The following is a 115,343-nucleotide window of genomic DNA, read 5'->3' as shown; positions in this document are numbered from 1 at the left end:
CACTAAATGAGAGTATTCGCTCGAAACGACCATGGATGTTCAGGAGAGGACCCAACGCATGCCGAAGGCCGACTTCAACCAGGAGTTTCCGACCCGCGCCTCGCTGAGACGCGCGCGCCAGGAACAGCAGGAAGCCCAGCGCAAGAAGGCCGAAGTACTCAAAGGCATACCCGTTGGCGATGCGGCAAAAGACGTTTTTGATGCTATCCCCGAATCAAACCGCAACTCACCGGTGAAACCGGCGGCTCCTAGGACGGCTCCTGCCGGAAGCGGATCCAAGAGCGCCCCGAGCGCTAAATCTGCTCCGAAAGCTAACACTCCAGCTGACAAATCGCAGGCGAGCAAAAACCCGGTTACCTCAGCGAATCTAACAGTCGTCTCTGACACCAAAGCTGCACCCGCTGTTACAACTCCCAAAGCTCCATCAGCTGTCGCGCAACCGACGACTCAAAAGCCGACTGAAGCCAAAGCGCCAACCATGGTTTCTGCGCCTAAATCGGAAGTTACCCAGCAAGCCAAAAACAAAGTTGAGGGTGTTGCAGCCGCACCAGTTGCGCCAACATCAGTCACAAAACCTGCCCAGGCAAAGCAGTCACCTGCTGCCGTAGTCAAGCCAGTGGCTCCCGTCAACACCAAGTCGGAAGCTGCCAAGCCTGCCCCGGCTAAGCCTGAAGCTGCGAAGGCAGCTCCCGATACTAAGGCTGCCGCACTTAAAGCCATGCCAGCCGCCAAGGCCGAGGCACCCAAGGTAGTGCCAGCAGCCAAGATCGAAGCGCCCAAAGCAGTGCCAGTCACTAAACCAGCCCCGGCTAAGGCCGTGCCAGCTGCTAAGACAGAGGCGCCCAAGGCGGCACCGGCCACCAAGGCCGAGACGCCCAAGGCTGCACCAGTAGCAAACGCAGCAAATACCTCGCCAGTAGCTAAACCAGCACCTGCGGCACCTGCCGCGGAAAAGGCCTCCCCAGCACCTAAACCGGCAACGCCAAGCGACGTACCTACTATCAAAGCCGCAAAACCTGAACCTAAAAAGGACATCAGCCTTTCCACGGCGGAGGGACGCCGACAGGCATTCCGCGAACTGAACCCCAGCGCCGGGGAACGCGATACCTTCCTGCGGCCAGAAGACGAGACCTCATTCCGTGCCGAACGTGGATTCCGTGGTTTCCTCTCCCGCATGGGCTTCGCCATGGAACCTTCGGCCCAAGAAGTCGAAGAACGTAATTGGCGCCGTGCCGTTGGTAAACGCCTGAACGAACCAAAGACCATTTCGGTAGTCAACGGCAAGGGCGGGGCGAATAAGACCCCTACCGCAGTACTCCTGTCGGCGGTCTTTGGCCGCAATAGTGGTGACCCGGTTTTGGTCTGGGACAACAACGGCACCCGTGGCACCCTAGGCTGGCGAACACTCAAGGGGTCACACACCCGGCACTCAATGGATCTGCTGGACGCGGCCGATCAGCTCAAGGAAACCCGTGTCGGGGATCCAGCTGTCAACGACTTCGTGCATTACCAACCCGAAGACTGCTACAGCGTGCTACGCACCGATCCCACGTTGTTGGCCTCGGAGCAACACGTCAATGCAGCAGACTTCGATGTTCTGCATGAAATTGTTTCGCGCTTCTTCTCACTGACCATTGTTGACTCCGGTAACGATGAATCGGCAGAACGTTGGATGCGCATGATCGACCACACCGATCAATTGGTCATCGCCAGCACCACAGTTGAAGAGCATGCCGAGGCCGGTGCGCTCTTGCTCGAGGCGCTAGCTAAGCGTGGGGGACACTATGCAGATCTGGCGGAGAATGCGGTAGTGATCATTTCTCAGCATCAACCGCAGGGAAACGATGAACAGCTCAATCGCATCGCCCACGGTTTCCGCAGGCTTGCCCGCCAGGTGGTTACAGTTCCTTACGATGCGGCACTGGTCAAGGGACAGATCCGTTTTGATGGACTGCGTCCGGCAACCCGCCGGGCCTGGTTGCATGCAACGGCCGCGGTAGCAGGAGCCCTGCACAACTAACGTGGAACACCCAACGGCGAATCCGGAGCTATTGTGCCGGGGCATTAGTTTCGGCACACCGGATGATCAACCGGTGCTCGTCTTACGTGATACCCAAGAGAACTCCCACAACCTGATGTTGAGTTCGGGAAGCCCGATGGGTTTCAAGGTGCTACCCGGCCGTTGGTGCCTGGGGCATCAACTGGTGCACGATCGAACGCACCGCACCCATGTACCGTGCCCAAGCCAGAATCAAATCAGTCACGGCACCCAATGCGATGGTTGTGCCGCCGCAGATCAGACCCGCGCCATGCATGATTTTCACCGCTCGGGACGTGCAGGGGTCGGATTGCGTGACTACCTCATGCAGGAGCACTGGCTCTATATCGCATCATTTGCCAACGGAGCAACAAAGGTTGGCACCGCAGCGAATCCGAGTAAATGGCGCCGGCTCGCAGAGCAGGGAGCGATTTGCGCAAGTTATGTGGGCTGGGCCGCCGATGGAGCACAGATCCGCATCCTTGAAGACACAGTTACTCGTGAACTTGGCTTCACCCAACAGGTACGAGCCCAGGCAAAGGTGCGTGGACTACTTGAATCCCATACCAGTGCTACGGATCTAGCCGCGCTGACCGAAGCTAAGGCGGCAAGCGCCCGCAAACTTATTGCGGGGTTGCCGGGGCTCGGAGAATCAACTTTTAAAAGTATCACGGAAAACTGGCAGCCACCGCTTTTAGCCACGGAGCTGATTGCCGGGTGGAATACCAATGCCTTACAAAGCTACCCGGCAGACCTCAGCGCAGGAGAACACGGGTATGTCGTTGCATCGGTGCTCGGTCAAACCCTAGGCGTGAAGTTAGGAAGCGCAACGGAAGTCTTCGTTCTTGATGCAACAAAACTCAAAGGCCGCAAACTTCAACTTGGCAACTACAGCACCGATTCACCTGCCATCCAAGCCTCACTCTTTTAGATACCAAACTCGTACTTTGCAGAGCACATCACACCGAGCCATGCACAAGGCATAACTGAATTAGGATTGAATCATGACCAACACCCCCTGGGAAGCTTCTTCCGGACTCTATAGAAAACTTGCCTTCGGTTCGATGATCATCTCCGGAACCGGCATCATCTTGGCGATCATTGGAGCCAACATGAAAAACCCGGTGCTGATGTACACAGCAGTTGGCATCATCGGTGTCGGCCTGGTAACTCACGTCATCGGTTTGGTGATTCGAGCACGTGACGCCAAAGCGTGGCGTGTATCTCAGGGACTGATCCCTGCCGTGCGACCCAAACGTGAACGCAAGAAAAAGTCCTAGCCTTATGCGGGCGGGTCTTGCCGCACACGCACTTATAACACTCAATAACCGCCCAGGAGAGAATCATCTAATGAGCATCAACCCCGAGTTGGCAGGCCGTAGCTACCCCGCCCAGGACCCCTACGTGGTGGGTCGCGAAAAAATTCGCGAATTCGCTGCGGCAGTCAAAGCAACGCACCGTGCTCACTATGACGTAGCCGCAGCGGCAGAACTTGGCCACGCCGATCTGCTGGCCCCACCAACCTTCGCCATCATTGTTGCCCAGCGTGCCGATGCACAACTGATCAATGATCCGTCAAGCGGCATAGACTTCTCTCGAGTCGTGCATGCGGACCAGCGCTTTACCCACCACCGTCCCATCATTGCCGGTGACGAACTTCTTGCCGAACTACACGTAGATACCGTCCGTGCCATGGGCGGCGGAGCAATGATCTCCACACGCGCGGAAATCACCACGACGTCCGGCGACAAGGTTGCCACCACCATTTCTTCAATCTTGGTACGCGGAGAGGACCAGTAATGATCGAGTATGCAACCCTTGAAAAGGGCATGGACATCGGTTCAACTACCATCCATGTAAATCGTGCCGATCTGGTGCGTTATGCCGGTGCCTCCGGAGACTTTAACCCGATCCACTGGAACGAACGCTTCGCCACCGAGGTAGGACTGCCGGGGGTCATCGCCCACGGCATGTTCACCATGGGTGCCGCGGTGCAATTGGTCAGTAACTGGGCAGGTAATCCCGGCGCGGTCATCGATTATCAGACCCGCTTCACCAAGCCGGTCCCGGTGGCCGACCCGGCCGGAAGTAATCCGAGCGAGCACGAGGGCACCGCGGTTGAGATCAGCGGCGCGATCGGTGCGCTGGACGCCGACGCCCGCACAGCGCGCGTGGATTTGACCGTCACCTTCGAGGGCACCAAGGTCTTGGTCAAGGCGCAGGCACTGGTGCAATTCTGAGCACTAACCCCACTCGACCGGTAAAAGCAGTGGCAAACCCGCAGGTGCTGCCCTGGCGTAACGGAGTCATCGCCGCATACTTTGCCTCTGGACTTGTCATCTCCACGCTCGTGGCACGGCTTCCTTCGGTACGTGATGCCCTAGGCCTGAGCCATGGCGAGGTCGGGCTTTTGCTGCTCTGCATGACCGCTGGATCTTTCCTCTCGGTCTCCGCCTCCGGATTTATTGTGTTGCGCTTGGGATCCAAACGCACCATGATCGCTGGGGCAACTATTGCCTCGCTGGGTATGGCCCTAGTGGGTGCCTCGGCAGCGGGGCTCGGCTCCATCCCGCTCACTGGATTGGCCTTGGCCCTACAAGGGTTGGGAACCGCCAGCTGGAATGTTGCCTCAAATGTTCAGGGTGCGGCCATGGAACGAGCGCTGCGTAAAGGCATTATGCCGGCCCTGCACGGATTTTTCTCGGTGGGCACCGTGGTCGGTGCTGCTGCCGGGGCCGCAGGAGCGGCCCTTCACATCTCCATTGGCTGGCACTTTGGGCTCATGGCGCTGATAGTTGTTTCACTGGTTTATGGTGGCTCACGTACCTTCCAACCCGAAGCAACTGTCACCGGAACCGGACACTCGAATAAATCCTTGCTGGCCGCGGCCTGGCGTGAACCACGCACCCTCGTCTTAGGACTGCTGGTCTTGGGCATGGCCCTGGCCGAAGGTGCCGCGGGGGACTGGGTGGCACTAGCCCTCTCCGATGGGTACGGTTCGGCAAATACGGTGGGTGCCATTGGTTATGGAATATTCGTTTCCGCTATGACCGTTGCCCGCATGCTTGGCGGGCGGATTCTTGACCGTTTTGGTCGTGTTCTTGTCATGCGAGTTTCGGCAGCCAGTGCACTTGCGGGATTATTGCTCTTTGTTTACGGCCCATCGGTAGAAGTAGCGATGCTTGCCCTAGTGCTGTGGGGGTTGGGCGTTGCGCTGAGTTTCCCCATCGCTATGACTGCTGCCTCCGATGATCCGATGCGGGCAGCCGCCCGCGTCTCGGTAGTCTCAACCATTGGTTATGGTGCCTTCCTAGGTGGGCCACCGTTACTGGGTTTACTTGCCGACCGGATTGGATTGCTCAACGCACTGGCAACCGTTGGAGTACTTATAGTGATGTCTTTTGTGTTGGCCTCGGCCACGGCGCCGGTAACCAAGAATGCTGCGCAACCCGCCGCGGAGAAAACCCCTTAAAAATAGGCGCGCAGCGCTACTATCAAGATAAGTGGCCGTACCTCCTAACTTTCAGCTGACCTCACAGCGTCCGTCCACTTCCGCACCTCACCCATAAATAGCATTCCCGCAGACAGGCACGCACCATGAATTCCCCCTCGCTTTCACAGATGACCACCACCGGGGTTGGTGGACGCGCTAGAAACCTGCTGCGCGCCACCACCGAGGATCAAATCATTGCCGTGGTGCGCGATGCGGATGTGCGAGCCGATGATTTGCTGATCATTGCCGGTGGTTCAAACCTCCTGATTGACGATGCGGGATTTGCCGGTACCGTACTGCACCTTGACTCTCGCGGGGTCAGCATCGGTAAGGAACTCAGCGATGGGCGCATCAGGGTTGATGTTGCTGCCGGGCATCCCTGGGATGATGCGGTGGCGCAAACAGTTGCCGCGGGACTCAGCGGGCTCGAGGCGCTTTCCGGTATTCCCGGCTCCGCGGGTGCCACCCCGGTGCAAAACGTTGGTGCCTACGGCTCGGAGGTTGCCCACACCCTGCTGGAGGTGCGAGTCTTTGAACGACGTACCGGTCGCACCAGCTACTTCGGCAATGCGGGATTGGGCTTTGGATACCGCGATTCGCTGCTCAAACGCACCACCACCAATGGGTCACCGGACTTTGTAGTGCTCTCGGTAAGTTTTGCCTTGGAACGCAGCGAGGCCTCCGCCCCGGTGCGCTACAAGGAACTGGCCGCCAGCCTGGGGGTAGAAATTGGTGCACGTGCCAAGGCCACCGATGTGCGCGCCAAGGTTCTTGACCTGCGAGCTTCTAAAGGCATGGTCTTTGATCCAACGGACCGGGATACCTACTCAACCGGGTCATTTTTCACTAACCCGATCGTCGATGCCTCAATCCTAGAAACACTTCCTGACGATGCTCCCCACTATCCAGGTGGAGCCCCGGGAACCGTCAAACTTTCTGCGGCATGGCTTATTGACCGAGCCGGCTTTTCTAAGGGCTTCGGAGTGTCCGGTACTGACGGTGAATCCCTAGCCGGTGGCCGGGCCGCCCTTTCAACCAAGCACACCCTGGCCATTACCAACCGTGGTGGTGCAACAAGTGCAGATATTTTGGCCATTGCTCGGGCCGTACGAGCCGGGGTCAAGGAACGCTTCGGCATTGAACTGCACAATGAACCGCTCTTGATTGGGTGTTCCCTCTAAGGAATCATGGAGTGAATCATGAACCTTGCACCCGTGCACGCCAAACCCCAGCGCACCGTGTTGGCCCGTATGCGTCTGGCCGCCCAAGGATTGGTGCCCGGTGTTCCGATTGCCACGGCACCGACGGCTGCCAGCACCCCGGCCGACGTTGTAGCGACCATGGGAATGATGCAGGCCCAAGATCTTGCTCAAGCCTGCTGGGCGATTGGTGTGCGGCTTCCCGGTTCGCACTTGGAAACTATCCATGCGGCGTTGGCGCACGGGTCGGTGATTCGGTGCTGGGGCGCCCGGGGCACGCTCATGCTGATGTCCCCACAACTACATGCGGCTTTACTTTCGGTCACCGCTCCACGTATGGACGCCGCAATGGCAAGCATCCGCGCCCGAGAGAACATTACGGAAGCGGAAATTGGGAAACTAGCTGCGGTTGCAGCTGACCGGTGTGCTGACAGTGGCGCTACCCGAGCCGAATTGCTTGAGGCCTTCGAGAAGGCAGGCTCATCGGTTACCGGGCAGCGTGGGTATCACTTGATCGTTGCTGTCTCGCTGCGCGGAGTCATCGTCCAAGGCCCGATGGAGCCCGGAAGCACCACCCGTCAACTATTTATGGCTTCCACCCAATGGATCACGCAGAACGACGGTGATCCAGACCCGGAGGTATCCTTGCGCCTCTTGGTGGAGACCTATATCCGTTCCCATGGTCCGGCCACGGCTGCCGACTGTGCGTGGTGGTTGGGCATGCCGGTGCTCGCGGTACGGGCAGCACTCGAAGCCCAAGCACACGAATTGCCCAGCCGGATTCTGGGCGGAGAAACCTATTATTACGCGGTGGAGCATTCCGAGAGGTTTGGCGCGAACTACCGTGGGGGACATCCCGTCTTAGCGCTACCCGGATTTGATGAGCTGATCTTGGGTTATAAGGACCGTTGGCCAACACTCGATGCCGCGCATACGCAGGCCGTCACGCCGGGCAAGAACGGGATTTTCCTACGTACCATCGTTATCGCAGGTCACGTCGTTGGAACCTGGAAGGTGGAAGGTCGCGGTGCCACATTGCACGGAGTGTCTAATCTCTTCGAAGAACCACACAGTGCCACACGGCAATTGGAGATTTCCCGAGCCATCGAGCGCTACCTAAAATTTCGTGGTATTCATGACTCTGCTTAGAGTCGTGCCGCTTGACGAGGCACACGAGCATTCCTTCGCGCACGCCATGCACTACGTAGCGCTAGCCAGATCAATAAGAGAACTAACACTAGCCCGGAAAATAGCGCGACTGCCGCCGCTACCCATGAGGAACCTGAACTCGGTGCGACATCGTGAATTAGTAGTGCCCAGATGACTGCCGGGATAATCCCCGAGGCTAGGGACAACAATGACAGGCACGCGATCATGGCACGGGATGCACCAATATTTCCGGCTATGATCGCCGGAAATGTGCATAGAACCCACGGGATCCATGGGAATGCTAAGGGGAGCCAGAGCCCTTCTTCGTAGATGTTCCAAAGCGGTGCACCTGCAAGCAACGGATCAATGACTACCAGCAAGAGCAACATCAAAAGAGCAGCGAGTAATGGTAAGCACCGCCAGAAAATATTTGGTGCCAACTCGTGAGGGTTCAAGCTCTCATCCTTTGCAAATTGCGGAATTCTGAAACTCATCCTAGTTGGACAAGCCTGTAGAAATGCTGAAGGCTGTCGGCTCCGTACACATGACGGAGCCGACAGCCAACAGATCCCTAGAGGAAAAGAAGCCGCCGGTCGTTAGAGCGCCTAACGACCGGCTGTCATCGAGAACAGACTAGAGGCGGCCCTGCGCGATGGCCAGCATGCGGCGCAGTGGCTCGGCAGCGCCCCAGAGCAGCTGGTCGCCCACGGTGAATGCGGAAATGTAGTTAGGGCCCATTTCCAGCTTGCGGATGCGGCCCACCGGAATATCCAGCGTGCCGGAGGCAGCGACTGGGGTCAAGGCGTCGACGGTGGCTTCCTTGGTGTTCGGAACAACCTTGGCCCACTCGTTGTCCTCGGCCAAAAGCTTTTCAATCTCCGCGACCGAGAGATCCTCGGTGAGCTTGAGAGTCAGTGCCTGAGAGTGCGAGCGCATAGCGCCGATGCGCACGCAGAGTCCGTCCACGACTACCTTGTTTGCCTCGGTGTTGCCAAGGATCTTGTTGGTCTCAACCCCGGCCTTCCACTCTTCCTTGGACTGGCCGTTGCCAAGGTCAGAATCGATCCACGGGATCAGCGAGCCTGCCAGGGGGACGCCGAACTGGGTTGCATCCAGCCCGCCGCGCTGGGCAGCAAGTACCTTGCGGTCGATCTCAAGGATCGCGGAGGCCGGATCGTCGAGCTCGGAGGCAACATGGTTGTTGATGTCACCGAACTGGGTCAGCAGCTCGCGCATGTGGCGTGCCCCGCCACCGGATGCGGCCTGGTAGGTCATCGAAGTGCCCCACTCGACCAAGCCATTCTTGAAAAGACCGCCCAAGCCCATGAGCATGCAGGAGACGGTGCAGTTGCCGCCCACAAAGTCCTTGGTGCCCGAGGCTAGGGATTCGTCGATGACATTGCGGTTGATCGGGTCAAGCACGATGACCGAGTCATCGTTCATGCGCAGAGTCGATGCTGCATCGATCCACAGCCCATCCCAGCCGCGCTTGCGCAAGTCCCCGTGCACCGCCGAGGTGTAGTCTCCGCCCTGAGCGGTAACGATAATGGGCAGCTTGGCCAGGGTGTCTAGGTCATAGGCATCCTGCAGCGCCGGTGCACCCGCGGCGAAAGCCGGGGCGGCACCGCCGGCATTGGAGGTGGAGAAAAATACTGGGTCGAGGTTCGCGAAGTCGCCCTCGTCCTGCATGCGCTGCATCAGAACGGAGCCGACCATGCCGCGGTAACCGACAAAACCAACGGAAGAAGTCATATACCTAGCTTAACCGCTCTGGAGCAGCAAGCCTTATTTGGTTACGCTCTTCAGCAGTGGGGGGGCACCATTCCCTTAGCCGGGGGGCCTAGTGGTTTCTCCACTCCAGGTTAGGCTTGGGCAGTCCCCGAGCCCTGCGCAGCGCCCGTGCCCGATGTTCGGCGCGGCCCAGGTGCATAAAATACCAGCCGAGTGCGCCGAACATGGCCAGCACGAAGATCTGCCCAGTTAGTTCCCCGGCACTGGCTCCGGGGAGGAAGACCAGATAGGTCCCCAGGGCCAGGACGGTGAGCCAACATAGCATGCCGGCACAAAGCATTCCGACCCCACTGGAGATTTTGGCACCCGAACCACCGGTGATGAAACCGATTTCCTCGCGTTTGTAACTGAACAATTCGCCCTCAACGGTGCGCACTAGTCGTCGTGCCTCACCGCGTGCCACTGCCTCTTCATGGACGCGAGTGACCTCGGCATCGCGTTTGTCGCGTGCCGGATCGAACTGCCTGAAGATGCTTTGGGGCGTTGACGACGAATTGGTCATTTCTTGGGGCTGGTCTCGCCTTCGGTCAGTAACTTCTTGCGTGCGCCAACGGCCCACAGCGAGCCGAAGGCAAAGAGCTGGGTAAGGGTCAGTAGGAGAATCAACCCGATGATCTTGGAGCCAGTGAGGATCATAAAGAGACCCAACCCGGCAAAGATCAGTGCAAAAAGTGGGAAGAGCATGTAGCCGAGCACAAAGAGTGCCTCGGGATGCGTCCTCAGGGCCTTGATACTGTCTTTCACGCTGTGCGCTCCCATGCTTCAATACGGTATTTGGTGCCATTGGCCGAGGTGAGCCAGCCGGTATCTGGTTCACTCATTGACTTGTTCCAGCCCGGGGATAGCTCGGGGGAGCGAGTATCGCCCTCGGGGGTGGCATTGATAACCGTCATGACCACAAGGTTTGCCTGCTTGGCGAATGCCGCATAGATTTCTCCGCCGCCGATGACCCAAATTTCTTCGGCTCCGCTCGACGCGCGCGCAACCTTTAGGGCTTCCTCCGGGGAAACCACTGGTAATGCTCCTGCCGCGCTGAGCTCGGCATGAGAAGCTACATCGCGGGTAATGACGATGTTGGTACGCTCCGGTAGCGGACGGAACTTCTGCGGGAACGATTCCCAGGTTTTGCGGCCCATGATCACCGGGTGGCCAAGGGTGGTGCGCTTGAAGTGTGCCAGATCCTCGGGCAGGCTCCACGGCATGGCGCCGTTTTTGCCGATGATACGATCGGCTGCCTCTGCCCAGATCATGCCCAAGCGTTCTGGGCTGGTAGATGCTGCGCGGCGTCCTGCGCTTGAAGTTGTGTTGCTCATACGGCGATGGGGGCCTTAATCGTCGGGTGGTGTTGGTAGTCATCGATCACGAAGTCATCGAGTTCGTAGTCGAACATTGAATCGGGGGTACGCGTGATGCGTAGCTGCGGGTATGGGTACGGCTCACGGGTGAGCTGTTCGTTGACCTGCTCTAGGTGGTTGGTGTAAATGTGGGTATCTCCACCGGTCCAGACAAATTCTCCGGGTGCCAGACCCAGCTGGTCTGCCATCATGCGCGTCAGCAGCGCGTAAGAGGCGATGTTGAACGGAACGCCAAGGAACATATCCGCACTGCGCTGGTAGAGCTGGCAGGAAAGCTTGCCATCGGCAACGTAGAACTGGAAGAAGGCATGGCAGGGCGGCAACGCCATGTTCTCAAGCTCTGCAACATTCCAGGCCGAGACAATGTGTCGGCGGGAGTCTGGGTTTTCACGCAGCGAGTCAATGACCTGAGAAATCTGGTCGATGTGTCGGCCATCCGCGGTGGGCCAAGAACGCCACTGCACTCCATAGACCGGACCCAGCTCACCTTGTTCATCGGCCCATTCATCCCAGATTTTCACGCCATTTTCACGCAGGAAGGAGGTGTTTGAATCTCCACGCAGGAACCAGAGCAGTTCGACGGCAACTGACTTGAAATGCACACGTTTGGTGGTGATCAGTGGGAAGGAGTCGGCGAGGTCAAAGCGCATTTGGCGGCCAAATACGCTCAAGGTGCCGGTGCCTGTCCGGTCCCCCTTGGGGGTGCCATGGGCAAGCACTTCTTTGAGTAGGTCCTCATAAGGAGTTTGAATCGTCACCCCATTAGTCTAGACGGCTCGGGCCCATCAGCTGGAGAGAAGCAGCATAATGCTGGGAAATGCGCTCATGATCACCACGAAAGTAGTGGCAATGATCCGGCCCTTGGGGTTTCCCACGTTGATGGTGGTACCCGAACCGAGTCCCGAACGCTGCGGAACCATGATGGCCGGATCTTCGGGGTTGTTGTAGAGGAACCCCGCAACCCACAGGGAATCGTCCCCTGTTTCTTCCGCGCTGGGGGTGATGCCCAGCTCTGCGGCACGGCGTTTGGCCCACCGTGACCCCATCCAATACAACACTAGCGTGAGCGGCAGCAACAGTGAAGAACCAATCACGATGGGCCATACAGTGCCGGTGTTCTTCGCTTGCCACCCGGCAAAAACCATGGATGAGACGGCAACGGAGAGTCCTAGGGCAACGATTCCCATGAGCATGTTGGTGGCTCGGGCCATTGAAATGCGTTGCACTTTTTTCCAAGTGCTTAGCTCATTACCGCGCGGAATCACCGCCGAAAGTACTACCGAGACGAAGACCAAGAAGGCAAGGATCACGGCGCCGATGATCAGCGGCATGAACGCCGTGCCAGCGCTCTTTGGCGCAAAAACATCCGCTTCTCCGGCCGCGTCCCAATGTGTGGGCATGGGATCTGGCAGAGCGGCGTAGTTGTTGATGCCAAAAATGGTGGTGGCACCGAGCAGTACGGTCGCCGCGATAAAGAGCAGCCAGGGCAGGTGTTTGCCACGCAGTGACGGCAGGGCCGAGGCGGTGGGGTCGCTAAGAGTCATGCCCCAATTCTAATGATCGTATAGTTTTGGGCGAATCGGGGATTCTTACGCGTCGCTAGATACCGAAGGGCGGGTTTTTGCCGCGCGGCGTGAATAAGTAGTTGAGGCAGGCAAGAAGCACATGGCAATACCCAGCACCATGCAGGTGATCTGGAAACCATTCTGGCCACCCTCGCTCCGGGAAATCTCCAGAGCCATGAAGTCCTCATTGGCCAGAAGGCCTGCGGCGATCAACGACACCCCAGCCAGTAGGCGTGCCCCGCGGTGGGCAACAAGAACCCGGATCTCTAGATCCTCCCGAGCGCTGGCACCCTTGAGCACCGGACGGCGCGCAGCACAGCGGTAAAGTAGTACAGCCAATACCGCGGTGATCAGGATGGTTGCACCTACCCAGAGTATGGCGATGCGGTTCTGTTCGGCGGCGTAGATGACGAAATTGGTGCCCGCGGTGAACACCGTTGCCAGAGCACCACAGATCAGCACGACGAACCACGCTGGTAGTAAAGCGGTACGGGGTTCGGCCAACGGGGTGGTGCTACCCAAACGGCGCTGGATGATGAATGTGGCAAGTAATTGGACCAGTAGGTAGGCGACTGCCGCGCAAGCCAGCAGTCCGAGGTAAAGAGATAGTTCATCCAACCGGGCAGCCGCATCGAGCCTGGTCATCCAAGGTGATTCATCGCTCGGCAGCGGGCCGCTATCGGGGGATACCTCAACCGCTGAGCTCATGCTGAAGGTGTTACGGGTACCCAGCAGCCCGAAGATACTGAACAACACCGCCACGAACACGAGGCCCACGCCCTGAGTCAGGAGCAAGAAGTCGCGGGCGCGGATGTAGCCGATGGAAGGATATGCCGCACTGAGACGGTACCGGCTGGCAACATTGGTGAGTCGCGGTGGCTTCCAAGCGAGCAACGCGATAACCAGCAGGAGCATGAACAGGGTGCTGGAGCCGGTGAGTAGATTGGCCAGCGACTCTGCCTCGCGAGAAATCGCAAACCCTGTTTCAGGTGTTGAGTGTTCCCATTCGCTGCGGGCCCGGATTCCTTCGGCAACGTAGGCGAGGGACGCGGCACCGAATCCGGCGACGACAAAGGTGCCGGTGCGCAGTAGTCGGTTGATCCAGGTAGCGCGCAGGATCTTGTTATCTTCCTCGTCCAAGGACTGTAATGGAGGTCGCCGGATAATGATCGTCGCTGCGCTTGCGCAGGCAACCACCACAAGTGCCAGGCCGCCGAGCATCCACGGACCGACCTCGGAACCGGGCTTGGTGCCGGTAATCTCCGCTGCCGGTTCAAGTTCCTCCGGTGGCGTCCAATTTTCGGCGGCATCAACCTCATCTTGGCTCATGACATATCCCCATTCGTCGATGGGGTTTCCGTATTCGTCCCGGCTGCCGTCCCACGGTGCTGAAAGATCTGCCTGATCGACGCGGGCCCGGCTTGGAGCTCCTGGATCGTTCCACGCGGCGATGACCGCTACGGTGCTCAGTGCTACGCAGCCAAGGAGCACCGCGGCCAACGCTCTGGGAATGGCATCCTTGACGCTGCGCACCTCCAAGGACGCCTGGCGCACCGGTTGCAGGTGCCGGGGCCAGGTGAATTGTCCCAAGACATAAACAACACCAAGCCAGAGACCGGGGGACGCCGCATGCATGATCATGGCGGTCACATCCGCCGGGGCGGATGCCTGTGGGTCCGGATTGGCCCACAGATTTGCAAGTCCCGAGGTGCCGCTGGCGAAGAATGCAATCAGGGCCGTCCAAAAGGCGTGTTGTGAGACGGCTTCGATGACGTTGGCGGATTTCGGTGTGGCCACCACAAAGCGCAACAGCATGTAGAGCAGTGCCGCCGAAATCGCTAGGCCGATACCGATGGTGGTTGCTGCGCCGGTCATTCGGAACTCCTGGGGGTGTTTGTCGGTTTGGTAGAGGGTGGCTCTGGCACAGGCGGTTTAAGTGTGCCCATCCGTCCGCGTACCAAGGACAGCAGGGTTTCATCCGCGACGCCCGAGGCCCGAGACTGGTTGATCAGCTCATCAAGCATTGCTTCAAGCGGTGAAGCCGCGGTTTGCGTGGCCGAGCTGGATTTATGAGTCACCACGGTGCCCAGTCGGCGGCGGCTTTCGATGAGGCCAGCTGTTTCAAGTTCCTTGTAGGCGCGGGCCACGGTGCCGGTGGCCACGCCGAGGTCCGAGGCCAGCGCGCGTACCGTGGGCAGCCGGGCGCCGTCGGTCAGCTGTCCCACAGCGATCAGCGAAGCGACTTGGGCGCGGATCTGTTCGTATGGGGGAGTTGCATCACGTAGATCGACGGTGATCAGGGCGCTCATGTGTGCTGCCGGTCTGCTGGTTGCTGGCCGAAGCTAGCGGGAATCGTTGCGGTTGATGCCGGCAGGAAGCATAGGGTCAGACCGACAGTGATCAGGGCCACCTGCACACCAGAAGGACCCATGCTGTTGTAGGTGTCCATATAATCGGCGTAACGGTTGGGTGTCCAGAGATTACTGCTGGACATCATGGCAGCGACGAACAACGAGGTGCCAGCGAATATCCGGGCCCCACGGTGGGCAATGATGACGCGGATCTGGAAATCTTCGTAGGCACTAGCCCCCTTCAACGCTTCCCTGCGTGCCGCGGCGCGGTACAGCAACCAGGCCAGGAGGGCGGTTACTGCCAGGAGAGCCAGCGCCCAGTCTGCCGCTTGCTTGTTTTCGCTCGGTGCGCTGAGTAAGTACGAAGCAGTAAAGACAAGGCCGGTTCCCACCGCGAGTGCAACAACGATCAGGAACCAGCGCGGCAATAGGTTCTTGAAGGGAACATCGACCGGCGTCGAGTCGCCCAAGCGGCGTCTGATGACATAGTTGCCCAGCAAATGAAGGAGGAGATAGGCGCCGACCATTACCGCAAGAGTGAAGGTCGCCCCCGGAAGTTCATCGAGGAATTGTGGCCCGGAGGAGTGCACGAGTTCTTCAACGGTTTCCCCATCCACCTCGGTGACCTGCCAAACCTGTGAGGTCTCAGAGCTCGTGGTCGACCACGAGGGCATGACACCTGCAATGACGATCGCCACCAGGAGCGTTCCCTGAATCAGCAGCAGGAAATCGCGAGCCTTGGAATAGCTTGCCGAGTTCGGAGCATCGGTGCGCGGGGTGTCGGAAAGTTCGTGGGGAAGCCGCGGTGGTGCCCAAAAGGCCATGGCCAGCACGATGACTACCATCCACAGGCTCCCACTTCCCAGCAGCCAATTGACACTCAATCCAGAATCGGAAAACTGGTAGCTGGTATCCGGGTCTTGGGCAACGGCCCAGGTCGCACGATCGCTGGCGGCCTGACCCATATATTGCAGAGCCATGGAGCCGAACCCCGCGCTCACAATGATGGCGGTGCGCAGTAGCCGGTTGATCCAGATCCGCCGCAGGATGTCGTTTTCTTCGGTGCTCAAGGTTTGTAGGGGTGGGCGGTGTGCCACCGTGGCTGTGACGGCCACGACGCTGAGCATCATCAGCGCTAGGCCACCGGCAAGATATGGGCCGACCTGATCGCCCGGACGCGCCCCGTCGATGTTGGAAACATATTCTTGGTCTGCTTCGACGATGAGGTATCCGTCCTCATCGAAGCGGCTCGGGTCGATGGGATTGCCCTGTTCGTCGACGGGATTTCCAAAATCATCGGTTTCGTAGTCACTGATATAGCTGCTGGACTGGTCGATGCCGGTCCGATGTGCCGCCCCGGCATCGTTCCAGGCAAAGCCGATGGCCACCGAGCTCAGCAGGGTAACGATCAGCAGTAACCCGGCAAGGTATGTGGGGATCAGTGCCTTGGCGCTGCGTACCTCAAGAGAGGCCGAGCGGACCGGTTGTAGGTGCCTGGGCCAGGTGAATTGTCCGATGAGGTAGATGATGCCAAGCCAGAGGCCGGGGGCTGCCGCATGCATGACGCGGTTTTCCCAGTTGGATTCGCCGTACGTGGTGAAGCTAGGTAGCGCCCAGAGGTTGCTTAATCCGTTCACACCGCTGGCGAAGAAGGCGATGACGGCCGTCCAAAATGCATGGCTCGAGATATTCCGGGCCCGATTGTTCTGGTGCGAATTGCTAGAAAAGATGCGCAGCAGTAGGAAAATGAATCCCGCCGACAGCGCAACGCCCGTCATGGTCGAGGCGAAATAGGTCATCGAATAGTCCCCCTGGATTGAACTTTGTATCAATGTATCAACTCATTGAGACAAAGTTCAATCTAAAGGGTGCGTGCCGCGCGGTATTGCGTGGCGGAAAGCAGTCTTTTTAGCGCGTACTATCCGGCGAGCATCTCGTGGTATTCCGGGTAACGGCGCAGATAATCCTGCACGTAGGAGCATTCGGGGATGATCTTCACGTGCTTCTTTTGAAGATCCTCGAGCACCAATGTGACAAGTGCTCGGGCATACCCACGTCGGCCGTACTCCTCGTTAATGATGGTGTGTTGCAGCGTGGCAACATCCCCGTCGAGCTGGTAGCCCAAGAATCCCACATAGGTAGCACCATGCCACAGGCTGTAGCGGCCACGGTCGGAATCGTGATCAAGACGCAGTCCCTGATGAGCAATCTTTTGAACGACGGTGCCGTGATTATTCTCGACCATAATGCGCTCCTTGCATATCGCGAAGTACAGATTCAGCTGGCACTACTCAAGAAGTGATTTAGTACCTACTTCGAGCCTACCGCGAGTACCTCGCCAGTGGCAGAAGTTAGTCCTCAAAAGCGTCGTAAACTTCCACCGAGACGAGTTTTCCCTTGCCGGAGGCTGGTTGGTGAACAACTATGAGTGCACCGGGACGAAGATACGGGTCAGCATCGGGAAGAAACTTCACCAAAGAATCTCGAAGCCGCGCAGCCAATTCATCGATCATCAGCGGCAGCACCGGGCGATGCGTGCACACCGCCTGTGAGCGACGCTTATCAAGGAGCTTCGCCACTGCCTTACGCGCCTTTTGGGGATTGCGTGTTGCCTCATGTTCGGTAATCGCATTGATAAGTTTAAGCGTGAAGTGCTGCTGCTTCACATACGGGGTAATAGTCTGCACACAACGAGTCCACGGGCTCGAGGCAACCTTTGCCGGACGCCATGCGTCAAGAAGCCTCGCCACGGCGAGTGCTTGACGCTGCCCGGTGGCGGCAAGCGGCCGCTTACCTTCTTCACGGGTCCAATTCGAACGTGGCTTGGCCTTGGCATGACGCAACACCAAGAATGGCACCGTATCAAGCCGCCCTGCCGTGTGTTCCGCAACCAACGCCTGCAAGGGTTCAAGATCACCCGGATTTGAAATCCATTTGGCGGCCATCTTCGGCGAACACCAACGCACGGCATCGGTCTCTTTACCATCTGGAACCGCCGGTGTGCCAGGGGACTTGGCCGCCCAATAATAGACAACCTTCATCCCGGAACCGACTTGGTATGTCATAGCCGGAAGTGGGATACCCAACTCAATATCGAGTCCCACCTCTTCAAAGACCTCACGGGTTGCACACTCGGGCATCGTTTCACCGGTGTCGATTTTGCCCTTGGGCCAGGACCAATCGTTGTAACGTTCTCGGTGAATCATCAGCACCTCGAGTTCACCGGAGGTGATACGCCAAATAATGGCACCGGCGGCCTCAACGGCAAAGGAACCCTCACGAACCTCAACGGGATCGCTGGAGCGAAGCATGTGCACCTTTCTAGCGCCTCACTGCCGTACGCTGACGGGCCCGGGATTCAAGTAACCAAGATTGAATATCTTCAAGCGGTGCACCATTTTCATCCTTGTGGTGACGCGTCCAATCGCCATCCGAATCAAGATGCCAGCTTGCCGTTCCCGCATCCATATAACGGTCAAGAAGCGTCACCAGCTCCGCAATATCTTCATGGCTACTGAGCGAGACAAGGGCTTCAACACGGCGGTCAAGATTACGGTGCATCATATCCGCCGAACCAATGTACACAATCGGCGTACCGGCATTGGCAAACATGAACACGCGTGAGTGCTCAAGGAAACGGCCAAGCACCGAGCGAACCCGAATATTTTCACTCAGCCCGGCAATGCCCGGACGCAGCGCACAGATGCCACGCACGATCACATCGACCGAAACCCCGGCCTGGCTGGCACGATACAGTGCATCGATAATTGCCTCATCAACCATCGAGTTCACCTTGATGACCACGCGGGCGGCAAGACCTGCCTTGCGGTTAGCGATTTCCGCTTCGATCCGATCGATCAGCCCCGACCGCAGCGAACGCGGTGCCACCAACAGGCGTTTAAACGTTGAGCGTGGTGCGTAGCCGGAGAGCTGGTTGAACAGGTGGGAAAGATCCTCACCCACCTGGTCATCGCTGGTCAACAGGCCCAGATCCTCGTAGTAGCGGGCAGTGCGTGGATGATAATTGCCGGTGCCAATGTGGCAATAACGACGTAGCTTATCGCCCTCGCGACGGATCACCAAGGAGAGCTTGGAGTGGGTTTTGAGCCCGACGATCCCATAGACAACGTGCACGCCCGCCTGCTCGAGCTTCCGCGCCCAGGAGATATTTGCTTGCTCGTCGAATCTGGCTTTAATTTCCACCAGGGCGAGAACCTGTTTACCGGATTCGGCGGCATCAATCAGCGCATCGACGATCGGAGAATCGCCACTGGTGCGGTACAAGGTCTGCTTAATGGCCATGACCTTTGGATCGTTTGCCGCCTGCTCCAAGAACGCCTGAACGGAGGTGGAGAACGAATCGTAGGGGTGATGGAGCAAGATATCCCGGCGGCGCATTGCCGCAAAGACGTTTGCTGCCTTAGAGGTTTCCGACTCATTGAGGTAGCGGGACGTATGAGCCAGCTGCTTGGGGTAATGCAGGTCGGCGCGGTCAATATTGGCGATCACACCCAGCCCACGCAAATCCAGCGGTGAAGGCAGCGCAAATACCTCGTCTTCTTCAACCCCAAGTTCCCGTACCAGCAAGGCACGAATATTCGGGGCAATATCGTCTACTACCTCAAGTCGTACCGGGGGACCGAAACGACGACGCAGCAGTTCCTTCTCCAACGCCTGGAGTAGATTTTCCGCATCGTCTTCCTCAACCTCAAGGTCCTCATTGCGGGTGACCCGGAAGAAATGATGCTCAACAATTTCCATGCCGGCAAAGAGGTATTCGAGGTGTTGGGCGATGACATCTTCGAGGGTGACAAAGCGGGCGACGCGTCCAGCGGTATTTCCGGCACGCGGGCCATCGACGGAGATCAACCGGGGCATGGTGTCCGGGACCTTGAGTCGGGCAAAAAGTTCCTTGCCTGATACCGGGTTGCGCACCACCACGGCTAGGTTGAGCGACAGTCCGGAAATATAGGGGAAGGGGTGCGCCGGGTCCACCGCCAGCGGGGTCAGAATGGGGAAGACCTGGTTGATGAACCAACGATGCAGCTCGTTCTGGGCACGCTCGTCGAGCTCTTCCCAGCTGGTGAGCAAGATCTTTTCCGCTTCGAGGGCGGGGCGTACCTGCTCGGCGAAAACCTGTGCATGACGTAGCTGCAGGGCATGGGCATCGGCAAGGATCATTTCCAACTGATCTACCGGGTTCATGCCGGCCGCCGAGGGCACCGCAAGCCCGGTGGCGATGCGGCGTTTGAGTCCTGCGACGCGGACCATGAAGAACTCATCGAGATTTGAGGAGAAGATCGAGAGGAAATTTACCCGTTCGAGTAAGGCGAGCTCCGGGTCTTCGGCAAGTTCTAGCACGCGGGCGTTGAAGTGTAGCCAGCTCAGTTCGCGGTCAAGGAACCTATCATCGGCAAAATCACCGTCCGGAAGCGCCGCGGGTTCAAAGTCCGGTAGCTCAATGCGGTCTTGGGTGGCGCGTGCCGCTGGCACATCGGTTATTCCCAAGGAGGAGGTGGCTGGTTGCGGATCCATCAATATGCCCCTAGGTCGTTCGGGTGGTGGCGAGCTATCTGGTGCTGAAAATTAGTGCTGTGATGTTACGTGCCGGCGTAAGAAAAATGATCTTTCTGTCCGGATAACAGAAGCAAGCCGCGTATCTCGCGGAATTACCGACGGATACGCGGCTGTGCGTCGATAGTTCTACTCTACCGAATCAGTTCCGGTTGCTGGGGCGTACATGACATCGACATCCCACCTGGTGAAACCTAGCTTGCGGTAGAGCGAGACGGCGGCGGTGTTATCCGCATCCACATACAGCATCAACGCTTCTAGGCCCTTAGAGTTCAGATGCCTAATCCCGGCAAGCGTTAGCGCTTTCCCCAGACCGGTTCCCTGAGCTTGTGGAGTCACTCCCACCACGTAGATCTCACCCAATCCCAGGCCCGCACCGGAATCTGCCGAGGCAAGCGCCGGATGCACCTTGGTCCAGTGGAAGCCAAGAATCGTGTCTTGTTCATCGACAGCCAACAAGAATCCTTCTGGATCAAACCAATCCTCAGCCATGCGCGCCTGAAGATCGGCAAGGGTCAACGCGCCTTGTTCCTGATGATGGGCGAACGCCGCAGCATTTGCCGCAACCCACGCCGGGCCATCGGTGGCCGGGTTGAATGTGCGAATCCGGGTCCCGGAAGGCATCACCGGTGCCGGAATATCGTCGCCATGAACCAGCCGCATGCGCCAAAGTTCACGCACCGAGATGAAACCATGTTGTTCGGCCAACCGTGCCGCACCCTCATGATTGCCATGAGCCCACGCCCGCAAACCCGCTAGCTTGATCCGCGAGGCAAGGCTTTCCAAAAGGGCAGTTGCAATGCCATCTTCACGAAATGCCGGATGCACCGCCAGCTCCAGCGTGCCGGGTGTCCCGGCAGCACCCAAAACCGCAATTGCCGCACCCACGAGCTCGCCGGAGGCGTAGTCCTTGGCTTCCTGCAGGTAGGCATAGGCACCAAGGATCGCATCGGGATCGGACTCGGTACGTAACTGCAATAACGTTTGTTCGCTCAGGGGAGGATTGCCATCGGCTTCATGAGCGGCTGTGACAAGTGTGTGCACAGCAAGCTGGACCTCTGGCTCCGGGGAACCCTTGAGCAGATCGATGGAGACTTGGGGGTTTCGGACGGCGTTCATACACCTAAAGATAGCCCCGGAGCCGGCTAAGCGTCGATGACCTCGGTATTTTCGTGTCGTATTGGAGTGAAACGGTAGCCAACATTACGTACCGTGCCGATCAACTGCTCATGATCGGTTCCGAGTTTGGCGCGCAGCCGACGCACGTGGACATCAACGGTGCGGGTTCCCCCGTAGTAGTCATAACCCCACACCTCGTGGAGTAATTGTTCGCGGCTAAAGACGCGGCCCGGGTGCTGTACCAGGTATTTGAGCAGCTCAAATTCCTTGTAGGTCAGGTTCAGCGGGGAACCATGGACCTTGGCGGTGTAACTGGCTTCGTCAATCACAACACCTGCGGCACGAATCGGAACACTTTCCGGCTCCGCTGCGGGTGCTGTGCGCCCCATGGCCAGTCGAAACCTGGCCTCAATTTCGGCAGGTCCAGCACTTTCCAACAACACATCATCGACCTGCCACGACGCAGAGACCGCCGCCATGCCACCTTCGGTGAGTACCAAAACCACCGGGCATGATGTTCCGGTGGATCGCAGTAATTGGCATAGTGTGCGAGAAGCAACAAGATCGTTGCGTCCATCAACCAGGATCAGTGCGGCACCCTCTGCTTCGAGCAACGCAGCTGAGTGTGCCGGAAGCGTACGTACCTGGTGGGAGAGCAGCTCAAGTGCGGGCAATGCGGCAGGGGAGTGTGCCGGTGCATTGCTCAGCAGAAGGATGCTTGCCACGGTGTGCCCCTTTGGATTGGCGATAGCGGATCAGAATCCGGGCACTACGCTGGGCTCGGGTGCCTACAAGAAGTATAGGTTGCCGCGTGGCACCCACTTTTTCCTATTTCTTGGTTTCCTCAGGAGAAAACCCAGAGCTGGTGGGTGTGTCGGGAGTGCAAATACTGAACTTTTAGCGCGGCGCGACAGCGAAAAGGACTTGTCAAATAGCGGCCCGCAGGCTGAGATAAGGCAGGATGGAGATTGTGAGACTCAAAGTTTTGGCCACAGGTTCAATTGCCCTTGCCCTTATTATCGGTGCCAGCTATCTGCCGATTGCGGCGGGCTGGCCGGTATCGATAGTGCTCCTGGTGGTACTTGCGGTATTCGCCGCGGGCTGGCCACGGCTGCTCAAGGTCCCTTCACCTAACCCGGTGAGCCTGCTTATTTTCATCGGTTCTGCTGCAGCCACCATTTTGGCTTCGTTTCCCTTGAAACTAGACAGCGCCGGGATGCTATGGCTCGCACCAATTATTGGTGTGGGAGCCATATTTATGTTCCTCACACAGCTTTTTCGTGGCACCGATGCCAAGGCCCGACTCGAGTCGGTGGCCATCGGCATCAGCGGTCTAGTCATTGGCAGCCTGGGTTCCGGATGGGTGGCACTGGGAAGTAATACTCAGTGGCGCGCGGTGGCTCTGATCGCGGGGCTGAGCATCTTTGCAGCGGCGATTCCCGGAGTCTTACGTCTGCCCGACCGTATCGTCTTTCCCCTGGGTTTCCTCCTTGCGGTACTCGTAGGAGGTGCCGCGAGCATGTTCGATAACAATGTCAATGTAGTTCCCGGCCTGGTGCTCGGAGCCGCCTGCGGCCTGGTGATTGTCGGTGCACGAGCCATGTTGGTCTCCGCCAGGGGCCCGCGCAACACGCTGCAAATGCTTGCTGCTTCAAGCGCACCACTACTTCTCTGCGGTGCTGTGGTTTGGTACGTGCACTTGATCCGCCTCGAATTCGTCTTTTAATTCCAGCGGGCAAGGTTTCCAGACACGCGGCCCCACGTTCCGTGGTGGATGTGCGAAGAGGTAAAGCTTAGGACCTCATGACTAGTTATCGCCCGTTAAGTCATCAAATCCCAGACCGCACCCAAGAACCGGTTAGGATGGAGACATGACTGAAAACTACCTTGGCCTTGAGATCTTCTTCCTTTCCCTGCTTTCCCTTGCAGGCCTCGGCATGGCGGGCTTTGCTGCTCTCGTCGTGACCCGCCTCTTCAAGGGTCAGAAGTAATTTAGAAACACTGCAGGAAGCACACGCGTCATGGCAATTGAAATCCCTACCGATCTAACCCCCGAATTAGTGCCGCTCTCGTGGCTCCTAGGAACCTGGGAAGGCCTCGGCCGTCTAGGCGAGGGAGAAGACGGGGATGAACATTTTTGGCAGCGCATGAGCTTCACCCAGAACGGCCTGCCGTTCTTGGAATACCGATCCGAATCTTGGGTGACAGATGAGCAGGGCAATAAATTGCGTCCGCTCTCGGTTGAAACCGGATTCTGGTCACTGGAACGCCCCATGGTTGAAGGCGATCTTGGTCCGGGGATGACACCCGGAGATGTTGTACCTACCCTACGATCAGCGCAGGACGTCGAAGACCTGCGAAGCGACGACGGTGGATTCAAGATCCAAGCCAATATCTCTCACCCGGGGGCGATCTCCGAACTTTACTACGGGGTCATCAAAGGCCCACAGATCCAACTCGCGACCGACCTCGTCATGCGCGGCACCAATGCTAAATCCTATGCTTCGGCAACCCGCATCTACGGGCTTGTCAACGGCGATTTGTATTGGCGTTGGGACCTCTCCACCGGCGGCAATGACTTGCAGGCTCACGCCTCGGCCGCACTCAAGAAACAGGCATAAAAACCCATGGCTCTCTCGCCTTTGCTCTCCCGTCCAGCTGCTGTGGCAGGAACCGGTGTTGATCAGGGCGTGGCTGCCCACTACGGCGAACCAAATATTGAACAACGCCGCCTGCTTGCCGGCGAAGCCGTTGCCGATATGTCCCACTTTGATGTTGTGACGCTCGCCGGAGAAGACCGCCTGAGCTGGTTGAATACACTTTCCAGTCAGTTGCTTGAGAACTTGAATCCGGGTCAAAGCACCCAAACACTGCTGCTGACGGTTCAAGGCCGCATCGAATATGACATCCGCATCCTTGCCGATGAGGACAAGTTGTGGATGATTGTGGAACCCGGGCAGGGCGCACCGCTTGCCGCATGGTTGGATCGCATGCGGTTCATGTTGCGAGTTGAAGTAACCGATGTCAGCGATACGTATGGACTAATTGGTTCCTGCACCCGGCAAAGCACACTTGAGGCTTACCGGTGCTGGGTGGATTCGTGGCCAAATATTAGCCCCGGTGGCTATGCCTACTCGGCAGGTGAACACCCGGGGATTGAACGCCCATGGTTTGAATACATCGTGCCGCTGACCGAACTGGAAACCGCCGTTGGCGATCTAGCACTTTCCGGTATGTTGGCTGTTGAAGCCTTGCGCGTGGCGGCCTGGCGACCACGCTTCGGCATCGACACTGATGATAAGACAATCCCTCACGAACTTGACTTGATCCGTACCGCGGTACACCTGGACAAAGGTTGCTACAAGGGGCAAGAAACTGTCGCCCGGGTACACAATATTGGCCGACCGCCACGTCGGATTGTTTTCTTACAGCTCGATGGTTCGATGCACACACTTCCGGCGGTTGGCTCGGAAGTCCAGCTCAGCGGCAAGACCGTGGGTAAGGTGACCAGCATGGTAACTCATTTTGAGGCCGGCCCCATTGCGCTGGCTGTCGTGAAACGCAATATTGATCCAGACACTGACCTGCAAGTTATTGATGGGGAAGATTCTTATGCCGCGGCACAAGAAGTAATAGTTTCTCCCGATGCGGGTCAGACGGCGGGACGCTTTACCGGGTTCCTGCGCACCCCGCCCCAGTAATAAACCTCAACACCATCAGATGCGTGCGCCGCGTGAGAAGAACATTTTTCATGCGGCGCACGCATCAGCGTTTAATGGCTGTAACAGCATCTAGAGGGTACTTAGCGCCACCGACAAGCTATATACGAGGCGAGTTCTTCGGCAATCTCGGTGCTACTAAAGCCCATTGTGAAGTTTGATGTTTAGCAGGGAACCAACAAGCTCAAACCCCAATGAGGTTGCGAGGGCACTCGCTGCGTCTTGCCCGTCCTTGATGCGGGCCTGCGGGATCAGCCCCTCGGAGAGGGCGGCATCGACAACCAACGCCGCTGCGTACCGTCCCAGTCCATAGCCGCGCATCCGTGGCTCTGTGAGCACCGTGGTGTCTGCGAGTAATCCACTCGGAGCCCAATAACTTGCGGCTGCCACCGGCAGGTCCTGATCCTCGGGGAATAGCACAAAGCAGCTATCACAACCGGAGAGCATGGTGCTTGAGGCATCATCGCGAGGACTACGGTCGCGCAATTTCTCGAGATCGCTTAGGGCTGTGGAGACCACAACGCTATCGGATTCAACGATCTCAAATGGTGAATCAACGTAGGTCAGTGCATCAACGCCTAGCGAACGCACCGAGGGCGCCGAACCATCGGCATGCAGCAGTGCAACAAGTGCCCGGTCATCGAGGAAGACATCCTGGGGAGCTTGCCGCAACATTGGAAGCAACGCTTCGGGGGCTCGTACCACCTGATGGTCGCCTAAATGAAGTACCTGTACACCATCGGTGCCCATGGATGGGACAAAAAGTGCAACGGGCTCGCGGTCGGGCTGAAGCGCGGAGTCGGGGACACCGAGTTCACGGGACCAAGCAAGAGCAATAATGGCACGGGTGCCAAATTCAAGATTCACGTTTCGAGCCTAATGCATGAGACCCGCGTGTTGCGTACAAAAAATGGTGCACCACGCCAATTGGGAGGGGTGCACCATTGATGTTGTGCTAACAATTTTGCGTTGCCAGTAAAGTCACCTAGTAGCCAAAGATATTAGCCAAAGAGGATACTAGCCTCATCGTAACGTTCTTGGGGAACACGCTTGAGGTTATTTAGCGCCGCTTGGAACGGCACCCTGTTAATCTTGGTGCCACGCAACGCAACCATCGAACCCCAGGCTTCATCGGCCACCGAATCAACTGCTGCCATACCCAATCGGGTAGCAAGCACGCGGTCAAAGGCGCTTGGCACGCCGCCACGCTGGATATGCCCGAGTACCGTGGCACGAGTTTCAATGCCCGTAGCGGCCTCAATAAAGGGGGCCAGCTGCTCACCGATGCCGCCCAAACGTGGACGGCCAAAGGCGTCTAGCCCACGGTCGGAGAATGCCGCGTCGGCGCCCTCGGGGACAAAGCCCTCGGCAACGACCACCAGCGGGGCACGTCCTCGGTCATGTGCTTCACGAACCCATGTGTAGATCTGTTCCATGGTTGTTGACTGCTCGGGGATTAAGATGGCATGAGCGCCGGCAGCCATGCCCGCGTGCATGGCGATCCAGCCCACGTGGCGGCCCATGACCTCGGCAATCATGCACCGGTGGTGTGATTCGCCGGTGGTGCGCAACCGGTCGATGGCCTCAACAGCGATCTGGTTGGCGGTGTCAAAACCGAAGGTGTAATCGGTGGCGTCAAGATCATTGTCGATGGTCTTGGGCACTCCAACAATTTTGAGTCCGGCATCGGTAAGGCGCTTGGCTCCTGCCAATGTTCCCTCGCCACCAATGGCAATGATCGCATCAACACCCACCCTGGCCAGCGTGGCCTTGATGTTCTCAGGTCCGCTATTTTCGCCCTCAAACGCATTGGTGCGTGAGGTACCTATGATGGTGCCACCCTGTTTGGAGATGCCACGCACGGCGGTGCGGGGAAGCTCGATGAAATCCCCATCCTTGACACCGCGCCAGCCATCACGAAAACCAACAAATTCATGCCCGTAGGTCTTAATGCCGTTGAGAACCGCTCCGCGAATTACCGCGTTGAGTCCCGGGCAGTCTCCGCCACTTGTCATGATGCCAATGCGCATGCCAACTCAATTCTTCGTTTGTGCTCGTCTTTCGGCAGGTGAATGCCGAAGTGGGTGTTTCGGAGCGCGACGTTGAGCTCGCCGTGCTCCAGTCTAGCCAAGCCGGGGTAGTGATGACCAACACCGCACCAAAGTACTACGCGCCGAAGGCAACACCCGACGCCGTTTCCGCCCCCCATGAAGCAGCGCTTAAGGGGCAACAAAAAACCGGTGCAGAGGGATTTGTCGGTCATCTGCACCGGTCTAAGACCCGAAGCTATTTAAAGGAGCGAATGATTTTCTGCAGCGCAATCGAATCATCCTGGGCCGGAATCAGCAACCAGGCAACGATGTAGGCGCCAAGACCCAAGACGGGTAGCAGGAAGCTCAGGAGCACCGCGATGCGCACCAGCGTTACATCCCACCCGAATTTGTCTGAGATGCCACCGGCAATGCCGGCGACAAGGCGCTTGGGTCCACGGCGGAAGGGGATGGAACGGATCGAATTGAAGAAGGAGTCCATGTCGGCAAGTCTTTCATGTAGCGGACCCAATGTGGGACCTTTGCTGGGTAAAGATCGGAAATTCTTTGTCCCGGTGCCGGGACTAGCGGTTTCGACGGGCCGCGGTAATCCCGGAAATAATCAAGATCAAACCGGCACCGCCCAAAAGGGTGATGAAGAGCAGTGGGGCATTGAGCTGGAAGCCAAAGAGCAACCCGGCAAGCAGCAGAACACCAACTATCAGCAGGATCAGTCCAAAGACCAGGGTTCCGGTGGGGAACTTGGTTGCTGCTTCGGGGTTTGTTTCATGCTGTGAAGTGTGCTGGCTCACGGTGCCACCTCTGCTTTCTGGACGCTTACTTCAACCGAATTGAAGGCCCCGTCGAGGTCTAGGTAAAGAGTCGGCCCGGTGGCCGAGGGATTAATGCGAGTGTTTCCACCGCTGATCGAAGAGCTACTGCCATCGATTTTCAGCGAACTGAAGGCGCCATCGGACTGCAACATGACCGGGATATTATCCGGAACTATCATTTTCAGCGAGGTAAACACGTTGTCAACCGAGACCGTGGTGTCCTGCGTGATTGTTGAATAATGCAGCAAATCCATGGTTCCGGAATGAAAAACATTGGTTGTCCCGGAGTCATCAACGGTTGTCACACCATTACTGAACATGCTCAGATTTGGTCCGCGGAGTGCTCCACCACTAAAAATTAGTGAAAGTACAAGAGCTGCGATACCGAACCCGATCAGCGCTCCACCGGTCCGTTGATTCAACGCCGCACCGATGATGCCTAGCGCAATGATCACTAGCGTTGCGGCAAGCGCAATTGCCACGGCGCTGGTGGGAACCTCCAACATATTGAGCTGGTTTAGCCCCACGATGAGTGCAAAAACCACGACGGCCAGACCCATGATGATGGTTGCCGCATATCCGGGCAACGATTTGTTGTGTTGGCGCTTGACCGCTGTACCAGGTGCTGGTGGGGGAGTGAAGCCCGGGGTCGCAGAAGGACCTGGTTCACTGAAATTCGGATCCAACCGCGGCAGTGCAGAAGTAAGCGTCGGATCCTGAGGGGAATTCGTTGAGGTGTAGGGCATTGTGGGCTCCTGGTTTAGGGGCTGAAACCTTGCGGTGGGCTCCGACTCGGAATCCTCGGGCCCCTCCGATGTGTTTGGCAGCTCGACTGAATCCTGGTTGCCATCCTCGGCTTCTGGCAGGGCCATTGTTTCGTCATGAGCGGGCGTTGAATTGCTCGGCATACTAGCGTTGGAGCGCGCAAATTCGGCCGAGAACTGCAAGATCTCAGTTCCACTGTCCGTGAGGTTCGTATCGCTTGTGGTTTTCGCGGCAGCTTGCGGCGCTACGTTGCTGGTGTTTGCTTCATAGCCGCTCGCAGAACTCACGGAAGATGTAGCATGTGCGTTCTGGGCAGGCTCGGTGGGCTGCGCATAGCTTGCCTGATCCGGGGCTGTTGCTGGAGCTGACCAAGGATTGGGGTTCTGCTCGGCATTCCAAAAATTTCCAGCATTCTTCTCTTGCTCTCCGGCATTGGCAAAGCGGCCTCGGCGAGAGAAAAGTACGAAGATAATCGCGGCAATGACCAAGAACGTCCAGAACCCGCCATCCCACCAGCTAAAGAAGGCCGGGAATCCGATGCTACCGAAGACGAAAAAGACCAACGCGCCACTCATGCCGTTGCTCCAGCGCCCGGCGATTGCCTGCTGTGCGTGGATAGTTCCCCGCTCATCTGGCATCAGCGCCCAAGCGATGCCGTAGACAAGGAGCCCCAAGCCGGCGAGGCAGGTCAGCGCAACAAAAATACCGCGGATGAGAATTGGCGACAGATTAAAGCGCTGCGCAATTCCGCTGGCGACACCACCGATCCAATGATCTGTACCGCGGTACATCTTCAACTCTCTGACCCAACGGAAGAATCCGTTTTCGACTGGTGCATCATTCATACTTCAATCTTCGCCTGACTTGGTCTGTGCTGCCATGGGGGTCACCCCTGATTAAACCCTGAATCAAACCCCGAAGCCCCTTGCTTAGTACCCCGAGGAGGCTAGCAACGTGCTTGTATTGGTATATGAACACAATGCTTCAGCGCCCCGAACTCGCGCGCGGTCAATCCCGCGTGCTGGCAGGAGTCTGCTCCGGGTTAGCCGCGCACCTGTCCCTGCCCGTGCGCTGGGTGCGGTTGGGATTTGCTGTTGCCACGCTGATTGCGGGAGCCGGAATTGTCCTCTATGGGTGGCTGTGGATCTTCCTGCCCAGTTCCACCGATGTGCAACGGGAAGCCGAACGCCGTGAAGGCACCCGTCGTTTTGGTCTTGCCGAAGAACTCAAAAAGAGCGAAACACCCAAGGCCGACAGCGAAGAATCCGAACGCCACCAATCCCTCATGCGGCAGATCCTTGTGGGAGCTGGATTGATCCTTGTTGCAGGACTCTTTGCCGCCCAACTTCTGGGAGCCAGCCTACGCATTGAACTGCTCTGGCCGCTGCTTGTGGTCATTGCCGGTGCCATCCTCGCCTGGCTCCAATTAGATGATGAGGGTAAGGCAGGGTTGCGCCGCACTACCGGAACCCTGAGTACCGGAGCACTGATACGCCTGATTAGTGGCGTAGTTCTTGTCATCACCGGGTTGTTGCTCTTCCTCAGCGGGGTTGTGGGGATGCGCGAGTTACTTTCCGGGCTCGCCGTGGCCTTGGCCGTCATCGCCGGTTTGGTATTGGTGCTTTTACCGTGGGCCCTGCGGTTCTGGAGAAATTATGTCTCCGAACGTTCCAACCGGGTCCGTGCCGCAGAACGTGCAGATATCGCCGCCCACCTTCATGATTCAGTGCTCCAAACCCTGGCGCTGATCCAAAAACGCAGTACTGACCCTGCCCAGGTATTGACCCTGGCCAGGGCCCAAGAACGTGAACTACGCCAGTGGCTCTACCAGCAAGATACGCCCGAGGAAGGCGAAATTACCGAGGCCATCCGCAAGGCAGCCGCCGAGGTCGAAGAGCTTTACCTTGTCTCAATTAATGTTGTCACCGTCGGGGAATTCCTCGGGTTGAGCGGACATGAAGCCTTATTGCAGGCAACCCGGGAAGCCATGACCAATGCCGCAAAACACGCAGGAGGTACCATCTCCGTCTACGTGGAAGCTGGTGAGGATCGGGTGGAAATCTTTGTCCGAGATCGCGGAGCCGGATTTGACGTGCGACAAGTTTCCGATGACCGCCATGGTGTGCGCGAATCGATCATGGGCCGCATGGAACGCAATGCTGGAAGCGCCAAAATACGTAGTGACGAGGATGGCACCGAGGTGCACCTGATCATGACCCAAGAAAAGAAGGAAGAGCATGCCTGAGACATCGCCGACGCCCATTGAGGTAGTTGTGGTCGATGACCACGCAATATTCCGTTCCGGGCTCAAGGCAGACCTTGACTCCCGCATTCGCGTCGTGGCCGAGGCCGCAACCGTCGAAGAAGCAATCGCCGCAGTACACACTCATGCCCCGGCCGTTGTGCTACTCGATGTTCATTTGCCCGGCGGACGCGGTGGTGGTGGTGCCGAGGTGCTTGCCGGTTGTACTGAGATGTTTTCAACCGTGAAGTTCCTGGCATTGAGTGTCTCAGATGCCGCTGAGGATGTGGTGACGGTGATTCGTGCCGGTGCCCGAGGATATGTCACCAAATCCATTTCCGGTAAGGAAATTTCCGACGCCGTGGAGCGTGTAGCCGGGGGAGACGCAGTCTTTTCTCCACGCTTGGCCGGATTTGTTCTTGATGCCTTTGGCACCCAGGCCGCGATCAGCGCCGATGAAGAGCTAGATTTGCTGAGCGCCCGCGAACTAGAAGTCATGCGTCTCATTGCCCGCGGGTACAGCTACAAGGAAGTCGCCAAGGACCTGTTCATCTCGGTAAAGACAGTGGAAACCCATGTCTCGAGTGTGCTGCGCAAACTACAGCTTTCGAACCGCCACGAACTCACCCGGTGGGCAGTGGACCGTCGGATCCTCTGAACGCGAATAGCACAATAATATAGTGGTGGCCGGTCACCGCTTCCGTACGGAAAGGTTACCGGCCACCACTATATGTTCCGAAAGTTACTTGGCTTCGCCCAACAATGCTGCCATGCGGGCAACACCTTCTGCCAAGTCCTCATCACCAAGGGCATACGACATACGGATGTAGCCCGAAGGACCAAAAGCTTCGCCAGGAACTACAGCAACTTCTGCCTGCTCCAGGATTAGCGCCGCAAGTTCCGCCGATGTTGCAGGAATAATGCCACGAATTTCACGGCCCAAAAGTCCACGGACATCCGAATACGCGTAGAACGCGCCCTCAGGCGTCGGGCAGTGGATGCCATCTATGGCATTGAGTCCGGCAACCATTGCCTTGCGGCGGCGATCAAAGGCTTTACGCATATCGTTCACGGCATCAAGTGGGCCGGAGACGGCCGCAAGTGCTGCAATCTGCGAAACGTTTGAAACGTTCGATGTTGCGTGGGACTGCAGGTTTGTTGCCGCCTTGATGACATCGAGCGGACCGGCCATCCATCCCACGCGCCAACCGGTCATGGCGTAGGTCTTGGCAACACCGTTCAGAACGATGACCTTATCTCCAAGTTCGGGTGCCGCAGTGGCGATCGAGCTGAAGACGGCATCATCGTAGGTGAGGTGTTCGTAGATTTCATCGGTAATGACCCAGAGGTCCTTCGCTGCCGCCCAGCGGCCTACCTCTGCAACCTGTTCCGGGGTGTACACGGCACCCGTTGGGTTTGAGGGAGAGACGAAGAGCAGCACCTTGGTCTTCTCGGTGACCGCGGCCTCGAGCTGATCGATGGTGACCTTGTACCCCTGCTCGGGCCCGGCGAATACCTCAACCGGGACGCCGCCTGCCAAACGAATGGCCTCCGGGTAGGTGGTCCAGTACGGGGTGGGAAGAATTACTTCATCTCCCGGATCTAGCAGGGTGGCGAATGCGTTGTACACGGCCTGCTTACCACCGTTTGTCACCAAGACCTGGGACGCATCGATCGCATAGCCGGAATCACGCATTGTCTTTTCGGCGATTGCGCTGCGCAGTTCCGGAAGACCTGCTGCGGGGGAATAACGGTGGTACTTGGGATTGCGTGCCGCAGCGACTGCCGCTTCAACGATGTAATCGGGGGTGGCGAAGTCCGGTTCGCCGGCACCGAAGCCGATGACTGGGCGGCCTGCGGCCTTCAGCGCCTTGGCCTTTGCGTCTACTGCCAAAGTTGCGGATTCTGCGATGGACCCGATACGTCGGGAAATGCGTGACATGTCGTCGCTTCCTGGAAGGGGAGGGAAAGTGTGGATGTGTTTCAAGCTTAGTGCGAGAATCCACGTGAAAACGATTATCTTCCCTAATGAGTCACATTGTGGGTGCCTCTGGTGCGAGCAATGGCACGAGGTTGGCGGAAAGTCGTTCGCCAACAAACTCACGCTCCTTCGGCATTCGGGCAGGTAGCTTCCCCGATGACCGAGGCGTATTGGCCGAGGAGCCAAGCAAAGCATTGAGCACGTCGAGGTTCCACACCTTTGGTACCGCGTGGCACATTTCATGGTCACAGTGGATGAAGTGCTGGTGCACGTGGAAGCTGTGGGAACCAAAGGGGTGTGGGTGCCAGCGGACCTCGGCGAAAAGCATCGGTTAGGCAAGGCATCGACGAGCCCTTTCAAAGGGAACAGATGCCACGGGGCCAACATCGAAAAATATATAATGCCTAGAAAAATCTTCAGAAGCTTTAGGCAGCTTTACTGGTTCAGGGTTTCGTCTGCCACGATGATCCTGAAAATTGGCCAAACACCCATCCGGAGAGCACTCGGCAAGGTCTGCACTCGTTAAAGTCTGTAAAAAAGCCCGGAAATGCGGGAAAGCGCTGCTCAGTTCGACAACAGGCCCATTCCATGCGTAGACTTATTCCTCGGTGTTGGAAAACATCTAGAAGTTCTAAGTCCTCACGGATCTAGAGAATCAATAGAGTAGTAAACTCAAAGGGTAGTGGCGCAATTGGTAGCGCAGCGGTCTCCAAAACCGCAGGTTGCAGGTTCGAGTCCTGTCTGCCCTGCGCAGTAGCAGTCTTTAGAGGTTGCTCAGCGAGTATTCACGTCACGGTGTGTCATGGTCAATGCGACTGCGGCGCACCGTGATTGTTTCAATTGGCATAATCTGAAACGAGGAACCGGTGACTGAAACGACTGCGAGTCATTCGCATGGAGCAGGACACGGCAAGAAGCCTGCAAAGAGTGGTTTCTTTGCGGGAATTGCTCTGTTCTTCCGGCAGATGATTTCCGAACTGAAGAAGGTCGTTACACCGACCCGCAGCGAATTGGTGAACTACACACTCGTGGTCATCGGCTTCGTAGTGCTGATGATGTTGATCATTTCCGGTCTGGACTTTGTGTTCGGCAACGGAGCCATTTGGATCTTCACCAATCCGATCGAACAGTAAACCTGGACGAATCGCGCCATATTTTCTGGTGAACAAGTAACAGAAAGCAGGAACCGCAGTGTCCGAACAGGAACTCGAACCGCAGGCCATCGAAGAACTTGAAGGCCAAGGCGTTGAGGTTGATACCGAAGAGGTCTCGACCGATTCCGTCGTTTCCGAGGACGCCGTGCAGGCTCCTGAAGGTGAAGAGGCAGCCGAGGAAACTCCGGCAGTTGACCCCATCGAAGAATTCCGCACTAAGCTGCGTCGTCAGCCCGGTGACTGGTACGTCATTCACTCCTACGCAGGTTACGAAAACCGCGTCAAGGTAAACCTCGAGACCCGTATCCAGACTTTGGGTATGGATGAATTCATTTATGAAATTCAGGTCCCGATGGAAGAAGTAGTCGAGATCAAGAACACCACGCGCAAGATTGTGCGTCGCGTTCGTATCCCCGGCTACGTTTTGGTTCGCATGGAACTGACCGACGCCTCGTGGGGTGCTGTTCGTCACACCCCGGGTGTCACTGGCTTCGTTGGCAACGCCCACGATCCGGTCCCGCTGCGCCTCGAGGAAGTCTTCTCGATGCTTGAGCACACCATCGTTTCTGAAGAAGAAGCCGCGAACATGAAGCCGGGCCGCGCCCCGATCACTGAGGTCACAGTGGACTTTGAGGTTGGCGAATCGGTTATCGTCAACGACGGTCCATTCGAGACCCTGCCGGCAACTATCAGCGAGATCAAGCTCGAATCTTCCACCTTGGTGGTTCTGGTTTCGATCTTCGAACGCGAAACCCCGGTGACGCTCTCGTTCAGCCAGGTCACCAAGATCCAGTAACATTAGTCTTCGTGCCTATCCCGGTTTGCTTTACCGGGATATTGGCATGACTCGGCCGCCGCGCCACGGCGGTCAACCCCCCGAGGCACGCTCCTGTGCAGCGGGGCAACGCAAAAGAAGAAGGACCCGAAATGGCCCCCAAGAAAAAGGTCACCGGACTCATCAAGCTGCAGATCCAGGCAGGCGCCGCCAACCCGGCACCTCCGATCGGCCCGGCGCTTGGTCAGCACGGCGTCAACATCATGGAATTCTGCAAGGCGTACAACGCCGCTACAGAGTCGCAGCGCGGCAACGTAGTTCCGGTTGAAATTACTGTCTACGAAGACCGTTCCTTCACCTTCATTACCAAGACCCCGCCGGCCGCCGAGCTCATCAAAAAGGCTGCAGGCGTCGCCAAGGGTTCAGCTACCCCGCACACCGTCAAGGTTGCCAAGCTGACCCAGGCACAGGTTGAAGAGATCGCCACCACCAAGATGGAAGATCTCAACGCCAACGACATCAAGGCTGCTGCCCTGATCATCGCCGGTACCGCCCGCTCGATGGGCATCACCGTAGAAGGCTAAGTAAAGCCCTTTACACCCCCGCGCACCTGACTTTTCAGGAACGCACCCCCAAAACAAACAAGACGGTCAGGATTCTTCCACCACTTGGTGGACACCCGATCGCAAGTGGCAGGGTCGCGCGCGACCCAAAGATGACCACGACTGCATAAGGAGAAAAAGCAGATGGCAAAGCGCAGTAAAGCATTCGTAGCCGCCGCGGCTAAGATCGAAGAAGACAAGTTCTACGCACCGGTTGAAGCAATTGCTTTGGCTAAGGACATCGCCTTCTCGAAGGCCGACGAGACCGTTGAGGTTGCATTCCGCCTCGGTGTCGACCCGCGTAAGGCCGACCAGATGGTCCGTGGCACGGTTATCCTGCCACACGGCACTGGTAAGACCGCTCGCGTCCTCGTGTTCGCAAACGGTGACAAGGCTGAGGCAGCAATCGCAGCCGGCGCCGACTTCGTCGGCTCAGACGATCTGATCGCTAAGATCGCTGGCGGCTGGACCGACTTCGACGCAGCAGTTGCTACCCCGGACCTCATGGGCAAGGTTGGCCGTTTGGGTAAGGTTTTGGGTCCTCGTAACCTGATGCCGAACCCGAAGACCGGTACCGTCACCATGGACGTGGCCAAGGCTGTCAACGACATCAAGGGTGGCAAGATCGACTTCCGCGTCGACAAGCACTCGAACCTGCACTTCATCATCGGCAAGGTTTCCTTCGATGCACAGAAGCTTGCAGAGAACTACGCAGCAGCACTGGATGAGGTTCTTCGTTTGAAGCCTTCCTCTTCCAAGGGCCGCTACATCACCAAGGCAACCGTCGCAACCACCTTCGGCCCGGGCGTCCCGGTTGATTCGAACGTGACTCGCGTCCTCGGCGACGCATAATAACGTCGCATCGTTTAGTATTGCCCGTTTCCACTTCGGTGGGGGCGGGCAATACTGTTTTAAGTTCATCGCGAAGTTTCGACAAGTTATCAGCGCGAAGCCTAGAACAGGAAACGAAAGCCGGTAAATAGCAAACTCGAAGGTTAGAAATGCATGAGAATCGAGGGTGCTGCTTATCAAAAGTTATGTGCCCCGCGATCGGCCAAGGTCATCAACGGAAGCTGGGGCCTCCGCTAGCGATGACGATGTGGCACTCAAAGCTCGCCTCTGCGCGCTCCCCAGGCCTGTGAAACGTGTGGCTAAGAGGCGCACCCCGGACGCGGGAAGGCTAATACTGTTCGGCGTTAACAATTGCGAAAAGATCAGTCATGTGTGCGCTAATTGAAACCGCTCAAAGTCAAGGTTTTCTAGCCATTGAGTTAGATACGAGGAGCATATCCTAGTCAAGTGGCTAGTTTTCGGCATATGGTGCATCCATGAGCATAGGCCAGAGCATCCCGGGGACAGATTCAAGCGCAGCCGACGCACTTTTGAAGGTCGGTAAATTTTTCACACGATGGGAAACCACTGATGATAACCGGGCGGTTTTCCGAGAGGGCGGACGCAAGGGCGATGTTTTCTATCGCGATCGGTGGAGCCACGACAAGGTTGTTAGATCCACTCACGGGGTAAACTGTACGGGCTCTTGCTCATGGAAAGTGTATGTCAAGGACGGCATCATCACTTGGGAAGCGCAACAAACCGATTACCCATCGGTCGGCCCGGACCGGCCCGAATACGAACCCCGTGGTTGCCCGCGTGGTGCAGCATTTTCCTGGTACACCTATTCGCCAACCCGTGTTCGTTACCCCTATGCACGTGGTGTATTACTTGAGATGTACCGCGAAGCCAAGGCTCGCCTGGGCGATCCGGTACTCGCCTTCGACGAAATTTCTTCCAATCCCGAAACCCGTGCGCGCTATCAACAGGCCCGGGGCAAGGGCGGACTGGTGCGCACCAGCTGGAACGAAGCCATCGAAATTTCGGCCGCGGCACACGTAAATACCATCAAAAAATATGGTCCGGACCGGGTCTCTGGATTCTCCCCGATCCCTGCCATGTCAATGGTCAGTCACTGCGTTGGAACCCGCTTCATCCAGCTCATTGGCGGGGTGATGACAAGCTTTTACGACTGGTATGCCGACCTGCCGGTGGCCAGCCCACAGGTCTTTGGTGACCAGACAGACGTCCCCGAATCGGGGGACTGGTGGGATTCGACGTACCTGATGATGTGGGGTTCTAACGTCCCGGTCACCCGCACCCCCGACGCCCACTGGATGGCAGAAGCCCGCTACAAGGGCACCAAAGTTGTCACCATCAGCCCCGACTATGCGGATAACACCAAGTTTGCCGACGAATGGCTGCCCGCCCAAGCGGGAACCGATGCCGCACTGGCCATGGGCATGGGACACGTACTGCTCAAGGAATTCTTCATCGACCGAGAAGTTCCATTCTTCACCGACTACGTCAAGAGCTATACCGACCTGCCATTCCTGATTACCCTAAATCAACACCCCGACGGGCAGGGCCTAGTCCCTGGAAAGTTCCTGACCGCGGCGGATTTGGGTGATGAGCATGTTGGCGCGGCCGACCCAGAATTCAAAACGGTCCTCTGGGACACCACTACCCATAGCGCGCAGGTCCCCAACGGTTCGCTCGGCTTCAGGTACAACGACCAAGATACCGGTAAATGGAACCTCGATTTAGGTGACATCACCCCGGCCCTGAGCCTTGCAGAGATCCCCGATCAACAGCCGCAGGCTATCCGCCTGCCGGTCTTTGAAGATGCCGAAGGCATCGGCTCGATCCTTCACCGCGGTGTGCCAACCACCCGCGTCGCCGGCAAGCTTGTCACGACAGTTTTCGATTTGATGCTTGCCCAATACGGCATTGGTCGCGAGGGCATGCCGGGGGATTGGGCCAGCGGATATGACGATGTCAGCACGCCTTACACCCCGGCTTGGCAAGAAGAAATAACCAGTGTTCCCGCGGACGCATGTGCCCGCATTGCCCGAGAATTCGCACAAAATGCCGAAGACTCCGGCGGACGCTCAATGATCATCATGGGAGCTGGCATCTGCCAGTGGTTCCATGGAGATGCAACCTACCGCGCCATCCTCTCGCTGCTGCTGCTCACCGGTTCCATGGGCCGCAACGGTGGCGGTTGGGCACACTACGTGGGACAAGAAAAGTGCCGTCCCATCACCGGCTGGGTATCCCTAGCTAATGCCCTTGACTGGCAGCGCCCACCGCGCACCATGATCGGCACCGGCTACTGGTACATGCACACCGACCAGTGGCGGCAGGACGGGTACTCGGCAGATGCACTGAAATCTCCGCTCTCCGAAGGCTCACTGGATGGAATGCACACCGCCGACTCATTGGCGCAGTCAACCCGCATGGGCTGGATGCCGTTCTACCCACAATTCAATAAGAACCCACTCGAGGTTGCGGAGCAGGCCCAGGCCGCCGTGGATGCGGGGAATGCTCAGAACCCCGGGGACTATATTGCCGATGCGCTGCATACCGGCGAGCTAACCCACGCCATCGAAGACATCGATGCACCCGAAAACTGGCCGCGCACCCTCGTGCTGTGGCGCTCAAACCTCTTTGGTTCCTCGGCCAAGGGCAACGAATACTTCCTCAAACACCTTTTGGGTACGCACAACAACGTCATGGGGCAGGATAACCACGAAACCGAGACGCACCCCAAAGACGTGCGCTGGCATGAGAAGGCCCCAGAAGGAAAACTCGATCTGCTGATGAGCGCGGATTTCCGCATGACAAGTACCACGCTACTCTCGGACATCGTCTTCCCGGCCGCCACCTGGTACGAGAAACACGATCTGTCCTCCACCGATATGCACCCATTTGTGCACGCCTTTACCCCGGCCATCGACCCACCCTGGCAGTCCAAGACCGACTTTGAGACCTTCCATTTGCTGGCCCGGGAGCTCTCGCGCCAGGCCGAAACTCATTTGGGCACCCGCAAGGACCTGGTTTCGGTTCCCATGCAGCATGACACTCGTGGTCAACTGGCTCAGCCTGGGGGTCGGGTCAATGATTGGAAGGGTAGCGGGGCACCGGGTGTGCCGGGGAAGAACCTGCCAAACTTCTCGATCGTCGAGCGTGACTATACGGCTATCGCCGATAAGCTCTCGGCCGTTGGTCCACTTGCGGACACGCTTGGCTTCACCGTCAAAAATGTTACCTACAAGGTTGAGCACGAGACCAAGCGCCTTGGCGCATTGCATGGGGTGATGAGCCACGGTGCAGCCGCGGGCCGCCCCGCCATCGACACCGATGAGAAGATGGCCGAAGCCATCCTTGCCTTTTCCGGCACCACCAATGGTGAACTCGCGGTGCAAGGCTTCAAGGATCTTGAGGTACGCACCGGGAGGAAACTTGCGGATTTGGCCGAGGGATCGGCGGAAAAACGCATCACCTTTGCGATGACGCAGGCCGCCCCGCAACCGGTGATCACCTCGCCAGAATGGTCGGGTTCGGAGACCGGCGGTCGACGCTATGCACCTTTTACCGTCAATGTGGAACGGCTCAAGCCCTGGCACACGCTCACCGGGCGCATGCATTTCTTCCTCGATCATGACTGGATACGCGATACCGGCGAACAACTACCGATGTATCGTCCACCACTTGATATGCACCGGCTCTTTGGTGAGCCCAAGCTCGGAGCTGACGGTTCCAAGGAAATTACCGTCCGCTACCTCACGCCGCACTCCAAATGGTCGATTCACTCCGAATACCAGGACAACCTGTTCATGCTTTCGCTCTCCCGTGGTGGCCCCACGGTGTGGCTCAGTGTGCAGGACGCGGCCGCCATCGGAGTCAAGGACAACGAATGGGTTGAATGTGTCAACGCCAATGGCGTGCTGGTGGGCCGTTCGGTGGTTTCGCACCGCATGCCCGAGGGCGTTGCGTATGTGCACCACGCCCAGGAACGCACCATCGATGTCCCCAAGTCCGAGGCCACCGGACGGCGCGGTGGCATCCACAACTCGGTGACCAGGCTGCTGGTTAAACCCACGCACCTGATTGGCGGGTACGCGCAGCTCACCTACGCGTTCAACTACCTTGGCCCCACCGGCAACCAACGCGACGTGGTCTCCACCATCCGTCGCCGCAACCAGAAAGTTGTCTTCTAATGCGTGTCATGGCCCAAATGGGAATGGTAATGAACCTGGATAAGTGCATTGGTTGCCACACCTGCTCGGTGACCTGCAAACAGGCCTGGACCAACCGGGCCGGAACCGAATATGTGTGGTTCAACAACGTTGAAACGCGTCCCGGTCAGGGGTACCCGCGACGATACGAGGATCAGGAAACCTGGAAGGGTGGCTGGACACGCACCAAATCGGGCCGATTGAAACTCAAGGCCGGAGGCCGGGTCAAGAAGCTCTTCGGCATTTTCACCTCCCCAGTCCAGCCGGAGCTCAAGGACTACTACGAACCTTGGACCTACGACTACAAGACGTTGATCGATGCCCCGGCGGGCGATGATTTCCCGGTAGCTAGGCCAAAATCGTTGATTACCGGCAAGGATACGGACATCACCTGGAGTGCCAACTGGGATGATAACCTCGGCGGCGTGCACGAACTTGGCCACCTAGATCCCATCGTGGAGGCGGTGCGCCGCGAATCAAACGAGAAGATTAAATTTGAGTTTGAAAAAACCTTCATGTTCTACCTGCCACGCATTTGTGAGCATTGTTTGAACCCCTCATGTATGGCCTCGTGCCCCTCGGGAGCCATCTATAAACGCGTCGAAGACGGAATTGTGCTGGTGGATCAGGATAAATGCCGTGGTTGGCGCCAATGTATCACCGGCTGCCCGTACAAGAAGATCTACTTCAATCACAAGACCGGCAAAGCGGAGAAATGCACCATGTGCTACCCGCGCCTCGAGATTGGTTTGCCCACCGTCTGCTCGGAAACCTGTGTGGGACGCCTGCGTTACCTGGGGTTATTCCTCTACGATGCGGATCTTGTGGGAGCCGCGGCCGCCACCGAAAATGAGCAGGATCTCTACGAAAAGCAGCTCGAACTGATTCTTGACCCCAACGATCCAATGGTGATTGCCGAGGCCCGGAAGCAGGGCATCCCGGAGGACTGGCTCGATGCGGCAAAACGTTCACCTGTCTACGCGCTGGCCAAGATCTACAAGGTAGCGTTGCCGTTACACCCCGAGTATCGGACCATGCCCATGGTCTGGTATGTGCCGCCGTTGTCCCCGGTCGTTGACCTGTTGCGCGATCAGGGCCACGACGCCGAGGGTGCCGGAACCCTCTTTGGGGCCATCGAAGAATTACGTATTCCCGTCGAATATTTGGCGGAACTTTTCACCGCGGGGGATACCAGCAAGATCACCGAGGTGCTACGAAAACTTGCTGCCATGCGCTCCTACATGCGGGGTATCGCACTAGGTCAAGAGCCCGATGCCTCAATTCCCGCTGCTGTGGGCATGAGTGAGGAAGAACTTTACGAGATGTACCGGCTGATGGCCATCGCCAAGTATGAGGACCGCTACGTCATCCCACAGGCACACCGTGAACAGGCCCACGATCTGGAGGAGATGGGCTGTTCCCTTGACTTCGATGATGAGGTGGGGATGTATGAAAACTCGCCCTTCGGTGAGGCCAGCGGCACCCCAACCCCGGTGGCCATCGAGACGTTCAACGCCCTGCGGGATCGACAGACCTCGGGGGAAGCACCAAGTGCAGATTCCTTGCGCGGACGGGTGAACTTGCTGAACTGGGACGGAACCGGCGCGCCCGAGGGACTCTTTCCCACCAAGCACCAGCACCAGGGAGAGCCCAAATGAGTAACACCAGGCTTTTTCATCGGCTGATCTCCATAACCCTGTGTTATCCCGACGAGGAATTGTTGCATCAAATCCCCACATTGGGCCAGGCACTTGCCAACGTGCAACCGGAAAAGCCCGGGTTATTTGCGCGCAGTAGCAAAAATGAGAGGGCCGCAAAACAGGTCGAAGCCAAGGAACGCATTGGGCAGTTCCTCGAGTATCTCAAGACCACACCAACGGATGTGCTGGAGCTTAGTTACGTTCAGACCTTTGATTTGAGCCGCAAACATGCGCTCTATCTTTCCTATTGGACAGATGGTGATACCCGGCGCCGCGGCGAAGTGCTCGCAGCGTTTAAACAGGCCTACCGAACTAGTGACTTCTTGGTTGATACGCAGGGCGAGTTACCGGACTTCTTACCGATGGTTCTCGAATATGCGGCAATTGCCGATCCTGCCGGCGGGCTCAAACTCATGGGTGAATATCGTGCCAGCATCGAGCTACTTCGGCTGGCACTGGAAGAAGCCAAATCGCCCTACGCGTTGCTCTTGCAAGCGCTGAGCGCCACGCTTCCTGGCCCCAGTGTGCATGACAGGGACCAAGCAATGGCCCTAGCCGGGCACGGACCACCCACCGAATCGGTAGGGCTTGAGCCATTCAATCGCGAATTACTGCCAGTGAGGAGCCTGTAGCTATGCCAGCAGAAACCGTAGGTACCTGGGATGTCATCGTGTGGGGAGTTTTCCCCTATTTCATGCTGGCAATCCTGGTGGGCGGGTTGATTTGGCGGCACAAATATGACCAATTTGGTTGGACGACGCGCTCCAGCCAGCTTTATGAGTCCCGACTTCTGCGCATCGCCTCGCCACTATTCCACTTTGGAATCCTCGCGGTGATAGTGGGGCACGTGGTGGGGCTGATTATTCCCAAGGCATGGACCGATGCGGTGGGCGTGAGCCAAAACTTTTACCACTTCAATGCCTTGCTAGTTGGAGGTATTGCAGGAATTGGAACCTTGGGTGGCGCCGCATTGCTGATCTATCGACGACGCACCACCGGTCCGGTCTTCGCTGCAACCACTAAGAACGACAAGATGATGTACGTGGTGCTGGTAGGAGCCATTGTCTTTGGCCTGGCCACCACCGTCATTTCGGTGTTCGAAGCGGACCACACGCACAATTATCGCGAAACCGTCTCCCCGTGGTTCCGCTCCGTCTTCTTGCTCCAACCGGATATTGCCTCAATTGCTGCAGCGCCCCTGACGTTTAAGATTCACACGCTGGTGGGCATGGCCTTGTTTGTGATTTGGCCATTTACCAGGCTGGTCCACGCGCTCACGGCACCAATTCATTACCTTTTCCGTCCCTATATTGTTTACCGCGGTCGCGATAAGCAACCCGCTTCACCAACATCCGCGACCCAGCGGCGCGGATGGTCAGACGTTGGAACTAGCGACAACGCAAAGGACTAAACCATCATGAGCCAGCAGATCGACCCGAGAAAAGCTACATATAATCTGGTCCTGGCCACTTTGGCTTCGACAGTTGGCTTCTGGGGGTGGATGGTCATTTCTCCCTTGGGAGCCAGGTACACCGAAGACATGAATCTCAGTTCCACGGCGATTTCGGTGCTGGTAGCCATGCCAATCTTGGTTGGATCACTCGGCCGGATCGTCGTTGGTGCACTTACCGATCGACACGGTGGGCGCATCATGTTCACCGGGGTGCTAATAATTTCAGTCATCCCGGTGCTGGTAGTGAGCTGGGCCGGTGGAATCGCCTCATATTGGCTCATGCTAACAGCCGCTTTCTTCCTGGGCATTGCGGGCACCGTCTTTGCCATCGGTATTCCATTTGTTAGTGCTTGGTACAAGGCCTCACGGCGTGGTTTTGCCACGGGTGTCTTTGGTATGGGCATGGGGGGAACCGCACTTGCTGCGTTCTTGACTCCCCGGCTGACCGCCAGCATTGGTTATTTGCAAACCCATCTCTTGGTTGTTGGACTCATGATTCTGATGGCGACGCTTGTGTGGTTTACGATGAGCGATTCCCCGGCACGGGTAGCAGTTGTGGATCCTTTCATCCCCAAAATGATGGAAGCCGTGAGGCTCCCGGTCACCTGGCAGATGACTTTCTTGTACGCGGTGGTCTTCGGTGGATTTGTCAGTTTCTGTGCCTACCTGCCCACCTATCTTCGAGATATCTATGACATGTCGCCCACAGCGGCTGGTACGCGAACCGCTGGCTTTGCTCTGGCCGCCGTCATCGCCCGTCCCATCGGTGGAATTATCGCCGATAAAATTGGTGCCAAACCCGTTGTGATTCTCTCGCTCGTTGGGGTTTCGGCGCTGGCATTCGCTGTGATGGCCGAGCCGCAGACCGAAGTGGCAACGGGTGCAACATTTCTTTCCATGGCAGCGGCCCTCGGTCTAGGCACCGGTGGGGTATTTGCTTGGGTTGGGGTTCTAGCGCCCGCCAAGAGTGTCGGTTCGGTGACAGGTGTGGTTTCGGCCGGTGGTGGTTTGGGAGGCTATTTCCCGCCGATGGTCATGGGCGCCACCTATAACCCGGTGACTAACAGTTATGGCATTGGGCTTTCACTGTTGGCTATTACGGCGCTTGTAGCTCTAGTGGTTACCGTACTTTTGCAACGCAAGAAGAAAGCGGCAGAATCTTCGTCTGCACCTGTGAACGAAGCCGGGTAGTTGGTGGCAGCAAGCAAGAGATGTCAATCACTTATTTTAGATAATTTCTTATTCGCCTAGTTGCCACTTGATCAGGGGCCTTTGCTTCATGGCTGAGAGATATGACGAATAAAGTACACGCGGAGGGGCGAAGATCATGAATTTTCTTGACTTAGATCCTTGTGTCGCCGGGCAATACTGATAAGGTAAGAGCGTCGCATCTATTTGCGACCGGTGATTTATTCACCGATGTTTTTGGCAGAGACCCCAAGCCCTGCCATGAGCATTACGTGAGGCAATGTTTTCCCCCAAGTTACATTGCCTCATCCGCAGAACCCCGTTTTCCGTTATCCCCCAAGTTACGGAAAATGGGGTTCTGTACTTTAACTGCGTTGCACTTGCCTTGGGAAGCGGGCAGACTGCGCACTGCCGAAGTGCTGGGAGTCGACCCGAGGGTGCCATGCGTGGGCTCGGTGATAGGGAACACGAGCTCCCGATTTGTTTACGGGGTTTATGCACTGTTACGCTAGTGAGTACCGAAGACCGTCGGTCGAGTTTAGCTGCCTAGCAGTGAGGCTCCGAAAGTCCCAAAAGGACGACCTGCGCAGGTGAACGAAGTGTATTTTCCGCATATCTTTGTGCGTATTTTCCGCCCCGTGCATCCTGCATGGGGCGTTTTTTATGTCAGTACTCCTGACCGGGTCAGATCGACTGGTTTCAGATCTATACCCCGGAAGGAGTGTTATGGCAACGCCGACTAAGATTTCCGCAGTTGAGGAAATCACCGCCGACTTCAAGGAGTCGACCGCCGCTGTCCTGACCGAATACCGTGGGCTTACTGTTGCGCAGCTCAAGCAGCTTCGCCGCTCACTTGGTCAGGAGACCAAGTACGCGGTAGTGAAGAACACCTTGACTGGTATCGCAGCAAAGGAAGCCGGCATCGAAGCATTCGAAGGCCAGCTTGCTGGCCCGACTGCAATCGCCTTTATCAAGGGTGACGCAGTTGCTGCCGCTAAGAGCCTCACGGATTTTGCTAAGGATAACAAGCAGCTCATCATCAAGACCGGTGTCTTCGAGGGCAAGGCCCTTGACGCAGCCGGAGTTGCCGCTTTGGCAGCCCTTGAATCGCGTGAGTTCCAGCTGGCACGTGTTGCTGGTGTACTGCAGGCTCCGGCTTCTGCCGCAGTCCGCACCATCGAAGCACTGCGCGCAAAGCTCGAAGAAAACGGTGGCGCTACTGAAGCACCCGCCGAGGTTGAGGCACCTGCTGCCGAAGCCGCCACCGAAGAAGCCTAAGCTTTCTTCACCCCCTCACTCAAGTAACTTGCGGCACTCATGTGCCGCCGACGGAAAGGCTGCCCACCATGGCTAAGCTGTCCACCGAAGAGCTCTTGGAAGCCTTCAAGGAAATGACCATCATCGAACTCTCAGAGTTCGTAAAGACCTTCGAAGAGACCTTCGACGTCTCCGCAGCAGCTGTTGCAGTTGCTGGCCCGGCCGCAGGTGCCGTTGAAGCCGAAGAGCAGACCGAATTCGACGTAGTTCTCGAAGCTGCTGGCGACAAGAAGATCGCAGTTATCAAGGAAGTTCGTGCACTGACTTCCCTGGGTCTGAAGGAAGCCAAGGAGGTCGTTGACTCGGCTCCGAAGGCCGTCCTCGAAGGCGCAACCAAGGAAGCTGCTGAGAAGGCAAAGGAAGCCCTCGAGGCTGCCGGCGCAACCGTTACTGTCAAGTAACTCTTACGCACTTTTCACCGCGGGCTCGTGGAACCATTTGGTTCCACGAGCCCGCGGTTTTTAAGTCTCAAGCAGAAGTACTTGCTGTGTCTTTACTGGGAATCGCACCAAAACCTGCACTTTGATTCCACAACGCCCGACGAATTGCTACCGTATGTAACGGAAGTGTAACGACGGATGGTTGAAGGAGGTGCGGTTTGAGTCTCATGGAACGCGCTGTTCGGAGCGCGCCGCAGCCCCCTGCCACCGTGAAAGCCCCTGCAGAAAAGTTCAAGGCATCTCCGAGGCTAGCGCTTCTCGACGGATTGCGCTTTTTTGCGGCAATCATGGTGCTGCTTTATCACTACACCGCGTGGCATCATGGATTCTGGGGCACCTCAACGGCGCAAGAAACATGGCCGACACTTTCAAAAGTCAGCATGTTCGGCAATTTAGGAGTGCAGCTCTTTTTTATCATCAGTGGCTTCGTCATCATGCTCTCCGCATATGGCAAAAGCGCCAGCAGATTCATCGGATCACGAATATCGCGGCTATATCCGGCGTATTGGGTTGCTGTGTTTGCCACCGGAATTCTTGTCATCAAAATCTGGCCTCAGATGGGGGATGGACGCACCTTTAAAGACTTGTTGGCCAACCTCAGCATGTTCCACCCTGCCATGGGCGTCCGCCATATTGACGGTGTGTACTGGACGCTTTGGGTAGAAATGAAGTTTTACATCTTAATCCTGGTGCTCATGCTCTTGGGGGTCATGACCAAACGCGCCATAACGATCTTGGCAGTAGCCTGGCCACTGCTTGGCGTAGCCGATCACCTCTTCAATAACGGTGCTCAAGCAACCCTGTTGATGAGCCAGTACTCCGCGCTATTTGCCGGGGGAATCATGCTTTTCATGATCTACAAATTTGGCCACAGTGCTCTACGATGGATCATTTTGGCGATGAATGTGGTGATTGCTGCCTACTTCACCGGAATCACTGCCTCGGCCGAAGCAGAAGAGCTCACCAACTATTCGGTCGAACCATGGACGTACTGGATTATTGTGGGCAGTCTCTATGCGCTGCTCGCACTGCTAACACTTACGCCCCTCCGACGGATTCAATTCAAGAGTCTCGCTATCGCGGGAGCCCTGACCTACCCGGTGTATTTGCTTCATCAGGTATGGGGATGGTGGCTGATTAGCAAGCTCACCGGTGTGTTTGGTCAGCTCCCGGGTGGGAAGTATCTGACCCTTGCAATAGTTATTGCCACAGTCCTAGGGGCGGCATATCTCGTTCATAGATTTGTTGAACGCTCTATGGCGAAGCCTTTAGGCACTGCTGTCACGCGCCTCATCGACGGCGCCGTTTCAAAAGTCGGTAAAAAGCTTAGTGCTCTGCTTCCACTTCGCTGATATCTGCGACTGTCGCCCGTAATGCAGCAATCATTTGAGTCGAATCCATAGAGGCTGAATAGCCGTGAGCGCCAGCACCAAGTATCACCCTGCCAGCCGAAATACTAGCATCTACGAATACCGGCCACGGAGTTGTCGAACCAAAGGGAGTTATGGTTCCCCGTTCGTATCCGGTTGCCGCCAGGGCAACCTCGGGTCGTGGCAAGGAAAGTTTATTCACGCCAAGCAAAGCGCGAAGTTTGGGCCAAGAAATGGTGCGTCCACCGGGGATCAAGGCAAAGAAAAATGAGCCATCCTTGTGCCTAACGACCAAGGATTTGATGACCTCACGAATTTCGACCCCCATGAGGGATGCTGCCTCGGGCAGGCTACCAGCCGGCTGGCGGGAGATGACTGCAACCTCTATTCCACGGTTAAGAGCGTCAGACTTCATGCGTTCAAGGCCGTTGGCCGGCAGCTGCTCATTCATCTATCGATTCTAAGCTTCACGTACCAACGGTAAAGAATCGCCCTGACCTCCGCCAGCACAAATGCTTACTGCTGACGGCCTTGACGTCCCAACCAATGCCAGCGGCTATGGAACTTTGGCGGGCAGGGCTTTGCCCACAACCGGCCTGAACGTCGTCGGCATCAATCCTTGCACGTTCGAATGCACCATGAATAGCGATGGTGCCGAGTTTAACGGCGCTGAGGGTGGAGAGTTGCCTGTTAAGACGTCCACAAGGCCTGCGAGCGCCGGCAACGATTACGGCGTCAGGAGGTGGGGACGTGATGAGGCGCGCTTTCGAATCAAACCGTGAGGACTGCTACCTCTAGATCGACCCTCCGTGCGTTACTCCACATTGCTGCGGAGCGGAAGTGGCGGATCTCTCATTAAGCATGCGCTCTGCGGCCCGGGTTTGCGGGTTCGGCACTAGACATGGTAGGTCAACTGGTGTAACGTGGAGATTTGCGTCTTCTCTTTTCATCTCCGGCCTTCATATAGCGGTGGGCCTGCTCAACGGTGCTGTGTCGAGTAAAACTCGAGCAGAGAGACGGCGTCGGAAACCTGACGGTCTGTGGAAGGATCCATCTTGGTCGCCTCGAGCACCTCTAACAATCAAACCGCTAGTTCGGCCCGCGCAGCAGAATATGCTGGCCGACTTTCTTTTGCAAAGATTCACGAACCACTAGACGTTCCTAATCTTTTGGCACTTCAGACCGAAAGCTTTGACTGGCTTATCGGTAACGAACGCTGGAAGAACCGTCTGGCATACGCCCAGACCATTGGTGACACCAGTGTAGCCAACGTCTCAGGCCTTGCCGAGATCTTCGAAGAGATCTCCCCGATTGAAGACTTCCAGGAGACTATGTCCCTGAGCTTCTCGGAGCCTGAGTTCGCCGATCCGAAGTACACCATGGCCGAGTGCAAGGACCGCGACGCAACGTACGCGGCCCCTTTGTACGTTAAGGCCGAGTTCATGAACAACAACACGGGCGAAATTAAGCAGCAGACCGTGTTTATGGGCGACTTCCCGCTGATGACGGACAAGGGTACCTTCATCATCAACGGCACCGAGCGTGTCGTAGTCTCCCAGCTTGTTCGTTCCCCGGGAGCCTACTTCGAGCGCACCCCGGACAAGACCAGCGATAAGGACATCTTCACCGCGAAGATCATCCCGTCACGTGGTGCTTGGTTCGAACTCGAAATTGACAAGCGCGACCAGGTCGGCGTCCGTCTCGACCGCAAGCGCAAGCAGTCGGTTACCGTGCTGCTTAAGGCTCTTGGCTGGACCGAAGGCCGCATCCTTGAAGAATTCGGTCAGTACGACTCGATTCGCGCCACCCTGGAAAAGGACACTACCGATACCCAGGAAGAAGCACTCCTGGATATCTACCGTAAGCTTCGCCCGGGCGAGCCGCCGACGGTTGATGCCGCGCAGGCATTGCTGAAGAACCTGTACTTCGAGCCAAAGCGCTACGACCTGGCCAAGGTTGGTCGTTACAAGATCAACCGCAAGCTCGGCGTAGAAACCCCGCTGAACTCCCCGGAAGCCTCGGTACTGAACATTGACGACATCGTCGCAATGATCAAGTTCCTGGTTGCCCTGCACGCAGGCGAGAAGACCACCCCGGGTATCCGCGATGGCAAGCCTGTTGACCTGATGGTTTCCATCGATGACATCGACCACTTCGGTAACCGTCGCATTCGCGCCGTTGGCGAATTGATTGAAAACCAGATTCGTACGGGTCTTTCCCGTATGGAGCGTGTTGTGCGCGAGCGCATGACCACCCAAGACGTCGAGGCAATCACCCCGCAGACGCTGATCAACATCCGCCCGGTTGTTGCAGCGATCAAGGAGTTCTTCGGAACCTCCCAGCTCTCGCAGTTCATGGACCAGAACAACCCGCTAGCCGGTCTGACGCACAAGCGTCGTCTTTCCGCGCTGGGCCCGGGTGGTCTCTCCCGTGACCGTGCAGGCATGGAAGTTCGAGACGTTCACCCGTCTCACTACGGTCGTATGTGCCCCATCGAAACCCCCGAAGGCCCGAACATTGGTCTGATCGGTTCGTTGGCTACCTACGGTCGCATCAACGCCTTCGGCTTCATCGAAACCCCATACCGCAAGGTTGTTGGTGGCCAAGTTACCGACCAGATCGATTACCTGACCGCCGACGACGAGCTGGAAAACTTCATCGCACAGGCCAACGCGCCGCTCGATGCAGAAAACCGCTTCGTTGAAGATGCAGTCATGGTTCGCGAACGCGGCGGTGGCGGCGAGCCCGTCATCGTTGATGCAGACGAAGTTCAGTACATGGACGTTTCCCCGCGCCAGATGGTGTCCGTGGCAACCGCCCTGATTCCATTCCTCGAGCACGACGATGCTAACCGCGCACTCATGGGTGCCAACATGCAGCGTCAGGCTGTGCCGCTACTTGCCTCCGAGTCCCCACTGGTGGGTACCGGCATGGAGAAGTTCGCCGCAGTTGACGCCGGCGACTCGGTAGTTGCAACCACCGGAGGCGTTGTCTCCGAGGTTTCGGCCGACCTGGTCACCGTCATGAACGACGATGGCACCGAAGCTGCCTACCCGATCATGAAGTTTGCACGCTCTAACCAGGGCAACGCATACAACCAGCGCGTGATGGTTTCCGAAGGCGATCGTGTTGATTACAACTCGATCATCGCCGACGGCCCGTCCACTGATAAGGGCGAGCTCGCCCTGGGCAAGAACCTGCTGGTTGCCTTCATGTCCTGGGAAGGTCACAACTTCGAGGATGCCATCATCCTCTCCCAGCGCATGGTCTCCGACGACGTGCTCACCTCGATTCACATCGAAGAGCACGAAGTTGATGCCCGCGACACCAAGCTTGGTGCCGAAGAAGTTACCCGCGACATCCCGAACGTCTCCGAAGAGATCTTGGCGCAGCTCGACGAGCGCGGCATCATCCACATCGGTGCAGAGGTTGAAGCAGGCGACATCCTCGTTGGCCGTGTCACCCCCAAGGGTGAAACCGAGCTGACCCCAGAAGAGCGCCTGCTGCGCGCCATCTTCGGTGAGAAGTCCCGCGAAGTTCGCGATACCTCGCTGAAGGTTCCGCACGGTGAATCCGGTGTTGTCATCGGTGTGCGTATCTTTGATCGCGACAACGACGATGATCTGCCTCCGGGCGTCAACCAGTTGGTCCGCGTGTACGTGGCGCAGAAGCGTAAGATCACCAACGGTGACAAGCTTGCTGGTCGTCACGGTAACAAGGGCGTTATTTCCAAGATCCTTCCGATCGAAGATATGCCGTTCCTTGAAGACGGAACCCCGGTTGATGTAGTGCTAAACCCACTGGGTGTACCGGGTCGTATGAACGTCGGCCAGGTACTGGAAATCCACCTCGGTTGGGCTGCCAAGCAGGGTTGGAAGATCGAGGGCGAGCCGGAGTGGGTCAAGAACCTCCCGGATCTGCCACGTGAAGTTGCTTCGGCAACGGTTTCCACCCCGGTGTTCGATGGTGCGTCGGAAGACGAAATCCGCGGCATCCTGGATCACACCAACGTCACCCGTGATGGTGTGCGATTGATCGGCAACTCCGGTAAGGCACGTCTGTTTGACGGCCGCTCCGGTCAGCCGTTCCCGGATCCAGTAGCCGTTGGTTACATGTACATCTTGAAGCTTCACCACCTGGTGGACGACAAGATTCACGCTCGTTCCACCGGTCCGTACTCTATGATCACCCAGCAGCCGCTGGGTGGTAAGGCACAGTTCGGTGGCCAGCGCTTTGGTGAGATGGAAGTGTGGGCCCTGGAGGCCTACGGCGCCGCATACACCCTGCAGGAACTGCTCACGATCAAGTCTGATGATATTCACGGTCGCGTGAAGGTCTACGAAGCGATCGTTAAGGGCGAGAACATCCCAGAACCTGGTGTTCCGGAATCGTTCAAGGTCCTGATCAAGGAAATGCAGTCGTTGTGCTTGAACGTTGAGGTTCTTGGAACCGACGGTCAGACCATCGAAATGCGAGACTCGGATGAAGAAGTCTTCCGGGCCGCGGAAGAACTCGGCATCGACCTTTCCCGGTCGGAACCGAACTCCGTCGAAGAAGTTTAGTTCAAGTATTCGGTGACTCAATGTTGTGAGGGGAGCGGTAGGACGGCATAGCTGCCCTCCGCCCCCAACAACAAAACACCACTACTTGGCTGAATAACTTTCAGACCCACGGTGAGCGGCGCCCCACGCGGGGCACCGAACGCCTCACCACATTAGACTTCAGAGAACTTAGAAGAGAGATAAGGACCATATGTCCAGCGAATCCTCATTCGGCCTCATGCGCATCGGCCTGGCAACTGCGGAAGAGATCCGCGGGTGGAGCTACGGCGAGGTTAAGAAGCCCGAAACCATCAACTACCGCACCCTCAAGCCGGAAAAGGACGGTCTTTTCTGCGAAAAGATCTTCGGTCCTTCCCGCGACTGGGAGTGCTACTGCGGCAAGTACAAGCGCGTGCGCTTCAAGGGCATCATCTGCGAACGCTGTGGAGTTGAAGTAACCCGCGCCAAGGTACGCCGCGAACGCATGGGTCACATCGAGCTTGCAGCTCCGGTAACCCACATCTGGTACTTCAAGGGCGTCCCCTCGCGCTTGGGCTACCTGCTTGACCTGGCACCGAAGGATCTTGAGAAGATCATTTACTTCGCTGCCTACATGGTCACCGCCGTTGACGAAGAGCGTCGTCACGCAGAACTGCCAAACCTTCAGGCTCAGCATGACCTGGAGCGCAAGCAGCTCGTTGACAACCGCGACTCCGACATCGCAGCCATCGCACGCGATCTGGAAGAGCAGATGGCAACCCTCGAAGCCGAGGGTGCTAAGGCTGCCGAGAAGAAGAAGGCCCGCGACCTTGCGGACAAGACCATGGCCCAGGTGCGTAAGCGCGCCGACGCGGACATCGAACGTCTTGACCAGGTCTGGGACCGCTTCAAGAACCTGAAGGTCGCTGACCTTGAGGGTGATGAAGGCCTGTTCCGTTCGCTGCGCGAACGCTACGGACTGTACTTCGAGGGCTCCATGGGCGCCGAAGCCATCAAGAAGCGTCTCGAGTCCTTCGATATGCCTGCCGAAGCGGAAATTCTTCGCGACATCATCGAAAACGGCAAGGGACAGCGTAAGACCCGTGCCCTGAAGCGCCTCAAGGTCGTCAATGCGTTCCTGACTACCACCAACTCCCCGTTGGGCATGGTTCTTGACGCCGTTCCGGTGATCCCACCAGAGCTTCGCCCGATGGTACAGCTGGACGGTGGCCGCTTTGCGACCTCCGACCTCAACGACCTGTACCGCCGCGTGATCAACCGCAACAACCGCCTCAAGCGTTTGTTGGACCTCGGTGCGCCGGAAATCATCGTCAACAACGAAAAGCGCATGCTGCAGGAAGCTGTTGACTCGCTCTTCGATAACGGTCGTCGTGGCCGCCCGGTAACGGGTCCAGGCAACCGTCCGCTGAAGTCGCTTTCCGACATGCTCAAGGGCAAGCAGGGACGCTTCCGTCAGAACCTTTTGGGTAAGCGTGTTGACTACTCGGGCCGTTCGGTCATCGTTGTTGGTCCGCAGCTGAAGCTGCACCAGTGTGGTCTGCCTAAGCAGATGGCCCTGGAGCTCTTCAAGCCGTTCGTGATGAAGCGCCTGGTTGACCTCAACCACGCACAGAACATCAAGAGCGCCAAGCGTATGGTTGAGCGTTACCGTCCGCAGGTTTGGGACGTTCTCGAAGAGATCATCACCGAGCACCCGGTACTGCTGAACCGTGCACCTACCCTGCACCGCTTGGGCATCCAGGCGTTCGAACCGCAGCTGGTTGAAGGTAAGGCCCTTCAGCTTCACCCGCTGGTTTGTGCAGCGTTCAACGCCGACTTCGACGGTGATCAGATGGCAGTTCACCTGCCGCTGAGCCCCGAAGCCCAGGCCGAAGCACGCATCTTGATGTTGTCCTCGAACAACATTTTGAAGCCGTCCGATGGTCGCCCGGTTGCACTTCCTTCACAGGATATGATCATCGGTCTGCACCACTTGACCACCAAGCGTCTTGACGAGGTTGGCGCCGGTCGTGCGTTCGCTTCCCCGGCCGAGGCCATCATGGCCCTTGACCGCGGCGAACTGCACCTGAACTCACCGGTTCAGATTCGTGTTCCGGGCTTTGTTCCTTCGGACGAGCAGCCAGCACCAGAGGGTTGGGAAGCCGGTCAGCCGGCCCTCATCAACACCTCGCTGGGTCAGGTTCTCTTCAATGAGACCCTTCCAGCTGACTACCCATGGGTAGAACAGGTTGCAGGTAAGGATGCACTCTCGGACATCGTCAACGACTTGGCCGAGCGATACCCGAAGGTTGTTACCGCGGCAACGCTGGATAACCTCAAGGATGCCGGCTTCAAGTGGGCAACCCGCTCGGGTATCACCGTCGCGATCTCGGACATCACCTCGAACATGGACAAGGCAACCATCCTTGCTCCGTACGAGGAGAAGGCGCGCCGCGTGCAGTCGCAGTACGACAAGGGTCTGATTGCTGATAACGAGCGTCGTAGCGACCTAATCGACATCTGGACCAAGGCCACCGATGAGGTAGCCGCGGCCATGCAGGCCGGTATGGAAGAGCTGAACACCATTAACCGTATGGTGACCTCCAAGGCTCGTGGTAACTGGCTGCAGCTGCGCCAGATTGCCGGTATCCGTGGTCTGGTATCTAACCCTAAGGGTGAGATCATCCCGCGTCCGATCAAGTCTTCATACCGTGAAGGCCTGTCGGTTCTCGAGTACTTCATCGCTACCCACGGTGCCCGTAAGGGTCTTGCCGATACCGCGTTGAAGACCGCTAACTCCGGTTACCTGACCCGTCGACTCGTTGACGTGTCGCAGGATGTCATCGTGCGCGAAATGGACTGCGGTACTTCCCGTGGCCTGAACGTGCCGATCGCCTACACCGACGAAATCGGTACCGTGCGTATGCACGAAACCGTGGAGAACTCCGCCTACACCCGTACCCTCGCCACCGACGTCGTTGACGCCACCGGCAAGGTACTGGCCCAGGGTGGAGCCGACGTGGGCGACGTGCTCATCGACGAACTCTTCGCTGCCGGTGTCACCGACATCAAGGTCCGCTCCGTGCTGACCTGTGAGTCGGCCGTTGGAACCTGTGCACTGTGCTACGGTCGCTCGCTGGCCAGCGGCAAGACCGTTGACATCGGTGAGGCTGTTGGCATTATTGCCGCACAGTCCATTGGCGAACCAGGTACCCAGCTGACCATGCGTACCTTCCACACCGGTGGCGCTGCCTCCGCGGAAGATATCACCCAGGGTCTGCCACGTATCCAGGAGCTCTTCGAGGCACGTACACCTAAGGGTGTTGCCCCGATCTCCGAGGTTGCCGGACGGGTGACCATCGAGGACTCCGAGAAGCAGCTGCGCATCGTGATCACCCCGGACAACGGCGACGAAGAAATCGCTTACCCGGTGCTGCGTCGTGCACGTCTGCTGGTCGCCGATGGCGATTCGGTCACCGTTGGTCAGCAGCTTGTTGCTGGTGCCATCGATCCGAAGCAGGTTCTGCGTGTTCTTGGCCCGCGTGAGGCACAGAAGTTCCTCGTCCGCGAAGTCCAGGAGGTCTACCAGTCCCAGGGCGTAGGCATCCACGATAAGCACGTGGAAGTCATCGTTCGCCAGATGCTGCGTCGCATTACCGTCATCGAGTCGGGCGAAACCGACTTGCTGCCGGGCGAGCTTGCTGACCGCGCACGCTTCACCTCGGAAAACCGCAAGGCTGTTTCCGAAGGCAAGAAGCCGGCATCGGGTCGTGACGAGCTGATGGGTATTACCAAGGCTTCCTTGGCTACCGATTCATGGCTCTCGGCCGCATCCTTCCAGGAGACCACCCGTGTCCTGACCCAGGCTGCAATGGAAGGCAAGTCCGATCCATTGCTCGGCCTGAAGGAAAACGTCATCATCGGTAAGCTGATCCCGGCCGGTACCGGCCTTGATCGCTACACCCAGGTGAACGTGGAACCGACCGATGAAGCCAAGGCTTCCTTGTTCACCGGTCAGTCCGCATTCTCCACCGGGATGGATTACGACGGTTTGGAGCCGGGCCTGAGCCCGGAATTCCACGCCATCGCCATGGATGACTACGATCTCGGTAACGATTTCCGCTAAGACATGAGCAAGGGTGTCCCGCAGCTAAATGCGGGACACCGCTGATGTAACACACCTTGTGGCCGGCAGGCCTTCCGAAAGGAAGACTGCCGGCCACAGGCGTATCTACACACTTTTCCAAAGTTTCTTGTGCTGATTAACCCCCGTTATGCACCGTAGACCTAGCTTTCGGCCAGGTTCTGGGTTCGGGCGTACCTAGCAAAAACTAGAAGCACGTACTTAGTAAACCTTGAGGTTAGTTTTGCAATACTCATGGGTTGCAAAGATTCTAGAAGAACAGCATGTCGGATAGTGAAGCTGAGCAAGACCAAAATGAAAAAGCGTGAAAACCAAAAGACTCACCTGTCGCGTTTGTGGTTTTGAGCTCCGGATGGACACAACTTCATGCCTAATGGCGTGAAAACCCCGGTGTTTACGACTGTTAGTGCGGTACCTACCGGTATCTTAATCTCTCGATCTAGCTGAGTTTTTCCTCGTACAGGATCTCTAATGCAGAAATCTTTGGTGGTCAGAACGCAGTAGGGTGATTGGTTTTATTGCGCCTACAAAAGCATCGAGCAGGTTAATGCTCGAGTGCTTACTTGAGGGCATGGAAAAGCGGCCCAGCAGCGAAATCGCGAAGCAGTTTCGGCTCTGGGCCGCCAAATGGTTATTGAAGAATGAGATGTTAGTTCCTTCTCCCACGCCCCCGCTAAGCGTGCGTTCAGGGTCAGGCGACCGAGAGATACAACGGGTGCTTGAGTGCGCTTAGATAGTTGCGGCTTCGGGATGGTAGAACCAGTTCCGTCTGAGCTTCTGTTCCGGGTCTAAGGCCCTGTTTTGAAGTACATAGGGGATAGCCCCAACGAAGATGATCTTTAGATGTTCGGCATGGAATGAAGCGTGACATGTTGGGCATAGTAGCGCACCATTGCATAGGTCGGTCTTACCGCCCAAATACCAGGGCTGGATATGGTTGGCCTCACAACGATAAGCCGGCATAGAACACCCCGGGTTGATGCAGCCCTTATCTCGTAGGGCCATGGCACGTCGTTGAGCGCGGCTGAAAAAGCGTTGGGTTCGGCCTAGGTCCAGTGGTTCAGATTGGGTACCCAGAACTACTGGAATGATATTTGCCGAGCACGCCATTCTTCGTGCAGAACCGGCGGAAATCAGTTGATTGTTTCCGGTAATACCCGGGTCGTTGAGCTTGCCAACAAGTGAATCCCAGGAGATCGTCACCAACATGTCGATATTTGGTTTCATGGGAAGCTCCGGGGAGCGTTCTCGATCATCGGAGGCCATGAAGCGGATGGAATCTAGGACGAATTGAAGTAAGCCGCGGGCTTTGATGCGTTCTCGGGCTGCTTCCAGACTCTCACCGGGTAGTAACTCAACGAATGGGCCATCGTCTGACGAAGGATCGGTGCCACCGACGTCAAGGAATTCTGCGCGCGGACGTTGTTGCTCGGGCATGTCCGGGTCTGCAGCCCAATCGGGTAGTTGTGCTGCTTCTGGGCTCGTTGCTGCTTCTTTTTCTGCGTTCCCAAAGCCGGGTAGCTCTGGCTGTCTGGGCTTTGCTGCTTCTTTTGAGTCGTTGGAAGAAATACCTGTTTGCGTATCTGTTTCTTGACCAAAACGTGAACGTGGATTGGCCACAAGTGCGGCCACCGTGGTGAGCAGTTCATGACCTTGGAGGTCAGTACAAATTTCCCACACGTATCCGCGAACGTGTCTGCCCTTGCAACGTAGCCCTACGTAAGGCTCAAGTTTTTCTTCGGCTTGTTCCAGAGCAGTAGCGTCAAGATGCGCGGTGAAATGCTTGAAAAGTTGTCCGGTACCCCCCGGGTTGCGACCGACGAGGGAATCGGCCAGCACATTTTCGATGTGTTCGGCGGTGGCCTGAGGATCTTTTTGGGCGTCGATACCCGGTTGTAAGGCCACGAGCTTACGGGCGGCCAACGCAATTTGGGTGGGGTCAGCTTTACCTCCGTCGAGCACGTCGCCCAGGACCTTGAACCGGGGAGGAACCTGCCGGCCGTTGAAGCCAGTGTGGGGAAGTAATAGTTCGCATGAGATTAGCCGATGTGTGGCTTGTGCTTTGGAAAGATGCATTTGGGCCTTGCAGAACTCTGCGGTGTCCTTGTACAGCATCTTGGTACCCGTAGGGTTGCAGGCGTCTTGTGGCAATTGAACTGAACCGTCGATGAATTTTTCAAGGTGTTCATGGACTTCGTTCAAGGCGATGAGTGGTTCTTCTTGAAGCGTGTGTGCGGCGGAGTCCTCGAGTTTTCCGGCGGCTACCAGTTGGACGCGTGTCATGGTTTTGACGAGGTCTTCGGTGAGTAACGCCAGCTCGGTGGCCCGGGTTGGTGAATCACAAATATTCTTGGCAGTATCCTCGGTAAGTTTTCTGAGGATCAAGTTCAGTAGGGCGAGCAGGCGCAACTGTTGATCCGCGGAACTCGATACTGGTGCATCGAGCTCTTCCGTGGATGGAGGCAGGAGCTGTGTGAGATCAGCTATCCCGGCATCTGTGAGTCTTGCTACCGTGCTCATGTCCTCCACTCTGAAGCATATGAGTAAAGATTCGTTGTGGGGTTAGCGAATCTGTGGATAACTTTCGGTGGACGGCAATAAAGAGGTGCATGAGTAGCTGATGAATTTTTCCCGGTAGTAATTCTTTTGAGATCGTCTTGTTTCAGGGTGTTTGCTCGGCGCGTGGGCATGGAAGAAAATAATTGTTTTACGGTAGCTGGGGAGGACTATGAAGAGTGAGTGTGAGATAGCTTTCTCTGGCTAAGGCGTCAGGGACGAAATGAATACCGAGTTCCCGGGGTTTTTGCTCTGCGGGTGTCAACTCCCGCTTGTTTAAAGGGATCCGTAGCCGGTGCTGCGAGCGACCCCATGTCATGAGCGCTGTCGATCCCGTGCTAAGCTGAAGCTAATTGTTTTTTATGTGTGGCAAATGGACACGGTCCGGGTTGCGGGTAGGTTGCGCAACAGATGCCACACTTTCGCACGCCTAGGGGTCAACCCTGAACACGCTGTGATGAAACGACTATAAACGCAGCGTCTCCAAGCAGTTTTTTGTGGGCGGCGCCGCAGAACAAAGAAACCGGAGGACACGAAAGTGCCTACTATTCAGCAGCTGGTCCGTAAGGGCCGCTCGCCGAAGGTCAAGAAGACCAAGGCCCCCGCCCTCAAGGGCAACCCAATGCGTCGTGGCGTATGCACCCGTGTGTACACCACCACCCCGAAGAAGCCGAACTCCGCACTTCGTAAGGTCGCACGTGTGCGTCTTGCCGGTGGCGTAGAAGTTACAGCTTACATTCCGGGCGTTGGCCACAACCTACAGGAACACTCCATCGTGCTCGTTCGCGGTGGTCGTGTGAAGGACCTTCCGGGTGTGCGCTACAAGATCGTACGTGGTGCGCTCGATACCCAGGGTGTTAAGAACCGTAAGCAGGCTCGTTCCCGCTACGGTGCCAAGAAGGAAGGTAAGTAATGCCTCGTAAGGGCCCGGCGCCAGCGCGCCCCCTAGTCTCGGATCCGGTCTACGGTTCCCCGCTTGTTACTCAGCTGATCAACAAGGTTTTGGTCGATGGTAAGAAGTCAACCGCAGAGCGTATCGTTTACGGTGCACTCGAAGGTGCAGCGGCCAAGAACGGTGCTGACCCGGTTGTAACCCTCAAGAAGGCAATGGATAACATCCGTCCGGCCCTCGAAGTTCGTTCACGCCGCGTTGGTGGCGCCACCTACCAGGTACCAGTTGAGGTCAAGCCAGGTCGTTCGACCGCGCTTGCACTGCGCTGGTTGGTTGGCTACTCCAAGGCTCGCCGCGAGAAGACGATGATTGAGCGTCTCATGAACGAGATCCTGGATGCATCGAACGGTCTGGGCGCCGCTGTCAAGCGTCGCGAAGACACTCACAAGATGGCAGAGTCCAACAAGGCCTTCGCCCACTACCGCTGGTAAAAAGCGTTCTATTCTTATGGCGGGACTGATCACAAATCGGTTCCGCCACAAGAATCGATACCAACTTAGGGAGACATCGTGGCACAGGACGTGCTTACCGACCTGAACAAGGTCCGCAACATCGGCATCATGGCCCACATCGATGCCGGTAAGACCACTACAACGGAACGCATCCTGTTCTACACGGGTGTGAACCACAAGCTCGGCGAGACCCACGACGGTGGCGCAACGACCGACTGGATGGAGCAGGAAAAGGAACGCGGCATTACGATTACGTCTGCCGCCGTAACCTGCTTCTGGAACAACAACCAGATCAACATCATTGATACCCCGGGTCACGTTGACTTCACCGTTGAGGTAGAGCGCTCACTGCGCGTCCTCGATGGTGCAGTTGCCGTATTCGATGGCAAGGAAGGCGTGGAGCCACAGTCTGAGACTGTTTGGCGCCAGGCTGACAAGTACAACGTTCCGCGTATCTGCTTCGTCAACAAGATGGATAAGCTCGGTGCTGACTTCTACTACACCGTAGATACCATCATCAAGCGTCTTGGTGCCAAGCCGCTGGTTATGCAGCTGCCGATCGGCTCGGAATCCGAGTTCACCGGCGTTGTCGACCTGATGACCATGAAGGCTTTCGTCTGGGAAGGCGACTCCAAGGGCGACGTCACCATGGGTGCCGCTTACGAAGTTCGCGAGATCCCGGCCGACCTCCAGGAAAAGGCCGAAGAATACCGCGCCAAGATGGTCGAAGACGTCGCCGAGGGCTCTGACGAGCTCATGGAGAAGTTCCTCGAAGGCGAAGAGATCAGCATTGCTGAACTCAAGGCCGGCATCCGCAAGATGGTTGTTACCTCGGCTCTCTACCCGGTCTTCTGTGGCTCTGCCTTCAAGAACCGTGGCGTTCAGCCGATGCTCGATGCTGTCATCGATTACCTGCCTTCGCCGCTCGACGTTGAGGCCATGGTTGGTCACGACCCGAAGAACGAAGAAATCGAACTGGTTCGCAAGCCGTCCGAAGACGAGCCGTTCTCGGCTCTTGCCTTCAAGATTGCTGCACACCCGTTCTTTGGTCAGCTCAACTTCATTCGCGTGTACTCCGGCAAGGCTGTCTCAGGCACCCAGCTGCTGAACTCGACGAAGCAGAAGAAGGAGCGCATTGGCAAGCTCTTCCAGATGCACGCCAATAAGGAAATGCCGGTAGACGAGATCCACGCGGGTCACATCTACGCAGTGATCGGACTCAAGGACACCACCACCGGTGATACCTTGTGCGATCCGGCACACCCGATCGTTCTCGAATCGATGTCCTTCCCTGATCCAGTGATCTTCGTTGCCATTGAGCCGAAGACCAAGGGTGACCAGGAGAAGCTCTCGACTGCAATCCAGAAGCTTTCGGCTGAGGACCCGACGTTCACCGTCTCCCTCAACGAAGACACCGGCCAGACCGAAATCGGCGGCATGGGCGAGCTCCACTTGGACATCCTGGTGGACCGTATGCGTCGCGAATTCCGCGTTGAAGCCAACGTTGGCAAGCCGCAGGTTGCATACCGCGAAACCATCAAGAAGGCTGTGGAGAAGGTCGACTTCACCCACAAGAAGCAGACCGGTGGTTCGGGTCAGTTCGCAAAGGTCCAGGTCTCGTTCGAGCCCCTGGAAGTTGTCGACGGTGTCATCTACGAATTCAAGAACGCCGTCACCGGTGGCCGTATTCCTCGCGAATACATCCCGTCGGTTGACGCAGGTATCCAGGATGCCATGCAGTTCGGTATCTTGGCAGGTTACCCGATGGTGGGCGTCAAGGCGACCCTCCTCGACGGTGCCTACCACGACGTTGACTCCTCGGAAATGGCGTTCAAGATCGCCGGTTCCCAGGTGTTCAAGGAAGGCGCACGCCGCGCCAACCCGATCATCCTCGAGCCGGTTATGGACGTAGAAGTTCGTACCCCGGAAGAGTACATGGGCGACGTCATTGGCGACTTGAACTCCCGCCGTGGATCCATCGCTTCGATGGAAGACGCAGCAGGCGTGAAGGTTATCCGTGCAACGGTTCCGCTGTCTGAAATGTTCGGTTACATTGGTGACCTGCGTTCAAAGACTCAGGGTCGTGCAGTGTACTCGATGACCTTCTCGAGCTACGCCGAGGTCCCGAAGGCAGTTGCCGACGAGATCATCCAGAAGTCCCGCGGCGAGTAATCTCGCTCAGGATCTAAAATTGGCCGTGACCCCGGACTTCGGGTGAATGGCTTTCCGGTGGGGCCGGGGCGGAGAAATCCAACCCGGCCCACACCAGGCGAACCGACGGATTCTTTGCCGAATCTTGACGGCAGCCGTAATTTAAACAATTCACCAAGCCCCCAGTAGACTTATATAAGTTTCGCCCGCGATCCGAGTGGGCGAGGTACGTCTTCTGTAAACGTTTCTAGGAGGAACCTGTGGCAAAGGCAAAGTTCGAGCGGAACAAGCCGCACGTCAACATCGGCACCATTGGTCACGTTGACCACGGTAAGACCACGTTGACCGCCGCCATTTCCAAGGTACTTGCTGACAAGTACCCGGATCTGAACGAGCAGCGCGATTTCGCTAATATCGACTCGGCACCGGAAGAGCGCCAGCGCGGTATTACCATCAACATCTCGCACGTCGAGTACCAGACCGAGCTGCGCCACTACGCGCACGTTGATGCTCCAGGTCACGCCGACTACATCAAGAACATGATCACCGGTGCTGCTCAGATGGACGGCGCGATCCTCGTGGTTGCCGCTACCGATGGCCCGATGGCTCAGACCCGCGAGCACGTTCTGCTTGCTCGCCAGGTTGGCGTTCCGTACCTGCTCGTCGCACTGAACAAGTCCGACATGGTAGACGACGAAGAGCTCCTCGACCTCGTGGAAATGGAAGTTCGCGAACTTCTTTCCTCACAGGGCTTCGATGGCGACGAGGCACCGGTTATGCGTGTTTCGGGCCTGAAGGCTCTGGAAGGCGACCCGGTTTGGGTCAAGTCCGTTGAGGACCTGATGGACGCAGTCGACACTCACGTTCCGACCCCGGTTCGTGACCGCGACAAGCCGTTCCTGATGCCGGTTGAAGACGTCTTCACCATCACCGGTCGTGGCACCGTTGTAACCGGTCGCGCCGAGCGTGGCACCCTTGCCATCAACTCGGAAGTTGAAATCGTTGGCATCCGCCCGGTTCAGAAGACTACCGTTACCGGTATCGAGATGTTCCACAAGCAGCTCGACGAAGCTTGGGCTGGCGAGAACTGTGGTCTGCTGCTTCGCGGTATCAAGCGCGAAGACGTAGAGCGTGGCCAGGTCATCGTCAAGCCGGGTTCCATCACCCCGCACACCGAGTTCGAGGCAAACGTCTACATCCTGTCCAAGGATGAAGGCGGACGTCACAACCCGTTCTACTCGAACTACCGCCCGCAGTTCTACTTCCGTACCACGGACGTAACCGGCGTAATCACCCTGCCGGAAGGCACGGAAATGGTTATGCCTGGCGACAACACCGAAATGTCTGTCGTGCTGATCCAGCCGATCGCCATGGAAGAGGGCCTCGGCTTCGCAATTCGCGAAGGCGGCCGCACCGTTGGTTCGGGCAAGGTCACCAAGATCACCGCGTAAGTTCACTTCGCAGATCTTGACCTAAGGGTCTAAAAGAGGAAGGTCTCCGCTGTTTCGACAGTTGGGGGCCTTCCTCTTTGCATGCCCAAAAGCACTTCTCCGCACGGCGCGAACACATAAGTAAAACGATTAGCCTGAATGGGGTACGCTTGAACGCGACCTGCATCCGCATTCCTTCGTGCCACGTTAAGTGGACAATGATCCCTCTTCTGGCGAAAGGCGTGAGACCTCCCCATGTCATCGTTCCTGACCTTCCTGATTGTCTTTTTCGGTGGTTTTTTCATTGGCGGTTATGTAGCCAAGCGGAAGGCCAAGAAGAGCACTCATATATCGGAAACTGGCCTGGCAAATGCATGGCAAGAAGGTTTTGAGGCCGCGCAGCGCACCAACAGTACGGCTCCAGGTATAGTAACTGTGCCCACTGCTCTTGCCGAAGGTGCGGGAACTGGTCAGCCGTTACCCAGGGAATCTTCACCACCGGTCAAACAGCAGCCAGAGCAACACCTTCAGGCCACCGCGATACCCGCGAAAGCGCCGGGGGAGAACCGCACACCGGAATCGCGGCCAGCGTTCGCTAGCCAAACTGAAGGGGTGCCGCCTCGACAAAAAGTCTTTGAGGTCATACGCCCGGCAGCGGCTGGTGATCAAGCTCCCGAGAGGCCCGCGCCGTGGGTGCCTGTTGTGGTTGATCCGCAAGTTCGAGCGCTACGCAACATCAATATCACGCTGTATATTGCCGCACTCTTGCTGGTCGCCGCAGCATCGCTATTCATCTCCTTGGCTTTGAATCCAGCGGCCAAAGTTGTGGGACTGGCTCTGGTTACCGCGGGTTTCTACGCTGGCGGGTTGATTACTCACAAGCGCAGCGAGCGTTTACGCCCCGCAGCTGTCGCCTTTGCTTCCACGGGCCTGGCATTGCTGCCCATGACGGGCCTTGCATATTTTATCCTGCTGCCCGCAAGTGCGGGAAGCGTCTGGCTGATTACCTCAATCATTGGCACCGCGGCATTTGTGTATGCGGCAGGAAAGCTGCGCTCGAGGGTAATTGCCGCACTTAGCACTACCTTTATGGTGTCTACCGCATACGCCGGCGGTGCGGTACTTAACCGTGGACTAGTCTTCTACTTCCTTTTCAGCATGTTACTTGCCACAGGAATCACTCTTGCCACGATATTCAAGCCTCGCTGGCTGAATAATCTTTACCTGCAATCTTTTACGGCAGCTCACAAATATCTGGTTCCAGCAACTATTTTGGCTGCGCTACTTTCGTTGCCGCTACTCAATGCCTTGGATTACACCTGGCTGTTTGCTGCTGCGTGCGCATACTACGCAATCGCTGGTGTTGTCGCTCCAACACGTGAGCGCTATTGGGACCAACTTGCCGGACGTCTAGCAATAATGCTCGCGTTGCTTTCGTTGATGATCCATCTTGAGGCAAGTAGCAGCACCATCGCACGGGTATTAAGTGTGCTCTTCGTGGCCCAGGCTGTGGCTTTGAGCTACAGAGTGCTCTGGTATTCACGCAAGGTAGCACCCAAACCTGCACTTGTCAGGATTGAGCTGTGGAGCCTACTCTCGCTAGGTGCTTTGACTTCGGTGGCGACTATCGCATCCGACGCACTTAGTTCATCGCGGTATCAATTGAATGCGAACTATGACTGGTCGTTACCAGTAGTCCTGATTGCTTCAATACTTATCGCAGTGCGCGTGCGTGGAACATTCTTGCTTACCCCGCTGGTCATTGGACTGCTGAGTCTCTGCTCGTTCGGACCGTTAGCCCCCGGATTCCAATCAATAGTTCTTGGCTCAGCGTGGATCGCTACCTGGTGGTTAGTCAGGGAACGCCATTCAAAGGTTGCCCAATTGACCAAGCTGGCGTGGCGATTGACTCTCCCGCTGCTCGTTGCCAGGATCTTTGTTTTTGCTGCCGCAGGTTGGCAACTTTCCACCCGTGCCATTTCAGATGTTGGGCTCGAGGATTTGCCAGTCTTGCCCAGCACACTGCGGACCCAACGGACTATTGTCGAATTTGCCGGCATGACGGGATTCGTTCTCGGAGTGCTGTGCCTGGTGGCGTGGTCAATCTGGCGCCTATGGGTCTCGGGCACTGAGACATCGCTGAAGCAGAAGCGTCAGGCCTCTACAAAAGCCAAGCGATTTGAGACCGAAGAGATTCTCGCGGGATTCTTCGCTGGTGGACTACTGCTGGTCTTCATCTTGACTGCCTGGCTGCAATTTAGGCGGGCATCACGGGGCAGCCGTACGTTTAGCGGAACAAGCTGGAGCGATGAATTTTGGTTGAACCAAGATCTGAGCCAACCTCTCATGTGGGTGATATTGGCGCTGGGCCTGATCAGTGCCAGCGTATTGCTTGGTACTCCAAGGCTTGGCTCCCTGGTTAGGGCATCAAACAATACGTCAATGCAGCATTCGATGCCCGGTCTGATTACCGGAAACTCGGTGCGACGGCTGATTCATGGGGGAGCCGCAATAAGTCTTGGCGGTGCCTTATGGCTCGGTGCTTTCTTGGAACCAGCGTGGTTGAGCGAAATCGTGGCGCTGCTCGGGTTGACCTATGTGCTCCTGCGACTCGTATCTAAAGATGCTGCAGTACCCGGATACTTTTATGCCTTGGCCGCTCAAATTCTCTTTTCAGCGACAGCATGGCATATTGCCGATCGGTTCAGCATGGATGCGCATGGACAGTTTGCCTTGTTCGCGCTGACCACCACTGTGGCGCAAAGCGCGCGACTACTCGTGGGTGCTCGCGTGGCAATGCTGGGTTCTGCCACAACACAAAAGGCTTTCAACCTCGGAACACTTGGTGTGTTGATGCTGCCGACCTTCAGTTATGTGGGGTGGGCAGCGGGGGAAATTGATCAAGCAGGATTGCTGATCCAGCTGATCTGTCTACTGGTCTTCATCGGGTCCTTGTTGTACACACCGAAATCTCTGCCGGAGACGTGGGAACGCTGGGGAGAATATGGTTTGTGGGCTTTAGGCGCTTTCACCCTCATGGCCTTCATCCTTGTTCCGGCCCAATGGGTCATGCTTCGTGATGGAGGCTGGCTACCAGTTGGGTTGTGGGGCACAAAGACCGCTGCAACAATCTTGATGCTGCTAGTCGTGGCAGTGGTGCTCAGTGAAAAGCTGGGGATCGGTGAAGCACGCTATCGGGTAGTTCGTGCCTTGCTTGCCGCAATCTTCTTGCTAGGTGTTTTGGGTATCTGTAGTGAGCTGTCCACTGGATGGCAGTTGGTTGCTGCGGTCTTGGCAGGTGTCGCCACGATTGTTTTTGCTGCCGGCCTGGGAATACCGTTGGTGCTCATCGGCACCGTGGTGTTCCTCCTGATTGCGCTAGAAAACGCCTTAGAGCTGTTCCGTGTCGCAGCGCTACTGGCACCTGCTCATCCACGCGACGATATGCTCCTGCTGGCAGGAGCCAGCTTGATCCTCTTGATTGGTTCGATCTTTGCCGGACGTTTTAATAGTCCAAGCGTGCCGTTTAGTTCAATCTTGCAACGCCACGAGGGGTTTGCCCCGGCCCACGCCCGGGTCATCTTTACCTCCACGCTTATTCTTGTGGGGGTAGCAGGTCTTACCGGACTGATAAGTTCACAGCGTGCCTACGTGTATCTCGGTGCAGGACTCTTCATGATCGGCGCTCTTGCCGCAGCGGCCCTGGAATTCCCGCGGCACTTGCGCGAAGCCGCCTATGAAATCAGCTTCGTGTTGGCCGCGGCAGTGTTGCAACGGTGTTTGATAGCCGCAGGCATTGGCTTTGAGTTCTTTGGATTCTTCTATTACTGGGTCATCGTCATAGCGCTCCTAGCTGCCTACGAGTTTTTCCGTCAACGAGAAATGCGCGCAGTGGTTACGCTCTTACTTGCCGCCGGGCTTCTCTCACTGCTGGGACTTGGAACCATCGTTGACTCGACGTTGAGCGAACAATTGGTGGTGTTGTTGACCTTTGCCGGATTACTGGTCTTCGGGCTGCTTTCCAACCGGCGGATGTTCACACTCTGGGCAGCCATTGGTATTGGTGTAGCGGTGCTGTGGTTCCTGCGTGGCTACACCTTTGCACTGTTGCTGATCTTGGCAGCCCTGCTGATTGCGCTGGCGCTGTGGCGGTTGGGGAAAATGAACCAAGACTCGACGCGCAAGAACGCAAGCTCAAGATCTATAGATGAGGAATCGGCAACCGAGCAGGGAAGAGAACTACGGTAGTAGTCAGCGCCAGCGAGGTACAAGTTTGTCGTGAGTTCTCGGACGGAGCATTCTGAGGTGGATGGCGAACCTCTTTGACCCTCCGTCGAACATCGACAGATCGCGATTCTCGAACTACTTGTGCCCTGGTTTGCAAGGAAATACCGCATGCTACGGAACGTGGCATGCGGTATTTGCCCAAATGCCACGAAGCGTCGCACCCGATAAGGCACCGCTTGAGGGATTAGACGGTGCAGATTTACTAGTCTTGAAGAAACGTCGCAGCCGCCCAGCATTCAGATAGCGACAAAACACGTTAAGAGAGGTACCGAAGATGACACTCGGAGAAAAAATCGCAGCAGCCCGCAAACAAGCAGGACTGTCTCAAGCCGAGCTCGCCGAAAAAATCTTCGTGTCTCGACAGGCGGTTTCGAAGTGGGAAAATGATCGTGGATTACCCGACATTGAAAATATTAAGGCCTTATCGGGCGTGTTCGGGGTAAGTCTCGACTACTTAGTGGGAATGAGCGAGCACACCCCAGCACCGGTGGTAATTGAGCCGATTGATATTACGCAGTACCAAAAATCTGGCAAGGCTCGAGATAAGTACGATGCTGCGGTCAGGGGTAAATATCCAAACGCTCAGATAATCTACCCCTTGATTCGACGGAAGAAACTCGGCCGCTGGGAATCAATCATCGATTTCATCGTGCAACCGGGCATCTTCCAAACCGCAGATGCCCTGAGCAATATCCGCGGCTGCTATGTAGTGGATATGGGAAGCCATCATCTTTTGGTCAATGTCTCGAAAAGCTCGATAGAAAGCCGAGAACTACCGAACAAGTTTGTGGGCCGCAAAAAGATTATTGGTGAGAGCATATTCGTCAAGGCACCGTACACGTTGTAACGAGGTACGTCCCCTGATCCATTCGGATTGCCGAGCCGCACAGAATTATTGATATTCGCAGAACGCCAAGCCGGGCTGATCTCGACCTACATTCAGCACGCCAGCCTGCGTATGCTGAAAGGCATGAAGTTTCTTATAGCCCTTGTGGTGATCATCGTCGTAGTCATGGCCCTGCTATGGATCCGGAAGACCTTCTCCAAGGAGATCGATTGGGCAAAGTCCATTCGACGTGCCCAGGGCAAAGACGATCGAAATAGCCGATAGTCCCGAACTTTCCCGTAAGCCTTCGCCTCCGGTGAGCTTTGTCACGCGGTTTGCGAGTGCTTCGGCGCGTCGGAAATCGGCTGTTTCCCTGCCGGGCCGAAAAGAAAATACCGGAATTTCGGTGCTGTAGACCCCTCCGCCTAAAAACGACACGCCCGAGCGCGGGGGTCGATGAGAAGTCGCAGCTAAGGCGATGAATCGATTGATGGATTTTGAAGGAGCCTTCGAGTTGGTGTTTTGCCCGTGCGTCTGCCAAACTAGACAAGTTGTTCATGAAGTTTTCCGTGCTCCATGTCCGCTGATCGGTTTACCGAGATCGGGGCAATGGGGTTTCGACCGAGATTGTGTCTCACCCGGGATAATGCCCGGGGTTGGGGAGCAATACAACTGAATTGAATGGAAGCTTGAACATCACCCCCACGCATTTATTGCGGGTTAGTATCGCTCGAAAGCGCGACACGCCCGAGCGCGGGGGTCGGGCTTCGGCGGATTGAGGAACCCGGGTTTTATACCCGGATTCAGTTCGATGCGAGGCGTGCCGGTCCCTTAAAAGACCCGTAGGGCACAGTAACTGTACAGAGAGTGCTAATTAGAAAGAGGCATGACGCCATGGCGGGACAAAAAATCCGCATCCGGCTGAAGTCGTATGACCACGAGGTCATTGACGTTTCTGCCCGGAAGATCGTTGAGACGGTCACGCGCGCAGGCGCAACCGTAGTCGGCCCAGTGCCGCTCCCAACGGAGAAGAACGTTTACTGCGTAATTCGTTCACCACACAAGTACAAAGACAGCCGTGAGCACTTTGAAATGCGCACGCACAAGCGTCTGATCGACATCATCGATCCGACCCCGAAGGCAGTAGATTCGCTGATGCGTCTTGACCTGCCGGCGGATGTCAACATCGAAATCAAGCTCTAGGGGAGGTGGCGAGAAAACTATGACCGCAACCCGTAATGTAAAGGGCCTGCTGGGCACGAAGCTCGGCATGACCCAGGTTTGGGACGAGAACAACAACCTCATCCCGGTAACCGTTGTACAGGCTGACAGCAACGTTGTCACCCAGCTGCGTAACGCCGAGCGTGATGGCTACGTAGCTGTTCAGATCGGCTACGGCCAGATCGATCCGCGCAAGGTCACCCAGCCATTGGCTGGTCACTTCGAGGCTGCTGGGGTTACCCCGCGTCGCCACGTCGTTGAGCTGCGCACCGCTGACGCTGATTCCTACGCCACCGGCCAGGAACTCACCGTCGAAATCTTCGCCGCCGGCCAGAAGGTCGACGTCGTAGGTACCTCCAAGGGCAAGGGCTTCGCTGGCGTTATGAAGCGCCACGGCTTCCACGGTGCAGCTGCATCGCACGGTGCTCACAAGAACCACCGTAAGCCTGGCTCCATCGGTGGCGCTTCGACTCCGGGCCGCGTGTTCCAGGGTCAGAAGATGGCCGGACGCATGGGTGCCGAGCGCGTTACCACGCAGAACCTCACGGTTCACGCTGTTGACGCCGAGAAGAACCTGCTACTCATCAAGGGTGCCGTTCCAGGCGCTCGCGGCCGCGTCGTTCTCGTACGCACCGCTGTGAAGGGAGCATAACTAAATGTCTAACGTACTTAAGGTTGAACTCCCTTCGGAGATCTTCGACGTACAGACCAACGTCCCGCTGCTGCACCAGGTCGTTGTGGCCCAGCTTGCAGCTGCTCGTCAGGGTACTCACAAGACCAAGGACCGCTCGGAAGTTTCCGGCGCAGGTCGCAAGCCGTTCAAGCAGAAGGGCACCGGCCGCGCCCGTCAGGGTTCAATCCGTGCTCCTCACATGACCGGTGGCGGCATCGTGCACGGCCCGACTCCTCGCGATTACAGCCAGCGCACCCCCAAGAAGATGAAGGCTGCTGCACTGCGCGGCGCCCTGTCTGACCGCGCTCGTAACAACCGCGTTCACGTCATTGAATCCCTGGTTGCCGGCACCACGCCGAACACCAAGGAAGCACTGGCTACCCTTCGCGCCGTTTCTGAGCGCAAGAACCTACTCGTAGTCATCGAACGCACCAATGATGTAGCAGCACTCTCGTGCCGCAACCTTGTTGAGACGCACGTTCTCTACGTAGACCAGCTCAACACCTACGATGTTCTGGTTTCCGATGACATCATCTTCACCAAGGCAGCTTTTGAAGCCCTGGTCCAGAAGGAGGAAGCCAAATGAGCACCTTCTCAAAGTCCCCGCACGACGTGGTCATCGCACCCGTTGTCTCGGAAAAGAGCTACGGTCTGATCGATGAAGGTAAGTACACCTTCCTCGTTGACCCGCGTTCAAACAAGACGGAAATCAAGAACGCCGTAGAAGCTATCTTCTCGGTCAAGGTTGACTCCGTAAACACCCTTAATCGTGCCGGCAAGCGTAAGCGCACCAAATTCGGATGGGGGGCGCGCAAGGCTACCAAGCGTGCGATTGTCTCCCTGAAGGAAGGCTCGATTGACATCTTCGGCGGTCCGCTTTCCTAAGCGGAGACCACTTTAACGAGGAATTAAACTATGGGAATCCGTAAGTACAAGCCGACAACCCCGGGCCTTCGTGGCTCGAGCGTTGCCGACTTCGCAGAAATCACCCGATCGACTCCGGAAAAGTCGTTGCTTCGCCCGTTGCACAAGACTGGCGGCCGTAACAACACCGGTAAGATCACCACCCGTCACAAGGGTGGCGGACACAAGCGCCAGTACCGTCTGATCGACTTCCGTCGTCACGACAAGGACGGCGTACCGGCAAAGGTCGCTCACATCGAGTACGACCCGAACCGTACAGCACGCATCGCGCTTCTTCACTACATTGATGGAACCAAGCGTTACATCATTGCACCGAACAAGCTCGCGCAGGGCGATACCGTTGAGGCCGGCCCAGAAGCCGACATCAAGCCAGGTAACAACCTCCCGCTTCGCAACATCCCGGTGGGTACTGTTATCCACGCTGTGGAACTGCGTCCGGGCGGCGGTGCCAAGATGGCTCGCTCCGCAGGTGCATCCGTTCAGCTCGTGGCCCGTGAGGGTCGCTACGCTCAGCTGCGTTTGCCTTCGGGCGAAATCCGCAACGTTGACGTGCGCTGCCGCGCAACCGTCGGCGAAGTTGGCAACGCCGAGCAGTCGAACATCAACTGGGGTAAGGCCGGCCGTATGCGCTGGAAGGGCGTACGCCCGACCGTCCGTGGCGTTGCCATGAACCCTGTTGATCACCCGCACGGTGGTGGCGAAGGTAAGACGTCCGGTGGACGTCACCCAGTCAACCCGAACGGTCAGCGTGAAGGACGCACACGTCGTCCGAACAAGGAAAGCGACAAGCTCATTGTGCGTCGCCGTCGTACCGGCAAGAACAAGCGATAGGAGCCTGGAAACATGCCACGCAGCCTGAAGAAAGGCCCCTTCGTCGATCAGCACCTGTTCCTTAAGGTAGCTGCTGAGAACGAAAAGGGCACCAAAAACGTCATCAAGACGTGGTCCCGCCGTTCGATGATCGTCCCCGACATGCTCGGTCACACGATTGCCGTACACGATGGACGTAAGCACATTCCCGTGTTTGTTACCGAGTCGATGGTCGGGCACAAGCTCGGCGAATTCAGCCCGACCCGGACGTTCCGCAGCCACGTGAAGGACGACAAGAAGGGCAAGCGCCGCTAACCCGCGAGGGTTAGTGAGTGCTTAGCACTTCTTCGAGAGACGAGAGAAGGAAAGCAATGGAAGCCAAGGCAATTGCGCGCCATATTCGCGTGACGCCTATGAAGGCCCGGCGCGTCGTCAACCTGGTTCGTGGCAAGCAGACGAACGAAGCACTGGCGATTTTGAAGTTTGCCCCACAGGCAGCTTCAGAACCGGTGTTCAAGGTTGTTGCATCGGCAGTGGCTAACGCCCGTGCCGCTGCTGACCGCGAGGGAATCGCGTTCAATGAAGACGAGCTGATCATCAGCGAAGCGTTTGTTGACGAGGGTCCGACCATGAAGCGGTTCCAGCCGCGTGCTCAGGGTCGCGCATACCAGATCAAGAAGCGCACGAGCCACATCACTGTGGTCGTCGCAACCCCTAAGAAGGGTGGGGAAAAGTAAATGGGACAGAAGGTTAACCCGCACGGGTTCCGCCTCGGAATCACCACGGACCACGTTTCGCACTGGTTCGCTGATTCGTCCAAGGCCGGCCAGCGATACAAGGACTTCGTCAAAGAAGATATCCGTATCCGCGAACTGATGACCACCGGTATGGAGCGCGCAGGCATCGCACGCGTGGAGATCGAGCGCACCCGCGATCGTGTACGTGTGGATATCCACACCGCACGCCCGGGTATCGTTATCGGTCGCCGCGGCGCCGAAGCCGACCGCATCCGTGGCGAGCTCGAAAAGCTCACCGCCAAGCAGGTTCAGCTGAACATCCTCGAGGTCAAGAACCCCGAGATCGAAGCTCAGCTTGTTGCACAGGGCATCGCCGAGCAGCTTGCTTCACGTGTGGCTTTCCGCCGCGCCATGAAGAAGGCCATGCAGTCGGCAATGCGCGCAGGTGCCAAGGGCATCCGCGTACAGTGCTCCGGTCGTCTGGGTGGGGCAGAAATGTCCCGCAAGGAGTTCTACCGCGAAGGCCGTGTGCCGCTGCACACCCTGCGTGCGAACATCGACTACGGCATGTTCGAAGCCAAGACCACCTTCGGCCGCATCGGCGTGAAGGTTTGGATCTACAAGGGCGACGTAACCTCGAAGGAACTGGCAGCTCAGGCTGCAGCAGCTCCTGCTCGTGGCCGCGGCGACCGTCCGGGTGGACGTCCGGGTGGACGTCCAGAAGGTGGCGAACGCCGTCGTCGTAACGACCGCAACACTGCACCGGAAGCAACAGCACCAGCTGTTGAAGCTCCGGCAGCAGGCGCAGAAGGAGGACAGGCTTAAATGCTTATCCCACGCCGCGTCAAGTACCGCAAGCAGCACCACCCCAACCGGAGTGGCGCAGCATCGGGTGGTACGACCGTAGCTTTTGGCGAATACGGTATCCAGGCCCTTACACCGGCCTACGTTACCAACCGTCAGATTGAAGCTGCACGTATCGCCATGACCCGCCACATCAAGCGTGGCGGTAAGGTCTGGATCAACATTTACCCGGACCGTCCGCTAACCAAGAAGCCAGCCGAAACCCGCATGGGTTCCGGTAAGGGTTCGCCGGAATGGTGGGTCGCAAACGTAAAGCCGGGACGAGTTCTCTTCGAACTCTCCGGTGTCAGTGAAGAGGTAGCTCGCGAGGCATTGCGCCTGGCAATCCACAAGCTGCCGTTGAAGGCACGCATTGTGCGTCGCGAAGGTGGTGAATAAGGAATGGCAATCGGATCCAAGGATCTAGCAACCGAAGCACTGGACGGCTTTGATAACGCCCGTCTGGTCGAGGAGCTTAAGAAGGCCAAGGAGGAGTTGTTCAACCTCCGTTTCCAGTCGGCCACCGGTCAGCTCGAATCGCACGGCAACCTCAAGACTGTCAAGCGCGATATCGCACGTATCTACACGGTACTTCGCGAACGCGAGTTGGGCATTCGTGCAGAAGTTGTTGTCCCAGTAGAAGAAGCTAAGAAGGCCAAGAAGGCTTCGAAGAAGGCTGACGCTGCGGAAGCAACTGAGGAAACCAAGTAATGAGCGAGAAGGAGAACGTAGTGGCTGCATCAGCAGAGCGCGGCGACCGCAAGACCCTCCGCGGGTACGTGGTTTCCGATAAAATGCAGAAGACCATCGTCGTTGATGTAGAGGACCGTGTTAAGCACGCCCTTTACGGCAAGGTCATGCGTCGCAACAAGAACGTGAAGGCTCACGACGAAGAGAACAGCGCCGGCATCGGCGACCTCGTACTCATCGCCGAGACCCGCCCGCTGTCTGCCGACAAGCGCTGGCGTCTCGTGGAGATCATCGAAAAGGCTAAGTAGTCTTTCGCTTTTCTTCACTAACACGTGAATGAAGTAAAGCACCCCGAGAGAAACTGGATTCATCCAGCATTCTCCCGGGGTGCTTTCTTTTTAGTCTGCGAGCATCGGCAGATGACCAGACCACAGACAGATCCCGGGAACAGGGTGCCAAAACAACAAATTTTCAAACGACTCCGGTACACGCTCGTCTATGTACCGTTTGCCGTATTTCTTATCGTGTTGCCGCATCTTAGTGCCGGGGGATCGCAGATAATCGCGGTACTCCAGGCAGTTTTACCGCTGCTTTGCCTAGCAACTGTCGCGGCAGCAATGATTGTGCTGGTACGCGGCAAACGGTTTCTCGCGTTGCTGCTGGGAATCTCGACAATGGCGTCCTTAGGGCCGGGGTATCTTTCTCACTATGACTCCGGTATTCAACGAACGAGTGCAGACAAGAGCGCCTGTGAACCCGGGCCAGAATTGTCGGTACTTTCACTGAACGTTGGCCGGGGGAGGGCCTCAATCGCCGAACTTGGATCCTATATTCAACGTGAAGCTCCGGATGTGCTGGTTCTGCTGGAAACCAACGAGGCAATGATCCTGGGCCTTCAAGCAAGTGTCAGCGGCTGGGACTACACCCATAGGACTTCACCGGTGATCCATGGCGGAAGCGTGGATAGCGTGATTCTTTCTAGAGCTCCGCTGCGTCAAGAAACCAATGCGGTATCCCAATCCGCGCGGGTGCTTTTTGATCTTCCAGTAGCTAGGATCGATGATCCACGGCTCGGTAGCCTTCGCGTAGTAGCGGTACATCCAATGCCACCCACTCACGACCCAGTGATGTGGGCCCATACCCTCGAGAACTTGCGACTGTGGCACGAAACTCAGGGTGATATGCCGTTAATCATGGCAGGTGACTTTAACGCGACGCATGCGCATCGGGAATTTCGGGATGTGAGTCAAGGGTTGTCCGATGTTTCGCCTCGTATTGGTCCACTACAGCTTCCGTCATGGCCGGCCGATGCATCACTTCCAGCCTTTGCCGCAATTGACCATGTCCTTGTCAGAGAACTCTTAGAGGTGAATTCCGAAAGATTCTCGGTGGACGGTACCGATCATCACGGGATCTTTACTCGGCTTGCACGCTGCGAGTAGATGCCTTGCCGGCCGGAATCGATCATTGGCTGCCTCGGCGTCAGGAGCTAACATGTGATGAAGAACCCGTATTTACCCCTTATCACAAGGTTTCAATAACCGGCATCCTTACTGTAGACTTTTTATTCTGTGCGCGTTGTATTTGCAGACTATCCACCTCAGACACCACGCATAGTGCTTTCCCATAGGGCGTTTACGGGCTCTAGAAGATTGTGCGGCATAGCTCTCGGCTAACGCCTCGGCCCTGCTTCCCCAGCATTTTCACGCAATACCGCTTAGCGGTGTGTCGTGATGTGTATGGAGGTGGGGGTAAGCGGAAGCTGGGATGGACCATATCCGTTCCGCAAGGCTCCCTAGGAGAACCAGCGAGACGACAGGAGTAATAAGTGATTCAGCAGGAATCGCGACTAAAGGTTGCCGATAACACCGGTGCTAAGGAAATCCTTACCATTCGTGTTCTCGGTGGCTCTGGCCGTCGCTACGCAGGTATTGGCGACATCATCGTCGCCACCGTCAAGGATGCAATCCCGGGCGGAAACGTAAAGAAGGGTGACGTCGTTAAGGCTGTCATCGTTCGCACCAAGAAGGAGCGCCGTCGTATCGACGGTTCCTACATCAAGTTCGACGAGAACGCAGCTGTCATCCTCAAGGCTGACGGCGAGCCCCGCGGTACCCGTATTTTCGGTCCAGTGGGTCGTGAGCTTCGCGATAAGAAGTTCATGAAGATCGTTTCCCTGGCTCCGGAGGTGCTCTAACCATGGGTGCAAAGATTAAGAAGGGTGACCTGGTTCAGGTCATCAGTGGTTCCGACCGCAACAAGCAGGGCAAGGTGCTCAAGGTTTTCCCTGAGGCACAGCGCGTGATTGTTGAAGGCGTTAACCGCGTTACCAAGCACACCAAGGCCGGACAGACCGAGCGCGGCACGCAGACCGGTGGTATCGAGGTTATTGAAGCCCCGATGCACGTCTCAAACGTTGCAATCGTTGACCCGGAAACCAAGAAGCCGACCCGCGTTGGCTTCCGCGAGGAAACCGTAGAGAAGAACGGCGTGTCCAAGACCGTCCGTGTTCGCTACGCCAAGTCTTCCGGGAAGGCACTGTAATGACTGAAGCAGCTGTGAAGATCCAGCCACGCCTGAAGGCCAAGTACGCCGCCGAAATCCGCGAAGTCCTGACCCAGGAATTCAGCTACGCCAACCCGATGCAGGTTCCGGGCTTGGTCAAGGTTGTAGTCAACATGGGTGTCGGTGAAGCCGCTAAGGATTCCAAGCTCATTGAAGGCGCAGTTCGCGACCTCACCGCCATCACCGGCCAGAAGCCGTTGGTTACCAAGGCACGCAAGTCGATCGCACAGTTCAAACTGCGCGAAGGCATGCCGATTGGTACCCACGCAACGCTTCGCGGCGATCGCATGTGGGAATTCGTAGACCGCTTGGTTACGTTGGCACTGCCACGTATCCGTGACTTCCGTGGCCTGAGCCCGAAGCAGTTCGACGGTAACGGAAACTACACCTTCGGTCTCACGGAGCAGTCAATGTTCCACGAAATCGATGTTGATTCCATCGACCGCGTTCGCGGTATGGACATCACCGTAGTGACCACCGCGAAGACCGACGACGAAGGTCGTGCCTTGCTCAAGGCTCTGGGCTTCCCGTTCAAGACCGCCAACTAGATCAACTACGTTGCAGGTCCGCGCTTGCGCGGAAACCGTAGCGAGGAAGGGCAGAAGCCCAAATGACAATGACAGATCCTGTCGCAGATATGCTGACTCGTCTGCGTAACGCCAACTCGGCTTACCACGACACGGTTTCCATGCCGTCGTCGAAGCTCAAGGTTCGCGTTGCAACGATCCTCAAGGAACAGGGCTACATCGCCTCGTTCGTTGAAGAAGCAGCAGAGGTTGGCAAGAAGCTGACCATCACCCTGAAGTTCGGCCCGAGCCGCGAGCGTTCAATCGCTGGCGTTCGCCGTATTTCGAAGCCGGGCCTGCGTGTATACGCAAAGTCCACCAACTTGCCGCACGTCCTTGGTGGCCTCGGCATCGCAATCCTGTCCACGTCCTCCGGTCTGCTTACCGACCGCCAGGCAGCCAAGAAGGGTGTAGGTGGGGAAGTCCTCGCCTACGTCTGGTAACGGGAAAGGGAGAGAAAAACAATGTCACGTATTGGACGTCTTCCGATCACTGTTCCCGCCGGCGTTGAGCTCAAGATTGATGGCGACGTAGTCTCCGTCAAGGGCGCCAAGGGCGAACTGACTCACATCATTGCTAGCCCGATCGCTGCTGTTCTCGAAGAGAACGTAGTGACCGTGTCACGCCCGAACGACGAGCGCGATTCGCGTTCGCTGCACGGTCTGACCCGCACCCTGATCGAAAACATGATCATCGGTGTGACAGCTGGCTACGAAAAGAAGCTGGAAATCCACGGTACCGGTTACCGCGTTGCACTGAAGGGCCAGAGCCTCGAGTTCGCCCTCGGTTTCTCGCACCCGGTTGTTCTCGAAGCACCAGAAGGTATCACCTTCGCTGTTGAGGGCAACACCAAGATCACCGTTTCCGGTATCAACAAGCAGCAGGTTGGCGAAATTTCCGCCAACATCCGCAAGCTCCGCAAGCCCGACCCGTACAAGGGTAAGGGAGTTCGCTACGCTGGCGAAATCATCCGCCGCAAGGTCGGAAAGGCTGGTAAGTAAACCATGGCTATCGGAATCAAGGGTAAGAGCAAGGCTGCCGCACGCGGCCGCCGCCACCTGCGCGTTCGTAAGCGCATCACCGGCACCGAGCTGCGTCCGCGTCTGGTCGTTAACCGCTCGGCACGCCACATGTTCGTTCAGATCGTTGACGACAGCAAGGGTATTACCGTTGCTTACGCGTCGACTCTCGAAGCTGACCTGCGCGCACTCGACGGTGACAAGACCGCCAAGGCCAAGCGCGTTGGCGAGCTCGTAGCCGAGCGCGCCAAGGCCGCTGGCATCGAATCCGTGGTCTTCGACCGCGGCGGCAACAAGTACCACGGTCGCGTGGCAGCTGTTGCTGACGGTGCACGTGAAGGTGGGCTGGCACTGTGAGCGAAGCAACTAACAAGAAGGAAACTCAGGTGTCTGAAGCTACTGAGGCAGTCGAGACTGCAGCCGCTCCCGCCACGGACAACGCTGGCGCTCGTCGCGGCGAAGGTCGTGGACGTGGCGGCGAAGGTCGTGGACGTGGCGAGGGCCGTGGCCGTGGCCGCGATTCGAAGGATAGCCGCAACGAAGACAAGGACAAGTTCCTTGAGCGCGTTGTAGCAATCAACCGCGTATCCAAGGTCGTCAAGGGTGGTCGTCGCTTCAGCTTCACCGCACTTGTTGTTGTTGGCGATGGCAACGGTCTCGTTGGCGTCGGCTACGGCAAGGCCAAGGAAGTTCCGGCGGCAATCGCTAAGGGTGTAGAAGAAGCCAAGAAGTCCTTCTTCCGCGTCCCACGCATCGGCACCACCATCCCGCACCTGGTGCAGGGTGAAGCCGCTGCCGGCGTTGTACTGTTGCGTCCGGCCGCTCCGGGTACCGGCGTTATCGCCGGTGGTCCGGTCCGCGCCGTACTGGAATGCGCAGGCATCCACGACGTGCTGTCCAAGTCCATGGGTTCGACCAACCAGATCAACATCGTGCGTGGCACCATTGCAGCACTGAAGGCTCTTGAAGAGCCTCAGGCAGTTGCAGCCCGCCGTGGTCTGCCATTGGACGAAGTTGTTTCGGAGCAGATGCTGCGTAACATCCAAGCGCAGAAGGCAGGTGCGTAAGCAAATGGCAAAGAACATTGTCCCAAGCGACGCAACTCTGATCATCACCCAGATTAAGTCCACCATTGGTGGCAAGCAGAACCAGCGCGACACCCTACGCTCGCTCGGTCTCAAGCGCATCGGTCACACCGTGACCCGTACCGCTGACGCCGTCACCGTAGGCATGGTCAACACGGTTCCGCACCTCGTAAAGGTTGAGGAGGCGAAGTAATCATGGCTGAAAAAGACAACGCATTGAAGGTTCACCACCTGCGTCCAGCCGAAGGTGCCAAGAAGGCCAAGACCCGTGTGGGTCGTGGTGAGGCATCCAAGGGTAAGACCGCTGGTCGCGGTACCAAGGGCACCAAGGCACGCTACCAGGTCAAGGCCGGCTTCGCCGGCGGCCAGCTGCCGTTGCACATGCGCCTTCCGAAGCTTCGCGGCTTCAAGAACCCGTTCCGCGTCGAGTACCAGGTTGTAAACCTGGACAAGATCTCGGAACTGTTCCCGGAAGGTGGCGAGGTCACCGTAGAGGCACTGATCGCGAAGGGCGCCGTTCGTAAGAACGAGCCAGTCAAGGTCCTTGGCTCGGGAGAGCTCACCGTCAAGGTTGACGTGAAGGTTAACGCTTTCTCGTCCTCCGCAGCAGAGAAGATCGCTGCTGCCGGCGGTTCGGCTGTAGAGCTCTAAGCTAAAGGTCATCTGATCACATAGCTAAAGTCAGAGGGGTTTCGGGGGATTCGGTAACGAATTCCTTGAGACCCCTCTTTCTTGTACTTACACACATATTTCCCCAACTTTGCATTGCACCACCACAAATTGTGGGAATAATGCGTGAATTCGAACCGAAAATATCGATCGGTTCGTCTTTCAGAGAACTTTTTACCGCGGCGTATTTGGTTAGTAACGCTAGTCACCCGGTAGAATCGATAGGTCATCTCCGGGTATCCCGGCCATCACCATTCAGGAGGACGCTTGTTCAGCGCCATAGCCCGGGTATTCCGGACGCCTGACCTGCGACGCAAGTTGTTGTTCACGCTCGCCATTATCGCGATCTACCGCGTAGGTGTTTACATTCCTGCACCCGGAGTGGATTACACGAACGTTCAGCAGTGTCTTGCCGCCGGCAACACAAGCGGCGGTCTCTACCAATTCGTAAACCTCTTCAGTGGCGGTGCCTTGCTGCAGGTTTCGATCTTTGCCATGGGTATCATGCCCTACATTACTGCCTCGATTATTGTGCAGTTGCTACGTGTAGTTATTCCACGCTTTGAGGAACTGCATAAGGAAGGCCAAGCTGGCCAGGCAATCCTGACGCAGTACACCCGCTATCTCACCATCGCACTGGGTCTGCTCCAAGCAACAACGCTTGTCTCGTTGGCTCGCAGCGGAATGCTCTTCCCCTCGTGTCAGCTACCAATCGTCCCGGACCAATCGATCATGGTCATCTTGCTGATGATCATCACACTGACGGCCGGCACCGGTCTGATCATGTGGATGGGCGAACTGGCCACCGAACGCGGCATCGGCAACGGTATGTCACTGCTGATCTTCGTTTCGATCGCTTCGGGCTTCCCGGTATCCATGGGAGCCATCCTGCGCTCCCAGGGTTGGGGAACTTTCCTCGGGGTGATCCTGGTGGGCCTCGCCGTTATTGCCCTGGTGGTCTTCGTTGAGCAGTCTCAGCGCCGTATCCCGGTGCAGTACGCCAAGCGTATGGTGGGACGACGTACCGTCGGCGGAACCTCCACCTATATCCCGATCAAGGTCAACATGGCCGGTGTGATCCCGGTGATCTTCGCATCCTCGATGCTGGCGCTGCCAAGCATGCTGGTGCAGTTCAACACCCGCCAGGACGGAACACTTCCGGGTTGGGCGCTGTGGATCTCCACTAACTTCTCCGGTTCGTCACCGTTGTACATGGCCGTGTACACGCTGCTGATCATCGGCTTCACCTACTTCTACGTTGCTATCACGTTCAACCCAACAGAGGTTGCAGACAACATGAAGCAGTACGGTGGCTTCATCCCGGGTATCCGTGCAGGACGCCCAACGGTTCAGTACCTTGAATACGTACTGAGCCGCATCACATTCCCCGGTGCCCTCTATCTGGCATTCGTGGCCCTGATCCCGTTGATCGCCTTTGTGCTCTTCAACGCCGATCAGAACTTCCCGTTTGGTGGAACCTCGATCCTCATCATGGTTGGTGTGGGTCTTGAAACCGTCAAGCAAATCAACGCGCAAATGCAGCAGCGACACTACGAAGGACTTCTGCGATGACAAGACTGTTGATCATTGGACCACCCGGCGCCGGTAAAGGCACCCAGGCGGTACGCATCTCCGAGCGCCTCAATGTTGTGGCCATCTCCACCGGTGATATCTTCCGTGCAAACGTCAAGGGTGGAACGCCCCTTGGTGTTGAGGCCAAGAAGTACATCGATGCTGGCAACTTCGTTCCGGACTCGGTCACCAACTCCATGGTGCGCGACCGCCTGGCTCAGCAGGACGTCGCTGACGGCTTCCTGCTCGATGGCTACCCGCGCACCAGCGCACAGGTCGATGAGTTGGATTCAATCCTGGCCGATGCCGGAGTGCAGCTTGATGCTGTACTGCAGCTGACCGCCGACGACGAAGAGCTGGTTGTACGCCTGCTCAAGCGCGCCGAAATCGAAGGCCGTGCCGATGACACAGAAGAGGTCATCCGCCACCGTCTGAGCCTGTACCACCAGGAAACCGCAATCGTTGTCAACCGCTTCCAGGAGCGCGGCATCGTGCGTCTGGTGGACGGAATTGGTGGAATCGATGAGGTCACCGATCGTGTACTTGCGGCGCTAGGCCAGAACGTCTAGAGCAATCTCACACGCTTAAAGCCGTGGGGTACAGCGCATAATGCGCAGTACCCCACGGTTTTTGCGATAATAGGGGTAATCAGTCTTCGGAAGGGACAATTCACCATGGCGTTCGGCCAACCCAAAATTGAATACAAGACAAATTCGCAGATCCTCAAGATGCGTGAAGCAGGCTTGGTTCTTGCCGAAGCACTTGACGAGGCGGTAGCTGCAGCGCAGATCGGTGCCACCACCGCACACGTTGATTCGGTGTTTGCCGCGGTGCTTGAACGTCACGGTGCCAAATCCAACTTCAAGGGATATCACGGCTTCCCCGCAACCATCTGTGCCTCGGTGAATGAAGAAGTTGTTCACGGCTTCCCCAGCGACTATGTCTTAAAGGACGGGGACGTGCTGAAGATTGATGGTGGTGCAATTGTTGATGGCTGGCATGCCGACTCGGCGCGCACCGTCATCATGGGCACCGCGGACCCCGAAGACCAGCGTCTGTCCGATGTCACCCAGGAAGCCATGTGGCGCGGGATCGCTGCGCTGGCCAACGCACGTTTCGTCGGGCAGATCGGTGAAGCCATCGATGATTTTGTTTCTTCGGTTCCCGGTGCACCGCTGGGCATCTTGGAAGACTACGTGGGTCACGGCATTGGTTCGGAAATGCACCAGGCACCCGACGTGTTGAACTACCGCACCTCACACCGTGGTCCGCGCGTGAAGCCGGGCCTGTGTCTGGCCATCGAGCCGATGCTGGTGCGTGGAGACCTTGAAACCCGCATTCTGGAAGATGACTGGACAGTTGTCACTGTTGATGGCCAGCACGCCTCGCAGTGGGAGCATAGCGTTGCGGTTCACATGGGTGGCATTTGGGTTCTTACCGCCCACGATGGAGGAGTCGCTGGTCTTGCACCATTTGGTGTGACTCCATCTCCCATCCTGGCGTAGGCCCAGCGTCCATAGCTCGGGGGAGCCGGGTCGGCTTGGAAATATCTTCCAGCCGACCCGGCTCCCTTGTGTGTGCGGCAGCAAAGCCGTGAGCCGAGGATCCTGCATTCCAGAATCTATGGTGGGTGCAAAACCTCGTGTGGACTGTGCGTTCTAGCACAACGACTCGGCGGCCTACCGGCACCCCGATTGCGCCGTGTTGCTGCATCGTGGGTAGCAGGGGCTGGGCCAATGAGAGTTAAAACCGCCAGCACCCGCGGATCTCGCCCATGAGCTGTCGAAAGTATGTGGGGAAGGTTACTAAAATTCCCGCTCCAAGGGATTTCCTTTTATGCCCGGCACCGCGTAGGCTTGACTGTTGGTTGTCTATTCCATGGTGCCCAAAAGCGTTCGCCTAGGTCAGTTATGTTGAAGAGCAGCCAGTACCATAAACCTGTTGGTGATAAATGTTGCCAACAACAAAAGTTAGCGGAGGATATGGCCAAGAAAGAGGGTGTCATCGAGGTAGAAGGCACCGTATCAGAGGCGCTGCCCAACGCGATGTTCCGTGTTGAGCTGCCCAATGGACACGTTGTGCTTGCAACTATCTCGGGAAAGATGCGTCAGCACTACATTCGAATCCTCCCGGAGGATCGCGTAGTGGTGGAACTCAGCCCGTACGACCTCAACCGCGGCCGTATCGTCTACCGCTACAAGTAAACACTTTTTACAGTCGGGTATCCCTTTGGGGGTAGCGGGCGACGAAGGTAATTACGCTCCACTGAAACAGCAACCGCAAAAGGAGTAAGCCTTGAAGGTTAACCCTAGCGTGAAGCCGATCTGCGATAAGTGCAAGGTGATCCGCCGTAATGGTGTGGTCATGGTGATCTGCGAAAACCCACGCCACAAGCAGCGTCAGGGCTAATTTCCCTTCTTTGGGAAATGCTCTGCGCGTAGTAACGAAATCGGTAGTACAGCATCACAACGCGCGATGCATACCCTCGGCACGGAGGCCGGGGACTGGGAAACCAGGATGTACTGCTTAAGACCTCCGAACATCGAAAGGTAGACAAAGCATATGGCTCGTCTAGCTGGCGTAGACATCCCACGCGAAAAGCGTGTGATCATTGCGCTCACCTACATCTACGGCGTGGGCAAGACCCGTGCAGAACAGACCATTGCCGGAACCGGGATTAACCCGGAAACCCGTGTCAAGGATCTGACCGACGCTGAGCTGGTTCAGCTGCGTGACTTCATTGAAGGCAGCTTCAAGGTTGAGGGTGACCTCCGCCGTGAAGTGGCAGCTGATATTCGCCGCAAGGTTGAAATTGGCTCCTACGAAGGTATCCGCCACCGCAAGGGCCTGCCGGTCCGCGGTCAGCGCACCAAGACCAACGCTCGCACCCGCAAGGGCCCGAAGCGCACAGTCGCCGGTAAGAAGAAGACCCGCTAAATCTAGCGGTCGTCACTAAGCCAAATTTCTCGTAGGAGTAAGAATGCCCCCCAAGACTCGTGGAGCGGTGCGTAAGCCGCGTCGCAAGGACAAAAAGAATATCGCGCTAGGCCAGGCGCACATCAAGAGCACCTTTAACAACACCATCGTTTCCATCACGGATCCGAGCGGTGCTGTCATCTCGTGGGCCTCGGCCGGCGAGGTTGGCTTCAAGGGCTCACGTAAGTCGACCCCGTACGCTGCACAGATGGCTGCTGAAGCCGCTGCAAAGCGCGCACAGGAGCACGGCTTGCGCAAGGTTGACGTTTTCGTCAAGGGCCCAGGCTCGGGACGCGAAACCGCGATCCGTTCGCTGCAGGCTGCTGGCCTTGAGGTTGGGTCCATCCAGGACGTTTCCCCAAGCGCACACAACGGTTGCCGCCCGCCAAAGCGTCGCCGCGTCTAATTGACTGTCTGGCTTTCCTGCCGCCGTGTTTCATTACCGCTTAGGTTTTGACACGGCGGCAGGATCGCCACGGCAAGCCAGACCGAACCAGACGAACGCCGACGAGGCTTACGTCGTTTCCACCCCCTGTGTTGCGTCATATAGCGGACGCTCGCTGAAAGGAAATGTAAGTGCTTATTGCACAGCGCCCCACCCTGACCGAAGAAGTCGTAGCGGAGAACCGCTCCCGTTTCGTAATTGAACCGTTGGAGCCTGGCTTCGGCTACACCCTTGGTAACTCACTTCGCCGTACCCTGCTCTCCTCGATCCCTGGTGCAGCTGTCACCAGCGTACGAATTGACGGAGTACTGCACGAGTTCACCACCGTAGCCGGCGTGAAGGAAGACGTCACCGAGCTGATTCTTAACATTAAGAGCCTCTCGGTCTCCTCCGAACATGACGAGCCGGTTGTCGCCTACCTGCGCAAGCAGGGCCCGGGCGTCGTTACCGCAGCCGACATCACCCCGCCAGCTGGCGTTGAATTCCACAACCCGGACCTGCACATCGCGACATTGAACGCGAAGGGCAAGTTCGACATGGAACTGACCATCGAACGTGGCCGTGGCTATGTTTCTGCAGCGCAGAACAAGAACGCGGACGCCGAAATTGGTCGTATCCCTGTGGATTCGATTTACTCGCCGGTAATGAAGGTGACCTTCCGCGTGGAGGCCACCCGTGTTGAACAGCGCACCGACTTTGACAAGCTCATCGTTGATGTTGAAACCAAGGATTCGATTGCCCCGCGCGATGCAGTAGCATCCGCTGGCACCACCTTGGTTGAACTGTTTGGCCTGGCACGCGAGCTGAACACTGCCGCTGAAGGCATCGAGATTGGCCCGTCCCCGACGGATGCCGCTCTCGCCGCCGATATGGCACTGCCGATCGAAGACCTCGAATTGACAGTTCGTTCGTACAACTGCCTCAAGCGTGAGGGCATCCACTCCGTGGGTGAACTCGTTGCACGCTCCGAGGCTGACCTGATGGACATCCGCAACTTTGGTGCGAAGTCCATCGATGAGGTCAAGGCGAAGCTGATCGATCTGGGTCTGGCCCTGAAGGATTCCCCTCCGGGCTTTGATCTGGCAGCCCGTGCTGCAGCCATTGGCGACGATGAAGTCTACGGTGACGAAGAAGTCTAAAGACTTCTAAACACCCGCTACAGAACTTAAACCCTTGCGCCCGGAAAACCCCTTTCCGGAACCGGGCGCAAAGGGCCACCATATTAGGAGAACACTATGCCTACCCCGCCAAAGGGTCCGCGTCTCGGCGGCAGCGCAGCTCACGAGCGTTTGATGCTCGCGAACCTGTCCGCGCAGCTGTTCGAGAACAAGTCCATCACCACCACGCTGACCAAGGCCAAGCGCCTTCGTCCGCATGCTGAGCGTCTGATCACCTTCGCAAAGCGTGGAGATCTGGCCTCACGTCGCCGCGTTCAGGCAGTCATTGCCTCACGTAGCCGCACCAACAAGTCGATCGTTCACGAACTGTTCGAGAACATCGCACCAGTTATGGCCGAGCGCCAGGGTGGTTACACCCGCATCACCAAGATCGGCAACCGTAAGGGCGACAACGCTCCGATGGCTGTTATCGAATTGGTTATGGAACCGGTTTCCCCGAAGCAGGCAGTTGTGAAGGAAGCCGAAAAGGCTGCCGCAGTTGCTGCTCCGGTTGAAGAGGTCGTTGAGACCGAAGCAACCGAAACCGCTGAGGTTGTAGAGACCGAAGCTGCAGAGGAGAACAAGGCCTAGTCCTTGTTTACCCCTCAGCAATAGCTGATACTTTGGCCCGGTGCATTTATGCACCGGGCCAAAGTTTTAACAATCACCTGCCTCCAACTAGAAATAGGTTCCCACCGCGGACGCACCTCTAGATTGAGGAGACGTTTCCCCTCCGTGGCTCTCAGCACGGATAAAGCACCAATCTGGATAGGGTCAATGAATTTCTCCGAGCTAAGTCACCTAAACCCGGCACTGGCACCAAGCGATGCACAGACCGAACCCGCATTGGTTCGTATGTGTCTACGCCTTGGCTATGACGGCAGCAGCTATAACGGGTGGGCACTGCAACCAGGACTGCCGACAATTCAGGGAGTGCTTGAGGCAGCGCTGGAGATGCTGATTCGTCGCCCCATTCGCACCACTGTTGCCGGACGTACCGACGCCGGAGTGCATGCTCGGCACCAGATGGTGCATTTTGATCTGACCGAAGCGGAATTTGCTAGCCTAAACCGTGGGGCAGATCTTGACCCGGGCTATGCACTAGTTCGTCGACTACGCGGAGTGCTGGGAAGAGAAGAAGGGCGCGTCCTCGTTCACGAGGCTTACCTGGCGCCTACCGGATTTGATGCTAGATTCTCCGCGCTTTGGCGCCGCTACGCTTACCGGATTGCCGATGGGCCGGCGCGTTTTGATCCGCTCACCCGGGCGTTTACTATGTGGCACAAAAAAGACCTGAATCTCGAACTGCTCAATGCCGAAGCCCAATCGCTGCTAGGGCGGCACGACTTTCTTTCTTTCTGCAAACCGCGTGAGCGAGCAACGACTATTCGCACGCTTACAGAATTCACGTTTGAACGTGATGAGGCCGGTATTATTGTCGCTCATCTAAAGGCCGATGCCTTTTGCCACAATATGGTCCGGGCCATGATCGGAGCCTGTATCGCGGTGGGGGACGGAAGCCAGAAACCTGGTTGGGTGGCCGAGCGGTTAGAAATGGCTGTACGTGATTCAAAGAACATGCTTGCCGACCCGCGGGCCTTGGTACTAGAAGAAGTCGCCTATCCACAAGATCAAGCCGAAATTGCCTGGCGGGCTCAAGCCACACGGCAACGGCGGGTGCTTGACCAGCAGTAGAAACGTTCCTCCCAGTCTTCCGTGAAAATGCTAGCTGACATGTGTTTTCATAACGACGTTTGAGTATTAGCGGGTTGGCGTTGTCCCCTAAGCGGTGCTAAATTCAAGCGGGGATTACTGCGGCTAGTTCAAGTTAGGACTCCCAGAATATTTCGCTGTGGGATGGGCCCTAGCGACTTTTTGCATCTAGTGGGGGCACTACGCTTGGGACGTATTCGCAGTGAGATGGCTGAAGAAGTATTGCTGGAGCTCGGTAGCGACCGACTCGTAATTCTTGAGGGCCCCGTAGGATCCGGAAAATCTCGACTACTCTCCACCGTTGCTGCCCGGTCAAATTATGGCGCCGTACGACGAATCTTCCCAGATCCTAGCGAGAAGAGTCACCGCTATGCTGCCTTGGCACACCTGATTACTAGTTCTGCTCGTGCGCATATTGATCTGATAGAGCTCGCCAACGAACATGGTTCGCTGCTTATTGTTGTAGATGATTTCCAGCATTTAGATGAAGGATCCGCACGTCTGCTTCTATGGGGTATCCAAAATGCTCCGATCACTCTGGTGGTTTCCTGCGCGAGTATGGATTCGATTCCCTTGTTGGCTGAAGCCAAATTCGAGAACCACGTAAGACATTTGGAATTGCCGTTGCTGGACTTTGCGCAGATCAAGAACCTGCTTGAAGAACTATGGAACCGTTCGGTCAAGACCTGGGAAGTTGTAGCGGTCACTCGATTTGCTGGAGCGAATATGGCGGCCGTACGGACCTTTGCCGGATTCGTCGATGAAAATTTTCCCCATGAGCGTGGCCCCAATGCATGGCATCGGCATATCCAGGACGTGGGGAAATTCTCGCATACAACGTTATATGCGCATGTTCGTTCCCTCAAAGAGAACCATGAACCAGAAATTTTTGATGCGCTACAGATTCTTGCCGTCGTTGGACCTTGTAGCTTAGCTCAGGCATTGCAATGGATTCCTTCAGCTAGGCTGCAGGAGATGGACGTCCGCGGACTCATTTCCCAAGAAAGCCCGAAATCCCCGATTCAGCTGGCAAATGGTCTATTGGATTTGAGTCTGCGATTGAGCATGGAGACCGATCTAGCTCGAACGATCTATGAATCACGAGTGTCTCCGGTATTCCCCAAAAACACCATGTCACCACCGCCGGAACACATCTTTTGGTGGCAGTCCCTGGGCATCGAGATTCCGCGCGAATTGGTTCTGGCCGGTGCACGCTCGGCCTTGCTTGCTGCGCAGCCCGCCTCGGCTCTCTTACTTTTGGAAAACGATAGTAGCCATGAAGCTGCTTGGCTCGCGGCCGAGGCCCATGTTTTGACCGGGAATTCGTCCGGGGTCATTAGCAACCTAGAAGCCGCGTTATCCGATTCTCTTGCCCCTGAACAACTCGGGGCAAGAGAAGCTCTGGTCTGTCTGGCAGCTGGTTACTGGCCCAAGTATGCCGGACGTTTTGTTCATGTAAACGGCCTTGAAGCCGCGGCCAAAGGCGTGTATTTAAGCTCCATCCGCGAGTACGAAAAATGTATCGCCTTGGCAGTATCCCTTGATCGAGGGGTTGATGAGCAAATGTGGCAGAACGTTCAGGCATTCGCTGCGCTCGGTGAAGTTATGGCGGGAAATTCGCGAGCAGCCTTGGAACGTATTGCTCGTGTGGGTGTCGTTGCGACCGAGGCTTCATCGATTACGGCACATAACGTTGCAGAAACCAAACAGGCTGTGCAATTCCTTGCGGGGGAGTGGAACGGTCTTCGAGCAGCCAACTTGGGCGAATATGGGTTACATGCACTATTGGATCGCTCGGGTTTAAGTACAGATATCGGAAGACTGCTGGGGGAGCCCTCGGGAGCTACCGCTGACCCCATTAACTATGATGCACCAGCACCCTTTGGCTATGCGCAAATTCGCGAATTAGCGCGCATTGTTGTCGAACGGCCAACGGCCGATGCATTGGTTGACCTGCAATCCTACAATCAGCGTTATGCACGAGAATTTCCAAAAGGGCTGCGCCTCTTGGGACTGGGATGGGAACTAAAACTGCGACTAGAGAACGGGAATCAGCCGGAGACCACGTTCTTGAAAGAGCTTGAAACGCTAGCTCAAAGCTGTGATGGAACGATTGCACAACTCATCTCCATGCTCAGCGTAGGAATACGAGAAAAATCAGGAAACAAACTAGAAGCAGCAATATCTCTTGCGCAGCGTCAGGGCCTTGGATCGTGGATTCCTCCGAATCTAAAAGCCCAAATATCAACAAGTACGCCGCTGAGTCCTCGTGAACTTGAGATCGCTAACTGGGCAGCGGATGGAAGCAGTAGCGTCGATATTGCAATGGAGCTAGATCTCTCTGTTCGCACCGTTGAGAAACATTTGGAAAACACGTACAAGAAATTGGAAATTTCTGGCCGTGACGAACTTACATCGATCCTTGGATCTCAGGTCGGTGCCCGTTGAGAGAAACGAACGCAATTCTAAAGCAGGTAGTCAACCCGGCTGATATTTTCTCAGAGCGTTCCATTAGTGGGACCCTTGGCTGGATTTTGTGCGAGACTGTTGGCCAATCACTGCGCTTCTGGAGCCAAGAGCTCGAACGTAGCGGAGCTTTGCAACTCATCGGCGAAGTACGTGGAGTCAAGTGGCAGGGCCATGGGGAATATCTTGCCCTTGATCCATTGATCGCGCAATTACGCGGACGTACGGCTGAAGATCCAGCCGAACCTTACGCACCGGCAAATAGCTTCGCTGAGGAACCGGGTTTTGGCTATTTCCGTACGTTACGTGCCTTAGTGCGTAAAAACGTTCAGGGAACGCAGTCCATAATCCTTGTGCGCGATCCAGACGAACTCGACGCCGGAAGCTGTGATGTACTGACCCGTCTGGCCCTGAATGATGACATTAGACTGTTCATTCACACCGGCGCAGTATCTAGCTTGCCGCGCCAATGGCGCACCATGTACGAATCTGGGAATATTTCCACGTGCCCAGAAGGCAGAGTGGATGTTCACCAAGCAGTCAACGTGATTTCACAAGCCCTCGGATACAGGGTTCCTTGGCTTGGCGCCTTCGCTTTGCACCATGCCGCACATGGTTCTGCCGGTCAGCTCGACCTCATGCTAGAAAACGTTGACCCAAGTGTTTTAAGAGCTGTCCTGCTATCGGGCGGCACTGGTCTGCTTCCCGTAATCGCTAAAGCAACGATGCTACTTCAAGTACGTCGCAAGGCACTCGCCCCCGAAGCACAAAAGCTGCTGAGCCTATGCGCGATCCTTGGCCATGTTCCATTGGACGCCGCCCATCAAATGGTGGGCCGAGAGACCGTAGATGTGGTGCTCAACTCCGGAATGGGTAGGAGACATAGTTGCGGTGATACTCAAACTATCACCATGGCTTCGCCCATTCTGGAACGTCACTGGCAGCAGAGTTTGACGGGTTTTGAACTTCTTGAACTCGAAAACGAAGCCCTTAAAATCGAGAAATGCTGCATGGCGGGTCTTCCACATACGGTCTCTTCAGCGTTGGCACGGGATGAAGAACACCAAGTTGAAGCGGTGGTTGAGGCATTGAACGTGGCCTCGGAATCCCAGAACCCCTCTCAAGGCGAAGCCGCGGCGCTATTCGTACGACAATCATTGCCACAGATTAAAAATTCACGCCACGGGATTTGCGCTGCAGTAGCCTTGGCCCGGTATAGCTATGTAAGACACGGTTCGCATGCCGCCCTGAGAGAACTTAAACGCGGTTCGGCGCAGCATGCTGGTCTGTGGAATAGTGCCGAAACCGCTCAATTACTTGTTCAAATTTGCCTAGAAACTGGGCGTTTGCTGCCAACGCTTCAACGAGTTGCCACACTGCGAGGACTCGAAGCACCGCTAACACGCGATGATCCAGCGATATTGGAGCTGCTGCCGCAGGACTCGCTGAGCAGGAAGTTGAAAGCTGCACTCGAAGCATCTAAGAATGCTAACATGCGCACCGCAGCCATCCACATGGTCTCGGGTCTTCGAATGTGTTCGGGCGGTGAGCCCTCAAATAACGCTGTGGCATTACGTGGCACACTGCTTAGCGCCACTGGAATTTACTTAGCAATGGGCGGATACGCTCAAGGACTGCGCATGCTCAGCGAATATCTACATCGTCACCCCAGCCCGTGGCATGCTCGAAGCATTGCAGCGCTCGAGCTGTCACAGGGGCTACGTGAACTACAGCAGGGCAAACTTTTTGATGGCGCCCAGTCTCTAGAACTTGCCGCACAAAGTGCCATTTTGATTGATGCAGAGTCGGTACACTGCTCAATCCAAGACATCGATCAGGTAGTAACTCGTTTTAGCGATTTCCCTGCCCTCGAGAAAAGCGGTGTGAAATCCGGGGTAGCTATGAGCCTTGTCTTCGAGGGGCGACATGGCATTGAAGATATAGCAACGGCCGGATTATTGCGTGACCCGGCAACTCAAAGATTACTTCTTGAACATCTCAGCAGTCTTTCTGATCCGCGTGCTCAGGGCTTAAAGATTCGCGCGCGGAGTCAGTTAGGTCTTTGTGACCCGATAGTAGCAATTGATACGTTGCTCTTGCTCGATCAAGGTTTTGACGCCGCCTGGGTTGCCGACGGTGTGATCATGAGTCACGTGTTTGAACATTGCGGACCGGAAAAGGTTGCTGAAGTCCACAGCCTGCACCCGTTGGAACCCATGGAAATCGTGCGAACACTGCTAACACCATTGGGAACAAAACCTGTTCCCGGGGTAAGTCGCGAACTACTGAACCGGTTGAGTATGTTTGAAAGTCAGACGCTACCGAGCCTCCCGTTTCTGGCTCACGAGCTTCGCGCTCGTACGCTGACCCCACGCGAAGAGGAAATCTCGAAGCTCGCACGTGCCGGCATGAACAATCGTCAGATAGCACGGGAACTGACGCTGTCGATCCGTACGATCGAAGGGCACATCGCTGCGGCATTGGGAAAGCTGTCTCTTGACCGCAGAGAGGAACTCTTGCTGGAAACCGGTGCACTCGACCTCGTCTAGCGGCAACACATATCACTACAACGCATCGTTGGATCACCCACAGGTTCTTGCCTCGGGTGATCCAACGATGCGTTGCTTTGTTTAACGCCGTCCCGGATTCCGGCCCAGGTTATTTGAAAGCAATTATCAGTCCGTCGATCAAACTACGTAGTGTTCAACAGCAACTCACGTAGTCACTGCGTAATGCGAGGCTCGCACCCCCGTCAATAGTGTGTTGTCTGTGTTCGAAAGCCCCACTGATCTGGGGAAACAAGCACGTCAACCAGATAATGTACCGGAGCCTAGCGGCTATCGGCCAAAGGGGGAATACCATGCGACGATTCACTCGTGTGCTCGGCGGGGCGTTGGCCCTAACCGTTGCTGCGGGGGCAATGACCATGGGCTTCGCAGGAGGAAGCGCGGGTCTGCCAGCCGCCTATGCAGCTGCCGATACTGCAGAAGTTAAAGTCAAAGTGGCCTCCAAACGCACAGGTAGTGGGAACAGCGACTTTTCGCCTAGAGCTGGAACTACGCTCAAGCTAGTCAACTCCGACGGGACCAACTTCACCGCTGCTTCCTGGGGCACCTGTCGTTCTGATAGCGCCGGGATCTGTACTTTTACGGTTCCGGAAACTGGCAAGAGCCAGACTAATCGAGATAAACGGCCTTACATTCAAGAGAGCAATCCAGCATCGGGAGATTTCACGCTCCCTAAACTGAATCTCACAAGGAACCTAGATAATTCTCAAGGCAACGAATCCGGCCGGATTCAACTACCACGTGAAATGCTCAGAGCCGGAAAAAGTACGCTGCTACCAGCGACCGGAAATGCGAGTTCCTCATTTTGGGCCACCGGATTAAAGAACCCGCAAGTTGTTGCTCCCAAATGTGGTCTGCGTATCGGGATGCTCGTGGATCTATCTGCCTCCCTCAAAGACAGCCAGAAAGCACTACGTACCGCTGCAACAACATTTGTTGATGGGCTCGAAGGCACCCCAACCCAGATTGCGATGTGGACCTTCGCCGGTGGGGCACCCGCGAAAAACAATGCAAATCTTCCACTTACTTCGGTAGCTAGCGCGGCGGATGCCACGATAGTCCGCGACAAGGCAAAATCGCTCACTGTAGTATCCACCGGCTCCTGGGAACAAGGGACAAACTGGGATGCAGGACTTTGGCAGGTGGCTAATGCCCCGGCCGGTGAGAATGTTGATGTGCTGCTGATGCTGACCGATGGGGACCCGACCAGATCCACAATTACCGCCAGCAAACCGGACGGTCCAGGTAATTCGACCTACCGTCGCGAGGTGGAGCGTGCAGTATTCTCGGCCAATGCTGTAAAGGCACGTGGCACTCGAATCGTTGCGGTGGGTATCGGCAGCGGGGTCTCATCGTCCAAAGGAAACTTGGCAGCAATCTCGGGGAACAACGCAGGAACTGACTACACCACGGTCAGCGACTATACAGCGCTCGGAAGCTACCTAAAGTCCCTGGCAGCAGGCTACTGCGATTCAACGGTCAACGTCATTAAACAAGTGACCAATGATGCAGGTGATCTTGCCACGGCACAGCCCTCAGCGGGATGGCGATTCAATGCCGAGGGAAAAAAGATATCTCCGACTAACGGAGTCACCGATGAATCCGGTGCCGTGAGTTTTAAAGCGTCGGACCTATCAGCTGCCGGAACTACCCCAGTGACCATCACGGAGACGGACCCCCAAGACCACACCTTGGTACAGGTGAAGGGCAAGAACGCGGTATGCACCAAGGATGCAGGACAAACGAATGTGCCGGTCACCAACCAGGGCACTCACGGATTCACCGTGGATGCAGTTGGCGGCTCGGTAGTGACCTGCCATGTCTACAACCAACCGCCGACACCTAAAGCTAGCCTGAGTGTCAGTAAATCATGGGTCATCAATGGCAAAAAATACGCCGACGGCAGCCAGCCAAAGGGATTCGAAGCCAATTTGCTAATCGATGAGAAATCCAAGCGCTTCGCCACCGAATACGACGGCTATGAAGCCGGATACAAGGTGAAGATCGATGAAACCACAAAGGTTCCCAACGCTGAACGCTGCACCATCGGGACAACCCAGGGAGATCTTGGAACTAAGACCCTTGCCACGGGACTAAACAAGTTCTCGCTGACCAATGTGGTCGACTGCACCAGTGAAGTCGTGCTCAAGAAGATTGTCATGAACGGCCAGAGTGGAACTGCCATCCCCAATGAGTGGACATTGACCCTCACCCCATCGGGCAGTACCACAGCGGAGGTGAGCACGCCCGGATCCACCAAGGGCAGTACGCACAAGATCACGCCTGAGACCGCATACAAGCTCAGTGAAAAGGGCGATCGTGCGGGATACACGCTGGCCTCGCTACAGTGCTCCACCGGTATAGACGGCGCGATGCAACCGCTCGAAGGCACCTTGAGCGTTGCCCACGGTGCTTCGGTGACATGCGAATTCACCAATGTATGGCAAGAACTAACGGTCAAGAAGCAAGGTTGGAAACTTACCAGCTTGGCATCAGGAAAACTGCCGACAGCAGAACATGAAATTCCATCTGGATCACCTGCCCCGAGCGGAACCATGAGCTGGAGCTACACCGTAACCAACCGTGGAGCCATGCCCGTAAACGGGATCACAGTCAGGGATGACAAGTTGGCAAAAGATGCGGTGAGTTGCCCAGCGACGCAACTAGCACCAGGTAAATCCATGATTTGTACGGCTAGTGGCCCCATCGGTATGGAATAACCCCAGCCAAACCGGTTTCTGGCACATCCGTTGAATCCAGAAACTTGCTCGGGGTACCACCACCGGTGCCCCGAGCCCCATATTTCCGTTCCCATCTCCCAAGTAGCACACAAGAGTAATTCGATTTTGTCCTTCGTCGCACCCATCTCAAGGCTGCGGCAGCAACACACCCATCCAACGGTCTACAAGCCGTCAGAACTAAGGAGTCATCATGAACAAAGCAACCAAGGGAATCATCGCAGGTGCACTAGGCCTCGGACTGCTCGCGGGCGGGGCAACCTTCGCAAAATGGGAGGATAGCGTGACCGTTCCCGGAGGCATCATCACCGCCGGTAACCTCGACATCTCGGTAGTCCCTGAGAAGACCACCTGGCAGGACGTCAGCGATGATATCGAAGGCAACCCACGCTCCATTGACCCGGCTACTTTCCTGATGGTCCCCGGAGATACGGTTCGGATGACCGACCAGGTCAAAATCAACCTCGCCGGTGACAACATCAGCGCCGCACTAACGGTTGATGCCCCGGTGTTGACCGGCGATCTCGCCGCTGCGTCCGACGGTGTGAGCGGAACAGTGACTCTGCTTGACGCCGCAGGAACTCCAGTGGGTCCCACCGCAGATCTGGGTGACCCGATCGTGTTGAACAGCGCAAACTTCACTGCAAGCGACAACGACACGACGTTTACGGTCGCTGTTGATCTTGATTTCGACATTGATACCCCTGACCAGGTTCGCGTCAACGCAGCTGCAACACTTGAGGGGCTGACATTCGATCTGAAGCAGACCCGCTAAAGATCAGGATTCAACATACTCGCGTATCTATGGCTAACCGCCTGAAATTACGGTATCCGCGCACCTAAAACGGACCGAGAGATGTTTCCGTGGTGGACCCCAGTCGCCGCGGAAACATCTCTCGTAGTTAGAACATCGGTCGCACCTCGCGTTTGCGTTTCCATTTCTGTGAACCGCATTAGCGCCCCCACACTTTGTGCCGACGACCTGTTTCCGGCACCACACAGCACGGCTCCCATCGCACCGTCCCCAGCACGTAGGGGCCAGTATTGGATCCCCTTCGAAAGGCTTGCATTATGAAAACCATTCCTGCCGCAGCACTGGCCCTGAGCCTTGGGGCAGTGCTTGGCGTAGGCGCCATGGCGACCTACGCATCCTGGGAAGCCCAAACTGGCCTGAAAGCTTCGGTGAAATCGGGGGCAATTCATTTTGCCGTTGATGACCCCAAACCTGATTCAGGGGTACTCCAAGCGATTCAGCTCGCTGGTGATTCCTTGTCGTGGAAGCTTCCAGCCGGTGAAGTGGATAGACCTTTGGGTACGGACGGCCAGCTGGCTGATATTTTGGGAAAGCTGAGCCCCGCAAAACCACAAAGTGCGGTAATTCGCATTGACGGTCAATCACAAGGAAACCGCGGGCTGGCATACTCATTAGCCAATGTCAGGATTAGTGGGGATCCAACGCTGGCCGAGCGCACCAGCATAAAAATTGGCAAGGTCGCTGAACCCTCGGATTGTTCCCCCAATAATGTGGGAACACCTTTGTACACGGGGTCGCTTTTCGAAGCCAAGATCGCACCGCGCGAATTAGTATCAGCAGCATATTCGACCGAAAGCTGGAATAAGCCGGTCACCGAGTATCTATGTCTTGGGTTTTCGCTGAGTGCCGACGACCTTAGCTACACCAATATCGCCACGGTAACAGGAACTGCTGACGGCGGCCTCGAAGCAGACACCGAGCTTAGCGCGAGCGATTCTTGGAGTGCTTTGATCGAGCCCACGCAGGCAGCCCGCCAGGCTGGCGTCGACTTCACCTTCACTCACCAGACCTACCGTCCTGGCAGTGAGCCGTGAGCGAGATGCTGAATATTGAATCGATGAGACATGGCTCCACAACTAATCAGCTCGGTGCCGAGCCTCGTGTCCACATGCGACGAAGTCCGCTGAAACTAATGTTCACCTTACTGGGCTGGATATTAGTTGGCGCGTTGGTGGCACTGCTATTGGGCTCAAGTGTGCTGCCCCGAGTGATCGGGGCGGTTCCACTCGCGGTTCTAAGCGGTTCAATGGAACCGAGGTTTTCCGCCGGTGATCTAGTGATTAGCCAGCCAGTGGACCCCGCCCAAATCAGCATCGGTGACATCGTGACTTTCCAACCCGAAGCGAATAACCCTGCCCTGGTGACTCACCGAGTGGTGTCCAAATTCGTGGGTGAGGGAGGCGCCATCGGGTTCACGACAAGAGGTGATGCCAACGGCGTTGACGATGAGCCCATCATCGGCGCACAGGTTCGCGGGAAGGTGCTGTATACCTTGCCCTGGGTAGGACATGTGGTTAATGCCTTGAACCCGAAGCTGCGAACTGGCCTGCTTCAGGGGGCCGGGGCCCTATTGCTGGTTGGGGCAGTGGTTTCCTTGGCTCGACCGGCGAAAAAAAGTAGAACCAATAATCCACTCACGGGGGAGCAGAAGTGAAGAAGCGAATCCGCATAGGCTTAGCAGCAGCGCTCATTTTGGCGTTTGCCGGTAATGCGGCACCGGCCAAGGCCGAGAAGGTTGAACCACATCAGATCGCGGTAAAATGGGATGGTGAAACGGAATGGTCAACCACTATTCATGTGCCTGGTTTTCCAGGACCACGGATTGTTCCGGGGGATTCAGGCGCGCGGGTGTTAGAAGTACGTAATGACGGCCCCACCGCAGGAACGCTCAAAGCCTGGATCGTCAACGTCAAGCTTGACACCGATCCCAAAGACGATTTCTATAAGGATCTAACGCTTAACGGGTTGCCTTTCGTCGATTATTTTGAGCACCGGACCGAAGTGGCAGTCGAGCGTTTGGAACCAGGGCAGAGCACGCAACTGCCACTGGACTACGATTTCCCGTTCGAATCCGTCAGTGGAAACTACCAAGACCTAACGCGGTTGCGTGCCGCATTCGATGTTGAACTGCGTATTGGTGGTGAGTTGCCACCGGTTCCTACGCCGGACCCAACGCCGAGCCCGGACCCAACGCCGAGCCCGGAGCCCACACTAGATCCGAGCCCAGACCCTACCCCGGGCCCAACACTCGACCCATCGACCGAGCCGCCCTCCGATTCGGACGAAACACCAGAGCCCTCGGTTCCACCCACAGCTACCGATACAGTGAAAAAGCTCGCGCAGACAGGTTCTACGACTCTTTTCGTAGGCTTCATCGCACTGCTGGTGGGAGGACTAGGAGCAGCATTCTTAGTTCTTTCCAAGCGGCGCAAGCATCAGTAACGATCGAAATATACCCGCGGCGAGCAAGCCCCCCTCTTGTTCGCCGCGCTTCGAATCACGTGCGTGCTTCTTCAACGCTTCCTTGTAGCCGTTCCTTCCATGGACGTAGCTCGCCTAGGAAAAGTTGAAGTGCACGCACGTTTTCGCATTTATGCCTCAAAGGGCCAGGACACCTAGCTGGAGCAAATCTCGTAAGTTGTCAGCGTCACGTGGCGTGCTTTGGTGCATGCGCGTTTAATCCGATAGACTATTGGCTGTTGTGCGTGTCCTTTGTTCGACACAACCTTCTCCGCGTGACGGCTCAGTTGCAGAGCCACTGGTCTGCGGGGATTGCGAACATTCATGGACGGCCGGTCTTTTCAGTCCTCACCTGGCGAACTGGTTACAGCGCATCTAAACACAGCACATTTACGAATGGTGGATCTCACAGCCGCCTTTCAAGAGTGCGCTTGACCAGTAACCAATAAACAAAGGCAATTACAGTGCGTACGTTCACTCCAAAGCCGGCCGATCAGACCCGTCAGTGGCACATCATTGATGCCTCCGACGTTGTTCTCGGTCGCCTCGCCGTCCAGGCCGCAACCCTGCTGCGTGGCAAGCACAAGGCTACCTTCGCCCCCCACATGGACATGGGCGATCACGTCATCATCATCAACGCCGAGAAGGTTGCCCTCACCGGTGCCAAGCTCGAAAACAAGCGCGCTTACCGCCACTCGGGTTTCCCGGGCGGCCTGAAGTCCGTGACCTACGCCGAACTTCTTGAGAAGAACCCGGTTCAGGCTGTGGAGAAGGCCATCAAGGGCATGCTCCCGAAGAACTCACTGGCCGCAGATCAGCTGTCCAAGTTGAAGGTTTACCGCGGTGCAGAGCACCCGCACGCTGCACAGCAGCCGGTTACCTTCGAAATCACCCAGGTCGCGCAGTAGCGCTGGGCCCCGAGAAAAAGACTTTAGGAGATTATCGTGGCTCAGAACACTGAAGAGATCACTGAATTCGAGGGTGAAGCACCGACTTCATACACCTCGGAGTCCGCACCGGCTGAGGCCGTTGTAGCCAAGGAACGTCCGGCACTGACCGTTGCAGGTGCAGCTGTTGGCCGTCGCAAGCAGGCAATCGCCCGCGTGCGCGTTGTTCCGGGTACCGGCCAGTGGACCCTTAACGGTCGCACGCTGGAAAACTACTTCCCGAACAAGCTGCACCAGCAGGATGTTAACGAACCGTTCAAGCTTCTTGAACTCGAAGGCGCTTACGACGTTATCGCTCGTATCCACGGTGGTGGCCCCTCAGGTCAGGCCGGCGCTCTGCGTCTGGGCATCGCCCGTTCGCTGAACGAGATCGACCGCGACAACAACCGTGCGCAGCTGAAGAAGGCTGGCTACTTGACTCGTGACGCTCGCGTCATCGAACGCAAGAAGGCCGGTCTCAAGAAGGCTCGTAAGGCTTCGCAGTTCTCCAAGCGCTAAACCGCTTGCGTCGGTTTTTTACCGACACGAAGGGCTCAAGGATTCATTTCCTTGGGCCCTTCGCCCGTTAAGGAGACCCGCCGAAGCCCGGAAGTACGAGCATCACGCGGCTAACAAGGTGCGAAAGATCGCAATTTCCCAGTATTTGCTTCAACTGGTCTTATGATGGATGACGATGGCAAGGTTATTTGGGACCGATGGTGTCCGCGGAAAAGCAAATGAATTATTGACGCCCGAACTGGCGATGGCACTTTCACAGGCTGCCGCCATGGTTTTGGGCCACGAGCAAATCACTGACGGGCGTCGTCCCGTGGCAGTGGTTGCCAAGGACCCGCGCATTAGTGGTGATTTCCTTTCGGCTGCCATTGAGGCAGGGTTAGCGGCAAGCGGCGTTGACGTACATGATGCAGGTACGCTGCCTACCCCGGCTGCCGCTTATCTCGTGGCGGACCTCGGTGCTGACTTTGGCGTGATGATTTCGGCCTCGCACAACCCCGCCCCCGACAATGGAATCAAATTCCTGGCCCGCGGTGGCAAGAAACTTGATGATGCGCTCGAAGACGCTATCGAGGCAGCCCTCGAAAGGCCTAAGTACCGCCCACAAGGTGGCGACGTGGGCCGTATACGGCGATTTGCCGATGCCGAGGACCGTTACACCATGCACCTGTTGCAATCGCTCCCTAACCGCCTAGAGGGGCTCACCGTGGTCCTTGACTGTGCGCACGGCGCTGCAAGTGGATGCTCCCCGGAAGTTTTCACAGCTGCTGGAGCCAAAGTCATCGTTATTGGTGCCGAACCAGATGGAATTAACATCAACGACGGCTATGGTTCCACACACCTAGAAAACCTGCAGGCAGCAGTCTTGGAGCACCGGGCCGATCTTGGTATTGCCCACGATGGCGATGCCGACCGTTGCCTGGCCGTAGATCATGAAGGAACCATCGTTGATGGGGACCAGATCATGTCGATTATGGCAACTGCCATGAAGGACATGGGCAAGCTCAAGGACAATACCCTTGTAGCAACGGTCATGAGCAACCTTGGCCTGAAAATCGCCATGCGCGAAGCCGGAATCACTGTCAAGGAAACCGGAGTCGGTGATCGTTACGTGCTTGAGGGCATGCGTGAAGGCGATTTCAACCTCGGAGGCGAGCAGTCGGGGCACGTAATCTTCGCCGATTACGCAACCACCGGAGACGGTGTCTTGACCGGTCTGCAGATCGCTGCCCGCATGAACGCCACGGGTAAGAGCTTGAAAGAACTAGCAGGGGCAATGACGGTGCTTCCGCAAATTCTGATCAACGTTAAGGGCGTGGACAAGGACGCAACCACAACAAATGCAGTTCTTGCAGCAGCAGTTTTGGCGGCCGAAGAGCAACTGGGGGACTCAGGTCGCGTCTTGCTTCGACCTTCCGGTACCGAACCCGTGGTCAGAGTCATGGTTGAGGCAACCTCCCAGGACGTTGCAGAGATGATTGCCGGTTCGCTTGCTGAAGTTGTTACACGCGAGTTAGCTCTTTAACGGTTTAGACAATAATGAGTTTTCTGTGGCCGGGCAGGACGGGATAGTTCCGTTCTTCTCGGCCACAGTGCTGGTAGCTATCCCACCACAAGGTGTTTTGGCTCCTGAAAGGAATATCGTTTAGGTTATGGCTTTGAAAATATCGGTGATTGGCACCGGCTACCTTGGCGCAACCCATGCTGCATGCATGGCGGAGCTGGGCTTTGAGGTTATCGGCCTTGACATAGACCAAGCCAAGATCGATTCCTTGGCGTTGGGGGAGTTACCTTTCCACGAACCCGGATTGCCCGAGCTCTTGCGCAAGCATGTAGCCTCCGGACGTTTGCGGTTTACTACCAATTACGAAGACGTCACCGCCTGGGCCGATATTCACTTTATTGGGGTTGGGACACCACAACGCGCCGATGGCCACGGTGCTGACATGCGTTATGTGGATGCTGCGGTGCGTGAGCTTGCCCAACGCATTCGTGGGAAGGCCCTGATCGTGGGTAAATCCACGGTTCCGGTAGGTACTGCACGCCGACTCGCAGCACTTATTGAGTCCGAAGCGCATCCCGAAGCCGAAATCTCCTTGGCCTGGAACCCAGAATTTTTGCGTGAAGGCTTTGCAGTAGCCGATACGATGACACCGGACCGTTTGGTTATTGGTACACAGGATGACGATTCGGAAGCCATCCTGCGCGAGGTTTATGCTTCGGCGCTGGCGACTAACACTCCGCTGATTGTCACAGATTTTGAAACCGCTGAGTTGGTTAAGGTTGCGGCCAATGCCTTTCTTGCCACCAAGATCTCCTTTATCAACGCTTTTGCTGAAGTCACCGAAACCGTGGGCGGAGACATTACTACCCTTGCCGACGCCATCGGACATGACGTCCGCATTGGAAGAAAATTCCTCAATGCAGGGGTAGGTTTTGGTGGAGGTTGCCTTCCCAAAGATATCCGAGCCTTACAAGCTCGTGTCAGCGAGCTCGGACTGACCCATACCATGGGATTTTTGGCCGAGGTCGATGAGATTAACCTGCGGCGCAGGGAACGCGTGGTGCGACTGGCAAAAGCAATGCTTTCCGGAGAACTCGTGGGGCAGAAAATTGCTGTTCTCGGCGTCACGTTTAAGCCGGATAGTGATGATGTTCGAGACTCACCAGCATTGGAAATCGCCGTAGAGCTTTTCAACGCAGGTGCCGAGGTCTTCGTATTTGACCCTAAGGGCAATAAGAATGCTGCGGGGCGTTTCCCACGCTTGCACTACGTCGATAACTTAGAAGCTGCGGCACAAAATGCCGACCTGATCTTGCTGCTCACTGAGTGGGCAGAATTCAAGGCGCTTACCCCTGAAGACTTGACGCCTCTTGTTACTCATCGACGCATGATCGATGGACGAAACGTGTTGGCCAAGCAAGACTGGAAAACTGCCGGATGGGAAATTACTTCCATGGGGCAACATTATGCACCACTCGATGGGGACATCTAGGGTCACTCATCGAGCAGATTCGTGATGGTAGAGCTTCCCGTACTTTTCCTAGCGTCCAAGATTCCTTCGGGGGGTATGGTCCCTCATCGCAGGTGCGATAAGAAACCATACCCAGGTGAACCTGGCTGAAATTGTGTCTTAGATTCCTAGGTGCCGGGCAGCGAAAGGCAATGCGTCAATGATACTCATGGCGCTAACTGTTCCTCGTGACGCAGCTACTGAGCCAGCATGAGCATGGATCAAGGCACCAGCTGCCGCAAGATCTGTCAGCCGGTGAGCAAGCGGTAGCAGGCTTCCTGGCGTCGGTGTCGCAGGGAGCTTCGCGCCCGCAACGAGCATTCCCAGAATGCCTGTGAGTACATCCCCACTACCTGCTGTTGCCAATTCTGGGGTGTGCGCATGGACAATGAGGGTATATCCGTCGGGAGCAGTGCAAATGGTTGCTGGTCCCTTGAAGAGGACTACACAGTCATAAGCTACGGCTGCCCAACGCGCCCAGCGAATGGGATCTGCAGCAATGTCTGCGGCATCAACACGAACCCCGGCTCTGGATAGCAATGAACGCAATTCTCCTGCATGCGGAGTAAGGATGCGCAATTGATGGTGCTCGCCGGGTTCCAACATCCCCAGCGCACTTGCATCAATGACACATGGAGTCTCTGCCTGCAGGATCTCCTGTAGTCGCCCACGCGATTCGAGAGTGTCTTCCATGCCCGGCCCAACGGCCCAGGCACCGATCCGTGTTGCTCCTTCACGGACATTACGCCGATTACGGGCCAGCAGAACCGTCAGCTCTTGATCAGACAGTGGTACAGCTTCTGGTACATGATTGGTGAGAGTAGCCGAAACGGCCGGGGGCACCATGGTTCGTAAAAGGCCAAGTCCACTTGCTACTGCTGCCCGAGCGGTAAGTATTGCAGCACCAGGGTATTGGGCCGAACCCGCCAGCAGCCCCAGAACCCCGCGCTGATACTTATGCGCACCAGCGCTGGTCCAATCCTCGTCACGATTCAGTAAGACCTCGAGATCATCGTCTTGAACTATCCATGCCTCTGGTTCGGCTAGTGCTTGCCCAAGACCTAGGTCAGTGATGTGGATTTGCCCGGAGACCAGATGTCCAGATCCAACTGTCAAACCTGTCTTCAAAGCACCAAAGCACACTGTTCGATCAGCCGCTATCACCGTCGTGGCGACATTTCCGGTATCGGCATCAACGCCACTGGGTAGGTCCGCAGCCAGAACCGGTACATCACGGGGAATGCTAGGAAGCTGCACGTCAAGGCGGACACCGGTTCCATACCCAGCATCAATGAGAAGATCACAGTCCTCTAATAAGACTTCGAGGCTTTCCACTGACGTAGTTCGTCCCGAGGCTCGTATAAAGGCTTCAAGAGCGGCTTGATGAGATCTCTTCGAAAGTAATACGGCGGTGGTCTTAACTCCACGTTTTGCTAGCGCTGCGAGAGCGAAGAGACCATCTCCACCGTTATTGCCGGGTCCGATGAGCGCAACGACTTGAGCTCCGTAGAGCCTACCGGTGAGTTCTTTAAGCATCAAGATTGCTTGATGAGCCAGGGAATCTGCTGCTAAACGCATCAATCTAAGGTCGTCGGCACCACTCAACACTATGGCTTCGGCTTCTCGAACGTGGGTACCAGCATAGACGGGGATCATTTGCCCACAATACCTAACTATTTATGGTGTGTGCTCCGAAACCTGAATTCGGTGCAGAAACAGAGACGAATAAGAGTAAGGAAAAGGAAACTAACGGTTTCTTAACGTTCGGCTACGACCATGGCGGTTGCCAAGTCTCCGTCATGACTCATCGACAGGTGCCAATGGATAACACCTTTGGCTGCCGCGGCTTCTGCGACCGATCCATCAAGAACAACATACGGGTCACCAGCTTCATCTTTTTCAATCCAACAATGCTGCCAATTCATTCCGGCAGGGGCACCGAGTGCCTTAGCAATTGCTTCTTTGGCGGCAAAACGTGCAGCCAGGGAGCGGATATGCAGTTCACGTTCGGCAGGCACAAAGAGTCGCTCGCGTAATGCTGGGGTTCTCTCCAGCTGGGCTTTGAACCTAGAGACTTCAACTACATCAACACCAATTCCCACGATCATATGCTCGAGTTTATCGGCGAAGTGCTCGAGAAGCCGAAACTACCATTGATCTATGGCGGGCCAAGGCCCAATCTTGGAACGTGGGGAAGTCCAAGGAACAAGCATCTTACGAGAGGTTACCAAGATGATTGATCACATGAAATCTGAGGATGCGGTGCTTGTAGCGTTGCTACGTGATGGTTTCGAGCGTGTGAATATAAGCGTTACCGATCTTATGGAGCAGGCAAGTCCCCAAATGCTTAGATATCGACCCGAAGCTAATGCGAACCATATTGCGTGGTTGATCTGGCATCTGAGTCGAATCCAAGACGATCACTTTGTGCATTTGGCTCGGGCCCTATGGCCCACGCAGAGCTTTGAAGAATGTTGGATCAGTGGTGGTTGGTCAGGAAAATTCAAGTTGCCCTATGCCGAACGGGAAACAGGATATGGACAGACAAGCGAGCAAGTGCAGGCTTTTGGAATGTACGATGCGGCCCTACTGGCCGCCTATCATTCAGCGGTTCACCAGGGCAGTAATGCGATCCTTGGCAAGCTACAGGTGAGAAATCTTCAGACGATTATTGATCATCGGTGGAATCCTCCGGTGAGTACAGCGGTCAGGTTGGTTAGTGTTTTGGAGGACACCACCAAGCACATAGGCCAGGCCGAGTATATTTCGGGTCTCTTCTCGGCTGCACCGCATTCTTGAGCTCTCGTCATCTCCGCGAAGTGGCGGCGAGGAAAGAACTGCGGCGCTGGTGCCGCTCGCACAAGCGAGAAGCACCAGCGCCGCAGTCGTGGCGTGCTATTAAACCTGGCTCGATCTATTCGACAGTCACAGATTTTGCAAGGTTTCGGGGCTGATCTACGTCAAGCCCCTTAGCTGTTGCTAGCTCGCAGGCAAAAAGCTGCAACGGTACAGTTGCCAACAACGGCATCAACAACGTTGGGGTTTCGGGCACATAGAAAACGAACTCGGCGAATTCGCGTACAGCTTCGTCCCCGGATTCGGCAATTACCAAGGTCTTGGCGCCGCGGGCACGAACCTCTTGAATGTTGGAGACCACCTTTGAATGCAGTGAGTCGCGTCCTCGAGGAGACGGCACCACAACAAAGACCGGCTGGCCATCATCGATCAAAGCGATCGGGCCGTGCTTCAGCTCTCCAGCGGCGAAACCTTCGGCATGGATGTAGGCGATTTCCTTGAGCTTCAAGGCGCCTTCCATAGCTACCGGGTAACCGACATGGCGGCCCAAGAAGAGTACCGAGGATGCCTGAGCCATGGAGCGCGCGAGTTCCTTGATCTCATCGGCACGATCCAGAATGTCCTGGATCTTAGAGGGAATCTTGCCCAGGTCGGCAAGAATGTCCTTGATCTGACCGCTGAAGAGATTGCCGCGCAGCTGAGCCAGGTAGAGCCCCAGAAGGTAGGTTGCGGTGATCTGAGCCAGGAATGCTTTGGTCGATGCAACAGCGATCTCCGGACCCGCGTGGGTATACAACACGGCATCGGATTCACGAGGAATCGTTGACCCATTGGTATTGCAGATCGATAGGGTTTTTGCGCCCTGTTCCTTGGCGTAACGAACAGCCATGAGGGTGTCCATGGTCTCGCCAGATTGCGATATTGAAACTACCAAAGTATTTGCATCAACGATGGGGTCACGGTAACGGAACTCGTGGCTCAATTCGACTTCGACCGGGATGCGGCACCAATTCTCGATCGCGTACTTGGCAACCGAACCAGCGTAGGCAGAAGTACCGCAGGCAAGCACAACGATCTTTGTGACATGGGCTAATTCTTCCGGAGCGATGCGCATCTCATCAAGGGTCAGACGACCGAAAGCATCCGAACGGCCCAAGAGGGTATCGGCTACAGCTGCGGGTTGGTCGTAGATTTCCTTTTCCATGAAGGAAGGGAAGCCACTTTTTTCGGCGCTTGCCGCATCCCAATCGACGACAAACTCTTTACCCTCGGCGGGGTTGCCAAAGAAATCGGTAATTGAGTGGCTATCGGGGGTGATCGTAACAATCTGATCCTGGCCAAGTTCAACAGCGCGGCGCGTGAAATCAATAAATCCAGAAACGTCCGAGCCCAGGAAGTTTTCGCCCTCGCCCAAGCCCAAGACCAGGGGTGAATTACGGCGTGCTGCAACTACTACACCCGGGTGATCCGCGTGAACTGCTAAGAGGGTGAAGGCACCTTCTAGCTGACGTGCGGTCAATTCCATTGAACGGGTCAGATTGCCCTTGCCTGCGCCGCGGAATATAGAGCCGAGCAAGGCGGCTGCGACTTCGGTATCGGTATCGGAAAGGAATGAAACGCCTTCGCGTGTCAGTTGCGCTTTAATCTCAGCAAAATTTTCGATGATGCCATTGTGAATCAATGCTAGGTTTTGATCATCTGCAAGATGGGGATGAGCGTTAGTATCGGTCGGTCCACCGTGAGTTGCCCAACGTGTATGGCCAATACCCGTGAGGGAATACGGTAAAGGGTCGTCTTCGAGAGTGTTGATCAGGTTGACAAGTTTGCCAGCCTTCTTTCGAGAATCAACACCTGCTTCGGTGACGACGGCGATTCCTGCCGAGTCATAACCGCGGTACTCAAGACGGCGCAAACCTTCGACAATGACATCGAGCGCACCATGAGAGGCCGTTCGTTCAGGGTTACCTACATATCCAACAATTCCACACATGGAAAAAGCGTACATGCCCAAAAGCACCAAAAAGTGTACTTTTGCCAAAGTGGAGTAAGGAAATTTTTATGGGCTTCACCATGCTTTTGCGACATAGGTTCCGATCCACGTTTGGGAATACCGGTGTTTTCTTGGCACAATTCAAGGCGTGAATGGACAGCGCACGGTCGACTATGGGGCGACTCCCTTCGTCGAATTGGACCGTCAAACATGGGCACGTCTCTCAAATCAGTTAGAACAGCCGCTTGATGAAGCCGATCTTCGGCGTCTGAGTGGCTTGGGCGAACAACTAAATCTTGATGAAGTGCGAGAGGTTTACCTCCCTCTTTCGAGATTACTGAACCTGTATGTACAGGGCTCAGCATCTTTGCATCAGGCAACTAATACCTTTTTGGGCGAAAAAACCAGGCGTACACCCTTTGTTATTGGTGTTGCCGGGTCGGTTGCCGTTGGTAAATCAACTACAGCTCGCGTGCTGCAAGAACTCTTGCGCCGTTGGCCCGACACCCCAGATGTTCAGCTGATAACCACAGACGGTTTCCTTTACCCGAACGCGGATCTAGAAAAACGCGGCATCATGCACCGTAAGGGATTCCCCGAATCCTATGACCGCCGTCGACTTCTACGTTTCGTCTCCGAAGTAAAATCTGGTTCCCCGGAAGTGCGGGCGCCTTGGTATTCACACCTGACGTACGACATTGTTCCGGGTAAGGAAGTCGTGGTCCGCTCACCGCAGGTACTGATTGTTGAAGGGCTCAACGTCTTACAGCCGGCGCGGTCTCGCATGGATGGAACTGCGGGGCTTGCCTTGAGCGACTTCTTCGACTTTTCGGTTTTCGTCGACGCAAGAACCTCCGACATTGAAGAATGGTACATTCGCCGATTCATGAAGCTTCGTTCCGGGGCCTTCTCTGACCCGGCATCGTACTTCCACCGCTACGCAAATCTCAGTGACGAGGAAGCACGTGAGACCGCCCACGGGATCTGGAAACGCATAAACGAGCCTAACCTGCGAGAAAATGTTGTCCCTACACGCGGCCGAGCCCAGCTGGTCTTGAGCAAGTCGGCCGACCACTCGATCCGACGAATGCTGCTGCGTAAGATCTAACTTCATGCCAGAGTTCTAGCCAGTTGGCGAATCTTTCATTAAATCTCGTGCCTTTGCCTGTTGACATGGCCAAGTCTGTGCAAAACTAAGCACATGCTTAAGGGATTCAGAGATTTCATAATGAAGGGCAATGTCGTAGACCTTGCCGTCGCTGTTGTTATTGGTGCAGCTTTTGGTGCAGTAGTCACCGCGCTTGTCGACAAAATCATCATGCCCTTGATCGCTGGGATCGTGGGTTCGCCTAGCTTTGATGGTTTCCTCGTATGGACAATCAAGAAGGGCGTCGACGTAGAATTTGGTGCATTCCTGACAGTACTGGTGAACTTCTTACTCGTTGCAGCAGCAATCTACTTCATCGTTGTAGTGCCGATGAAGAAGATTACCGAGATGAGCAAGGCCAAGCTCGGTCTTGAAGAAGACGAAGAAGAAATTGATCCGCAGGTTGCCTTGCTTGCCGAAATTCGCGACGAACTGCGCAAGCGAACACCCTAAAGAAATAGGTCATCAACGAACCACGAGAATGTCTCGTTTCGCCGAACCCTAGGAATCGGCGAAACGAGACATTTCTGTTTAAACCTCCAAGGTATTTCTCGACACCGAGTTACCCAGTGGCGGCAGCAAAGTGCGGAAGATGGGATGATTGGTATGTGAGTGCACAATCAATTCAAAAGCCCGAGAACCCGACATCAGAGCAGACGCTGGCAACGACGCCACGCTGGGAACGCCGAGCAATCGTCGACTTGGCGAACGTGCGCGAGAATGTTAAGCGAGTTGCCGAGCTCGTTGCCCCCGCCAAAATCATGGCGGTAGTCAAAGCCGACGGCTACGGCCATGGCGCCGTAGCAGTGGGCCGCGCAGCACTACAAGCGGGTGCAACATGGCTTGGCTGTGCGCATGTGACCGAAGCAATGAAGCTTCGCGAGGCGGGTCTCACCGCACCACTACTTGCCTGGCTGCACACCGAAGGTACACCCTTTGAAGAGGCAATCGCCGCAAACATTGACCTAGCCGTCTCAGGCTGGGAACTGGACTATGTTGCACGTGCCGCCGAAGCAGCGGCACTGCCGGCACGCATCCACCTGAAAATTGACACCGGGCTGGGCCGTAATGGAAGCACTCCGGCTCAATGGGATGCACTTTTGGGACGCGCGGCAAGTTACCAGGAGGAAGGCCTACTTCGCGTTGTCGGCGTCTTCTCCCACCTAGCGGTGGCCGATGAGCCGGAGCGCCCGGAAACAGATGAACAGCTTGTAGCATTCGGTGAAGCCGTGGCACTTGCCGAAGATGCAGGTTTTGATCTTGAGGTCCGCCATATCGCCAATACGCCGGCAATCCTCACCCGCCCCGATGCACACTTTGACATGGTGCGACTAGGCCTTGGCCTTTATGGCCTGAGCCCCTTCAATGGCGAAAGCCCTGAAAGCTTTGGCTTGCGCCCGGCAATGAGTTTGGTCAGTCGCATGGCAAACGTAAAACGAGTTCCCGCGGGACAACGCGTTGGCTACGGTCTCCGTTACACCACCACAGAAGATACGTACCTTGGCCTAGTTCCCATGGGTTACGCCGATGGCATCCCACGGGTAGCAAACAATGCTCCGGTAAGCATTAACGGCAAGACATATCTGGTACGTGGGACCATCGCCATGGATCAATTCGTTGTTGATCTTGGCCCCGATATCGATGTTGATGAGTTCTTGGGTGCAGAAGTGATTCTTTTTGGCGAAGGAGGCCCTCAGGTCACCGAATGGGCAGACGCCGCAGGAACTATTAACTACGAGGTAGTCACCCGTATTTCTCCACGTGTTCCTCGTTTCTTAGTTGAAGGCACCTGGGGTGAATCCGGTGAGTGATGCTTCAATGGCCGAGGCCATGTTCGAAACCCATATCTCTGTGACAAACGTTGATGAAACCCAAGGCTTTGCGCAGCGACTCGGAAAACTGCTGGAACGTGGCGATCTGTTGATCCTTAGCGGGGAACTAGGTGCTGGAAAAACCACCTTTACCCAAGGCCTTGGAGCGGGCATAGGTGTGCGGGAAGGCATCATTTCCCCAACTTTTGTACTCTCAAGGATTCACCCAACCCTAGCCAGCGGACCAAACCTTGTGCACGTTGACGCATACCGGCTCACTAGTGCCGCAGAGGTAGATGATTTGGACTTGGAAGCCACCATGAGTACTTCGGTGACGGTGGTGGAGTGGGGCAACGGTAAGGTCGAACAACTTAACGATTCACGGTTAGAAGTCACGTTGTTGCGTGCGGGATCGGTTGATCTGGACCACGAACTCGTCTTTGACTTTCATGAAGGTGAAGACGAAGAGCCTCGCACGATCAAGCTCGAGGCATTTGGCCCACGCTGGGCCAAGGATGAACAGCTAATCTCGTTACTGAACGAATTCGAAAGCACAAGGAAATAGACAGTGCATTTACTGGCGATTGATACCTCGGCAAATGCTTCGGCGGCCCTGCTGGAAATTAGCGATCCACATAATGTTCGGATCATTGGTTCGTTTACCTCGGTCGAGAACAATGATCACGCCGAAGCCCTAGCACCGGCGATTCAGATGTTGCTCAATGAAGCCACCCTTGATGGCAAGAATCTTGCAGGAATTGCCGTTGGCGTAGGACCCGGACCTTTTACGGGCCTGCGCGTGGGACTTGCTACAGCACGTACGCTCAGTTTCGTGTGGGGCGTTCCATTACACGGAGTGATGAGTCTCGACGCTATTTGTTTTGACGCGGTTCGCAGTGGTGTTGAATCCGACTTCATTGTTGCTATTGATGCTCGACGCAAGGAAGTCTACTGGGCTCGTTATGACGTAACTGGTGCATTGCTGGACGGGCCAAATGTCACGGTTGTTGAAGAGCTACCGGCGCTGCCAGTGTATGGTTCCGGCGCCGGACTGTACTCCGAACGTCTAGAAGCAACCGGTGCCAAAGTGAGCGAAGAATTTCGTCAGACGAACCCCAGCGCCGTTGCCTTGGGAACACGGGCTGCACAGCGGCTGGCCGCGGGTGAAGAGATGCTCTCTTCCGAACCGCTTTACCTTCGTGAATCGGATGCCAAGGTTCCTGCGGTTATGAAGGGAAAATTGCTGTGAATCAGGCAACGGGTGCTAATCCTCTTGATGGCTTGAAAACTAGGTGTATGACAATTGCCGATCTTCCCGAGGTGTGGGCACTTGAAACAGAGCTGTTCCCTGCTGACGCCTGGCCGTACGAAATGTTTGCCGGTGAATTGACGCTCAGCGACACCCGCAACTATTGGGTGGTTGAAGATGGCCCGCGAATTGTTGCCTATTGCGGTCTGATGAGTGTATTACCCTTGGCCGATGTGCAGACCATTGCGGTGATCCCAGAGTATGAGGGACGCGGAATCGGATCGCATCTATTAGTAACCATGATCGCCGAAGCGACCGATCGAAGCGCTACCGATCTTTTGCTCGAAGTGCGCGCAGATAATCCGCGAGCTCAAAACCTCTACGAACGTTTTGGCTTTGAAGCAATTCATCGCCGCCCGAGATACTACCGCGACGGTGTAGATGCGGTCATCATGCGAAAAGTGCTGATCCCATCTATCTAGCGAAGCTTGCTATTTGCAGCAGGTACCCGAAACTTTTTGAATTCACGGCTCAGGAGACCTAAATTTCATGGCAACCTCTACTTCAAAGCCACTGATCCTCGGCATTGAATCTTCATGTGACGAGACAGGCATTGGCATCGTGCGAGGAACCGAGTTGCTCGTTAACGCAGTTGCTTCTTCAATGGAAGAGCACGTGCGGTTTGGCGGTGTTATCCCCGAAATTGCTTCGCGAGCGCACCTGAATGAGTTCGTTCCAACATTGGAATCAGCTCTGGAGCAGGCCGGGGTGACCCTGGATGAGATTGATGCGATTGCTGTTACCAGTGGTCCAGGACTCTCGGGGGCACTCATGGTGGGCGTGGCCGCTGCCAAGGCCTTGGCCCTAGCCAGTGAAAAGCCCCTCTATGCGATTAATCATCTAGTCGCCCATGTGGGTGTGGGAATACTTGACGGTGGGAAACTACCAGAAAACCTTGGCGCCTTACTGGTATCCGGCGGGCATACAGAGATCCTCCAAGTGAATTCCCTAGCCGACGATGTAGTACTTCTTGGCGCAACAATTGATGACGCAGCGGGGGAAGCTTACGACAAGGTCGCACGGCTTTTGGGCCTCGGGTACCCAGGGGGTCCTGCCATTGACAAACTCGCCACAGAGGGCAATCCCAAGGCCATTAGATTTCCCCGTGGGCTTACGATGCCAAAGTTTGTCGGTACCGCAGAAGAACCCGGAAAGCATCGACACGACTTCTCATTCTCGGGACTCAAGACTGCGGTTGCCCGCTGTGTCGAGCAATACCTCAAGCGTGGGGAAGAAGTGCCGGTGGCAGATATCGCGGCAAGCTTTCAGGAAGCAGTTGTCGATGTCATAACCTCTAAGGCCGTGCGTGCCTGCCAGGAGCACGGCCTCAGCAACCTATTGCTCGGGGGAGGGGTTGCAGCGAACTCTCGCTTACGCGAGCTTCTTGCCGCTCGCTGTGCCTCGGCGGGAATTACCCTGAGGGTTCCGCCGATCAGCTTGTGTACCGATAATGGAGCGATGGTTGCTGCGTTGGGTTCACTGTTGGTTACTGCCGGAGTTCAACCGACGGGACTGAAATTTTCGACGGATT

At 56.5% G+C, this 115,343-nt stretch carries 111 protein-coding genes and 1 tRNA gene (1 of these 112 cut by a window edge); 85 read left to right on the top strand and 27 right to left on the bottom strand.

The genetic code is table 11. From position 1 onward, the window contains the following. Positions 1 to 58: 58 nt before the first annotated feature. From CQ018_RS02440 to CQ018_RS02405, 8 genes are all read left to right on the top strand, one after another. A complete protein-coding gene (locus CQ018_RS02440; RefSeq protein WP_105548363.1) occupies positions 59 to 2,020 on the top strand; it encodes a hypothetical protein in 1,962 nt (653 codons plus the stop codon). Between the two features lies 1 nt (position 2,021). Next, the gene (locus tag CQ018_RS02435) at positions 2,022 to 2,969 is read left to right on the top strand and encodes a DUF2797 domain-containing protein (protein ID WP_105548362.1); all 948 of its coding nucleotides are present in this window, start codon (positions 2,022 to 2,024) and stop codon (positions 2,967 to 2,969) included. Between the two features lie 73 nt (positions 2,970 to 3,042). After that, positions 3,043 to 3,318 carry a hypothetical protein gene (locus CQ018_RS02430; RefSeq protein WP_105548361.1) on the top strand — a complete coding sequence of 92 codons (276 nt, stop codon included), beginning with the start codon at positions 3,043 to 3,045 and terminating at the stop codon, positions 3,316 to 3,318. Positions 3,319 to 3,388: 70 nt separating this feature from the next. After that, positions 3,389 to 3,838 carry a MaoC family dehydratase N-terminal domain-containing protein gene (locus tag CQ018_RS02425; protein WP_105548360.1) on the top strand — a complete coding sequence of 150 codons (450 nt, stop codon included), beginning with the start codon at positions 3,389 to 3,391 and terminating at the stop codon, positions 3,836 to 3,838. Further along, positions 3,838 to 4,278, top strand: a complete 441-nt coding sequence (locus CQ018_RS02420) for a MaoC family dehydratase (RefSeq protein WP_105548359.1) — start codon at positions 3,838 to 3,840, stop codon at positions 4,276 to 4,278. Before CQ018_RS02425 ends, CQ018_RS02420 begins: the two co-directional genes overlap by 1 nt. A gap of 29 nt (positions 4,279 to 4,307) precedes the next feature. After that, on the top strand, positions 4,308 to 5,510 hold the full coding sequence (locus CQ018_RS02415; RefSeq protein WP_258142368.1) for a sugar MFS transporter: 1,203 nt from the start codon (positions 4,308 to 4,310) through the stop codon (positions 5,508 to 5,510). A gap of 125 nt (positions 5,511 to 5,635) precedes the next feature. Continuing rightward, entirely contained in the window at positions 5,636 to 6,712 is a 1,077-nt protein-coding gene (locus CQ018_RS02410; protein ID WP_105548358.1) for a UDP-N-acetylmuramate dehydrogenase, read from the top strand. A gap of 18 nt (positions 6,713 to 6,730) precedes the next feature. Then, entirely contained in the window at positions 6,731 to 7,879 is a 1,149-nt protein-coding gene (locus tag CQ018_RS02405) for a winged helix DNA-binding domain-containing protein (RefSeq protein WP_105548357.1), read from the top strand. Here the strand turns inward: CQ018_RS02405 and CQ018_RS02400 are convergent. The 15 genes from CQ018_RS02400 to CQ018_RS02330 form a co-directional block, all read right to left on the bottom strand. Continuing rightward, positions 7,876 to 8,334, bottom strand: coding sequence for a hypothetical protein (locus CQ018_RS02400; RefSeq protein ID WP_146111793.1), 459 nt, complete (start codon positions 8,332 to 8,334; stop codon positions 7,876 to 7,878). The two genes, CQ018_RS02405 and CQ018_RS02400, sit on opposite strands and share 4 nt — an antisense overlap. 178 nt (positions 8,335 to 8,512) lie before the next feature. Next, positions 8,513 to 9,631: an aspartate-semialdehyde dehydrogenase gene (asd, locus tag CQ018_RS02395; protein ID WP_105548355.1), complete on the bottom strand. Its 1,119-nt coding sequence runs from the start codon at positions 9,629 to 9,631 to the stop codon at positions 8,513 to 8,515. Between the two features lie 88 nt (positions 9,632 to 9,719). Continuing rightward, entirely contained in the window at positions 9,720 to 10,172 is a 453-nt protein-coding gene (locus CQ018_RS02390; protein ID WP_105548354.1) for a hypothetical protein, read from the bottom strand. Then, positions 10,169 to 10,414, bottom strand: a complete 246-nt coding sequence (locus tag CQ018_RS02385) for an NF038396 family protein (protein ID WP_258142367.1) — start codon at positions 10,412 to 10,414, stop codon at positions 10,169 to 10,171. Before CQ018_RS02385 ends, CQ018_RS02390 begins: the two co-directional genes overlap by 4 nt. Beyond that, positions 10,411 to 10,983 (bottom strand): dihydrofolate reductase, encoded by a 573-nt coding sequence (locus CQ018_RS02380; RefSeq protein ID WP_105548353.1) that lies wholly within the window; start codon positions 10,981 to 10,983, stop codon positions 10,411 to 10,413. The genes CQ018_RS02385 and CQ018_RS02380 overlap by 4 nt, the downstream gene beginning before the upstream one ends. Then, positions 10,980 to 11,783 (bottom strand): thymidylate synthase, encoded by an 804-nt coding sequence (locus CQ018_RS02375; protein WP_105548352.1) that lies wholly within the window; start codon positions 11,781 to 11,783, stop codon positions 10,980 to 10,982. The genes CQ018_RS02380 and CQ018_RS02375 overlap by 4 nt, the downstream gene beginning before the upstream one ends. 27 nt (positions 11,784 to 11,810) lie before the next feature. Beyond that, positions 11,811 to 12,569: a DUF1648 domain-containing protein gene (locus CQ018_RS02370; RefSeq protein WP_105548351.1), complete on the bottom strand. Its 759-nt coding sequence runs from the start codon at positions 12,567 to 12,569 to the stop codon at positions 11,811 to 11,813. Positions 12,570 to 12,614: 45 nt separating this feature from the next. After that, positions 12,615 to 14,465: a hypothetical protein gene (locus CQ018_RS02365; protein WP_105548350.1), complete on the bottom strand. Its 1,851-nt coding sequence runs from the start codon at positions 14,463 to 14,465 to the stop codon at positions 12,615 to 12,617. Then, complete coding sequence (locus tag CQ018_RS02360; RefSeq protein ID WP_105548349.1) at positions 14,462 to 14,899, bottom strand: GntR family transcriptional regulator; 438 nt, start codon at positions 14,897 to 14,899, stop codon at positions 14,462 to 14,464. The genes CQ018_RS02365 and CQ018_RS02360 overlap by 4 nt, the downstream gene beginning before the upstream one ends. Further along, positions 14,896 to 16,740 (bottom strand): hypothetical protein, encoded by a 1,845-nt coding sequence (locus CQ018_RS02355; RefSeq protein ID WP_105548348.1) that lies wholly within the window; start codon positions 16,738 to 16,740, stop codon positions 14,896 to 14,898. Before CQ018_RS02355 ends, CQ018_RS02360 begins: the two co-directional genes overlap by 4 nt. 119 nt (positions 16,741 to 16,859) lie before the next feature. Then, positions 16,860 to 17,186 (bottom strand): GNAT family N-acetyltransferase, encoded by a 327-nt coding sequence (locus CQ018_RS02350; RefSeq protein WP_105548347.1) that lies wholly within the window; start codon positions 17,184 to 17,186, stop codon positions 16,860 to 16,862. 106 nt (positions 17,187 to 17,292) lie between these two features. Then, complete coding sequence (locus tag CQ018_RS02345) at positions 17,293 to 18,252, bottom strand: NUDIX hydrolase (RefSeq protein ID WP_181149693.1); 960 nt, start codon at positions 18,250 to 18,252, stop codon at positions 17,293 to 17,295. 10 nt (positions 18,253 to 18,262) lie between these two features. Next, the gene (locus CQ018_RS02340) at positions 18,263 to 20,476 is read right to left on the bottom strand and encodes an RNA degradosome polyphosphate kinase (RefSeq protein ID WP_105548345.1); all 2,214 of its coding nucleotides are present in this window, start codon (positions 20,474 to 20,476) and stop codon (positions 18,263 to 18,265) included. A gap of 168 nt (positions 20,477 to 20,644) precedes the next feature. Then, positions 20,645 to 21,634: a mycothiol synthase gene (gene mshD / locus CQ018_RS02335; RefSeq protein WP_105548344.1), complete on the bottom strand. Its 990-nt coding sequence runs from the start codon at positions 21,632 to 21,634 to the stop codon at positions 20,645 to 20,647. A 26-nt stretch (positions 21,635 to 21,660) separates the two neighbouring features. Further along, a complete protein-coding gene (locus tag CQ018_RS02330) occupies positions 21,661 to 22,359 on the bottom strand; it encodes a response regulator transcription factor (RefSeq protein WP_105548343.1) in 699 nt (232 codons plus the stop codon). A 245-nt stretch (positions 22,360 to 22,604) separates the two neighbouring features. Here CQ018_RS02330 and CQ018_RS02325 point away from each other — a divergent pair, with 245 nt between their 5' ends. The 3 genes from CQ018_RS02325 (at position 22,605) to CQ018_RS02315 (ending at position 25,335) form a co-directional block, all read left to right on the top strand. Next, on the top strand, positions 22,605 to 23,360 hold the full coding sequence (locus CQ018_RS02325; RefSeq protein ID WP_146111792.1) for a hypothetical protein: 756 nt from the start codon (positions 22,605 to 22,607) through the stop codon (positions 23,358 to 23,360). Between the two features lie 295 nt (positions 23,361 to 23,655). Next, positions 23,656 to 24,255, top strand: a complete 600-nt coding sequence (locus tag CQ018_RS02320) for an FABP family protein (RefSeq protein WP_105548341.1) — start codon at positions 23,656 to 23,658, stop codon at positions 24,253 to 24,255. Between the two features lie 6 nt (positions 24,256 to 24,261). Next, the gene (locus CQ018_RS02315) at positions 24,262 to 25,335 is read left to right on the top strand and encodes a folate-binding protein YgfZ (RefSeq protein ID WP_105548340.1); all 1,074 of its coding nucleotides are present in this window, start codon (positions 24,262 to 24,264) and stop codon (positions 25,333 to 25,335) included. Positions 25,336 to 25,491: 156 nt separating this feature from the next. Here the strand turns inward: CQ018_RS02315 and CQ018_RS02310 are convergent, their stop codons facing one another. The 5 genes from CQ018_RS02310 to CQ018_RS02290 all read right to left on the bottom strand — a co-directional run bounded on the left by CQ018_RS02310 (position 25,492) and on the right by CQ018_RS02290 (position 29,826). Then, the gene (locus CQ018_RS02310) at positions 25,492 to 26,220 is read right to left on the bottom strand and encodes a hypothetical protein (RefSeq protein WP_105548339.1); all 729 of its coding nucleotides are present in this window, start codon (positions 26,218 to 26,220) and stop codon (positions 25,492 to 25,494) included. Positions 26,221 to 26,354: 134 nt separating this feature from the next. Then, complete coding sequence (locus tag CQ018_RS02305) at positions 26,355 to 27,383, bottom strand: ATP-dependent 6-phosphofructokinase (protein ID WP_105548338.1); 1,029 nt, start codon at positions 27,381 to 27,383, stop codon at positions 26,355 to 26,357. 256 nt (positions 27,384 to 27,639) lie between these two features. Continuing rightward, positions 27,640 to 27,885: a PspC domain-containing protein gene (locus tag CQ018_RS02300; RefSeq protein WP_105548337.1), complete on the bottom strand. Its 246-nt coding sequence runs from the start codon at positions 27,883 to 27,885 to the stop codon at positions 27,640 to 27,642. An 82-nt stretch (positions 27,886 to 27,967) separates the two neighbouring features. Next, on the bottom strand, positions 27,968 to 28,195 hold the full coding sequence (locus CQ018_RS02295) for a hypothetical protein (protein ID WP_105548336.1): 228 nt from the start codon (positions 28,193 to 28,195) through the stop codon (positions 27,968 to 27,970). Further along, positions 28,192 to 29,826 carry a PspC domain-containing protein gene (locus CQ018_RS02290; protein ID WP_105548335.1) on the bottom strand — a complete coding sequence of 545 codons (1,635 nt, stop codon included), beginning with the start codon at positions 29,824 to 29,826 and terminating at the stop codon, positions 28,192 to 28,194. Before CQ018_RS02290 ends, CQ018_RS02295 begins: the two co-directional genes overlap by 4 nt. A 125-nt stretch (positions 29,827 to 29,951) precedes the next feature. On the opposite strand from CQ018_RS02290, the gene CQ018_RS02285 reads away from it, so the two are divergent. Then, complete coding sequence (locus tag CQ018_RS02285; protein WP_105548334.1) at positions 29,952 to 31,226, top strand: ATP-binding protein; 1,275 nt, start codon at positions 29,952 to 29,954, stop codon at positions 31,224 to 31,226. Next, the gene (locus CQ018_RS02280) at positions 31,219 to 31,881 is read left to right on the top strand and encodes a response regulator transcription factor (protein ID WP_105548333.1); all 663 of its coding nucleotides are present in this window, start codon (positions 31,219 to 31,221) and stop codon (positions 31,879 to 31,881) included. Before CQ018_RS02285 ends, CQ018_RS02280 begins: the two co-directional genes overlap by 8 nt. A gap of 84 nt (positions 31,882 to 31,965) precedes the next feature. Here the strand turns inward: CQ018_RS02280 and CQ018_RS02275 are convergent, their stop codons facing one another. Continuing rightward, the gene (locus tag CQ018_RS02275; RefSeq protein WP_105548332.1) at positions 31,966 to 33,165 is read right to left on the bottom strand and encodes a pyridoxal phosphate-dependent aminotransferase; all 1,200 of its coding nucleotides are present in this window, start codon (positions 33,163 to 33,165) and stop codon (positions 31,966 to 31,968) included. Between the two features lie 715 nt (positions 33,166 to 33,880). Here CQ018_RS02275 and CQ018_RS02265 point away from each other — a divergent pair. The 13 genes from CQ018_RS02265 to CQ018_RS02205 all read left to right on the top strand — a co-directional run bounded on the left by CQ018_RS02265 (position 33,881) and on the right by CQ018_RS02205 (position 48,257). Further along, positions 33,881 to 33,953: transfer RNA gene (locus tag CQ018_RS02265), tRNA-Trp, on the top strand. Between the two features lie 117 nt (positions 33,954 to 34,070). Next, entirely contained in the window at positions 34,071 to 34,337 is a 267-nt protein-coding gene (gene secE, locus CQ018_RS02260; protein ID WP_105548330.1) for a preprotein translocase subunit SecE, read from the top strand. 58 nt (positions 34,338 to 34,395) lie between these two features. Next, positions 34,396 to 35,154: a transcription termination/antitermination protein NusG gene (gene nusG / locus CQ018_RS02255; protein ID WP_105548329.1), complete on the top strand. Its 759-nt coding sequence runs from the start codon at positions 34,396 to 34,398 to the stop codon at positions 35,152 to 35,154. A 131-nt stretch (positions 35,155 to 35,285) separates the two neighbouring features. Continuing rightward, positions 35,286 to 35,717, top strand: a complete 432-nt coding sequence (gene rplK / locus CQ018_RS02250; RefSeq protein WP_071212921.1) for a 50S ribosomal protein L11 — start codon at positions 35,286 to 35,288, stop codon at positions 35,715 to 35,717. A gap of 162 nt (positions 35,718 to 35,879) precedes the next feature. Continuing rightward, a complete protein-coding gene (rplA, locus tag CQ018_RS02245) occupies positions 35,880 to 36,587 on the top strand; it encodes a 50S ribosomal protein L1 (protein WP_105548328.1) in 708 nt (235 codons plus the stop codon). 476 nt (positions 36,588 to 37,063) lie between these two features. Beyond that, the gene (locus CQ018_RS02240) at positions 37,064 to 40,789 is read left to right on the top strand and encodes a nitrate reductase subunit alpha (protein ID WP_105548327.1); all 3,726 of its coding nucleotides are present in this window, start codon (positions 37,064 to 37,066) and stop codon (positions 40,787 to 40,789) included. Beyond that, positions 40,789 to 42,465 carry a nitrate reductase subunit beta gene (gene narH / locus CQ018_RS02235; RefSeq protein ID WP_105548326.1) on the top strand — a complete coding sequence of 559 codons (1,677 nt, stop codon included), beginning with the start codon at positions 40,789 to 40,791 and terminating at the stop codon, positions 42,463 to 42,465. Before CQ018_RS02240 ends, narH begins: the two co-directional genes overlap by 1 nt. After that, positions 42,462 to 43,139 (top strand): nitrate reductase molybdenum cofactor assembly chaperone, encoded by a 678-nt coding sequence (narJ, locus tag CQ018_RS02230; protein WP_105548325.1) that lies wholly within the window; start codon positions 42,462 to 42,464, stop codon positions 43,137 to 43,139. Before narH ends, narJ begins: the two co-directional genes overlap by 4 nt. 2 nt (positions 43,140 to 43,141) lie before the next feature. Then, entirely contained in the window at positions 43,142 to 43,918 is a 777-nt protein-coding gene (gene narI / locus CQ018_RS02225) for a respiratory nitrate reductase subunit gamma (protein WP_105548324.1), read from the top strand. A 6-nt stretch (positions 43,919 to 43,924) separates the two neighbouring features. Beyond that, on the top strand, positions 43,925 to 45,151 hold the full coding sequence (locus CQ018_RS02220) for a NarK/NasA family nitrate transporter (protein ID WP_105548323.1): 1,227 nt from the start codon (positions 43,925 to 43,927) through the stop codon (positions 45,149 to 45,151). A 723-nt stretch (positions 45,152 to 45,874) separates the two neighbouring features. Then, positions 45,875 to 46,426, top strand: a complete 552-nt coding sequence (rplJ, locus tag CQ018_RS02215; RefSeq protein ID WP_105548322.1) for a 50S ribosomal protein L10 — start codon at positions 45,875 to 45,877, stop codon at positions 46,424 to 46,426. 68 nt (positions 46,427 to 46,494) lie between these two features. Further along, positions 46,495 to 46,866 (top strand): 50S ribosomal protein L7/L12, encoded by a 372-nt coding sequence (gene rplL / locus CQ018_RS02210; protein ID WP_105548321.1) that lies wholly within the window; start codon positions 46,495 to 46,497, stop codon positions 46,864 to 46,866. 206 nt (positions 46,867 to 47,072) lie between these two features. Then, a complete protein-coding gene (locus tag CQ018_RS02205; RefSeq protein WP_105548320.1) occupies positions 47,073 to 48,257 on the top strand; it encodes an acyltransferase in 1,185 nt (394 codons plus the stop codon). Here CQ018_RS02205 and CQ018_RS02200 read toward each other — a convergent pair. Together CQ018_RS02200 and CQ018_RS02195 are read right to left on the bottom strand one after the other, a co-directional pair. Next, positions 48,232 to 48,726: an aminoacyl-tRNA deacylase gene (locus CQ018_RS02200; protein ID WP_105548319.1), complete on the bottom strand. Its 495-nt coding sequence runs from the start codon at positions 48,724 to 48,726 to the stop codon at positions 48,232 to 48,234. The genes CQ018_RS02205 and CQ018_RS02200 overlap by 26 nt on opposite strands. A 16-nt stretch (positions 48,727 to 48,742) precedes the next feature. Then, complete coding sequence (locus CQ018_RS02195) at positions 48,743 to 49,003, bottom strand: hypothetical protein (protein ID WP_258142397.1); 261 nt, start codon at positions 49,001 to 49,003, stop codon at positions 48,743 to 48,745. Positions 49,004 to 49,330: 327 nt separating this feature from the next. On the opposite strand from CQ018_RS02195, the gene rpoB reads away from it, so the two are divergent. Next, a complete protein-coding gene (rpoB, locus tag CQ018_RS02190) occupies positions 49,331 to 52,837 on the top strand; it encodes a DNA-directed RNA polymerase subunit beta (protein WP_105548675.1) in 3,507 nt (1,168 codons plus the stop codon). Positions 52,838 to 53,027: 190 nt separating this feature from the next. Further along, the gene (locus tag CQ018_RS02185) at positions 53,028 to 56,921 is read left to right on the top strand and encodes a DNA-directed RNA polymerase subunit beta' (RefSeq protein ID WP_105548318.1); all 3,894 of its coding nucleotides are present in this window, start codon (positions 53,028 to 53,030) and stop codon (positions 56,919 to 56,921) included. A gap of 747 nt (positions 56,922 to 57,668) precedes the next feature. On the opposite strand, the gene CQ018_RS02175 is transcribed toward CQ018_RS02185, so the two are convergent. Beyond that, a complete protein-coding gene (locus tag CQ018_RS02175; RefSeq protein WP_105548316.1) occupies positions 57,669 to 59,459 on the bottom strand; it encodes an HNH endonuclease signature motif containing protein in 1,791 nt (596 codons plus the stop codon). A gap of 574 nt (positions 59,460 to 60,033) precedes the next feature. On the opposite strand from CQ018_RS02175, the gene rpsL reads away from it, so the two are divergent. The 49 genes from rpsL (at position 60,034) to CQ018_RS01930 (ending at position 104,741) form a co-directional block, all read left to right on the top strand. After that, the gene (gene rpsL / locus CQ018_RS02170; RefSeq protein WP_068731493.1) at positions 60,034 to 60,408 is read left to right on the top strand and encodes a 30S ribosomal protein S12; all 375 of its coding nucleotides are present in this window, start codon (positions 60,034 to 60,036) and stop codon (positions 60,406 to 60,408) included. Next, positions 60,408 to 60,878 (top strand): 30S ribosomal protein S7, encoded by a 471-nt coding sequence (gene rpsG / locus CQ018_RS02165; RefSeq protein ID WP_105548315.1) that lies wholly within the window; start codon positions 60,408 to 60,410, stop codon positions 60,876 to 60,878. The genes rpsL and rpsG overlap by 1 nt, the downstream gene beginning before the upstream one ends. Positions 60,879 to 60,956: 78 nt before the next feature. After that, positions 60,957 to 63,071: an elongation factor G gene (fusA, locus tag CQ018_RS02160; RefSeq protein WP_105548314.1), complete on the top strand. Its 2,115-nt coding sequence runs from the start codon at positions 60,957 to 60,959 to the stop codon at positions 63,069 to 63,071. Positions 63,072 to 63,310: 239 nt separating this feature from the next. Beyond that, positions 63,311 to 64,501: an elongation factor Tu gene (gene tuf, locus CQ018_RS02155; RefSeq protein ID WP_105548313.1), complete on the top strand. Its 1,191-nt coding sequence runs from the start codon at positions 63,311 to 63,313 to the stop codon at positions 64,499 to 64,501. A 234-nt stretch (positions 64,502 to 64,735) separates the two neighbouring features. Continuing rightward, on the top strand, positions 64,736 to 68,728 hold the full coding sequence (locus CQ018_RS02150; protein ID WP_105548312.1) for a hypothetical protein: 3,993 nt from the start codon (positions 64,736 to 64,738) through the stop codon (positions 68,726 to 68,728). A gap of 313 nt (positions 68,729 to 69,041) precedes the next feature. Then, positions 69,042 to 69,614, top strand: coding sequence for a helix-turn-helix transcriptional regulator (locus CQ018_RS02145; RefSeq protein WP_105548311.1), 573 nt, complete (start codon positions 69,042 to 69,044; stop codon positions 69,612 to 69,614). 123 nt (positions 69,615 to 69,737) lie between these two features. Then, complete coding sequence (locus CQ018_RS19980) at positions 69,738 to 69,878, top strand: hypothetical protein (RefSeq protein ID WP_181149723.1); 141 nt, start codon at positions 69,738 to 69,740, stop codon at positions 69,876 to 69,878. 609 nt (positions 69,879 to 70,487) lie between these two features. Then, on the top strand, positions 70,488 to 70,796 hold the full coding sequence (gene rpsJ, locus CQ018_RS02135) for a 30S ribosomal protein S10 (RefSeq protein ID WP_003803825.1): 309 nt from the start codon (positions 70,488 to 70,490) through the stop codon (positions 70,794 to 70,796). 19 nt (positions 70,797 to 70,815) lie between these two features. After that, a complete protein-coding gene (rplC, locus tag CQ018_RS02130; protein WP_105548309.1) occupies positions 70,816 to 71,466 on the top strand; it encodes a 50S ribosomal protein L3 in 651 nt (216 codons plus the stop codon). A 4-nt stretch (positions 71,467 to 71,470) separates the two neighbouring features. Further along, on the top strand, positions 71,471 to 72,073 hold the full coding sequence (gene rplD / locus CQ018_RS02125) for a 50S ribosomal protein L4 (RefSeq protein ID WP_105548308.1): 603 nt from the start codon (positions 71,471 to 71,473) through the stop codon (positions 72,071 to 72,073). Continuing rightward, positions 72,070 to 72,372, top strand: coding sequence for a 50S ribosomal protein L23 (gene rplW / locus CQ018_RS02120; RefSeq protein ID WP_105548307.1), 303 nt, complete (start codon positions 72,070 to 72,072; stop codon positions 72,370 to 72,372). The genes rplD and rplW overlap by 4 nt, the downstream gene beginning before the upstream one ends. Positions 72,373 to 72,402: 30 nt before the next feature. Then, a complete protein-coding gene (gene rplB / locus CQ018_RS02115) occupies positions 72,403 to 73,242 on the top strand; it encodes a 50S ribosomal protein L2 (RefSeq protein ID WP_105548306.1) in 840 nt (279 codons plus the stop codon). Between the two features lie 12 nt (positions 73,243 to 73,254). Then, positions 73,255 to 73,536, top strand: coding sequence for a 30S ribosomal protein S19 (gene rpsS, locus CQ018_RS02110; RefSeq protein WP_105548305.1), 282 nt, complete (start codon positions 73,255 to 73,257; stop codon positions 73,534 to 73,536). A 56-nt stretch (positions 73,537 to 73,592) separates the two neighbouring features. Beyond that, the gene (gene rplV / locus CQ018_RS02105; protein WP_105548304.1) at positions 73,593 to 73,958 is read left to right on the top strand and encodes a 50S ribosomal protein L22; all 366 of its coding nucleotides are present in this window, start codon (positions 73,593 to 73,595) and stop codon (positions 73,956 to 73,958) included. Beyond that, positions 73,959 to 74,783: a 30S ribosomal protein S3 gene (gene rpsC, locus CQ018_RS02100; protein WP_105548303.1), complete on the top strand. Its 825-nt coding sequence runs from the start codon at positions 73,959 to 73,961 to the stop codon at positions 74,781 to 74,783. It abuts the gene before it with no gap. Beyond that, positions 74,784 to 75,200, top strand: a complete 417-nt coding sequence (gene rplP / locus CQ018_RS02095) for a 50S ribosomal protein L16 (RefSeq protein ID WP_105548302.1) — start codon at positions 74,784 to 74,786, stop codon at positions 75,198 to 75,200. Between the two features lie 3 nt (positions 75,201 to 75,203). After that, on the top strand, positions 75,204 to 75,512 hold the full coding sequence (rpmC, locus tag CQ018_RS02090) for a 50S ribosomal protein L29 (RefSeq protein WP_105548301.1): 309 nt from the start codon (positions 75,204 to 75,206) through the stop codon (positions 75,510 to 75,512). After that, positions 75,512 to 75,799, top strand: a complete 288-nt coding sequence (rpsQ, locus tag CQ018_RS02085; RefSeq protein WP_105548300.1) for a 30S ribosomal protein S17 — start codon at positions 75,512 to 75,514, stop codon at positions 75,797 to 75,799. Before rpmC ends, rpsQ begins: the two co-directional genes overlap by 1 nt. Positions 75,800 to 75,910: 111 nt before the next feature. Continuing rightward, positions 75,911 to 76,933 (top strand): endonuclease/exonuclease/phosphatase family protein, encoded by a 1,023-nt coding sequence (locus tag CQ018_RS02080; protein WP_146111790.1) that lies wholly within the window; start codon positions 75,911 to 75,913, stop codon positions 76,931 to 76,933. Positions 76,934 to 77,319: 386 nt separating this feature from the next. Beyond that, entirely contained in the window at positions 77,320 to 77,688 is a 369-nt protein-coding gene (rplN, locus tag CQ018_RS02075) for a 50S ribosomal protein L14 (protein ID WP_105548298.1), read from the top strand. 2 nt (positions 77,689 to 77,690) lie between these two features. Further along, positions 77,691 to 78,035 carry a 50S ribosomal protein L24 gene (rplX, locus tag CQ018_RS02070; RefSeq protein WP_105548297.1) on the top strand — a complete coding sequence of 115 codons (345 nt, stop codon included), beginning with the start codon at positions 77,691 to 77,693 and terminating at the stop codon, positions 78,033 to 78,035. Continuing rightward, complete coding sequence (gene rplE / locus CQ018_RS02065; RefSeq protein WP_105548296.1) at positions 78,035 to 78,604, top strand: 50S ribosomal protein L5; 570 nt, start codon at positions 78,035 to 78,037, stop codon at positions 78,602 to 78,604. The genes rplX and rplE overlap by 1 nt, the downstream gene beginning before the upstream one ends. A gap of 62 nt (positions 78,605 to 78,666) precedes the next feature. Next, complete coding sequence (gene rpsH, locus CQ018_RS02060) at positions 78,667 to 79,065, top strand: 30S ribosomal protein S8 (protein WP_105548295.1); 399 nt, start codon at positions 78,667 to 78,669, stop codon at positions 79,063 to 79,065. A gap of 21 nt (positions 79,066 to 79,086) precedes the next feature. Next, complete coding sequence (gene rplF / locus CQ018_RS02055; protein ID WP_105548294.1) at positions 79,087 to 79,623, top strand: 50S ribosomal protein L6; 537 nt, start codon at positions 79,087 to 79,089, stop codon at positions 79,621 to 79,623. A 3-nt stretch (positions 79,624 to 79,626) separates the two neighbouring features. After that, the gene (gene rplR / locus CQ018_RS02050; RefSeq protein WP_105548293.1) at positions 79,627 to 79,998 is read left to right on the top strand and encodes a 50S ribosomal protein L18; all 372 of its coding nucleotides are present in this window, start codon (positions 79,627 to 79,629) and stop codon (positions 79,996 to 79,998) included. After that, positions 79,995 to 80,708 carry a 30S ribosomal protein S5 gene (rpsE, locus tag CQ018_RS02045; protein WP_105548292.1) on the top strand — a complete coding sequence of 238 codons (714 nt, stop codon included), beginning with the start codon at positions 79,995 to 79,997 and terminating at the stop codon, positions 80,706 to 80,708. Before rplR ends, rpsE begins: the two co-directional genes overlap by 4 nt. Before the next feature lie 4 nt (positions 80,709 to 80,712). After that, positions 80,713 to 80,919, top strand: a complete 207-nt coding sequence (gene rpmD, locus CQ018_RS02040) for a 50S ribosomal protein L30 (protein ID WP_105548291.1) — start codon at positions 80,713 to 80,715, stop codon at positions 80,917 to 80,919. A 2-nt stretch (positions 80,920 to 80,921) separates the two neighbouring features. Then, positions 80,922 to 81,377, top strand: a complete 456-nt coding sequence (rplO, locus tag CQ018_RS02035; RefSeq protein ID WP_105548290.1) for a 50S ribosomal protein L15 — start codon at positions 80,922 to 80,924, stop codon at positions 81,375 to 81,377. Between the two features lie 285 nt (positions 81,378 to 81,662). Further along, entirely contained in the window at positions 81,663 to 82,967 is a 1,305-nt protein-coding gene (gene secY / locus CQ018_RS02030) for a preprotein translocase subunit SecY (protein ID WP_105548289.1), read from the top strand. Next, positions 82,964 to 83,536, top strand: a complete 573-nt coding sequence (locus CQ018_RS02025) for an adenylate kinase (protein ID WP_105548288.1) — start codon at positions 82,964 to 82,966, stop codon at positions 83,534 to 83,536. The genes secY and CQ018_RS02025 overlap by 4 nt, the downstream gene beginning before the upstream one ends. A gap of 105 nt (positions 83,537 to 83,641) precedes the next feature. Further along, a complete protein-coding gene (gene map, locus CQ018_RS02020) occupies positions 83,642 to 84,472 on the top strand; it encodes a type I methionyl aminopeptidase (RefSeq protein ID WP_105548287.1) in 831 nt (276 codons plus the stop codon). A gap of 477 nt (positions 84,473 to 84,949) precedes the next feature. Next, a complete protein-coding gene (infA, locus tag CQ018_RS02015; RefSeq protein WP_068731548.1) occupies positions 84,950 to 85,171 on the top strand; it encodes a translation initiation factor IF-1 in 222 nt (73 codons plus the stop codon). A gap of 91 nt (positions 85,172 to 85,262) precedes the next feature. After that, positions 85,263 to 85,376: a 50S ribosomal protein L36 gene (gene rpmJ / locus CQ018_RS02010; protein WP_013349661.1), complete on the top strand. Its 114-nt coding sequence runs from the start codon at positions 85,263 to 85,265 to the stop codon at positions 85,374 to 85,376. Positions 85,377 to 85,529: 153 nt separating this feature from the next. Beyond that, positions 85,530 to 85,904: a 30S ribosomal protein S13 gene (gene rpsM / locus CQ018_RS02005; protein WP_105548286.1), complete on the top strand. Its 375-nt coding sequence runs from the start codon at positions 85,530 to 85,532 to the stop codon at positions 85,902 to 85,904. Positions 85,905 to 85,947: 43 nt separating this feature from the next. Then, entirely contained in the window at positions 85,948 to 86,349 is a 402-nt protein-coding gene (gene rpsK, locus CQ018_RS02000) for a 30S ribosomal protein S11 (protein WP_071212956.1), read from the top strand. Between the two features lie 170 nt (positions 86,350 to 86,519). After that, positions 86,520 to 87,527, top strand: a complete 1,008-nt coding sequence (locus tag CQ018_RS01995; protein WP_105548285.1) for a DNA-directed RNA polymerase subunit alpha — start codon at positions 86,520 to 86,522, stop codon at positions 87,525 to 87,527. A gap of 96 nt (positions 87,528 to 87,623) precedes the next feature. Beyond that, positions 87,624 to 88,136 carry a 50S ribosomal protein L17 gene (gene rplQ / locus CQ018_RS01990; protein ID WP_105548284.1) on the top strand — a complete coding sequence of 171 codons (513 nt, stop codon included), beginning with the start codon at positions 87,624 to 87,626 and terminating at the stop codon, positions 88,134 to 88,136. Positions 88,137 to 88,400: 264 nt separating this feature from the next. Continuing rightward, complete coding sequence (gene truA / locus CQ018_RS01985) at positions 88,401 to 89,240, top strand: tRNA pseudouridine(38-40) synthase TruA (RefSeq protein ID WP_258142396.1); 840 nt, start codon at positions 88,401 to 88,403, stop codon at positions 89,238 to 89,240. A gap of 225 nt (positions 89,241 to 89,465) precedes the next feature. Further along, positions 89,466 to 91,706, top strand: a complete 2,241-nt coding sequence (locus CQ018_RS01980; RefSeq protein ID WP_181149692.1) for a LuxR C-terminal-related transcriptional regulator — start codon at positions 89,466 to 89,468, stop codon at positions 91,704 to 91,706. Further along, on the top strand, positions 91,703 to 94,273 hold the full coding sequence (locus tag CQ018_RS01975) for a response regulator transcription factor (protein WP_219843981.1): 2,571 nt from the start codon (positions 91,703 to 91,705) through the stop codon (positions 94,271 to 94,273). The genes CQ018_RS01980 and CQ018_RS01975 overlap by 4 nt, the downstream gene beginning before the upstream one ends. A gap of 311 nt (positions 94,274 to 94,584) precedes the next feature. Next, the gene (locus CQ018_RS01970) at positions 94,585 to 97,011 is read left to right on the top strand and encodes a VWA domain-containing protein (protein WP_181149691.1); all 2,427 of its coding nucleotides are present in this window, start codon (positions 94,585 to 94,587) and stop codon (positions 97,009 to 97,011) included. Positions 97,012 to 97,222: 211 nt separating this feature from the next. Continuing rightward, the gene (locus CQ018_RS01965; protein ID WP_105548280.1) at positions 97,223 to 97,804 is read left to right on the top strand and encodes an alternate-type signal peptide domain-containing protein; all 582 of its coding nucleotides are present in this window, start codon (positions 97,223 to 97,225) and stop codon (positions 97,802 to 97,804) included. Between the two features lie 296 nt (positions 97,805 to 98,100). Then, complete coding sequence (locus CQ018_RS01960) at positions 98,101 to 98,877, top strand: hypothetical protein (RefSeq protein ID WP_105548279.1); 777 nt, start codon at positions 98,101 to 98,103, stop codon at positions 98,875 to 98,877. Between the two features lie 5 nt (positions 98,878 to 98,882). Next, positions 98,883 to 99,497 carry a signal peptidase I gene (locus CQ018_RS01955; protein WP_258142395.1) on the top strand — a complete coding sequence of 205 codons (615 nt, stop codon included), beginning with the start codon at positions 98,883 to 98,885 and terminating at the stop codon, positions 99,495 to 99,497. Continuing rightward, positions 99,494 to 100,285: an LPXTG cell wall anchor domain-containing protein gene (locus CQ018_RS01950; protein ID WP_105548277.1), complete on the top strand. Its 792-nt coding sequence runs from the start codon at positions 99,494 to 99,496 to the stop codon at positions 100,283 to 100,285. Before CQ018_RS01955 ends, CQ018_RS01950 begins: the two co-directional genes overlap by 4 nt. Before the next feature lie 482 nt (positions 100,286 to 100,767). Continuing rightward, positions 100,768 to 101,211 carry a 50S ribosomal protein L13 gene (gene rplM, locus CQ018_RS01945; RefSeq protein WP_105548276.1) on the top strand — a complete coding sequence of 148 codons (444 nt, stop codon included), beginning with the start codon at positions 100,768 to 100,770 and terminating at the stop codon, positions 101,209 to 101,211. 36 nt (positions 101,212 to 101,247) lie between these two features. Then, positions 101,248 to 101,748 (top strand): 30S ribosomal protein S9, encoded by a 501-nt coding sequence (rpsI, locus tag CQ018_RS01940; protein WP_105548275.1) that lies wholly within the window; start codon positions 101,248 to 101,250, stop codon positions 101,746 to 101,748. Between the two features lie 175 nt (positions 101,749 to 101,923). Next, positions 101,924 to 103,270, top strand: coding sequence for a phosphoglucosamine mutase (gene glmM / locus CQ018_RS01935; RefSeq protein ID WP_105548274.1), 1,347 nt, complete (start codon positions 101,924 to 101,926; stop codon positions 103,268 to 103,270). A 127-nt stretch (positions 103,271 to 103,397) separates the two neighbouring features. Further along, positions 103,398 to 104,741, top strand: a complete 1,344-nt coding sequence (locus CQ018_RS01930) for a UDP-glucose/GDP-mannose dehydrogenase family protein (RefSeq protein ID WP_105548273.1) — start codon at positions 103,398 to 103,400, stop codon at positions 104,739 to 104,741. A 138-nt stretch (positions 104,742 to 104,879) separates the two neighbouring features. Here CQ018_RS01930 and CQ018_RS01925 read toward each other — a convergent pair whose 3' ends face one another. Together CQ018_RS01925 and CQ018_RS01920 are read right to left on the bottom strand one after the other, a co-directional pair. Then, entirely contained in the window at positions 104,880 to 106,415 is a 1,536-nt protein-coding gene (locus tag CQ018_RS01925; protein ID WP_105548272.1) for an NAD(P)H-hydrate dehydratase, read from the bottom strand. Between the two features lie 101 nt (positions 106,416 to 106,516). Next, the gene (locus CQ018_RS01920) at positions 106,517 to 106,867 is read right to left on the bottom strand and encodes a holo-ACP synthase (RefSeq protein WP_105548271.1); all 351 of its coding nucleotides are present in this window, start codon (positions 106,865 to 106,867) and stop codon (positions 106,517 to 106,519) included. Positions 106,868 to 107,003: 136 nt separating this feature from the next. On the opposite strand from CQ018_RS01920, the gene CQ018_RS01915 reads away from it, so the two are divergent. Beyond that, positions 107,004 to 107,558, top strand: coding sequence for a DUF664 domain-containing protein (locus CQ018_RS01915; RefSeq protein WP_105548673.1), 555 nt, complete (start codon positions 107,004 to 107,006; stop codon positions 107,556 to 107,558). A gap of 115 nt (positions 107,559 to 107,673) precedes the next feature. On the opposite strand, the gene glmS is transcribed toward CQ018_RS01915, so the two are convergent. Then, on the bottom strand, positions 107,674 to 109,545 hold the full coding sequence (gene glmS, locus CQ018_RS01910; protein ID WP_105548672.1) for a glutamine--fructose-6-phosphate transaminase (isomerizing): 1,872 nt from the start codon (positions 109,543 to 109,545) through the stop codon (positions 107,674 to 107,676). 148 nt (positions 109,546 to 109,693) lie between these two features. Here glmS and coaA point away from each other — a divergent pair, with 148 nt between their 5' ends. From coaA to tsaD, 7 genes are all read left to right on the top strand, one after another. After that, the gene (gene coaA / locus CQ018_RS01905) at positions 109,694 to 110,653 is read left to right on the top strand and encodes a type I pantothenate kinase (RefSeq protein ID WP_105548270.1); all 960 of its coding nucleotides are present in this window, start codon (positions 109,694 to 109,696) and stop codon (positions 110,651 to 110,653) included. Positions 110,654 to 110,746: 93 nt separating this feature from the next. Further along, positions 110,747 to 111,145 (top strand): large conductance mechanosensitive channel protein MscL, encoded by a 399-nt coding sequence (gene mscL / locus CQ018_RS01900; RefSeq protein WP_105548269.1) that lies wholly within the window; start codon positions 110,747 to 110,749, stop codon positions 111,143 to 111,145. A 155-nt stretch (positions 111,146 to 111,300) separates the two neighbouring features. Further along, positions 111,301 to 112,503: an alanine racemase gene (alr, locus tag CQ018_RS01895; protein WP_105548268.1), complete on the top strand. Its 1,203-nt coding sequence runs from the start codon at positions 111,301 to 111,303 to the stop codon at positions 112,501 to 112,503. Positions 112,504 to 112,510: 7 nt separating this feature from the next. Further along, positions 112,511 to 113,068 (top strand): tRNA (adenosine(37)-N6)-threonylcarbamoyltransferase complex ATPase subunit type 1 TsaE, encoded by a 558-nt coding sequence (gene tsaE / locus CQ018_RS01890; RefSeq protein ID WP_105548671.1) that lies wholly within the window; start codon positions 112,511 to 112,513, stop codon positions 113,066 to 113,068. A gap of 3 nt (positions 113,069 to 113,071) precedes the next feature. Then, complete coding sequence (gene tsaB, locus CQ018_RS01885; RefSeq protein WP_105548267.1) at positions 113,072 to 113,752, top strand: tRNA (adenosine(37)-N6)-threonylcarbamoyltransferase complex dimerization subunit type 1 TsaB; 681 nt, start codon at positions 113,072 to 113,074, stop codon at positions 113,750 to 113,752. 47 nt (positions 113,753 to 113,799) lie between these two features. After that, entirely contained in the window at positions 113,800 to 114,234 is a 435-nt protein-coding gene (gene rimI, locus CQ018_RS01880) for a ribosomal protein S18-alanine N-acetyltransferase (protein WP_105548266.1), read from the top strand. Positions 114,235 to 114,301: 67 nt separating this feature from the next. Further along, positions 114,302 to 115,343: the 5' portion of a tRNA (adenosine(37)-N6)-threonylcarbamoyltransferase complex transferase subunit TsaD gene (gene tsaD, locus CQ018_RS01875; protein WP_105548265.1), read on the top strand. It continues 38 nt past the right edge of the window; only the first 1,042 of its 1,080 coding nucleotides appear in the window; the start codon lies at positions 114,302 to 114,304; its stop codon lies off the right edge, out of view.

The sequence above is a fragment of the Arthrobacter sp. MYb227 genome (assembly GCF_002975435.1).
GTDB lineage: Bacteria > Actinomycetota > Actinomycetes > Actinomycetales > Micrococcaceae > Paeniglutamicibacter.
This window is presented reverse-complemented; position numbering and strand designations above follow the sequence as displayed.

Bases quoted from the DNA above. Each gene is read 5' to 3' on its own strand.
- CQ018_RS02440 (WP_105548363.1), top strand. From the start codon at position 59: ATGCCGAAGGCCGACTTCAACCAGGAGTTTCCGACCCGCGCCTCGCTG.
- CQ018_RS02430 (WP_105548361.1), top strand. From the start codon at position 3,043: ATGACCAACACCCCCTGGGAAGCTTCTTCCGGACTCTATAGAAAACTT.
- CQ018_RS02425 (WP_105548360.1), top strand. From the start codon at position 3,389: ATGAGCATCAACCCCGAGTTGGCAGGCCGTAGCTACCCCGCCCAGGAC.
- CQ018_RS02420 (WP_105548359.1), top strand. From the start codon at position 3,838: ATGATCGAGTATGCAACCCTTGAAAAGGGCATGGACATCGGTTCAACT.
- CQ018_RS02410 (WP_105548358.1), top strand. From the start codon at position 5,636: ATGAATTCCCCCTCGCTTTCACAGATGACCACCACCGGGGTTGGTGGA.
- CQ018_RS02405 (WP_105548357.1), top strand. From the start codon at position 6,731: ATGAACCTTGCACCCGTGCACGCCAAACCCCAGCGCACCGTGTTGGCC.
- asd (WP_105548355.1), bottom strand. From the start codon at position 9,631: ATGACTTCTTCCGTTGGTTTTGTCGGTTACCGCGGCATGGTCGGCTCC.
- CQ018_RS02390 (WP_105548354.1), bottom strand. From the start codon at position 10,172: ATGACCAATTCGTCGTCAACGCCCCAAAGCATCTTCAGGCAGTTCGAT.
- CQ018_RS02380 (WP_105548353.1), bottom strand. From the start codon at position 10,983: ATGAGCAACACAACTTCAAGCGCAGGACGCCGCGCAGCATCTACCAGC.
- CQ018_RS02370 (WP_105548351.1), bottom strand. From the start codon at position 12,569: ATGACTCTTAGCGACCCCACCGCCTCGGCCCTGCCGTCACTGCGTGGC.
- CQ018_RS02365 (WP_105548350.1), bottom strand. From the start codon at position 14,465: ATGACCGGCGCAGCAACCACCATCGGTATCGGCCTAGCGATTTCGGCG.
- CQ018_RS02360 (WP_105548349.1), bottom strand. From the start codon at position 14,899: ATGAGCGCCCTGATCACCGTCGATCTACGTGATGCAACTCCCCCATAC.
- CQ018_RS02355 (WP_105548348.1), bottom strand. From the start codon at position 16,740: ATGACCTATTTCGCCTCGACCATGACGGGCGTTGCGCTGTCGGCGGGA.
- CQ018_RS02350 (WP_105548347.1), bottom strand. From the start codon at position 17,186: ATGGTCGAGAATAATCACGGCACCGTCGTTCAAAAGATTGCTCATCAG.
- CQ018_RS02345 (WP_181149693.1), bottom strand. From the start codon at position 18,252: ATGCTTCGCTCCAGCGATCCCGTTGAGGTTCGTGAGGGTTCCTTTGCC.
- CQ018_RS02340 (WP_105548345.1), bottom strand. From the start codon at position 20,476: ATGGATCCGCAACCAGCCACCTCCTCCTTGGGAATAACCGATGTGCCA.
- mshD (WP_105548344.1), bottom strand. From the start codon at position 21,634: ATGAACGCCGTCCGAAACCCCCAAGTCTCCATCGATCTGCTCAAGGGT.
- CQ018_RS02320 (WP_105548341.1), top strand. From the start codon at position 23,656: ATGGCAATTGAAATCCCTACCGATCTAACCCCCGAATTAGTGCCGCTC.
- CQ018_RS02315 (WP_105548340.1), top strand. From the start codon at position 24,262: ATGGCTCTCTCGCCTTTGCTCTCCCGTCCAGCTGCTGTGGCAGGAACC.
- CQ018_RS02305 (WP_105548338.1), bottom strand. From the start codon at position 27,383: ATGCGCATTGGCATCATGACAAGTGGCGGAGACTGCCCGGGACTCAAC.
- CQ018_RS02300 (WP_105548337.1), bottom strand. From the start codon at position 27,885: ATGGACTCCTTCTTCAATTCGATCCGTTCCATCCCCTTCCGCCGTGGA.
- CQ018_RS02290 (WP_105548335.1), bottom strand. From the start codon at position 29,826: ATGAATGATGCACCAGTCGAAAACGGATTCTTCCGTTGGGTCAGAGAG.
- CQ018_RS02285 (WP_105548334.1), top strand. From the start codon at position 29,952: ATGAACACAATGCTTCAGCGCCCCGAACTCGCGCGCGGTCAATCCCGC.
- CQ018_RS02280 (WP_105548333.1), top strand. From the start codon at position 31,219: ATGCCTGAGACATCGCCGACGCCCATTGAGGTAGTTGTGGTCGATGAC.
- CQ018_RS02275 (WP_105548332.1), bottom strand. From the start codon at position 33,165: ATGTCACGCATTTCCCGACGTATCGGGTCCATCGCAGAATCCGCAACT.
- rplK (WP_071212921.1), top strand. From the start codon at position 35,286: ATGGCCCCCAAGAAAAAGGTCACCGGACTCATCAAGCTGCAGATCCAG.
- rplA (WP_105548328.1), top strand. From the start codon at position 35,880: ATGGCAAAGCGCAGTAAAGCATTCGTAGCCGCCGCGGCTAAGATCGAA.
- CQ018_RS02240 (WP_105548327.1), top strand. From the start codon at position 37,064: ATGAGCATAGGCCAGAGCATCCCGGGGACAGATTCAAGCGCAGCCGAC.
- narH (WP_105548326.1), top strand. From the start codon at position 40,789: ATGCGTGTCATGGCCCAAATGGGAATGGTAATGAACCTGGATAAGTGC.
- narJ (WP_105548325.1), top strand. From the start codon at position 42,462: ATGAGTAACACCAGGCTTTTTCATCGGCTGATCTCCATAACCCTGTGT.
- narI (WP_105548324.1), top strand. From the start codon at position 43,142: ATGCCAGCAGAAACCGTAGGTACCTGGGATGTCATCGTGTGGGGAGTT.
- CQ018_RS02220 (WP_105548323.1), top strand. From the start codon at position 43,925: ATGAGCCAGCAGATCGACCCGAGAAAAGCTACATATAATCTGGTCCTG.
- rplJ (WP_105548322.1), top strand. From the start codon at position 45,875: ATGGCAACGCCGACTAAGATTTCCGCAGTTGAGGAAATCACCGCCGAC.
- rplL (WP_105548321.1), top strand. From the start codon at position 46,495: ATGGCTAAGCTGTCCACCGAAGAGCTCTTGGAAGCCTTCAAGGAAATG.
- CQ018_RS02205 (WP_105548320.1), top strand. From the start codon at position 47,073: ATGGAACGCGCTGTTCGGAGCGCGCCGCAGCCCCCTGCCACCGTGAAA.
- CQ018_RS02200 (WP_105548319.1), bottom strand. From the start codon at position 48,726: ATGAATGAGCAGCTGCCGGCCAACGGCCTTGAACGCATGAAGTCTGAC.
- CQ018_RS02185 (WP_105548318.1), top strand. From the start codon at position 53,028: ATGTCCAGCGAATCCTCATTCGGCCTCATGCGCATCGGCCTGGCAACT.
- CQ018_RS02175 (WP_105548316.1), bottom strand. From the start codon at position 59,459: ATGAGCACGGTAGCAAGACTCACAGATGCCGGGATAGCTGATCTCACA.
- rpsG (WP_105548315.1), top strand. From the start codon at position 60,408: ATGCCTCGTAAGGGCCCGGCGCCAGCGCGCCCCCTAGTCTCGGATCCG.
- CQ018_RS02150 (WP_105548312.1), top strand. From the start codon at position 64,736: ATGTCATCGTTCCTGACCTTCCTGATTGTCTTTTTCGGTGGTTTTTTC.
- CQ018_RS02145 (WP_105548311.1), top strand. From the start codon at position 69,042: ATGACACTCGGAGAAAAAATCGCAGCAGCCCGCAAACAAGCAGGACTG.
- CQ018_RS19980 (WP_181149723.1), top strand. From the start codon at position 69,738: ATGAAGTTTCTTATAGCCCTTGTGGTGATCATCGTCGTAGTCATGGCC.
- rpsJ (WP_003803825.1), top strand. From the start codon at position 70,488: ATGGCGGGACAAAAAATCCGCATCCGGCTGAAGTCGTATGACCACGAG.
- rplC (WP_105548309.1), top strand. From the start codon at position 70,816: ATGACCGCAACCCGTAATGTAAAGGGCCTGCTGGGCACGAAGCTCGGC.
- rplD (WP_105548308.1), top strand. From the start codon at position 71,471: ATGTCTAACGTACTTAAGGTTGAACTCCCTTCGGAGATCTTCGACGTA.
- rplW (WP_105548307.1), top strand. From the start codon at position 72,070: ATGAGCACCTTCTCAAAGTCCCCGCACGACGTGGTCATCGCACCCGTT.
- rplB (WP_105548306.1), top strand. From the start codon at position 72,403: ATGGGAATCCGTAAGTACAAGCCGACAACCCCGGGCCTTCGTGGCTCG.
- rpsS (WP_105548305.1), top strand. From the start codon at position 73,255: ATGCCACGCAGCCTGAAGAAAGGCCCCTTCGTCGATCAGCACCTGTTC.
- rplV (WP_105548304.1), top strand. From the start codon at position 73,593: ATGGAAGCCAAGGCAATTGCGCGCCATATTCGCGTGACGCCTATGAAG.
- rpsC (WP_105548303.1), top strand. From the start codon at position 73,959: ATGGGACAGAAGGTTAACCCGCACGGGTTCCGCCTCGGAATCACCACG.
- rplP (WP_105548302.1), top strand. From the start codon at position 74,784: ATGCTTATCCCACGCCGCGTCAAGTACCGCAAGCAGCACCACCCCAAC.
- rpmC (WP_105548301.1), top strand. From the start codon at position 75,204: ATGGCAATCGGATCCAAGGATCTAGCAACCGAAGCACTGGACGGCTTT.
- rpsQ (WP_105548300.1), top strand. From the start codon at position 75,512: ATGAGCGAGAAGGAGAACGTAGTGGCTGCATCAGCAGAGCGCGGCGAC.
- CQ018_RS02080 (WP_146111790.1), top strand. From the start codon at position 75,911: ATGACCAGACCACAGACAGATCCCGGGAACAGGGTGCCAAAACAACAA.
- rplX (WP_105548297.1), top strand. From the start codon at position 77,691: ATGGGTGCAAAGATTAAGAAGGGTGACCTGGTTCAGGTCATCAGTGGT.
- rplE (WP_105548296.1), top strand. From the start codon at position 78,035: ATGACTGAAGCAGCTGTGAAGATCCAGCCACGCCTGAAGGCCAAGTAC.
- rpsH (WP_105548295.1), top strand. From the start codon at position 78,667: ATGACAATGACAGATCCTGTCGCAGATATGCTGACTCGTCTGCGTAAC.
- rplF (WP_105548294.1), top strand. From the start codon at position 79,087: ATGTCACGTATTGGACGTCTTCCGATCACTGTTCCCGCCGGCGTTGAG.
- rplR (WP_105548293.1), top strand. From the start codon at position 79,627: ATGGCTATCGGAATCAAGGGTAAGAGCAAGGCTGCCGCACGCGGCCGC.
- rpmD (WP_105548291.1), top strand. From the start codon at position 80,713: ATGGCAAAGAACATTGTCCCAAGCGACGCAACTCTGATCATCACCCAG.
- rplO (WP_105548290.1), top strand. From the start codon at position 80,922: ATGGCTGAAAAAGACAACGCATTGAAGGTTCACCACCTGCGTCCAGCC.
- CQ018_RS02025 (WP_105548288.1), top strand. From the start codon at position 82,964: ATGACAAGACTGTTGATCATTGGACCACCCGGCGCCGGTAAAGGCACC.
- map (WP_105548287.1), top strand. From the start codon at position 83,642: ATGGCGTTCGGCCAACCCAAAATTGAATACAAGACAAATTCGCAGATC.
- infA (WP_068731548.1), top strand. From the start codon at position 84,950: ATGGCCAAGAAAGAGGGTGTCATCGAGGTAGAAGGCACCGTATCAGAG.
- rpsM (WP_105548286.1), top strand. From the start codon at position 85,530: ATGGCTCGTCTAGCTGGCGTAGACATCCCACGCGAAAAGCGTGTGATC.
- rpsK (WP_071212956.1), top strand. From the start codon at position 85,948: ATGCCCCCCAAGACTCGTGGAGCGGTGCGTAAGCCGCGTCGCAAGGAC.
- rplQ (WP_105548284.1), top strand. From the start codon at position 87,624: ATGCCTACCCCGCCAAAGGGTCCGCGTCTCGGCGGCAGCGCAGCTCAC.
- truA (WP_258142396.1), top strand. From the start codon at position 88,401: ATGTGTCTACGCCTTGGCTATGACGGCAGCAGCTATAACGGGTGGGCA.
- CQ018_RS01980 (WP_181149692.1), top strand. From the start codon at position 89,466: ATGGCTGAAGAAGTATTGCTGGAGCTCGGTAGCGACCGACTCGTAATT.
- CQ018_RS01970 (WP_181149691.1), top strand. From the start codon at position 94,585: ATGCGACGATTCACTCGTGTGCTCGGCGGGGCGTTGGCCCTAACCGTT.
- CQ018_RS01965 (WP_105548280.1), top strand. From the start codon at position 97,223: ATGAACAAAGCAACCAAGGGAATCATCGCAGGTGCACTAGGCCTCGGA.
- CQ018_RS01960 (WP_105548279.1), top strand. From the start codon at position 98,101: ATGAAAACCATTCCTGCCGCAGCACTGGCCCTGAGCCTTGGGGCAGTG.
- CQ018_RS01955 (WP_258142395.1), top strand. From the start codon at position 98,883: ATGCTGAATATTGAATCGATGAGACATGGCTCCACAACTAATCAGCTC.
- glmM (WP_105548274.1), top strand. From the start codon at position 101,924: ATGGCAAGGTTATTTGGGACCGATGGTGTCCGCGGAAAAGCAAATGAA.
- CQ018_RS01930 (WP_105548273.1), top strand. From the start codon at position 103,398: ATGGCTTTGAAAATATCGGTGATTGGCACCGGCTACCTTGGCGCAACC.
- CQ018_RS01925 (WP_105548272.1), bottom strand. From the start codon at position 106,415: ATGATCCCCGTCTATGCTGGTACCCACGTTCGAGAAGCCGAAGCCATA.
- CQ018_RS01920 (WP_105548271.1), bottom strand. From the start codon at position 106,867: ATGATCGTGGGAATTGGTGTTGATGTAGTTGAAGTCTCTAGGTTCAAA.
- CQ018_RS01915 (WP_105548673.1), top strand. From the start codon at position 107,004: ATGAAATCTGAGGATGCGGTGCTTGTAGCGTTGCTACGTGATGGTTTC.
- glmS (WP_105548672.1), bottom strand. From the start codon at position 109,545: ATGTGTGGAATTGTTGGATATGTAGGTAACCCTGAACGAACGGCCTCT.
- mscL (WP_105548269.1), top strand. From the start codon at position 110,747: ATGCTTAAGGGATTCAGAGATTTCATAATGAAGGGCAATGTCGTAGAC.
- tsaE (WP_105548671.1), top strand. From the start codon at position 112,511: ATGGCCGAGGCCATGTTCGAAACCCATATCTCTGTGACAAACGTTGAT.
- rimI (WP_105548266.1), top strand. From the start codon at position 113,800: ATGACAATTGCCGATCTTCCCGAGGTGTGGGCACTTGAAACAGAGCTG.